This window comes from Methylicorpusculum oleiharenae, assembly GCF_009828925.2.
Taxonomy (GTDB): Bacteria; Pseudomonadota; Gammaproteobacteria; order Methylococcales; family Methylomonadaceae; genus Methylicorpusculum; species Methylicorpusculum oleiharenae.
The window spans coordinates 3,170,452-3,285,794 of sequence record NZ_WUTY02000001.1 but is presented as its reverse complement, the minus strand read 5'-3'; the positions used below and the strand labels follow the sequence as shown (position 1 = coordinate 3,285,794).

The 115,343-nt window shown below is 47.3% G+C and carries 108 protein-coding genes, 1 tRNA gene and 1 riboswitch (2 of these 110 only partly in view); of the genes, 45 read left to right on the top strand and 64 right to left on the bottom strand.

What is annotated here, in order from left to right; all coding sequences use genetic code 11:
- Together GO003_RS14830 and GO003_RS14825 are read right to left on the bottom strand one after the other, a co-directional pair.
- Window positions 1–1,110: the 5' portion of an ABC transporter ATP-binding protein/permease gene (locus tag GO003_RS14830; protein WP_159657159.1), read on the bottom strand. It extends 582 nt beyond the left edge of the window; only the first 1,110 of its 1,692 coding nucleotides appear in the window; its start codon is at window positions 1,108–1,110; its stop codon lies beyond the left edge, outside the window.
- A gap of 332 nt (window positions 1,111–1,442) precedes the next feature.
- Complete coding sequence (locus tag GO003_RS14825; protein WP_159657161.1) at window positions 1,443–2,177, bottom strand: TIGR04282 family arsenosugar biosynthesis glycosyltransferase; 735 nt, start codon at window positions 2,175–2,177, stop codon at window positions 1,443–1,445.
- A gap of 341 nt (window positions 2,178–2,518) precedes the next feature.
- Between GO003_RS14825 and GO003_RS14820 the strand changes: the two genes are divergently transcribed.
- Window positions 2,519–3,313 carry an RMD1 family protein gene (locus GO003_RS14820; RefSeq protein ID WP_159657163.1) on the top strand — a complete coding sequence of 265 codons (795 nt, stop codon included), beginning with the start codon at window positions 2,519–2,521 and terminating at the stop codon, window positions 3,311–3,313.
- A gap of 73 nt (window positions 3,314–3,386) precedes the next feature.
- Here GO003_RS14820 and GO003_RS14815 read toward each other — a convergent pair whose 3' ends face one another.
- Both GO003_RS14815 and GO003_RS14810 read right to left on the bottom strand, forming a co-directional pair.
- The gene (locus tag GO003_RS14815) at window positions 3,387–3,977 is read right to left on the bottom strand and encodes a hypothetical protein (protein ID WP_159657165.1); all 591 of its coding nucleotides are present in this window, start codon (window positions 3,975–3,977) and stop codon (window positions 3,387–3,389) included.
- A gap of 47 nt (window positions 3,978–4,024) precedes the next feature.
- Window positions 4,025–5,869 (bottom strand): TonB-dependent receptor domain-containing protein, encoded by a 1,845-nt coding sequence (locus GO003_RS14810; protein ID WP_159657167.1) that lies wholly within the window; start codon window positions 5,867–5,869, stop codon window positions 4,025–4,027.
- A 102-nt stretch (window positions 5,870–5,971) separates the two neighbouring features.
- A riboswitch (cobalamin riboswitch) is annotated at window positions 5,972–6,183 on the bottom strand.
- A 429-nt stretch (window positions 6,184–6,612) separates the two neighbouring features.
- Here GO003_RS14810 and mepA point away from each other — a divergent pair.
- Complete coding sequence (gene mepA / locus GO003_RS14805) at window positions 6,613–7,461, top strand: penicillin-insensitive murein endopeptidase (RefSeq protein ID WP_159657169.1); 849 nt, start codon at window positions 6,613–6,615, stop codon at window positions 7,459–7,461.
- Between the two features lie 202 nt (window positions 7,462–7,663).
- Window positions 7,664–8,017, top strand: a complete 354-nt coding sequence (locus tag GO003_RS14800; protein WP_159657171.1) for a hypothetical protein — start codon at window positions 7,664–7,666, stop codon at window positions 8,015–8,017.
- Window positions 8,018–8,053: 36 nt separating this feature from the next.
- Here the strand turns inward: GO003_RS14800 and GO003_RS14795 are convergent, their stop codons facing one another.
- Together GO003_RS14795 and GO003_RS14790 are read right to left on the bottom strand one after the other, a co-directional pair.
- A complete protein-coding gene (locus GO003_RS14795) occupies window positions 8,054–9,715 on the bottom strand; it encodes a putative transporter (RefSeq protein WP_159657173.1) in 1,662 nt (553 codons plus the stop codon).
- 480 nt (window positions 9,716–10,195) lie between these two features.
- On the bottom strand, window positions 10,196–10,777 hold the full coding sequence (locus tag GO003_RS14790) for a hypothetical protein (RefSeq protein WP_159657175.1): 582 nt from the start codon (window positions 10,775–10,777) through the stop codon (window positions 10,196–10,198).
- 1,031 nt (window positions 10,778–11,808) lie between these two features.
- Here GO003_RS14790 and GO003_RS14785 point away from each other — a divergent pair.
- Together GO003_RS14785 and GO003_RS14780 are read left to right on the top strand one after the other, a co-directional pair.
- Complete coding sequence (locus GO003_RS14785) at window positions 11,809–13,713, top strand: transketolase C-terminal domain-containing protein (protein ID WP_159657177.1); 1,905 nt, start codon at window positions 11,809–11,811, stop codon at window positions 13,711–13,713.
- 170 nt (window positions 13,714–13,883) lie between these two features.
- Window positions 13,884–13,974, top strand: a tRNA-Ser gene (locus tag GO003_RS14780).
- A gap of 104 nt (window positions 13,975–14,078) precedes the next feature.
- Here the strand turns inward: GO003_RS14780 and GO003_RS14775 are convergent.
- The 16 genes from GO003_RS14775 to GO003_RS14700 form a co-directional block, all read right to left on the bottom strand.
- Entirely contained in the window at window positions 14,079–14,279 is a 201-nt protein-coding gene (locus GO003_RS14775) for a hypothetical protein (protein ID WP_159657179.1), read from the bottom strand.
- Between the two features lie 462 nt (window positions 14,280–14,741).
- Window positions 14,742–14,894, bottom strand: a complete 153-nt coding sequence (locus tag GO003_RS14770) for a hypothetical protein (protein WP_159657183.1) — start codon at window positions 14,892–14,894, stop codon at window positions 14,742–14,744.
- Entirely contained in the window at window positions 14,891–15,424 is a 534-nt protein-coding gene (locus GO003_RS14765; RefSeq protein WP_159657185.1) for an HNH endonuclease, read from the bottom strand. The genes GO003_RS14770 and GO003_RS14765 overlap by 4 nt, the downstream gene beginning before the upstream one ends.
- A complete protein-coding gene (locus GO003_RS14760; RefSeq protein WP_159657187.1) occupies window positions 15,421–15,921 on the bottom strand; it encodes a helix-turn-helix domain-containing protein in 501 nt (166 codons plus the stop codon). The genes GO003_RS14765 and GO003_RS14760 overlap by 4 nt, the downstream gene beginning before the upstream one ends.
- The gene (locus tag GO003_RS14755) at window positions 15,918–16,340 is read right to left on the bottom strand and encodes a DUF7673 family protein (protein WP_206444692.1); all 423 of its coding nucleotides are present in this window, start codon (window positions 16,338–16,340) and stop codon (window positions 15,918–15,920) included. Before GO003_RS14755 ends, GO003_RS14760 begins: the two co-directional genes overlap by 4 nt.
- Window positions 16,337–17,470, bottom strand: coding sequence for a hypothetical protein (locus GO003_RS14750; protein ID WP_159657189.1), 1,134 nt, complete (start codon window positions 17,468–17,470; stop codon window positions 16,337–16,339). The genes GO003_RS14755 and GO003_RS14750 overlap by 4 nt, the downstream gene beginning before the upstream one ends.
- Window positions 17,471–17,875: 405 nt before the next feature.
- The gene (locus tag GO003_RS14745) at window positions 17,876–18,367 is read right to left on the bottom strand and encodes a hypothetical protein (RefSeq protein WP_159657191.1); all 492 of its coding nucleotides are present in this window, start codon (window positions 18,365–18,367) and stop codon (window positions 17,876–17,878) included.
- Window positions 18,368–18,434: 67 nt separating this feature from the next.
- Complete coding sequence (locus GO003_RS14740; protein ID WP_159657193.1) at window positions 18,435–19,769, bottom strand: phage major capsid protein; 1,335 nt, start codon at window positions 19,767–19,769, stop codon at window positions 18,435–18,437.
- Window positions 19,770–20,130: 361 nt separating this feature from the next.
- Window positions 20,131–20,556 carry a hypothetical protein gene (locus GO003_RS14735; protein WP_231089008.1) on the bottom strand — a complete coding sequence of 142 codons (426 nt, stop codon included), beginning with the start codon at window positions 20,554–20,556 and terminating at the stop codon, window positions 20,131–20,133.
- Window positions 20,557–20,854: 298 nt separating this feature from the next.
- Window positions 20,855–21,301 carry a hypothetical protein gene (locus GO003_RS14730; protein WP_159657197.1) on the bottom strand — a complete coding sequence of 149 codons (447 nt, stop codon included), beginning with the start codon at window positions 21,299–21,301 and terminating at the stop codon, window positions 20,855–20,857.
- Between the two features lie 9 nt (window positions 21,302–21,310).
- Window positions 21,311–22,645, bottom strand: a complete 1,335-nt coding sequence (locus GO003_RS14725) for a DEAD/DEAH box helicase (protein WP_159657199.1) — start codon at window positions 22,643–22,645, stop codon at window positions 21,311–21,313.
- Window positions 22,642–22,905: a hypothetical protein gene (locus GO003_RS14720; protein ID WP_159657201.1), complete on the bottom strand. Its 264-nt coding sequence runs from the start codon at window positions 22,903–22,905 to the stop codon at window positions 22,642–22,644. The genes GO003_RS14725 and GO003_RS14720 overlap by 4 nt, the downstream gene beginning before the upstream one ends.
- 309 nt (window positions 22,906–23,214) lie before the next feature.
- Complete coding sequence (locus tag GO003_RS14715; protein WP_231089007.1) at window positions 23,215–24,579, bottom strand: DUF3987 domain-containing protein; 1,365 nt, start codon at window positions 24,577–24,579, stop codon at window positions 23,215–23,217.
- A gap of 132 nt (window positions 24,580–24,711) precedes the next feature.
- Entirely contained in the window at window positions 24,712–25,173 is a 462-nt protein-coding gene (locus GO003_RS14710) for a CHC2 zinc finger domain-containing protein (protein WP_159657205.1), read from the bottom strand.
- Window positions 25,174–25,444: 271 nt separating this feature from the next.
- Window positions 25,445–25,687 carry a helix-turn-helix transcriptional regulator gene (locus GO003_RS14705; protein WP_159657207.1) on the bottom strand — a complete coding sequence of 81 codons (243 nt, stop codon included), beginning with the start codon at window positions 25,685–25,687 and terminating at the stop codon, window positions 25,445–25,447.
- Between the two features lie 215 nt (window positions 25,688–25,902).
- Complete coding sequence (locus tag GO003_RS14700) at window positions 25,903–27,165, bottom strand: tyrosine-type recombinase/integrase (RefSeq protein ID WP_159657209.1); 1,263 nt, start codon at window positions 27,163–27,165, stop codon at window positions 25,903–25,905.
- 861 nt (window positions 27,166–28,026) lie between these two features.
- Here GO003_RS14700 and GO003_RS14695 point away from each other — a divergent pair.
- The 3 genes from GO003_RS14695 (at window position 28,027) to GO003_RS14685 (ending at window position 28,815) form a co-directional block, all read left to right on the top strand.
- Window positions 28,027–28,176 carry a hypothetical protein gene (locus tag GO003_RS14695; RefSeq protein WP_159657211.1) on the top strand — a complete coding sequence of 50 codons (150 nt, stop codon included), beginning with the start codon at window positions 28,027–28,029 and terminating at the stop codon, window positions 28,174–28,176.
- A 250-nt stretch (window positions 28,177–28,426) separates the two neighbouring features.
- A complete protein-coding gene (locus GO003_RS14690) occupies window positions 28,427–28,624 on the top strand; it encodes a hypothetical protein (RefSeq protein WP_159657213.1) in 198 nt (65 codons plus the stop codon).
- Window positions 28,624–28,815: a hypothetical protein gene (locus GO003_RS14685; protein ID WP_159657215.1), complete on the top strand. Its 192-nt coding sequence runs from the start codon at window positions 28,624–28,626 to the stop codon at window positions 28,813–28,815. The genes GO003_RS14690 and GO003_RS14685 overlap by 1 nt, the downstream gene beginning before the upstream one ends.
- 116 nt (window positions 28,816–28,931) lie before the next feature.
- Here the strand turns inward: GO003_RS14685 and GO003_RS14680 are convergent, their stop codons facing one another.
- Window positions 28,932–29,378, bottom strand: coding sequence for a hypothetical protein (locus GO003_RS14680; RefSeq protein ID WP_159657217.1), 447 nt, complete (start codon window positions 29,376–29,378; stop codon window positions 28,932–28,934).
- Window positions 29,379–29,696: 318 nt separating this feature from the next.
- On the opposite strand from GO003_RS14680, the gene GO003_RS14675 reads away from it, so the two are divergent.
- From GO003_RS14675 to GO003_RS14665, 3 genes are read left to right on the top strand one after another with little or no spacing between them, the layout of a single operon-like run.
- Complete coding sequence (locus GO003_RS14675; protein ID WP_159657219.1) at window positions 29,697–30,854, top strand: efflux RND transporter periplasmic adaptor subunit; 1,158 nt, start codon at window positions 29,697–29,699, stop codon at window positions 30,852–30,854.
- Complete coding sequence (locus GO003_RS14670; protein ID WP_159657221.1) at window positions 30,851–32,062, top strand: ABC transporter permease; 1,212 nt, start codon at window positions 30,851–30,853, stop codon at window positions 32,060–32,062. Before GO003_RS14675 ends, GO003_RS14670 begins: the two co-directional genes overlap by 4 nt.
- On the top strand, window positions 32,062–32,778 hold the full coding sequence (locus GO003_RS14665; protein WP_159657223.1) for an ABC transporter ATP-binding protein: 717 nt from the start codon (window positions 32,062–32,064) through the stop codon (window positions 32,776–32,778). Before GO003_RS14670 ends, GO003_RS14665 begins: the two co-directional genes overlap by 1 nt.
- Window positions 32,779–32,904: 126 nt before the next feature.
- Here GO003_RS14665 and GO003_RS14660 read toward each other — a convergent pair whose 3' ends face one another.
- Entirely contained in the window at window positions 32,905–33,045 is a 141-nt protein-coding gene (locus tag GO003_RS14660; RefSeq protein ID WP_159657225.1) for a hypothetical protein, read from the bottom strand.
- A 290-nt stretch (window positions 33,046–33,335) separates the two neighbouring features.
- On the opposite strand from GO003_RS14660, the gene GO003_RS14655 reads away from it, so the two are divergent.
- From GO003_RS14655 to GO003_RS14645, 3 genes are all read left to right on the top strand, one after another.
- A complete protein-coding gene (locus tag GO003_RS14655; RefSeq protein ID WP_159657227.1) occupies window positions 33,336–33,512 on the top strand; it encodes a CsbD family protein in 177 nt (58 codons plus the stop codon).
- Between the two features lie 148 nt (window positions 33,513–33,660).
- The gene (locus tag GO003_RS14650; protein ID WP_159657229.1) at window positions 33,661–33,810 is read left to right on the top strand and encodes a lmo0937 family membrane protein; all 150 of its coding nucleotides are present in this window, start codon (window positions 33,661–33,663) and stop codon (window positions 33,808–33,810) included.
- A 64-nt stretch (window positions 33,811–33,874) separates the two neighbouring features.
- The gene (locus GO003_RS14645) at window positions 33,875–34,096 is read left to right on the top strand and encodes a hypothetical protein (protein WP_159657231.1); all 222 of its coding nucleotides are present in this window, start codon (window positions 33,875–33,877) and stop codon (window positions 34,094–34,096) included.
- A 376-nt stretch (window positions 34,097–34,472) separates the two neighbouring features.
- Here GO003_RS14645 and GO003_RS14640 read toward each other — a convergent pair whose 3' ends face one another.
- The 4 genes from GO003_RS14640 to GO003_RS14625 are packed head-to-tail and all read right to left on the bottom strand — an operon-like array spanning window position 34,473 to window position 35,839.
- Window positions 34,473–34,859 (bottom strand): hypothetical protein, encoded by a 387-nt coding sequence (locus GO003_RS14640; protein ID WP_159657233.1) that lies wholly within the window; start codon window positions 34,857–34,859, stop codon window positions 34,473–34,475.
- Window positions 34,856–35,299, bottom strand: coding sequence for a phage holin family protein (locus tag GO003_RS14635; protein WP_159657235.1), 444 nt, complete (start codon window positions 35,297–35,299; stop codon window positions 34,856–34,858). Before GO003_RS14635 ends, GO003_RS14640 begins: the two co-directional genes overlap by 4 nt.
- Before the next feature lie 18 nt (window positions 35,300–35,317).
- A complete protein-coding gene (locus GO003_RS14630) occupies window positions 35,318–35,548 on the bottom strand; it encodes a glycine zipper domain-containing protein (protein ID WP_159657237.1) in 231 nt (76 codons plus the stop codon).
- A gap of 60 nt (window positions 35,549–35,608) precedes the next feature.
- Window positions 35,609–35,839, bottom strand: coding sequence for a glycine zipper domain-containing protein (locus GO003_RS14625; protein ID WP_159657240.1), 231 nt, complete (start codon window positions 35,837–35,839; stop codon window positions 35,609–35,611).
- 595 nt (window positions 35,840–36,434) lie between these two features.
- Between GO003_RS14625 and GO003_RS14620 the strand changes: the two genes are divergently transcribed.
- Together GO003_RS14620 and GO003_RS14615 are read left to right on the top strand one after the other, a co-directional pair.
- Window positions 36,435–37,046, top strand: coding sequence for a BON domain-containing protein (locus GO003_RS14620; protein WP_159657242.1), 612 nt, complete (start codon window positions 36,435–36,437; stop codon window positions 37,044–37,046).
- A 180-nt stretch (window positions 37,047–37,226) separates the two neighbouring features.
- Entirely contained in the window at window positions 37,227–38,111 is an 885-nt protein-coding gene (locus GO003_RS14615; protein ID WP_159657244.1) for a transglutaminase family protein, read from the top strand.
- Between the two features lie 20 nt (window positions 38,112–38,131).
- Here GO003_RS14615 and GO003_RS14610 read toward each other — a convergent pair whose 3' ends face one another.
- The gene (locus tag GO003_RS14610; protein WP_159657246.1) at window positions 38,132–38,614 is read right to left on the bottom strand and encodes a septal ring lytic transglycosylase RlpA family protein; all 483 of its coding nucleotides are present in this window, start codon (window positions 38,612–38,614) and stop codon (window positions 38,132–38,134) included.
- Window positions 38,615–39,221: 607 nt separating this feature from the next.
- On the opposite strand from GO003_RS14610, the gene GO003_RS14605 reads away from it, so the two are divergent.
- The 7 genes from GO003_RS14605 (at window position 39,222) to GO003_RS14575 (ending at window position 47,259) form a co-directional block, all read left to right on the top strand.
- A complete protein-coding gene (locus tag GO003_RS14605) occupies window positions 39,222–39,941 on the top strand; it encodes a Crp/Fnr family transcriptional regulator (RefSeq protein ID WP_159657248.1) in 720 nt (239 codons plus the stop codon).
- A 78-nt stretch (window positions 39,942–40,019) separates the two neighbouring features.
- Window positions 40,020–43,202 carry a PAS domain S-box protein gene (locus GO003_RS14600; protein WP_159657250.1) on the top strand — a complete coding sequence of 1,061 codons (3,183 nt, stop codon included), beginning with the start codon at window positions 40,020–40,022 and terminating at the stop codon, window positions 43,200–43,202.
- A complete protein-coding gene (locus GO003_RS14595) occupies window positions 43,199–44,068 on the top strand; it encodes a response regulator (RefSeq protein WP_159657252.1) in 870 nt (289 codons plus the stop codon). The genes GO003_RS14600 and GO003_RS14595 overlap by 4 nt, the downstream gene beginning before the upstream one ends.
- A 343-nt stretch (window positions 44,069–44,411) precedes the next feature.
- Complete coding sequence (locus GO003_RS14590) at window positions 44,412–44,801, top strand: DUF4398 domain-containing protein (protein ID WP_231089006.1); 390 nt, start codon at window positions 44,412–44,414, stop codon at window positions 44,799–44,801.
- A gap of 19 nt (window positions 44,802–44,820) precedes the next feature.
- On the top strand, window positions 44,821–45,612 hold the full coding sequence (locus tag GO003_RS14585) for an OmpA family protein (RefSeq protein ID WP_159657254.1): 792 nt from the start codon (window positions 44,821–44,823) through the stop codon (window positions 45,610–45,612).
- An 88-nt stretch (window positions 45,613–45,700) separates the two neighbouring features.
- Window positions 45,701–45,988 carry a sll1863 family stress response protein gene (locus GO003_RS14580; protein ID WP_159657256.1) on the top strand — a complete coding sequence of 96 codons (288 nt, stop codon included), beginning with the start codon at window positions 45,701–45,703 and terminating at the stop codon, window positions 45,986–45,988.
- A gap of 224 nt (window positions 45,989–46,212) precedes the next feature.
- Complete coding sequence (locus GO003_RS14575) at window positions 46,213–47,259, top strand: NAD(P)-dependent alcohol dehydrogenase (protein WP_159657258.1); 1,047 nt, start codon at window positions 46,213–46,215, stop codon at window positions 47,257–47,259.
- Between the two features lie 366 nt (window positions 47,260–47,625).
- On the opposite strand, the gene GO003_RS14570 is transcribed toward GO003_RS14575, so the two are convergent.
- From GO003_RS14570 to GO003_RS14535, 8 genes are all read right to left on the bottom strand, one after another.
- Window positions 47,626–48,138: an NADH-quinone oxidoreductase subunit B family protein gene (locus GO003_RS14570; protein WP_159657260.1), complete on the bottom strand. Its 513-nt coding sequence runs from the start codon at window positions 48,136–48,138 to the stop codon at window positions 47,626–47,628.
- A 9-nt stretch (window positions 48,139–48,147) separates the two neighbouring features.
- On the bottom strand, window positions 48,148–49,734 hold the full coding sequence (locus GO003_RS14565; RefSeq protein ID WP_159657262.1) for a hydrogenase large subunit: 1,587 nt from the start codon (window positions 49,732–49,734) through the stop codon (window positions 48,148–48,150).
- Entirely contained in the window at window positions 49,731–51,194 is a 1,464-nt protein-coding gene (locus GO003_RS14560; protein WP_159657264.1) for a hydrogenase 4 subunit F, read from the bottom strand. The genes GO003_RS14565 and GO003_RS14560 overlap by 4 nt, the downstream gene beginning before the upstream one ends.
- A complete protein-coding gene (locus tag GO003_RS14555) occupies window positions 51,191–51,868 on the bottom strand; it encodes a formate hydrogenlyase (protein WP_159657266.1) in 678 nt (225 codons plus the stop codon). Before GO003_RS14555 ends, GO003_RS14560 begins: the two co-directional genes overlap by 4 nt.
- Complete coding sequence (locus tag GO003_RS14550) at window positions 51,868–52,812, bottom strand: respiratory chain complex I subunit 1 family protein (protein ID WP_159657268.1); 945 nt, start codon at window positions 52,810–52,812, stop codon at window positions 51,868–51,870. The genes GO003_RS14555 and GO003_RS14550 overlap by 1 nt, the downstream gene beginning before the upstream one ends.
- Entirely contained in the window at window positions 52,812–54,941 is a 2,130-nt protein-coding gene (hyfB, locus tag GO003_RS14545) for a hydrogenase 4 subunit B (protein WP_231089005.1), read from the bottom strand. The genes GO003_RS14550 and hyfB overlap by 1 nt, the downstream gene beginning before the upstream one ends.
- 691 nt (window positions 54,942–55,632) lie before the next feature.
- Window positions 55,633–56,169, bottom strand: a complete 537-nt coding sequence (locus tag GO003_RS14540; RefSeq protein WP_159657270.1) for a hypothetical protein — start codon at window positions 56,167–56,169, stop codon at window positions 55,633–55,635.
- Window positions 56,170–56,173: 4 nt separating this feature from the next.
- Window positions 56,174–56,860, bottom strand: coding sequence for a HupE/UreJ family protein (locus GO003_RS14535; protein WP_159657272.1), 687 nt, complete (start codon window positions 56,858–56,860; stop codon window positions 56,174–56,176).
- 385 nt (window positions 56,861–57,245) lie between these two features.
- On the opposite strand from GO003_RS14535, the gene GO003_RS14530 reads away from it, so the two are divergent.
- The 5 genes from GO003_RS14530 (at window position 57,246) to GO003_RS14510 (ending at window position 63,490) form a co-directional block, all read left to right on the top strand.
- On the top strand, window positions 57,246–58,751 hold the full coding sequence (locus tag GO003_RS14530) for a phenylacetate--CoA ligase family protein (RefSeq protein WP_159657274.1): 1,506 nt from the start codon (window positions 57,246–57,248) through the stop codon (window positions 58,749–58,751).
- A gap of 285 nt (window positions 58,752–59,036) precedes the next feature.
- Window positions 59,037–59,546 (top strand): hypothetical protein, encoded by a 510-nt coding sequence (locus tag GO003_RS14525; RefSeq protein WP_159657276.1) that lies wholly within the window; start codon window positions 59,037–59,039, stop codon window positions 59,544–59,546.
- A gap of 502 nt (window positions 59,547–60,048) precedes the next feature.
- On the top strand, window positions 60,049–60,798 hold the full coding sequence (locus GO003_RS14520; RefSeq protein ID WP_159657278.1) for an ABC transporter substrate-binding protein: 750 nt from the start codon (window positions 60,049–60,051) through the stop codon (window positions 60,796–60,798).
- Complete coding sequence (locus GO003_RS14515) at window positions 60,740–61,312, top strand: hypothetical protein (RefSeq protein ID WP_159657280.1); 573 nt, start codon at window positions 60,740–60,742, stop codon at window positions 61,310–61,312. The genes GO003_RS14520 and GO003_RS14515 overlap by 59 nt, the downstream gene beginning before the upstream one ends.
- Window positions 61,313–61,411: 99 nt before the next feature.
- On the top strand, window positions 61,412–63,490 hold the full coding sequence (locus tag GO003_RS14510; RefSeq protein WP_206444693.1) for a TonB-dependent receptor: 2,079 nt from the start codon (window positions 61,412–61,414) through the stop codon (window positions 63,488–63,490).
- A gap of 88 nt (window positions 63,491–63,578) precedes the next feature.
- On the opposite strand, the gene GO003_RS14505 is transcribed toward GO003_RS14510, so the two are convergent.
- Complete coding sequence (locus GO003_RS14505; protein ID WP_159657284.1) at window positions 63,579–64,475, bottom strand: LysR family transcriptional regulator; 897 nt, start codon at window positions 64,473–64,475, stop codon at window positions 63,579–63,581.
- 105 nt (window positions 64,476–64,580) lie between these two features.
- Between GO003_RS14505 and GO003_RS14500 the strand changes: the two genes are divergently transcribed.
- The 3 genes from GO003_RS14500 to GO003_RS14490 are packed head-to-tail and all read left to right on the top strand — an operon-like array spanning window position 64,581 to window position 66,720.
- The gene (locus tag GO003_RS14500) at window positions 64,581–65,183 is read left to right on the top strand and encodes an FMN-dependent NADH-azoreductase (protein ID WP_159657286.1); all 603 of its coding nucleotides are present in this window, start codon (window positions 64,581–64,583) and stop codon (window positions 65,181–65,183) included.
- A gap of 55 nt (window positions 65,184–65,238) precedes the next feature.
- On the top strand, window positions 65,239–65,805 hold the full coding sequence (locus GO003_RS14495; protein ID WP_159657288.1) for a YceI family protein: 567 nt from the start codon (window positions 65,239–65,241) through the stop codon (window positions 65,803–65,805).
- Between the two features lie 57 nt (window positions 65,806–65,862).
- Entirely contained in the window at window positions 65,863–66,720 is an 858-nt protein-coding gene (locus tag GO003_RS14490) for a pirin family protein (protein WP_159657290.1), read from the top strand.
- A 516-nt stretch (window positions 66,721–67,236) separates the two neighbouring features.
- Here the strand turns inward: GO003_RS14490 and GO003_RS14485 are convergent.
- From GO003_RS14485 to GO003_RS14460, 6 genes are all read right to left on the bottom strand, one after another.
- Window positions 67,237–68,028: an ABC transporter permease gene (locus GO003_RS14485; RefSeq protein WP_159657292.1), complete on the bottom strand. Its 792-nt coding sequence runs from the start codon at window positions 68,026–68,028 to the stop codon at window positions 67,237–67,239.
- The gene (locus tag GO003_RS14480) at window positions 68,015–68,677 is read right to left on the bottom strand and encodes an ABC transporter ATP-binding protein (protein WP_159657294.1); all 663 of its coding nucleotides are present in this window, start codon (window positions 68,675–68,677) and stop codon (window positions 68,015–68,017) included. The genes GO003_RS14485 and GO003_RS14480 overlap by 14 nt, the downstream gene beginning before the upstream one ends.
- Window positions 68,678–69,051: 374 nt before the next feature.
- Window positions 69,052–70,269: an MFS transporter gene (locus tag GO003_RS14475; RefSeq protein ID WP_231089004.1), complete on the bottom strand. Its 1,218-nt coding sequence runs from the start codon at window positions 70,267–70,269 to the stop codon at window positions 69,052–69,054.
- A complete protein-coding gene (locus GO003_RS14470; protein WP_159654822.1) occupies window positions 70,266–72,089 on the bottom strand; it encodes a c-type cytochrome in 1,824 nt (607 codons plus the stop codon). The genes GO003_RS14475 and GO003_RS14470 overlap by 4 nt, the downstream gene beginning before the upstream one ends.
- Before the next feature lie 85 nt (window positions 72,090–72,174).
- The gene (locus GO003_RS14465) at window positions 72,175–74,046 is read right to left on the bottom strand and encodes a c-type cytochrome (RefSeq protein ID WP_159654824.1); all 1,872 of its coding nucleotides are present in this window, start codon (window positions 74,044–74,046) and stop codon (window positions 72,175–72,177) included.
- 11 nt (window positions 74,047–74,057) lie between these two features.
- Window positions 74,058–75,176, bottom strand: a complete 1,119-nt coding sequence (locus tag GO003_RS14460) for a catalase family protein (protein WP_159654826.1) — start codon at window positions 75,174–75,176, stop codon at window positions 74,058–74,060.
- Between the two features lie 577 nt (window positions 75,177–75,753).
- Here GO003_RS14460 and GO003_RS14455 point away from each other — a divergent pair.
- The 5 genes from GO003_RS14455 (at window position 75,754) to GO003_RS14435 (ending at window position 81,527) form a co-directional block, all read left to right on the top strand.
- Window positions 75,754–75,960: a PEGA domain-containing protein gene (locus GO003_RS14455; protein WP_159654828.1), complete on the top strand. Its 207-nt coding sequence runs from the start codon at window positions 75,754–75,756 to the stop codon at window positions 75,958–75,960.
- Window positions 75,941–77,395: a patatin-like phospholipase family protein gene (locus GO003_RS14450; RefSeq protein ID WP_159654830.1), complete on the top strand. Its 1,455-nt coding sequence runs from the start codon at window positions 75,941–75,943 to the stop codon at window positions 77,393–77,395. The genes GO003_RS14455 and GO003_RS14450 overlap by 20 nt, the downstream gene beginning before the upstream one ends.
- Window positions 77,396–77,405: 10 nt before the next feature.
- Window positions 77,406–78,383 carry a hypothetical protein gene (locus tag GO003_RS14445; protein ID WP_159654832.1) on the top strand — a complete coding sequence of 326 codons (978 nt, stop codon included), beginning with the start codon at window positions 77,406–77,408 and terminating at the stop codon, window positions 78,381–78,383.
- A 453-nt stretch (window positions 78,384–78,836) separates the two neighbouring features.
- A complete protein-coding gene (locus tag GO003_RS14440; RefSeq protein ID WP_159654834.1) occupies window positions 78,837–79,298 on the top strand; it encodes a DUF547 domain-containing protein in 462 nt (153 codons plus the stop codon).
- Between the two features lie 78 nt (window positions 79,299–79,376).
- Window positions 79,377–81,527, top strand: a complete 2,151-nt coding sequence (locus GO003_RS14435) for an FAD-dependent oxidoreductase (protein WP_159654836.1) — start codon at window positions 79,377–79,379, stop codon at window positions 81,525–81,527.
- A gap of 422 nt (window positions 81,528–81,949) precedes the next feature.
- Here GO003_RS14435 and GO003_RS14430 read toward each other — a convergent pair whose 3' ends face one another.
- The 4 genes from GO003_RS14430 to GO003_RS14420 form a co-directional block, all read right to left on the bottom strand.
- A complete protein-coding gene (locus GO003_RS14430; RefSeq protein WP_159654838.1) occupies window positions 81,950–82,135 on the bottom strand; it encodes a hypothetical protein in 186 nt (61 codons plus the stop codon).
- Window positions 82,136–82,414: 279 nt separating this feature from the next.
- On the bottom strand, window positions 82,415–82,666 hold the full coding sequence (locus GO003_RS14425; protein WP_159654840.1) for an HvfC family peptide modification chaperone: 252 nt from the start codon (window positions 82,664–82,666) through the stop codon (window positions 82,415–82,417).
- A 59-nt stretch (window positions 82,667–82,725) separates the two neighbouring features.
- The gene (locus GO003_RS26205) at window positions 82,726–82,851 is read right to left on the bottom strand and encodes a hypothetical protein (RefSeq protein ID WP_269144398.1); all 126 of its coding nucleotides are present in this window, start codon (window positions 82,849–82,851) and stop codon (window positions 82,726–82,728) included.
- A gap of 150 nt (window positions 82,852–83,001) precedes the next feature.
- Window positions 83,002–83,904 (bottom strand): LysR family transcriptional regulator, encoded by a 903-nt coding sequence (locus tag GO003_RS14420; RefSeq protein WP_159654842.1) that lies wholly within the window; start codon window positions 83,902–83,904, stop codon window positions 83,002–83,004.
- Between the two features lie 127 nt (window positions 83,905–84,031).
- On the opposite strand from GO003_RS14420, the gene GO003_RS14415 reads away from it, so the two are divergent.
- From GO003_RS14415 to GO003_RS14400, 4 genes are all read left to right on the top strand, one after another.
- Window positions 84,032–84,577: a carboxymuconolactone decarboxylase family protein gene (locus tag GO003_RS14415; protein ID WP_159654844.1), complete on the top strand. Its 546-nt coding sequence runs from the start codon at window positions 84,032–84,034 to the stop codon at window positions 84,575–84,577.
- A 57-nt stretch (window positions 84,578–84,634) separates the two neighbouring features.
- Window positions 84,635–86,218 carry a 2Fe-2S iron-sulfur cluster-binding protein gene (locus GO003_RS14410; RefSeq protein ID WP_159654846.1) on the top strand — a complete coding sequence of 528 codons (1,584 nt, stop codon included), beginning with the start codon at window positions 84,635–84,637 and terminating at the stop codon, window positions 86,216–86,218.
- A gap of 19 nt (window positions 86,219–86,237) precedes the next feature.
- Window positions 86,238–86,834, top strand: a complete 597-nt coding sequence (locus tag GO003_RS14405) for a glutathione S-transferase family protein (RefSeq protein WP_159654847.1) — start codon at window positions 86,238–86,240, stop codon at window positions 86,832–86,834.
- Between the two features lie 67 nt (window positions 86,835–86,901).
- Entirely contained in the window at window positions 86,902–87,381 is a 480-nt protein-coding gene (locus tag GO003_RS14400; RefSeq protein ID WP_159654849.1) for a nuclear transport factor 2 family protein, read from the top strand.
- 160 nt (window positions 87,382–87,541) lie between these two features.
- Here the strand turns inward: GO003_RS14400 and GO003_RS14395 are convergent, their stop codons facing one another.
- A complete protein-coding gene (locus tag GO003_RS14395) occupies window positions 87,542–87,685 on the bottom strand; it encodes a PIN domain-containing protein (RefSeq protein ID WP_159654851.1) in 144 nt (47 codons plus the stop codon).
- 94 nt (window positions 87,686–87,779) lie between these two features.
- Between GO003_RS14395 and mnmH the strand changes: the two genes are divergently transcribed.
- Both mnmH and selD read left to right on the top strand, forming a co-directional pair.
- Complete coding sequence (gene mnmH, locus GO003_RS14390; RefSeq protein WP_159654853.1) at window positions 87,780–88,862, top strand: tRNA 2-selenouridine(34) synthase MnmH; 1,083 nt, start codon at window positions 87,780–87,782, stop codon at window positions 88,860–88,862.
- Entirely contained in the window at window positions 88,855–91,125 is a 2,271-nt protein-coding gene (gene selD, locus GO003_RS14385; RefSeq protein ID WP_159654855.1) for a selenide, water dikinase SelD, read from the top strand. The genes mnmH and selD overlap by 8 nt, the downstream gene beginning before the upstream one ends.
- Before the next feature lie 287 nt (window positions 91,126–91,412).
- Here selD and GO003_RS14380 read toward each other — a convergent pair whose 3' ends face one another.
- The 9 genes from GO003_RS14380 to hsdR form a co-directional block, all read right to left on the bottom strand.
- Window positions 91,413–91,559 (bottom strand): hypothetical protein, encoded by a 147-nt coding sequence (locus tag GO003_RS14380; protein WP_159654857.1) that lies wholly within the window; start codon window positions 91,557–91,559, stop codon window positions 91,413–91,415.
- 241 nt (window positions 91,560–91,800) lie between these two features.
- The gene (locus GO003_RS14375; RefSeq protein ID WP_159654859.1) at window positions 91,801–92,313 is read right to left on the bottom strand and encodes a hypothetical protein; all 513 of its coding nucleotides are present in this window, start codon (window positions 92,311–92,313) and stop codon (window positions 91,801–91,803) included.
- Between the two features lie 294 nt (window positions 92,314–92,607).
- On the bottom strand, window positions 92,608–95,136 hold the full coding sequence (locus GO003_RS14370) for an ExeM/NucH family extracellular endonuclease (protein WP_159654861.1): 2,529 nt from the start codon (window positions 95,134–95,136) through the stop codon (window positions 92,608–92,610).
- A 513-nt stretch (window positions 95,137–95,649) separates the two neighbouring features.
- Entirely contained in the window at window positions 95,650–96,333 is a 684-nt protein-coding gene (locus tag GO003_RS14365) for a glycine-rich domain-containing protein (protein ID WP_159654863.1), read from the bottom strand.
- Window positions 96,330–98,999 (bottom strand): restriction endonuclease subunit S, encoded by a 2,670-nt coding sequence (locus tag GO003_RS14360; protein WP_231089003.1) that lies wholly within the window; start codon window positions 98,997–98,999, stop codon window positions 96,330–96,332. The genes GO003_RS14365 and GO003_RS14360 overlap by 4 nt, the downstream gene beginning before the upstream one ends.
- A gap of 174 nt (window positions 99,000–99,173) precedes the next feature.
- Window positions 99,174–99,470 carry a GIY-YIG nuclease family protein gene (locus tag GO003_RS14355; RefSeq protein ID WP_159659542.1) on the bottom strand — a complete coding sequence of 99 codons (297 nt, stop codon included), beginning with the start codon at window positions 99,468–99,470 and terminating at the stop codon, window positions 99,174–99,176.
- Window positions 99,471–99,692: 222 nt separating this feature from the next.
- Complete coding sequence (locus GO003_RS14350) at window positions 99,693–100,004, bottom strand: nucleotidyltransferase family protein (protein WP_159659543.1); 312 nt, start codon at window positions 100,002–100,004, stop codon at window positions 99,693–99,695.
- Window positions 100,005–100,043: 39 nt separating this feature from the next.
- Window positions 100,044–101,501 (bottom strand): class I SAM-dependent DNA methyltransferase, encoded by a 1,458-nt coding sequence (locus GO003_RS14345; RefSeq protein WP_159659544.1) that lies wholly within the window; start codon window positions 101,499–101,501, stop codon window positions 100,044–100,046.
- A 3-nt stretch (window positions 101,502–101,504) separates the two neighbouring features.
- A complete protein-coding gene (hsdR, locus tag GO003_RS14340; protein WP_159659545.1) occupies window positions 101,505–103,973 on the bottom strand; it encodes an EcoAI/FtnUII family type I restriction enzme subunit R in 2,469 nt (822 codons plus the stop codon).
- 462 nt (window positions 103,974–104,435) lie between these two features.
- Here hsdR and GO003_RS14335 point away from each other — a divergent pair, with 462 nt between their 5' ends.
- Entirely contained in the window at window positions 104,436–106,010 is a 1,575-nt protein-coding gene (locus tag GO003_RS14335) for an alkaline phosphatase D family protein (RefSeq protein WP_159659546.1), read from the top strand.
- A gap of 215 nt (window positions 106,011–106,225) precedes the next feature.
- Here the strand turns inward: GO003_RS14335 and eutC are convergent, their stop codons facing one another.
- From eutC to GO003_RS14315, 5 genes are all read right to left on the bottom strand, one after another.
- A complete protein-coding gene (eutC, locus tag GO003_RS14330) occupies window positions 106,226–107,029 on the bottom strand; it encodes an ethanolamine ammonia-lyase subunit EutC (protein WP_159659547.1) in 804 nt (267 codons plus the stop codon).
- A complete protein-coding gene (locus tag GO003_RS14325) occupies window positions 107,022–108,422 on the bottom strand; it encodes an ethanolamine ammonia-lyase subunit EutB (RefSeq protein WP_159659548.1) in 1,401 nt (466 codons plus the stop codon). Before GO003_RS14325 ends, eutC begins: the two co-directional genes overlap by 8 nt.
- A 63-nt stretch (window positions 108,423–108,485) precedes the next feature.
- Complete coding sequence (locus GO003_RS26200; RefSeq protein ID WP_269144396.1) at window positions 108,486–108,614, bottom strand: hypothetical protein; 129 nt, start codon at window positions 108,612–108,614, stop codon at window positions 108,486–108,488.
- 8 nt (window positions 108,615–108,622) lie between these two features.
- Complete coding sequence (locus GO003_RS14320; RefSeq protein ID WP_159659549.1) at window positions 108,623–109,465, bottom strand: endonuclease/exonuclease/phosphatase family protein; 843 nt, start codon at window positions 109,463–109,465, stop codon at window positions 108,623–108,625.
- A gap of 189 nt (window positions 109,466–109,654) precedes the next feature.
- The gene (locus tag GO003_RS14315) at window positions 109,655–111,406 is read right to left on the bottom strand and encodes an EAL domain-containing protein (RefSeq protein ID WP_159659550.1); all 1,752 of its coding nucleotides are present in this window, start codon (window positions 111,404–111,406) and stop codon (window positions 109,655–109,657) included.
- A 498-nt stretch (window positions 111,407–111,904) separates the two neighbouring features.
- Here GO003_RS14315 and GO003_RS26605 point away from each other — a divergent pair, with 498 nt between their 5' ends.
- A complete protein-coding gene (locus GO003_RS26605) occupies window positions 111,905–111,985 on the top strand; it encodes a hypothetical protein (protein WP_231089202.1) in 81 nt (26 codons plus the stop codon).
- Window positions 111,986–112,720: 735 nt separating this feature from the next.
- Here the strand turns inward: GO003_RS26605 and katG are convergent.
- Complete coding sequence (gene katG, locus GO003_RS14305; RefSeq protein WP_159659551.1) at window positions 112,721–114,943, bottom strand: catalase/peroxidase HPI; 2,223 nt, start codon at window positions 114,941–114,943, stop codon at window positions 112,721–112,723.
- Window positions 114,944–115,253: 310 nt separating this feature from the next.
- On the opposite strand from katG, the gene GO003_RS14300 reads away from it, so the two are divergent.
- A protein-coding gene (locus tag GO003_RS14300) for a LysR substrate-binding domain-containing protein (RefSeq protein WP_159659552.1) crosses the window boundary here: on the top strand, window positions 115,254–115,343 show its 5' end (the start). The gene runs 786 nt beyond the window's last position; the window shows 90 of its 876 coding nt (coding positions 1–90); it begins with the start codon at window positions 115,254–115,256; the stop codon falls past the right edge of the window.

The following is a 115,343-nucleotide window of genomic DNA, read 5'->3' as shown; positions in this document are numbered from 1 at the left end:
AACCGATTCTTCAGATTTGACCAGCCTTATGCGCTGTTGTGTTTCGTCTTTATTCTTTTTCTCCAGATCATCCAGCGCATCGACCAAGCCTAAAACCCGTTCTACCGATGCCCGCCATTCGGCCACTTTTGCCATGTTATCGACCGGCCATGACAAGGCACCGGCCATTTGTTGAAAAGCCTGAGCGGATTGGACCAAAGCACCCAATGAAATGAATCCGGCAATGTAGCGCGGGGCCGATATCAGAATGGGAAAAGCCATGGAAAAGACCGAATAGCCGGAAGTGAACATCAGAATATTGGACCAGGCACGGGTTTGTCTCTGCCAAGCACGATAGATGTCATTAAACAAATGCAGAAAACGGTTCCGTTCGGTTTTTTCCCCCCTGACAAGCGCAATGGCGATAGAATTCTCGCGCGCTGTCACCAAGCCAAAGCGAAAATTAGCCTCTTCAGTTTGTCTGGCATCGGTGGCTTGAGTCAGTGGACGCCCGATAACCCAGCCCAGCGTTGAAGCAAACGCGGCATAGATAATCGCCAGCCAGACCAGATGCCCGTAAACCGACAATTCCAGACCGCCAAATTTAAGCGTTATATGTCCGGACAGTCTCCACAGTATCTGCGTGAAACTGACTATCAGCAGCAAGCAATAAAAAAGTGAATGGATTAAATCAATCGCATATTCGGTGGCTATCCGGATATCTTCAGCGATGCGGCCGTCCGGATTGTCATGCCGGCCTTCCATGTGCGTGATTTGATAATGGCGGCCGTTATTCATCCACTCGCCAATCAAGCGTTGAGTCAGCCAGCTGCGCCAATCAATTTGTAACTGGCGTTTGATTTTCAAGTGATTTGAAGTGACTATCACGTTAGCAATAAGTATCAGCGCGATAATCACAATTTGCTTGGTCAAACCTGACATGGAACGCTGATCCAGGGTATTAAACAGATTGGCACTCCATTCGGTCAGCAATACTGCAATAGCAATTTGCATGACCGTAAATAAAACTAGCCCCAGGGACAATTTATGAATAGTGGCTTTATTTTCCGAATGCCAGAACGGCCCGGCCAGTTTGATGAATTCTACAAAAAATCTACTTGAGTAGCGCAAAGGATATCTCCGTATCGGGTTAATTAAGTTCACCCGGCATTTTTCTAACCGGGTTGCTGAACCACACCACACTATTAAAAACCCGTAGATCAGCCGGATTTTTTATTGTCAGAGCGCCTCTCAAAAGAGTGATACGAAGCGGTCAGGTAAGGTTCCTCTTACTTTCTTTTTATTATTTTTTCTGAACGTTGCGATAAGTTAAGTCTTAATGCCATGTGTCTTAATTACTAAACAAGATTAGACTTGTTCAAGAGCTATTAACCATAGCACAGAGAATTGTAATATCTAATTCGCATGTGTTGCCAATTTTTCAAATCCGGCAACACGGGAAATCAACAGTTTGTTAACGTTAACTGCGTCAAAAAGTCTGTCATCTTTTGCTGTTCGGGCGTGGGTTTAACAAGCGCCTCCAATGCGGACATAACCCGGACTAAATCAGCTAATTCATCGGCATCCTGTAAGCTGTCTGTCTGAAAAATATCACCAAAAGGTGCAATTGCATTTAAAAATTGTTCTCCTGTATCGGGTTGACTGTAACTTATGTGAGTCCAAAGTGCCTGAGAAAGCCGTCGATTACCACCAAAGAGCCAGAATCCACCATCAAAACTCGGACCAAAAGCGAATCGAGAAAAATCAGTAGCGGATAACCAGTGAGCACAATCGCACACTTGACGGCTGGTCATTTGAGGAATATCGGCGCCCACCAAAAGCACATACGGATGGCGTTGTAAAAGCTGTTCGTAGATCAGCCCCATACGTTCACCCAGGCCGCCTTCCCCCTGCCAGACTGTCGGCAGCGCTTGCCAATACCAATGATCCAAAGCCCCGACTTCCGCGACTGCGTAATACCCTTGTAACGGAATCTGTTGACAGGCATCCGCTATGACCGATGTCACAGATTGAGCGGCAGTTAAATGCAAAGTTTCAGCAGCATCGGTTCCAAGGCTTGCCGCCAAGCGAGTTTTAACGGGAGACAAGCCCGGTGTTTTAACAAACAGCGCAATGGCACCTTGAGAGGGTTTAGGGCTTTCGTTTTCGATAACTGGCGGTATGCATGCAGTGTTCATTTCTCTTAATAATTATCCTTCAATAGCTTGAATAGCTTGAATAGCTTGAATAGCGGTTAGTATCACTCTACCCGGTAAAAAATGGTCGATCTGAGCCCGGCAAAAATGCTTACTTTGCCTTTGCCGCACGCTATCGTTCCGGCAGGGATGAAGCCTCTGTCATCCTTTCAACGCCTGTCGCGAACAGTGCTCTATTTGATGGGTTTAACACGTTTACGCAGACCCTATCGATAATGCCTGCAGCCCAAGCATAATGGCAGTTCTTTTTTGAAATTATTGGGAAACTTCAATTGAGTCGTTGTATGTTATCCTTCGCACATTTGAAATTCGTAGATAATACAATGTCTTCACATCAAGTTATTCAGCGTTGTTTAACCGTTTGTCTCGCGCAGTCATTCGTGTTTAACGAACTAAAAGAAAAGTTGCTCGACACCACCCGCTCTCAGGTCTTCAGAGATACTGTCGCAATCGATCATAAAAACGGCGTGTCTATTGTCTTTGCATACGGCGTTGTAGTGCACTGGAATGTGAATCTGGATGACCGGCGAGAGCTGCACAGAATTCTTTTAAATTATGCGGTAAAGCCGGAGGCGGAAGCTCAGGAAGATAATTTCAGCTACGAGGTCAACTGCGAACAAGACCGCATTCAACACGATCATATCGAGTTGCAAAACGCCGATATCAAAGTCTATGTTGCCTTGTCACACGCCATGGCACAGTCGATCAAACTGGCTGCATTTGAAGGCAATGCCATTGACACTATCCATACCACCAGCCATCTACCCGAATCGTTGGCGCGGGAAGGCAAAATCAGACTGGGCAGAAATGCAATGGCTAAAATTCGCGGCCAGCTGTTCTTGACCAAAAGCGATATTATTCTGAATTACGACTTGCTGGATACGCCAGAATTTTTTTGGGAACACCCGGAATACCAATCAATTTACTTGATGGCAGCGAATTACCTTGAGATCAAGCAGCGAACCGAAGTGCTGTCGAAAAAACTGGAAACCATCCATGAGCTTCTGGAAATGCTGGCTGACGAACAAAAACATCTACATTCGTCAACGCTGGAATGGATCATCATTTGGCTGATTGCCGTGGAAATCATCATGTCCTTGATCGACAAGATTTTTTAGCTCCGCTACTACCCAGAAATCAAATAGGCATTTACTGCATCCTTGCAGTGTTAATCCATTACTGCCAAAAAGTTTACAACGACTTTGAATCCCAGCGATGCGCCATAATTCCTTTAAACAGAATCACCGGCAAGACGATTGCGGCGGCATAGGCCATCGTTCCGGTCAGATAATGCGGATAGTAACGCGTAAACTGCCCCAGAAAAGCCTCCCATGAGCGGTTACTGACATTGTCAGACAACAGATAAAAGCTGCCATTAGTCAGCAAAAATGCCAGTGAGACCGCCAAAAACAACAGCCCGAATAAACCAGTCAGATCAGTCAATCCGGTCAACTCTTTTTCGCGAAAGTAAGCACCGGTTGCCCAAAGTACCCCGTAAGCAGGTACCAGAAAAACATAGGCCGGAGAAATACAAAAATCACTGACATTCATCTGGGCTATCGCAACATAATCGATAAGTCCTGCCAGAACCAACAAAGTCAAAAACAAGCCTCGACCACCAAACCACAAGCCCGCCAGAAAAAAGACCGCCAAGGATGCATCTGGCAAGGCAAAAGCCGAACCGAAATGATCCATGCGGGTCATTGCCATCAAGCCAATCAAGGCTATGGGGCCGGGTTTGGTCAATGGCTGATTGAGTGCCGATGATGTGGGTATTGCCATAGTAAAGCTCCAAAGTGGGAAAGTGATAGCCGTCCCTGGCCAAATTATTAATGCGTAAAGTGTATTGATAAGAAAAAGTTTCTATCCGCTGTGTTAAAAGTATCGGCGGTTTGATATTGTTTATCCAGTAAATTATTCAATTGTCCGCTTAACTTCCAGTTTTTATTGAACTGATAGGCACTGCGCAAATCAACGGTGACAAAGCCTCCGACTTTATTGGTATTATCCTGCCGGTCATAGCGATAGCCTTGAGCGAGTAAAGTTGCCCCCGTTTCCAGCGCACCAAAGGACCTGGATAAATCAAGTGACAAGGATTTATTAGACCGCCTGGGTAAACGCGTATTGGTCAAGCGATTACGAGGGTCCAGCAGGCTCATTCCCAATTGTGCGTTCACTCCCAGTATCTGGGTTCCAATTTCGGCTTCGATGCCGTCAATCTGGGCTTTATCGGTATTTTCAGCGCCGAAGTTACCGGTATTGGGATTAAAGGCAAAACCAATCAGGTTGTCAATATCGGTATGGTAAGCCCGCAATTCCCAGCGCAACCAATCATAATCTCCGGCCAAACCCACTTCTACTGAAGTTGACTCCTCGGCGGATAATCCGGAATTACCGAAATTAGGAAAGTAAAGTTCGTTAAATGTCGGCGCCTTAAACGCGTTACCGAAACTGGCAAATGCGCTTAAGCCATAATCCCAATTAAACCGCCAGCCGATATTACCGCTGACAAAATCACCAAACGCTTCATTATCATCGAACCGAACCGAGGCGGTCAGAAAATGACTGTCCAAAAAACGGCCTTGCCATTCGGTAAACACACCCACATCGTACCGACTGAGCTCAGTATACAAGGTGGTGCTCTCCACTTCGTCATAGCGATAATCAGAACCCAAAATCAACTGATGATCATCGGATAACTTGAACGTATTCAACCAGGTGGCATTCCATCGCGTTGAATCAAAATTGGTAGAAAAGTCGCCATCCAAATCCAGGTTATCATTATCATCTCTGGTTTGCCCCAAACGCAGCGAAGACTCCCAATAGTCAGTTAAAAAAAGCCGTCCTGACAAGCCAACGACATGATTAAAGAATTCGGTTTGATCTTCATTAGAACCGTCAAATCGATTTTTACCTTCCGATCGCATGAAAAAAGCTTCAATTTCCGCCTTATTGTCAAAGCGGTGACCAAGCCTGGCGTTAAGACCGGTATTATAATAACCATCATTGTCTGGCTGATTGACGCCAAAAAAACCTGAAGTCGGTTCTCTTGCATCAAAGCCCTTGGTATTGATATGAGATGCCCCTAGCGTATACCAGGTGCCGTTAGTTTCGCCGCTGACAGTACCGGAAACCTTGGCTGTATTATAAGACCCACCGCCGGCATCCAATGTAAAAGTGGGCTCTTGTTTCTGAACGCCTTTGCGGGTAAAAATCTGAATTACCCCCCCTAGCGCTTCAGAGCCGTAAAGACTGGCTTGTGGACCCTTGATAATTTCAACCCTTTCGACCTGATCAATGGGGATCACTTCAAACGGAGAGGTGCCAAGAGTAACCGAGCCGAAACGAATCCCATCAATCAAGACCAAAACCTGGTCCGATTCTGTGCCGCGCATAAAGATACTGGTGGGCTTACCTAAACCACCTGACTGCACGACATCGACACCGGTGACTCGTTTTAACAAATCAGGTAAGGTATTGACTTGATATTTTTCAATATCTTCGCGGGTAAACACGGTAATGGCGGCCGCTAACTGCTTCTTTTCCCGTTCAGAACGGGTTGCAGTAACAACCATGTTAGGCAGATGGTATGAATCTTCAGATTCCGTATTTTGGGCCAGAACCGGTTGATGCGCACCGGTTAAAATTAATGAACTAAAAATGAGTTTTCGCATTATATCCTCTGCGCCGCCCGCGCATGAAGCTTAGGAAATGACAGCGAAAAGGCAAGGCAAAGAGAAACGCAGGGGAATCTTTTCGCAAACAGCCCGCCGCTGTCTCGAATCAACTCTCGGGCCGGTCTCCGGGCTTATAAGTGGCGTATGCCTGAATCACCGCCTTCCCATGCAAAAGACACAGTGGCTTGATGATGATTCTTTACTTATCTACCGTTGCGGGGGCAGCGTCGGCTTTGGCAATCAATACCTGACCGACTTCCCGTTTAACCCGATGATATAAATCAAAGGGCACCAGAAAGAAGGCCGCCGATTATAAGGATTTACAAACGTAAAGCAAGTAAAGGAATTGCCGCACACGTAAAGACAGAGGACAATAAGCGCGCTTTAACGAGATATTGAGCGGGTTATTTTTCTCAGTTTTCGATACAAAAAATCTGGATCTCGTTGTTTTTATTTTAAGCTATCTTGTAATCCGTCAATACCGAGTAAAAGCAGATTAACCTGCGCGCTTTTTTAGGCCATGTTCGCGTTAGTAGTTGAAAGTAAATCAACACCGTCATTCCGGCATGGATTGCCGGAGCCGTTAGACCGCGTAAGCGAATCTAGGTCACAAGGATGTGAAAGTCCAGCGCCATCCATGGCTTCTGGACCCCGGCAATCCCTGCCGGGGCGACGCCCACTATTAACGCAAACATAGCCTTTATTAAGTCATTTATTTTGAATGGGAGTTTGTACTAATCATGAAGGTGTTATTAAGTCTTTTAAGCGGGGCACTATTGAGCGCCTCTTGTGTTTCGCTGGCTGCGAACCGCTGGGCAACTGTCACCTCCCCTACCCCGATAATCAATGGCATTGAAAGTATTGGCGATTACACCGCCGGATGTTTGCGGGGAGCCTTGACTTTACCCGAAAATGGCGAGGGCTATCAGGTCATGCGGTTATCGCGTCAACGCTATTTTGGCCACCCCGATTTGATTCAGTTCATAGAAAAACTGGGCCGCAGCGCCGTCGACAAAGACTGGGGAACGCTATTGATCGGCGATTTGGGCCAGGCTAGAGGCGGACCCACGCCTAGCGGACATCGCAGCCACCAATCCGGACTGGATGTGGACATCTGGTTTTTGTTATCCAGAGAAGCAACTAAACGAAAATTAAGCCATGGCGAACGCGAGAAATGGGGGGCACCCTCTGTTTTGCTGCCTCATTCGGACACTATTAACCCGTCTCAATGGTCACAGGCCATAGAACAAGTCCTGGAAACTGCGGCGCTGATGCCGGAAGTTGACCGTATCTTTGTCAACGCAGCCATCAAGCGGCAGCTATGTAATAACAAGGGTCCTGAAGCACGTCCCTGGTTAAAAAAAATCCGGCCCTGGTGGGCGCATGACGATCACTTTCATGTCCGCTTGAAATGCCCGACTGACAGCCCTAATTGCAAAACTCAAAATCCTGTGCCCAACAGCAACGGCTGCGATGCATCGCTGGATTGGTGGTTTTCTGCTGAAGCAAAAACGCCATCGGCGGTTCCAAAAAAAGCGCCGGCACCTTTGCTTCTACCTGAACAATGTGACGGCGTTTTAACGGAATAAATGCTAATAAAGTACTAATAATGGTTGTAAGTATTCGGCTGAGCAACAAAACTAAAGGTGAAGCGCCATGTAGGTTGCGGTTGGCGACAGCCAACCCAACATTCAAGGCAAGGGCATTAATTGTTGGATTGAGGAAAACAGGGAATAAAACCTACGCTAAATTATTAAAAAAGTTTTAACTCAAAACGCGGACATTAACAAAATGAAACTACTGACAGCCGTTTTTATCTTGGGCTTGATAATCCAGTATTTTATGGATTCGGCATTAAGACTGGAAAACATCAATCTGGAAATGTTTATTCATAACCTGATTCGCTTTTTTACAGGCTTTATCATTTTAGGGATTTGGGTAAGCTACAAACACCGGTTGAAACTTAAAATCGCATTGTATTTGGTGGTAGCTTTATTGCTTGCCGACCATATCGCCGACTATGTTCGCAGTGTGGATAACCTGAAACTTGAAATGCTGATTCATGAAAGCTATCTGATCCTCTGGGGCGCTTTAATGGGTTACTTATCAATGCGTTGCTACTACAGAAAAAAACAGGAAAAGTAAGGCAGACTGCCCGTATTGAGGGCAGTCTCTCAAATATCAAAGAAACAACAAAATGATCATCTGCGCAGAGATAATCCTTAATATCATCACTAACGGATAAACCGTTGCATAGGCAATTGACACTGCCGCAGAGGGATTCAAGCTGTTAGCAAAAGCCAATGCCGGCGGATCAGTCATACTGCCGGCGAGCAAACCGCACATCGACAGAAAATTAACCCGGTAGAAGAACCTCGCCACAAACGCAACAATCAGCAATGGCCCTATGGTGATCATTACCGCACAAGCCATCCAGTAAAAACCGTCACCGTTGATCAGGGTATTGACAAACTTGTCACCCGAATTCAAGCCCACGCAGGCCAAGAACAAAACGATCCCCACATCTTTGAGGATAATGTTCGAACTCTTCGGCAAATGCCAGGTCATCGTACCCCAATTGCCGATCCTGCTGAGCAAAATGGCCACGATCAACGGACCACCCGCCAAGCCGAGTTTAACGGCAGAAGGAATACCCGGCACATAAAGGGGCAGACTGCCTAACAAAATGCCTAAGGTAATGCCGATAAAAATAGGAACGATCTGCGGATGACTGAGCACCTCCAACGAGTTACCCAATACTTTTTCAAGACTCGCCAGACTCTCCTTGCTTCCGACTACATTCAACTCGTCGCCGTAATGAACATGAACCGACCCGGTAGGCGTAAATTCAACATCCGGACGGTGAATTCTGGAAATAGTCACCCCGTACATTGTCCGCAAGTTGCTGACGGTTTGACCCACAGCATCTTTGTGGGTTACGACAAAGCGGCCGCTGAAAAGATTGGTCGCAATTTCTTTCAGGTTATAGCTGGAATCAGGCCCGATCAGAATTTTCAATTTATCCAAATGTTCTTTTTCGCCGACCAAACGAATGGCGTCGCCTGTCGTTAATAAGGTGTCATTTGTCGCTATATTGACTTCACCGTTATGAAGAATACGGGTTACAGCCACGCCCATGGCATCAAAAAAAGGAACTTGTCCAATGGTCAAGTTATTCAGATTTGGATTTTCCACCGTCAAATCACACCAAACCGGTGTTTTGGCGTTTTCCTGCTGTATGCGGCTGAAGTCTTCAGCTTCAGTGGCCAGGTTAATTTTAAAAACCGCTCGCGTCAGCAGCATAGACAGGATAATGCCAACTATGCCAAAAGGATATGCCACCGCATAGCCCAATCCTGGTAGTTTCAGAGTCTCAGGATTGATTCCGGATATGCCGGCAAGAATTTCCTGTGCAGCCGCCAATGAAGGTGTGTTGGTGGTTGCGCCTGAAAATAGCCCGACCGCTACAGGGATAGGAATATCACCGAAAATACTGATTAGAACAGTAATCGCAGCACCCAGCAGCACAATCGAAGCGGCCATCACGTTCAACCTGATACCGTAGCGAAAAAACGAGCTGACAAAACTGGGACCCACCTGAAGTCCAATGGCATAGACAAATAAAATGAGTCCGAACTCTCGCAGAAAGTGCATGACCTCTTTGGGCAACGTAATCCCAAAGTGGCCGAAAGCAAGGCCGGAAAATAACACCCCGGCAATGCCCAGTTCTATTTTGAACAAGGACAATCTTCCTAATAACAGCCCGGTTGAAACAACCAGACTGATCACTAACAACGAGTGAGAAACAGATTCGTGGCTAAAAAGGTGTATGAGCCAATTCATGGTGATTTCAATGATTAATAGTTGCCAGATGATCAAATCAAACAGTAAGTCGTGTCACAGGTTTTCACCGGCAAACAAACTGCAGGAAAATCGCGTAAACAAAAAGAGGCCTTTGTATCATCAGAAATCGAAGGTAAAGACTATCACAAACCCAATTGCAAAAAGCCTTTGTCTAACAGTCGATTAGTGTACGATCAAGAAGCACCCATTGTTACAAATCAGATTGATCGCCAATCGACAAAATCCGTAGATTTTGGATTCGGTTATAGAATACACCATCCCTGTTTTTGACAGAAACCAAAATTACAGAATTTCAACTAAATTCTGTATTTCTCGAATCTTTTCCTGCATTTTATCAACTTTTAGAGTTAAATAACTTAATCAAGCCCATAACCGGTTGAACGGCTATCACGCTTAGAGTTTACCCAATTTTTTGGCAAGTACGAGAATGGATGCTTAAGCCAAGAACTCGTCAGAGGGTTACTTTTGATCTTTATAAATGTCCTCATGCAATTTTTTTAGATTGGGGAAAAGAAAATGTTTTTCATAATAAAGACCCACAATAACCACAGGAACGGCCAATAAAAAAATGTCACCCACTTCGGCTTCAAAAATAACATCCAAACCGGCTATAAAAAATAAAAACAGTCCCAGCAAATAGAAGCGAACACCCAGTAACATGCCCGTTAAAAACATCGTATGGGCAAGAACGATATGAATGACTAAACCGGTTGTTCTGGCGGTCATCAGATCCGCATGCCATAAAAGCAATACCAGCATAATGGAGATGAAAGCACTCCCCCAAAACAGACATTCAAATTTTACGTAATGCGCTATGGTTTGACCCGTCTTGTGAAGGTTGGCTTTTTCGCAAATTAACGAACCCAACAAAAATATTGGTGCCATCAGCAACCAGTAAAGAATGACAGTCCTATCGGAAATCTCACCCAAAAAATCGCTGACAATACACAACACAATCAATACGATAAAAATTATCTCTTGTATATATATATTCTGAATTAATGAGTCAAGATTGGTTTTTTCATCGAAATTCCAGCTCATAGTAAGGTATCCTCTTAAAAATACGCACAGTCATCATAAGGAGTTTAAATTTTGGACCCGTGCCTCGGTATTTTGCTTTCCAAAACAGGCAGCGTTACCTGCAGCACAGGCTCTTTAGTCGGGCAGTAAATGAAATAATACATTTGGCAGACTGCAATTTACAGGAAAATCAAATGCATCGGTTTGCTGCTAGCACCCGCTGATCAGAGTATGTCATCTTTTAAACAATTTTGGGCATGTGCTCACTTCCTGCGAACAAATCAATACCGTTAAGTTAAGCGTATTTTGTAGGAGCGGGCCAAGCCCGCGATTGAAACACCTTTGGTCGCGGGGCATGGCCCGCTCTTACGATGCCATCCAAAGCGGACGAGTATTTGTAATATAGGAACTAAAAAATTAGTTCAGCAAGAAAGTCCAACGTACGAAACAGAGCTTAAATCAAACTAAAAAATTCAATGCTGAAGTTTCCCTGTTTTTATAAGGTTGTCCAAGCTTGTTTAAGAACTTTTTTTGTATTAATAATTGCCGTCGTTCCGGCAGGGATTGCCGGGATGACGCCTCTGTCTAAGGCGAACAGTGCTTTATTAAATGGGTTTGCCACAGTTTACGCAGACCCTATCGATAATTCCTGCAGCCCAAGCATAATGGATGTTCGTTTTTGAAATTATTGGCAAACTTCAGATCAATGTATGAGTCAAGTAAATGACCCTGTCCGGCATATCCGCTTCGTCAAAGGCTCCAACTGTATCAACTAGAGATTAAGTTGCGAAAATTGCTTGCACTGTTTAACTCGCAAGTGTGTAATGTCTGTTTTTTTCAAGGATCATTTTCAAAGGGACGTCCGGGCACTGAAGGCAATACTCAGACGCTGACGGAAAATGACTCGCACAACGGCTGGCTCAGGTAAACAAGGCATAATTCAATTATTCTCCGGGATGAGTTCGCTTCTTCAGTATTTTCATTCGCTGATAAAAATACTGAGTTAAACCTGGCTATCTATTTCTAACCTCAACCCACAAGAAGAATAAACTATGTCAAAATTTCCTATTGATCTCGGCGCGTACCAACGCATTTCCCTTGATCCAAGCAGCAACAAACTCACAGACGAACAAAAATCAGCACTCAAAGCCAATATCAAATTATGCCGAGATGCCATCGTATTCTTCACCGCAACTGGCGCGGCCAGAGGTGTAGGCGGACATACAGGCGGTCCATTTGACACCGTGCCGGAAGTCATGATTCTTGACGCGCTGTTTCGTGGTTCCGACGACAAATTCGTGCCGATTTTTTTCGATGAAGCCGGACACCGTGTTGCTACACAATACCTGATGTCAACTTTAAACGGCGACTTGCCTGCCGAACAATTGATGCGTTACCGGGAAGCGCATTCCCATCTGCCGGGCCATCCCGAACTGGGCTTCACTCCGGGTGTAAAATTCAGCTCAGGCCGTTTAGGTCACATGTGGCCTTATGTCAACGGCGTAGCCATGGCCAACCCGACAAAAACCTTATTCTGCCTGGGTTCTGATGGCTCGCAACAAGAAGGTAACGATGCTGAAGCAGCTCGTTTAGCCGTAGCTCAACAACTCAATGTCAAACTGATCATTGACGATAACAATGTCACGATCGCAGGTCATCCATCGCATTATCTGGGTGGCTGCAGTACCGCCAAAACATTGACCGGCCATGGATTAACCGTACTTGAAGGCGACGGCGAAGATATTGACGGCTTGTATAGCCGCATCGTTACCGCGATCAACACTCAAGGCCCAGTTGCAATTATCAACCACCGTCCTATGTGCCCAGGCATCAAAGGCTTGGAAGGTTCAACTCACGGCCACGATGTCATCTCGGTCAAATTAGCGGTTGAATACCTGGAATCGAACGGCCAGCAAGCAGCTGCCGATCACTTGAAATCTATCCAGGCTCCTAAACAGGATTACACCTTCCTGGGCTCCAGCGACAAATGGGATGCCAATCGTAACGTTTTCGGCGATGCCGCAGTAGCTATATTGAGCCGTCTGAGTGAAGCAGAACGTGTTGAAAAAGTCCGCGTTATCGACAGCGACCTTGAAGGCTCATGTGGCTTAAAGAAAATTCATGACGCTTATCCTGAAATCTTTATTTCATCCGGCATCATGGAGCGCGGCAACTTTTCTGCGGCTGCCGGTTTCGGTATGGAAGCTGGCAAACAAGGCATTTTTGGTACCTTCAGTGCCTTTTTGGAAATGTGTATTTCCGAAATCACCATGGCGCGCCTGAATAACTCAAATGTTCTGAGTCATTTCTCGCACTCGGGCATAGATGATATGGCCGACAACACGTGTCATTTCGGTTTAAACAACATGTTTGCCGACAACGGTTTAAGTGATGGTTATGCGACCAACTTGTATTTCCCGGCTGATCCAAACCAGATGAAAGCCTGTATGGAAACCATTTTCTTTGATCCGGGTTTACGTTTCGTATTCTCTACCCGCTCCAAAGTCCCACTGATTTTGGACAGCGAAGGCAAGGAATTTTTCGGCGGCGATTACAAATTTGTTTCCGGCAAAGACGAAGTCATTCGTGAAGGCACACAAGGCTATATCGTCAGCTTCGGTGAATCTTTATACCGCGCGCTGGATGCAGTTGAACGCCTGAAACAGGAAGGTTTCGATGTCGGCCTGATCAACAAACCTACTTTGAACGTGATTGATGAAGAGATGCTGGCTAAAATCGGCAAATCACCGATGGTGATGGTCGTAGAAGCCTTCAACCGCAAGACCGGTTTAGGTAGCCGTTTCGGCTCCTGGTTGCTGGAACGTGGCCATACACCAAAGTATGCTCACATCGCCACGCACAAAGAAGGCTGCGGCGGTTTATGGGAACAGTTCCCGCATCAAGGTATCGACCCAGCAGGCATCATGGCTAAAGCCAAAGACTTGCTGAAAGGTTAATCCAGGCAATGATTCACAGGGCGCAGTCATGCGCCCTGTTTTTTAAGAACAAATCAGATCACTATTTCAGTGCTTCAAACACCGGAAAGTTCTATTTCAAGTCATTCTACTCAAGATAAAGCAAAAAAGGCTTGAATAAATAATCGATTCAGTTATTATATGCGGCCTGTGGAGAGATGGCTGAGTGGTTTAAGGCAGCGGTCTTGAAAACCGTCGTGGGTTAATAGCCCACCCAGAGTTCGAATCTCTGTCTCTCCGCCAAGTAGCACCTCTAAGTTATTGATTTACAAGGTTTTTTGATTTACCTGAAAGGATCAACCCACATTCCAACCCCATTGGATAACATGGGTTACAGTCGTTATTGTTTACGCCTCCAGTGTGAAGAACCGCTTAAAATGCCTTTCGTGCACTCGCTCCGCGTACTGGTCGCCCTGAACCGGGAAAATGTGGTAATACCTCTTTTTTTCATCAAAATAAAATTGGTAACTTTCCCCTCGTTGATAATCGCCAAGTCCAAAGTTTCCGCGCGGTTCTGATATACACCTGGCCTTTTTGTAGTCAATCATCAATTAATTCCTCATCGTTAAAGTTAAAACTAGCTGCCTGACTCCCTATAAAACAAGGCTATCATAAGCCCCACTATTACGCCTGTAACAAGGCCATAAATGCCAGCATACATTAGCCCATCGCTTATACAGAATTGTTCTTGTGCGTTAATATTCCGTGAATAGATTTCATAACCGGCTTTTACAAGTTCGTCGGGTCCATTACAGACCAAGTTTTGTAATGGGTTACTCATAAGGCCCCCTTATTTGTGGATCTCGACACCTCGCATAACTGAATAAAAGTTTTATGTCTTTGGTCAAGGTAAAATTGAAGTTCCTTGTAACATTCTGATTCTTTCGGCATGTCCCAATAGTGCAGACGTTTAACTACCTCGTCATTGAAGCGGTTGTAAGTGTCGATACTGGCTTGGCTCCAGGTGCTCCCTAAGTAGTCGGTAAATCCTGTCTGTAATGGCTCGTTGTTCATGCTGCCGCCGTCATTACTTCAAAATAGTTTAAAGGCCCAATGCCCAATAAATAACCGCGGTTTTGAAGATCAAGCAGGATAGGCCCGGTTAAATCGGCGGTGCGTATGTATGCAATGACTTTTCCGTTTTTGATTAATGATAATTTCATGATTGCACCTCGCCGCCTTCTTGATGCGCTGCTCTCGGGGTTGGTTGAAAGGTGTGTAGTTCCTTTTTTGCGGATAGATAAGCGGCATGGGCTTCTTCTGGCGTGCTGAATCTGCCTAAGCGATTAGTTTTCCTGTTTATCATTATCTCTGCTTTCCATTTTTTCTTACGCTTATCATAAGAAACGCCCATATAGCCGCTAGTATTATTTGATTGAACACCTCTGTTCTGTTGATTCTCTGATTTATTCGCATCCCTAAGGTTTTCTATCCGGTTGTCTGTTTTAACGCCGTTCATGTGGTCAACATCATTTTTAGGCCATCGGCCAAAGTGATAAAAAAATGCTAAACGGTGCGCTCTGTAAGTCTTGCTGTTTATCTTGATATGAATATAACCTTTGCCGTTAACGCTCCCAGCAATCGCGCCAACCTTAACGCTATTAGCCGGTGATGCCAACCAAGTAAACATGCCGGTTTCAGGGTCGTATCTCAGCAATTCTTTCAATCGTTCTTGTGTAAGCAAGTTTTTCATTTTGCCAACCTCAACAAGCCGCGCATTTTTCTAATTTCTATCGTTCTTTTTTGGCTTTTCCGTTTGCCAATTAATGGTTCTTTGGTGGTTAATTGGTGGTTATATGATGGTTTATTAGACACCATGTCCAGCCCCTCCCCGCGCTCATGTCCAGCCCCTAGTGACATCATGTCTAAGGGGTTAGAACTCGTGTCTATCTGTGGATAATTGCTTTTGTCTAAGGTTGTGTATAAGTTTTCGGTCAATTTACCGGCCAATAAAATATATTTGTTCGTTGCTCCCATTACTCGAATTATTGCTAAATAGCCGCTATCCTCTAGCGTTTTAACTGCGCGTGTTGCTGTTCTGGCCGATACTCCAGCGCGTAAAGCAATATCTTTTAACGCTGGGTAACAATAACCGGCATCGTTGCATCTATCAGCAAGCGCAATTAATACCGCCTTACTTGCGCCGGTTAAAGGGGCTCTAAACGCTGCATTTAAGAATTCTATGCTCATACACGCCCCCTTACCGAATCGGCCCATTCTGCAAACAGATAATCACCCTGTTCAACGTATAAATGAATTTCTTGCGCCGTTACCCTGGCATCCAGTATCAAAACCGCTAAACAATCGTAAAAGAGCTGTTTATCCAGATTTCTGAGTTCGGTTAAGCTAAATTTATGCTGATAGCCGTTGTACAACCCCAACAAAAACCGCCGAATAATCAGACTTTGGCCTGTGTCATGTCTGGCCACCTTAACGAGTCGGTGCAATGCCGGTTCGCCTTTTTGGCATGCCTTCCGTCTTTCGGTTGCCAGCTCAAGACGGTTCTGGTTAAAGGCTTCGAGTGCTCTTTCTTGCTGGGATTCCTGCTCTTCTGGCGTGAGACTTGCCAGCGGTTGAATAAATACGCGGTTGGTTATTGGCTTTTTCATTCCGCCCCCTCAACGCTGTTTAGACTGTACTCCCGTGATAGTTCAATATCCCCGCGCATGACAGTTACGAGTGCCGCAACTGTGCGGTATTCCGGGTCGTCATCGTCTGCAAAGTTGTCAAGGTAGCCAGTCAATAAAAACGGTTTTACTGTTATTGGCTCAAAGTCTCTTAAAAACTTTGTCAACGTTCTCAGCTCATGAAGTCGCTTGTATTGGTCATCTGTTACGGTCTCCAGGTCGCGTTCAATAATGCGCCCACTCCAGCCCGTTTCATGTACGCAGTCACAACAAAAGTCTACCGCTTCAGCAAGGAACGCCGCCCGGTCAACTGGGGTAAAGTGCTGGTCGATTTCGTTAAAGGTTTTAGCCGTCATTGCTTCCAGGATCTCGGCTTCCTGCATCAGTCCATCGTTATAACGGTCGATTGCAAGTTCGCCCATGTAATCAATAACAAACTGTTTAATCTGTGCGGTTCTGCTTAGCTGTGCTTTGGCTTGCTCCTGATAGTTTGCCTCCCGTATAGCGTCCCTGGTTGCCTGTGCTGCCTTTAATCGCTCGGTTATTCCATCAGCTACAGCGTCAAGCTCATCAAATAACTTTAAAATCTCAGGATCTGCGTTAATGATTTCGCGTAACTGATTTCTTCTGTGGTCCGTCCGATATATTCCAGGCCCCCAAGTGTCATAAAAATTAGCCTGACGATATTCTTTAGTAACTGAACCCATACTGATTTTGATAAGTGAGTCTGGTTTGCTGGTCACTTTTACTAGCCCTTCAGCGTCAATAGTCAAGTCATCCGCTGCCGGTGCCGTCTTTAAGCGATTGGTGACAAACTGAACAGCCGCGCTTAATTCCTGGCTTTCGATTTCGGCTTTTTTGTCATAATTTGCTTTGACTGCATCAAGCAATGCTTCCAGGGTTTCTGCTCCGGTTATCGGTGCGCCGGTGTCGCTGCGAGTGATTTTGTAATTGACAGATAGTAGAGTTTTTCGGTGTGTTTCGGATAATTCGGAAGGTTTAAATTGGATGTCAACGCTTCCAAAATGGTCCCGTCCGGCCAATAGTGCGGCTTCTTTATCGACGTAAACTTGTGCTGTGAAATTGTTTGCGGGGTTGGTTTTTGAGTTCATGATATGCGCTCCGTTTGTAAATAAACCCGGAGCCACAATGCTAAGTATGGCGCCGGACTGTGTGAACTAGCATACCGGCAAACGGACCGGCCACCCTTTCGAGTGATCCACACAGCCCGACAAAATGAAGAGCTGAATATTTTACGCAAAAAAATAGCCACATATAGCGGCTTTTGCGCCGTTTGCAACGAGATGCTAGCCCGTGTTGCTTTATTAACAACGCCTTAAATGTAGACCTTTTTATAATTCTTGTAAACCCCAACTTACAAAAATAATTTACCAGTCAAGCAAAAATATTAACTAAGTCATTGTTTTATAACGGATATTTCTTTTTTTCCGAATTGCAGATAAGCAAAAAAAAACCGGCTACCTTTGCAGATAACCGGCTTTCCCCTGGCTTAACTTTTAAATCTCTAAGATTCTATCTTCCAAAATAGGAACGCGCCTGGCTATAGCCTCAGCATCATCAACGCGGGTAAAGCTTTCAATTTCTTCTGTCACCTTGTGCAGTCGCTGCGAACGCTCCGGAGTCAAAAAACCTAATTGATGCAATCGTTCGGTTAACTTGCTGCGTAGTCTTTGGACAATGAGCGGCTCCAGCGTCCTGAGTTCTAATTCATTGGCTTGTAACCGCTTTTCCAAAATTCGGCGTTTCTGGTTCGCTGATAACAGCAAGTCCTGATAATCGCTTTGAGCCTTCTCATAGGCCACCCGCGCCTTGTTAAGCTTTTCCTGTGACACTTGCACCGAGCCCAGGTTTAAGCCTGCCATTTCGGTTTTAAGTTTCTTCATATCAGCCAAGATAGTTTTTTTCTTTGCTGATTTGTCGCTAAGGTCCTGCTTGATAAGTCCGTCTACCAGGTCTGAATTTTCGAGTAGTGCGTTTACGTTGAACATAAAATTTTACCTTTTGGCAAGAATGGCCCGGATAAATTCCAGGCCATAAATTGAGAATTAACCAGATCTAAACGGGTGATAAGTCGCCCCCACGCGCCGCCGCTGGTTGTTCAACGCAAAAAGCTAAGCGTCTTTCGGCGCGAATAGTTAACAGGTTCTTGGTGAAGTTGTCGCCGTCTGAATCTGAGATCTCGACCTCAACCGCCTGCCGATCATGAATAACGCCTAATTGTGGCGCAATAACAGCGAAGCTATCAGCCGTAACACCGATTGATTCAACGACAGGAACGCCGAATATTCTCGGTTCAAAACCTCCCGCAATATCTTGCGCCGTGATTGTCGCCGGTACGCTGTCCAATAGATCCAAGTCAAACAATAACCAATCCGCCGGATTCATTAAAACCGCTGAGGGCATAAAGCCGCCGCTCTTCATGTCAGCAATAATGCGCCGAATCAATTTATGCTTTTTCAAGCCGCTGCCCAGTGTCGCATCATCATAGGCATGTACTACATGGTTCCCAGATTTCAGAATTCCGCCAATGTTCGCGCCGGTGCCGTCACCCGCTGCAAGTTGAGTCTCAACTCTGCGATTGACACCAAAACTTAACCGCGCGTTTACATAGGCGGCCAATAACTGATTATCAGCGGCTAACTGTTTGCTGATTTTAAGCCAGTGCGCCACTGTGCTAACCGGTTGATTGACTAAGGTCCAGGTTATCGCGGACTCGGCCTTCTGTGCGCCTTCTGCCGCTTCTGCTGCTGAGTTGGTGAACACATTTTCACGCGTGAATTCAATCGCCGCTTCTGTAGTCGGAAAGTGTGGGAACAATGATTCTAAAGTTAACGGCGCAAAACCGCCCGCTACAACACCCGGCTTTCTCATGGGTGCCGCTGTGGTATCTGAACCGGTCAAGGTGTTATTCTGAACTTCAACGCGTATTTTTTGACGCGAACCGGATAACAATTCTTTAAGGTTTTGGTTCTTTACGATCTGCGAACCCCAACCGCTTTGGCGCGGGGTGTCGCCGCCCATACCGCCGCCACTAACGCCTTTTTGCTCCAGGTATAGCAGGCGGTCTGCAATTTCTAACTGTTTTTCTTGGAACTTTTCCAATGCGTTTTTGGTTTCGGTGCTGACTTTGCCGGTTTCCTGCAACTGCTTTTCAGCCTGGTCATGAAACTTGTTTATCTTATTTTCGATAATGTCGACGGCTTCAGATATTTTATGAATATCGCCAACGCTACCGCATCCAGCGAAGGCCAAGCCAGCCGCACCGAATAAATCGCCGTGTTGGTTGATGACTGCCGCGTCAACGTCAAAACCGAATACCGCCAACGTGATAATTGATAACGCGATAAATAATGCAAATGTGTTGCTGTGCCTTTCTAAAATTCTGTTCATTTTTTAACCTTTTTGGCTAGTTAAATTTGAACGGGTTGAACGATCAACTCCGCTGTAAGTGTTACGGGTTGACTAACTTCTATCTGACTCTCTCAGGGTTGAAACTTGTCTGCGGTTCAGGATCCCCCTGAAACGCCTTACTCGGTGCCGGACTCCCTCCGGTCTTTGGCCGTCTGACTCTCTCGAACGGTTAATTTATTATACTCTAAATAGTAAACAATCAAGCATTTCGTCCATTGCATATTTCGTGCCCGGCTGTAGCCATTGATATTCGTAGGCTATAGCATTGTGGCCATAGTTCAAGCTAGGGATTTAATTGTTTCTTAATAGTAGCGTTACTAACGCCCAGGCTTACCCGATTCTATTTGCGCTTGTTATCCATTATCCAGGCCAAAAGATAATGAATTAGCCGCTCTGACACATTCAAAAGTTCTGCCGCTTGAGTTTGGGATGTTTTAGCTTCCGGCAAATTTGCCGTAAGCACATGCTGGTTACCTCTAAAGTCACTCGCCGTCATATTCGCCAGCCTTGCCGCAACCATTGCACGCTCCGACACGTTCAAAAGTTCTGCCGCTTGAGTTTGGGATGTTTTAGCTTCCGGCAAATTTGCCGTAAGCACATGCTGGTTACCTCTAAAGTCACTCGCCGTCATATTCGCCAGCCTTGCCGCAACCATTGCACGCTCCGACACGTTCAAAAGTTCTGCCGCTTGAGTTTGGGATGTTTTAGCTTCCGGCAAATTTGCCGTAAGCACATGCTGGTTACCTCTAAAGTCACTCGCCGTCATATTCGCCAGCCTTGCCGCAACCATTGCACGCTGTGACTGCTAACTCATTGATTTATAAAGGATATTCAATAGAATTGGCGTAAGTTGCTGATTTATAAGGGTTTTGTAAGTGCTTGTTTTTGTTGGGCTTTTTGTGTCCAATTTATGGCTCGCGTGAGAAAGCTTTCGGGCGTGAACAGCAAAGGTTAAGTCTTTGAAAAGTAAGAGGCCCTACCCCCTTCTAACCCATTGATAAATAAAACATTTTCTTATCATCCTTTATCTTTCTTATAATTCCAGTTACAAAAAACATAAGAAACTATCTAGCTTGATAACTGCCCTGCCTTAATTGCTCTAAGGTTTCCTGAACAATTCGAGCGGCCTCGTTTTCGTCGGTAAAGCTTCCAAGCTGCTTCATCCTTCCGGATATGCGAACCTTTGCAACCCATTTTCCATAGGCCCAACAAACCCCGCGATGTTTTGACCTCGGATAAAATGACTGTGTCTGTTCTGGCTCTGCCTCCCGGCATCCGCTCGGCCACTCACCGCACTGATAAAAATGCTTCAATGCCTCGGTGCTGTACAACTTGCCGCCGATCCTCATCACCTCCCGGCCGTCAACCATTCGCCCGGCTGCGGGTGTTAGTCCTGGTATGAGTGAGTAGCTGCATAGCCAATAGAATTGGTTTTCTTTAAGAAGCAGAACACGTTTAAGTTCTTCAATGGAAAGTTTTAACTGATAGTCTTTGTCGGGTTGCCTGGCCAATCTAAAACCTCAAATAGTTTTAAAGCCCTGCATTTTATAGATATGTAATCGCTTTTTATAAGCCGCAACACCAAAACCGCACTTGTCGACAATATCAATCACTAACGCGTTTATCTTTCCGGGGTGCGGCCTTCTGCATCTGCCGATTGACTGGATAAGCTTTGTTGCTGCCGGGTCACCTGACTTGTCAATAACTGCGCTCATAGGAACCGCGAATATCAAAACTTCTAATTGGGGTAAGTCTATTCCTTCACCTAATAATTGAGCTGTCCCTATGATTAATCGTGCCGTTTTTGCTTGCTCCATGCGCTCTAAGCGTTCTTTTGCTGGTAGTTGCCCATGTATAAGTAATGGGTTTAAACCAGCCTCACGCGTCAAGGTCGTTAAGATTTCACAATGCCGGACCTGACTACATAAAATGATTATTGGTGCCGCCTGGTAATGCTTCGCTGCCCTTACAATAAAGTCGTTTCGTGAATCGTTGTCTATCAGCTCGCTAATAAATTCCTGCCAGCTCTCGACGTTTGCATCAAAAGGAACGCTATAACTCTTCACTTCTACCGGCAAAACCTTATTAGTTAACTGCTCCGTGCTGACGGTCGCGCATATCGGCCCAACTGCCGCGAAGATCATAAATTCAAGACTGTCTCGCCGCTGTGGTGTTGCGCTCAATCCGAATTTGTAACGGGCGTTTATGCTGCCTATTACGTTATAGAATTGGCTCGCCGGTGCATTGTGGATCTCGTCACCGATAACCAAGCCATAATTAAGTTCTGAACAATCGCGCTTAACCAACGTCTGAACAATCCCTATCGTGAACTCTGCGCCCTCTGTACACTTGCCTCCGCCGATCAAGCCAGCATCAAGCCCGGTGTACTGTTTTATTGCTTCTTTCCATTGGTTTGCAAGGTCTCTGCTCTTAACCAATATCAGCGTTCTTTGTCCTAGCCTGGCCGCCAATGCAATTCCTGAAATGCTTTTGCCTGCTCCGGTTGCTGCGACAATTACGCCTGCCTTCGCCTTTCTGGCATCAATAACAATTTGTTTCTGATAGTCGCGTAACTTTCCGTTAAAGGGTATTGATAACGGGTGCATATTCCGGTTGTCGGCTAATTCTGAGCCACCTAAGCCGCGAAGATAATCAAGTAAACCGATAGGAACAATTAATCCGTTTTCGGTGCGCTCTGATAAATTTATGAATCTGTCAACGTCACCAGTATAGCGCCCTTGTTTCTTCGCCTCCCAGTATGCTGGATTACTGTGTATACAATGCTTTTCGATGGTTTCCAGTAACTCGGAGTCAATGCCGGAAATTTCAATTTTGTTTGATAGGGTTAATTTCATGATAATAAGCCACCATCAAACGACTTTGTAATCAATTCCCAGGCTAAATCCATGCTTTCCGCTGTAGGGTAGATACTCATTCCAATAGTTTCTTTGCCTGTTATGATTTTTTGAATTGTTGGGCGTCCGTCAATCCATGAAAAAAGCTGTATTAAATAACGGCCATCATCAAACTCTTTTAAAAATTCGCCCTGCCATTTGACCTGGCCATCATCACAAAATGTATGAAAAAAACTACCCTCTAATAATTTGCTGCTCATAATCTTTCACCTTTAAATTGTTGTTAGTGCCATTAAATAAAATCAACGCATCGACGGGGCATGTCATCGACCGGTTTAAATTTTTGTTTGGTGCAATAGTCCCTACTGTTTAGGTTTTTGCAGTCTTTGCAGAATCGCCGGTCATCGATAAAAAAACCGCTGTTTTTGATGTTTTTATTGAGCCGGGGCGAAAGGGGCGAAAGGGGCGAAAGTTCAGCAATGACGCGGTCTGAGCCGGGGCGAAAAAAAGTCGAAAAAGGGCGAGTTTCGCCCCTTAATTCGCCCTTTAATAAAATATCAGCGTTTAAATTATTGACCATTAGCTATTTTCCATTCATTCAAACTCAGCCTAATAACGCCATCAGGGGTAAAGTCCACCGCCTTTTCGATCAGCCCACGTTCCCTCAATATTGAAAGAGCTGTGTCGCGTTTGTGAGCTGTTCTTAAATGTTTTGGCGTAACTGTTTTGATAAGGTCCGTTTCGCTCGCTCTGCCGCCTGGCCGTTTCGACATCCAGTCATAAACATTTTTAGCCCATAGTTCGTGCGTCATATCCTCGCGGGTTCCAAAAATACCGCGCCACGTTTCAAGACTGTAGTTCGCTAAAAGTAAAGCGTTTTTCATGGTCTCTGCGGATATTTCTTTTTCACCTGAGAACGCCGCCAATACGCCGCCAATTCGACACGCTTGCTCGCATAGCCTCACGGCAAAAGGCTTTATGATGTGCAGGGGGTTGGACGGATCTCTTGATAATTCCATTTTTTCAAAGGTCTTTATTAAAATGGCCCTGGCTTCACTTGTTAGCTTGAGTGTGAAAAATTCCCCGCATTCACCATCACCTGTAATAACTTGCTCGCTCAATATATCTTTACAGACGGACCAAAAACTTGTTACTACAGGGTCACTTTTAAAATCGTAGTATTTGTATAGCCTCGGCTTTAATGCTTGTGGCCATGCCACTAAAAAACGCGGCCATAAGCCAATAGCTGATAAATTTGAATCGTTTAGCGCCTCTTGTGCAACGTCCGGTTGAATCAGCCAATGAGCGCAAAACCGGCGGTTATATAGCTGCGTTCTGCCTTCAATGCCACGTTGTAACGCGATCGATTCACCGTCCCACAATTTATTTAAGTTCGCTGAACTGTTTGCTCGCTGCTCGCCTGACATCCCCCAGCCACATAACATGGTCGCACCTTCTGCCGTAAAGATACCTTGAGAAGGCCATCCGGTCTTAAAGCTTTTGATGACACCTTGTACAGTGGAATCACTGGCCAATAGATAAGGCTCAATTTCTCTCGGTGCGTTCTTCTTTTTGCCTTTTTCCTCGGATTCATTAGCTATGCGTTCCATATATCCGTTATGTTTTTCTTTCTCAAACTCCCTAACGCCTTGCAAAACAATGCCCTCGGCTGTACTTTTTCCGTCTCCAGACTCAGCAATGGTCAATCCGTAAAGTGAAAGGGGCTTATATCCCGATAACGTCTGAACTTCATAGGATCCTTGAGTAACCAGTGAAGCCGCTGTAATGATTGCCTGTCCGACCATAGCCGGGTCAAGCTGTGCTTTTTCGCTGATTGATTTACATAAATCTTTGAGCGGTCCTAGTCCATTTACAGGATATTCGGGCGAACAATAGTCATTTTTGCCCAATTCCCGCCTTTTTTTCGCCCCCATTCGCCCCTGCTCACCCGGTTTTCGCCCCACGTCAACCCCCGCCGCGTCTAGGTTTTCGCCCTTTTCGCCCCTTTCGCCCGGGTCTGTGTGAGAATTCAGTTTTTCATCTCTTAAACTGTCAAGCCTGCTCATTTATCTAACCTCCCTGGCAATTTCGTTTATTGTGCTTTCTGCGGTTAAGATTCGCTCCATGTCGTCATCAGCCAACGTCTCCCCCTTTAACAATTCTCTAACTGCAACTGACAAAATAACAGCCTCGAAAACAACGCGGTCAAACATTTCTGACTTGCTGAATTTTGGCGGTCGTTTCCTTTTTTCGTAGGGGTTTAACGGGTTGTCCGGCATCAGGTCGCACAGCTTGAGTCCAATACTTGAAACAATGCTTTCAATATCGCAACCCCCGAAGCACTTCATTAATATTTTCCCATCGTCGGTGTATGTGACATATAGCGAAGGCGATCTATCTTGATGTGCAGGACAGCACGCCTTATATTTTCCGGGTTTTATTTGCTTAACTTTTTCAAGCCGGTTAAGCAAATTATCAAGCTTGTTTGAGCTGGTTGTTGTTGAGGTTGTTCGGTTATTTGGTAACATTTTTAAATTATTCCTTTACAAAAAAGATAAGTTTGTGCTACCATTTCAACCGTCGAGTTGTTGTTGTGGTAGCTGTAAGATTTGCCGGGTTAATCGCCTGGCATTTGCTTAAAATGTTAGTTCTTCATTGAATTCCTTAGTGTTTTCGTGAAATTGTGTTAATATTCAGATAGGCCTTTATCCAATGGCCTATCTGGTAGTTTGAAAGTATTAAAAAGCCCGGTTTGCGCTCTCATCGCTTCCGGGTTTTTTTATGTCTGTCACTTTGGTTTCATGGCTTTAACTCAACCTCGTGCAGACCATCCAGCAAGGCCAAAACATCCCTTACGCGGTAAGCTTTGGCCATTCCTCCCAGTGAGACGGCCTTAATTTTGAAGCTGCCGTTTGCTATCTTCATGTACCAGGTGCTTCTGGCTATCGGTATGACATCAGGAACAATGTGTTCAAGCCGCAATAAACAGTCCGGATCCATTTGTCTTAGGTTGATATTTTTCTTAACTTTTTTAGGTGTCATCTGCTTGTTTCCTCGTTTGATAAATGTAAAGGGAGTTAATCGAACAGATTTAGACTATATAGAAAGCTTGGCCGCGCTTCGCCTTTTATTTTTGGCACATTTAAGCCAGCCTTAAGGCTATTTATCTTTTTTATAACAAAGACTTATAAAAAGAATAAAACCTTAGCTGATAACTTATTGATTACTTTAAGCTTTAGATTTCGAGCGAAAAAGCTCTATTGATAACCGGCTTTAATGGCCAATCTTTGAAGAATTTGAATTATTTTTAGAATGTACGGCAATTTCTGCGGGTATTGATAAAGGTATGATTCCCACTCATCCATCAACGCCCGCCTTTTGTCGAGTAAATCGCCGCGCCGGTATGCTGATTCAGCCTTGTTTTTTATGGTATGTGCTAGCGCCATTTCACACACTTCATGCGCTGCGCTTGTTTCTTCCGATGCCCAATCGCGAAACGACGACCTAAATCCGTGAACGGTTGCCTCAATTCCTAGCGTTCTTTGCAAGAAAGTGTCCATCGTGCCGGTTGACATCCTGCCGCCTGCCGATCTGCCAGCGAATACATAATCGCCATGGGATAACAGCCGCATAAACTTAAGAATTTCAACTGCCCGGTTGCATAATGGAATTCTGTGTTCCTTTCCTGCCTTCATGCGTTCGCCGGGTATCGTCCACAATTTTTCATTAAGGTTTATTTCGTCCCAGGTTGCGCCGATAAGCTCATTAGTTCGGCATGCCGTCAATATCAAAAACTCTAACGCCCTGGCCGATAGGTTTTGATTTTTTCGAATAACCGTCATCAGGTCCGGCAGCTCTCGATAGTCGACGGCCTTAAAATGCTCCGGTTTTTGAACTTTTGCTGGTGCGGGTAACAAGTTGCTTAAGTGCCCCTTCCAGCCTGCCGGATTTTCACGACTCCTAAAACCTTGCACAGCGGCCCAATCCAAGACGTTTTCAATTCGCCCACGTAACCGGCTTGCTGTTTCGTTTTTGCTGTTCCAGATAGGCGATAGAACGCGTAGAACTAACTCTGTGCTGACTTCTGCGATAGCTGTATCACCAATAACCGGATAAGCATACTGGCTTAAAGTGTTTTCCCATTGCTGAACATGTTTTGGATTTTTCCAGCCTGACCTTTTAGCCTCGATATACTGTTCGGCGCATTGTCTGAAGGTTAGTATTTTGCCTTGCTGTTTGTCCGTTTCATCCTTTTTGCGTTTTTCTGTTAATGGATCCAGTCCAGCGTCAAGAATATCAATGTAATCCTTTGCTTTTTCTCTCGCCCTGGCCAATGAAATTTTACTTTCCGATCCCAACCCTATTTCATGCGTCTTTCCATTTCGGGTATATTTAAAAACATAGTTTTTATTTAAGGCTGCTGTAACTCTAAGATAAAGGTTGAGTCCGTCCGAGTATAGGCCGGGGTCTTTGAGAGAAGCCACTAAACGCGCGGAAAGTTTGTTGATCTTCTTCGCCATGTCCAACCCATAAGATTAAAACGGCGATTGTATAGAAAAGGCTTAGTCTATGTAAGTCCAACCCTACTGCCAACCCTACTGCCTGACATGGATTAGAGCGGTTTTAGTTGATTAAGTTGGACTTACTGAGACATTACAATTTTTATAAGTTCTTGATTTTGCGTTAAATATAGACAAGCTTGTACTTACCTGTTTTTGTGTTTGGCGGGCTGTCTCTCCGCCAAGTACTTTTATGCTATTGATTTTAAAAATAAATCAGCCTACTTTTGCAAAAAATCGTACCCGCTCATGTTCACTTCATAGTAGACAAATCCAAATAAAATCCCGAAAGTTTTAGCATCGCCCCATCCTCAAGTGTAAAATAATTTAACACCGTCCAAACAAATCGCTTGCAGAACTGCGTCTATGGAAAATATCCAGCACAGCCTTCTCATTTGAAATCAGATCGCCTTGCTTACAGTCGCTGCACTTTTCGATAATCAATCCCTCATCAACAACTCTAGGCCAGGATTTACCGATTCTGGAGCTTTGTTGGCGCCAACAACTAACGACGCTTATTACCAGCACACTAAAGATGCTCGACTTTTTGTGTGTTCATTTTAATTTCTACTAAAAGCCTGCACCTGCCCCGGTTTCATCAAATCAAACACTGCCTGACCACCCCGTCATCTGCCAAATTACTGACGTAATTGACAGTTTAATTGCTAAATCTGTCAGTTTTGGTGGGACCAAATCGATGAAGAGTCTATTAATAGAGTCTTTCTGGGTTGGCATAAAGATTGATATCACTTTTGATGAGTGATGGTGACTCCAAAGCATCAAGAATGGGGTCAATCTGACAAACCAACCAGGAGAAGTGTCATGTTTGATAGTAAAACCGATGAAATTGATTATGGCTGCACGGATGACTTGCCATTAGCTGAACACATTGAATGGCAACATTTAGTGTTGGAAGAGGATCAGGAATACGTTATGGACAACCTGGATGATTTGGAGCAGCTATTTTTTTAATAAAGATGGTTAGACATCTAATCGTCTTTCTGGTTGGCTTGATGGTTAATCCGCGTTTGATGAAATAAGCCAGATAACCTAATCAAAGAATGCGTGGAAAACCATGACCAACATCTCTGGATTCTCAAGCAGGTAAAACTTAATCTGTAACACTGTATACTGAACTTACTGTTGGCAAATATTCGAATCGTTTTAACAAACTATTCGTCTGTTTTGGCAGTCATACTCATAGCAACCAGTGGAGGTGGATATGTTTCCTGAAATGGGCCGCGTCATCATTGTCGCGTTGATGATCATAATTCCTGTCTGTTTAATTTACCGAAAAGCGGGGTTTCATCCTGCTTGGGCCTTACTGGTATTTGTACCGGGCTTCGGCTTGCTACTCATTTTCCTGCAGTTAGGCTTGATGCCCTGGCCTAATCAGCAAGACACTTCAGGAGGATCATAATGGCTTTTTTTCTGTTGACCGTCATGGTGCTTTTTGTCCTCTGGCTAGGCACCAAAATTCTGGCTAAAGCCGGGCACCATCAAGTCTGGGTTTTGTGTCTGTTAATCCCTGTCGTTAACATTATCATGATTTGGATTTTTGCCTTCGCTCACTGGCCTAATTTAAAGCCAGGTATAAAACAAGATTTGTGAGCATCAGCCGTGAGCAATTTATTATCGGAAAAGGCTTTAACAAACTATAAAAGCTGACCGAAGCCCTGCTGGCATCGGTCAAGTCACATCTAAAGTCGGCAAGTTCCAAAAAAAGTCTATTCGAGAGGGTAAGCTTGCTCGATATGTTCTCTCAAATGGGTCATATCAGCTAAATCGCCAGATATGCTTTTTAAATCCATCGCTCCTAAATCCCCAATAATCTTGTTAAAATCCGTTATCCCGTCTTGATAAGCTTTTAAATAGTCATCCGAATTTTCAAGCTTTTCCGGGTGTGCACGACAAATATTCAAGCCGTGACGCGGGAACAAGCGATCAAAAAAATGCAGATTGGTAAGCCCATTAAGCTTAGGATTTACTATGCCTGCAAAATTTGCGGCTACCGCTATAGCACCTGCCAAATAACCGATCAAATAATCGTCCTGTAATGCTGATGCTGGCAAAACTCCGCCATGACTGCTCTCTATGGCATGAATTGCTGGACGGAATAGTTGCGCAACTGCAACGGCTACTTTAACGTTCTTCGGTTTCAAAAATTCCAGCATTAGCCCCTCCAAGGCGAAAGTTATGTTGATACTGAGCTGAAAATCAGCGAGAGTCTTCTTCTATTCCAGATTCTGATTTTTACCGTATGATAAAAATTATTGCGTAAAATACTGTTATAACCCTTCAATGTGGGTCATGCCCGAGGTTAATAACTTTCACCCTGCCTTAACGTTACCGTTTCACATTCATTGAAGCAAATGATTTAGTCAATAGTGATTGGCTGATGTCAAATAAATAGAATTTCAGGCACGACGATCCTGTTATAGTTTGCTCACAGACAATGGAATACGCCAATACACAAAAAAGGAATCTGCTTTTTGTTAATAAAAAACCTCATTACACGCCGCATTGCCTGGTTAGTCGTATCCGTATTTGTGGTGTTCTTTGCGGTATATAAGCTGAAATTCACTCCGATTCCGGTCTTCGCCCATACCGTCGCACAGACTGAATTGCACAGTGAAATCATGGGAACCGGAACGCTGGAGGCACGGGTCAAGACGACGATCAGTTCTCGGATTCAGGAGCGACTTGTCGAAGTCCTCGTTGATCAAGGCGATACGGTGACGGCAGGACAACTATTAGCTCGACTGGACAGTGCCGAACTTGACCAGCAAGTGGCTGTTGCGCAAGCGGCGCTGGCTGCCAGTAAAGCTACCGTTGAGCGTGTCCGCACAGATAATGCCCGTGCACAGGCGGTTCTGCAATTGGGCCAGGTCGAGTATAAACGTTATGCCGAACTCGCCGCCCGCAACTTCGTTTCGCAGTCCGATCTTGATAAAACGACACAAACACTGGGTATAGCCGAAGCCGAACTCAAACGCTCTTTATCCTCGGTGACCGAAGCGCGGACCCAGGAGCTTTCGGCTAAGGAAACTTTACGTCTGCGTGAAGAACAACTGACGTTTACTGAACTGCGCAGCCCCTATGCCGGTTTGGTCGTGCGCCGCGACCTTGACCCTGGTGTCATCGTGGTTCCCGGCGCGTCAATCCTGCAACTCATTGATACCCGGACAATGTGGATCAATACCTGGGTGGATGAAACTGCAATAGCGGCGCTGGCCGAGGGACAACCGGCACGTGTGGTGTTCCGTTCGGAACCGGATCAGAGCTATCCAGGCCAGATTTCCAGACTGGGGCGAGAAGCGGATAGGGAAACGCGCGAGTTTCAGGTCGATGTGCTCGTCCAGCAATTGCCGGTAAACTGGGCGGTTGGACAACGGGCCGAGGTCTATATTGAAACCGGACATCAGTCTGATGCCGTAACGATCCCGCAACAATTTCTGCTCTGGCGAGCCGGTAAACCCGGCGTTATGGTCAATGACCAGGGTAAGGCGTACTGGCGTGACATCAACTTGGGTTTGCAGGGTCTCCAGGCTACCGCGATAACCCGTGGCTTAGCGGCTGGCGAGCAAATCGTCAAACCCTTAGAGCTTAAGCAAACACTTGAAGACGGCCAGGCCGTCACCGTCCAATGAATTTAGCCTTGCGGGATATCCGCCATAATTTCAGCCGCTTCGCATTCACGACAGTGGGTATCGGCCTGTTGCTGATGATCGTTATGGGCATGGGCGGAATTTATCGGGGCCTTATTTTCGAGGCAACTTTACTGGTGGACCGCATCGGGGCCGATCTATGGGTCGTACAAGGCAGCACGCGCGGTCCTTTTGCCGAACTTTCCCGAATTCCTGCCAATCTCGAAGACCGCGTTGGTGCTTTGCCGGGCGTTGCTAATGCTCGCCGGTTCGTATCCCATTCGATTCAGCGCGAACACCGTGGCAAACCCTTGCGTATGATGGTGCAAGGTCTGGCGTGGCCGAATGATAAAGGTGGCTGGGTGTCCATGATCGCAGGTCGTCACCTGGAACAGGCGCATTTTGAGATGATTGCTGACCTTTCGCTGGGCTTGGCCTTGGGTGAGCAAGTTACATTCGGCAAGGATATTTACCGGGTGGTCGGACTCACCAGCGGCATGTCAGGTATCGCAGGTGATGGCCTGGCATTTTTCACCGTGAGTGATGCCATGGCGATTCAATTCGACTTGCCGGGCGAAACGCTGCGTCTTGAGCGCGCAGCCCGAGCTGCTCGCACCGCAAACCAGGAACTCGGCCGCACTCAGCCCTTGTCAGTGGCACGCGCCGCCGGTTCGGCCAGAGACATAGCCGAACTGCCGCCGCCGCAAGTCAGTGCCGTATTGGTCACGCTGCAATCTGGCGTGGACGCTGAGCGCATCATTGAACTGCTCTCGGCATGGCCCGATATTTCTGTCCATACCGCTCAGCAACAAAGGGATCTGTTGCTTTCAGGTACGGTTGACAAATCGAGGCGACAACTCGGGCTCTTCAGCATTCTGCTGATTATTATCTCCACCATCATAATTGCGTTGATCATGTATACCTTGACGCTGGATAAAATCCACGACATCGCCATGCTTAAATTGATCGGCGCCCGCAATCGGGTCATTGTCGGCCTTATTCTGCAACAAGCCTTACTCATGGGGGCTTTTGGCTTCGGTCTGGCGTGGTGGATAGGCCAATACCTCTTTCCTTATTTTCCGAGACGGGTAATGCTGGAATCGCCGGATTTGATCAAGCTGGCCGTTATAACCGTGGCGATTTCGGTGTTGGCCAGCTTGCTAGGTATTTGGAAGGCGTTGCGTGTTGAACCTAACTCGGTGCTGGCCTGATGAATGTCGCCCGTAACGAACTCCCTGCCATCGAGGCCATCGGTGTTAGCAAAGTCTATGGTCACGGTCAAACCGAGGTAATCGCGCTGAACGATGTCACACTCAGCGTCGCCCGGGGTGAAGTCGTTGCCTTATTAGGCCCAAGTGGTGCAGGTAAATCCACGTTATTGACCGCAATGGCCTTAATCAATCCGCCAACTTCAGGCCGCATAATAATCGGTGGCGAACTGGTCATGGACGGCGAGGACGCCAAGATAGATCTGCGGACGTTCCGCAGACAACATCTCGGCTTTGTGTTTCAAAAGGCCAATCTGATTCCGTTTCTTACCGCACTGGAAAATGTTCAGGTGGCGATGGAAATCAACGATATGCCGGCACGAGAAGCCCGACAGCGTGCAATGAATTTGCTGGATCATTTAGGTATTGCAGACCGTGCCGGTAATTTACCTGAAGCACTCTCCGGCGGCCAACAGCAGCGGGTCGCAGTAGCCCGAGCACTGGCCAATAAACCAAGCCTGATTCTGGCCGACGAACCAACCGCTGCACTCGACAGTCACCGGGGTCGTCAGGTCATGGAATTATTTGCTCAAGTAGCCCATGAAAGCGATGCCGGCGTTATCGTTGTTACTCACGATGTTCGCGCACTGGACGTCTTTGATCGAATTGTTGAAATGGAAGACGGGTGTTTGAAGCCTTCCAAAGAATCATCAAAGTAAGAATGTAAAAACCCATTTTGCACTTAATAAACCGTCAAATGGCCGGGAACTGAGGTCACATGACTAAAAATCCATATTATGGCATCTACGTGACTTATCAATAACCGATGAGTGGAACGGCTAAAACTAGCCTTTCAGGGTAAACACACTGATATTTAATGCATCGGCGATGGAATGAATAAATGCTTTTATTGCCTCGTTGCACAATTTTGGCAGCGGCCTGATCATTAAACTTCGCGCGACCACATTTGCGATTTTCTGACGCACTCTTTTCTCCGATAGCGGCGTTACCTTCATGGATGTAGGTAAGGAGCGTGAGCGGGGAGAGGATGCTTTACGAAAACAGTTATAGAGCTTGTTAGCGACTGTTTTCGTGCCTTGCTAGCGAAGAAATTGGTTATGTCAGGAAAAGTCTCTGAAATAACCTATTGTGTACGTTACCGTACCGACAAAAGTCGATTTTACTTGTAATATTCAAATGGAGCGATGGAAGATGAATTCTACTCCACGCTTCAGTCATGTCCATTTTGTCCTGACTGAATTATAAGGAGAGACTCATGAACAAAGATCAAATAAAAGGCCGCGTCGAAGAAGTTAAAGGAAAAGTGAAAGAAGCAGCAGGTGTGATACTTGACGACGATGCATTGAAAATAGAAGGCAATGTTCAAAAGAACGTCGGTAAAGTCCAATCGGGCTTGGGTGACCTTAAAGAAGACATTAAAGACAGTATCTGATGCGCTAATTCAACCGGGCGCCCTCAAATGCCCGGTTAAGAAATGATTAACATAACCTTTACCGGTTTTAGTCTATCCATAAACCCGAAATTTGTTTACGTGCAGCTTATTGCACTATCAATTGATGGCTTCCTTAGGAGAAGCATAAATGCTCGAAACTCTAGCTATTCTTTTAGTCATCCTCTGGATATTCGGCTTAGTGTCCTCATACACATTGGGCGGATTTATCCACATTCTTTTAGTTATCGCAGTCATTGTCGTCGTCTTACGCATCATCCGAGGCAGACGTATACTCTAAAGCTCTGCGACAGAGTTCGGTGGCAAAACCGAACTCTGACTGTTTCATTTATGGGAGAATAAAAATGAGCGTAATCAAAATGCTGGCGTTGGTGCTAATCGCGGCGGGGGTGTTAGGGCTTGTTTACGGCAGCTTCAGTTATACGCGCGAAACCCAGGAAGCCAAACTGGGTCCATTTGAGCTGACGGTTAAGGACACGGAAAAAGTTAATATCCCTGTTTGGGCCGGTGTAGGGGCAATAGTGGCTGGCGTTGGACTGATGTTAATGACTACTAAAAAAAGCTAACGGGAAGAAAAACCCAAAGCGGGTCAGATTCAAGGATGCTCCGTTGTTTCCTCATGTGTAAAAAACACCTTTAAACTTATCGAATCTCTTCGGCATTATGGTTCTTTTCGAGCAGCTCAACGCTCACTGTGAACGAAATTAATCATATTAAATTTAACCGTAATTATTCAGCATAGATTTGGGTTGCATGCTTTTCTCAACCCAAATCGTATCTGCTCACCCCCTCCAATTTTTTGGGTGTAGGTGGTTGATTAAAAAGGCTTCTGCAACGGGGATGTTGCAGAGAACTACAGTGACGTATTGATGCGTCCTTTGAAATCAAGCACCTCTAAGCCCATAGTTCAAAGCGGGCGAGTAGTTACGATTATTCTTATATTCATTTGGCGGCATCACCGCTAGGGGTCTGTTCCCTGGGGCCAGACGACTTCATCATCCAAGCTATCGGCAAAGCCATATACAAAGTGCGGGCTGTCGTAAACAGGTTTAGCGCGTTGATCAGTGGTGAGGGTTCGGCTGTTTTTGACTGATCGCTAGTGCCCGATGATTGGATGGATTGGCATTTGGTAAGCTCACCAAAGACAAAGCCTATCCCCCCTGCTAACAGAAAAGTGGTGGGCTCGGACAGTTGTTGACGGAGCTTTTTGACCAGACAATCGCCACGCATATGAATAACGTGTTGCCGAAGTAATATCTGCCGCTCCATTGCCTTGATTTCGGCGGCCAAAGATTTAGCTTTTTGCCGTTTTAGAAAATAGTCTTTCATGATGACTTCTCTGTTTCCAAACGCTCTGGTGTTATGGGCTGAAGACTGCGGAGAGTAGAGGTAAATTTTAAGAAACGACGCTTGCGGCGTATTGTGGCAAACAGGATCAATGACAGGAATAAGTTTGCTGCGACTGCAAGTAAGATAGCGCTGCTTGCGGTGATGCCAACTTCTATGAGCACTAACACGGCGGCAGCCAGCACCCCAAGCCAAGCGCTCAACAATAAAATGGCAATCATTACGCCCGAGATAATTATTGACACCAGGTTATCAACAGCCCGCTGCATTTCAAGCGCCGCGAGACGGATGCGATCGACACTTAATCCCCGCAACTCATCCCATAACAAAAGAGCAACTTCCAATACGCCAGAATCATTTGCCGGGTCACCCGGTTTGGCCGTTGACCCTGGTATCTCATTTTTAACCGCTTCCTTGTTCATACTATTTTGAACCCAGTTTTATCGGCCGCTTAACAAACGACTCAAAACAAAGCCGGCTGCTGCTGCGATAGCTAGCGCAGTAAGCGGATTTTCGTGAACATAACTGCGACAATCTTCAACTAACCGTTGCTCGCAATTTTTCAGTTGCTCGCCTTTTTCGCCAAGTGCATCTGCTGCCTGATTCGTCGCATTCGCGATTTTATCGACAGTTTCGTGGGCTGACTCAGCGGCTTTATTAATGGTGTCCATAGTAGTTTCCTCGTTCTGAGATGCCTGTCAAGGCATCTCGAATTCATGATGATTGATGTGTTAACGTTGGTTCATTAAGCGACCCAGAATAAAACCCGCCGCTGCAGCAATGCCAACGGACGTCATAGGGTTCTTGCTGATGTAACCGCGGCAATCTTTGACTAATCGCTGCTCGGCATTTTTGAGTTGCTCCCCTTTTTCGCCCATAACTTCTGCAGCGTGAGCGCCAGCACTGGCCACCTTGTCGTAAGCTTCGTGCGCTGAATTGGATATTTTATCTAACGTTTCCATAATTAATTCCTGATGGTTTCGATTGGCTAATTTAAGACCCCTATCATTAAATACGGATATGATTTTAATAACGTATTCATGGGTTCTCCGATAATGACTTAATAAAAGTTTGAACAGGGTTTTGACAACAATCGTTAATGACACAAATCTCGTAACAAGCTGAAAAAGCCTGGACGTTACCTGGTCATCTTCATGAAAATCGTGAAATCCTTAACATGACTGTTGTTAATCCAATACCTTGGATACAACTCTAACTGTAAAACGTGCCGTAGTCGGTACGGTAACAAACATACTCTTGAAAAGAGATTTATCAGCCTGAACTTTTATAACTACCTTGAAAATTGCAACGCCCGTTAATACTGCCCTTTAGAGTTCAAACTCAGGGAAAAACTCTTCAAAAAATTCATATCCAGCCCGACAACATTATCCGTGGTTTATGTTCGATAACGAACAGACCGCGACTTAGCTTATTGCTACTATTCGGGTGAGTTTTAAGTTCTCTGTATTTAATACTGATAAATCTATTTTCTTAACTGAAATACCGCAATTTCACCGAGCACTCGATTAAATCAATTAACTTTAAGGAAAATCCCCCATGCAAACTAAAAACACCATCAAACAACACACATTAGCCGATAAAATTCTTGTGATCAGCTGCTTATCTGCTGTCTTAGGTTTGGTAGGTTGCCAACAAGAAAGCACGACTGAAAAGGCAGAACAAAAAATCGACCAAGCGGCTGAAAAGGCAGAGCAAAAAATTGACGAGGCCACTGAAAAAGCAGAAATAAAAATTGAAGCCGCCAAAGAGTCTTTAGATAGTAAATCAGATGCTGCCAAAGAAACTATCCAAGAATCATCTGAAGCGTCCAAAGCTGCTCTGGAAAACGCTGGCCAAAAACTTGATCAAACCACTGAAACAGCAGAACAAAAAATTGAAGGAGCTAAAGAGTCGGTGATCGAGAATGCCCAGATTGCTACAGAATACATTGATGACTCGGTGATTACTGCGGATGTTAAAGCGGCAATTGCAAGCGACTCATCGTTCAAGGCCTCTGATATCCAGGTAACAACCTCTCAAGGAGTAGTGATTTTGAAAGGCACAGTCGATTCCGAACAGCTCATCGAAAGAGCAATGAGCTTGGCGAGTAATCAAAAAAATGTAAAATCAGTACAAACTAACCTGCTGGTTATCGTACCTGCCAAATAATAACGGTTGATTGACGCGTTAGCTGCTCCGGGGGGATCTGAAAATGCCTCCTAGACGCATTTCCCGTCAGTATAATGAAGTTAAATCGAAAAATGGCGAACGTTATCAACGTCATGAAACTTAGTAAAAGCTCGCAATAGTGGTAACTTGACTTAACCAGTGCTCACCAGACGAATCACGATGCGCCGACTGCAAATTAACCACTTAACCACCTATGAATACGCTGAAACTGTCACTTTGCTGCCGCATCGACTCCTGTTGCGGCCCCGTGAAGGGCATGAGATTCGTATCGAATCAGCTAAGCTTATCATTTCTCCCGCGCATCAACTGCAATGGCAACGCGATGTTTACGACAACGCTGTTGCTGAAGCAACATTTACCCAACCATGCAACAAGCTCTCTATCGAAAGCCACCTCACGCTTCAACACTACGATTCCCATCCGCTAAACTTTCTGGTGGCCTACTACGCGGTGCGTTTTCCATTTCAATACGCTGCCGCGGAACTGATTGATTTGGGGCCTTATCTGGCAACGATTTTCACCCAAGACAAACCTCGATTAAGTCAGTGGTTACGGCAATTTTGGGTCCCCGGCCAAGTGGTAGAAACCTATCTTTTGCTGGAATGGATAAATAAAGCAATTGCCACCGGATTTACTTACCAACAACGCGAAGAACCTGGTGTTCAGTCACCTGCGACAACGTTGACGCATTGCGCTGGTTCCTGTCGCGACTTTGCAACCTTATTCATAGAAGCTTGTCATTATCTGGGCTTGGCAGCGCGCTTTGTCAGCGGCTATCAATACTCGCCAAGACTGATGAAAGGCCAAGGCTCAACGCATGCCTGGTCAGAAGTTTACCTGCCCGGCGCTGGCTGGAAAGGCTTTGACTCAACCAGCGGCGAAGTGGTCGGAAACAATCACATCGCACTGGCCGTGAGCCGGCATCCTGAATTGGTACCGCCTGTTTCCGGCTCTTTCATCGCTACCACCGAACAAATGCCGGTCATGCATGTCCTGGTAGAAGTGACTGACATTTCGGCAATGCCATTGGCTCATGCCGTATAAGAGCGGCTCTATTTTGCTTTTTATTGAGTCTTAACGGTGCTTTTCTTTTTGGTGGATTTGGACTCAATTTTGACTTGAGTTGTACCGTCTTCTTCCATACCCAGTTTTTTTGCAGCGGCACGAGACAGATCGATGACGCGATCTTCTGCAAACGGCCCGCGATCATTGATTGTCACATTAACTTTATTGCCATTTTCCAGATTGGTAACTTTAGCCTTGGTGCCCATCGGTAAACTCGGGTGAGCGGCTGTCAGCTCTTTCTGATTAAACGTCTGGCCATTAGCGGTTTGCTTACCCTGTAAACCGGGCCCATACCACGATGCTTCGCCAACTTCTTTGTGCATCGGTTTAGTATTGGAAGAACCCTGATCTCCTTGCTTTGACTTACTTTGTTCACTCGTCTCATTTTGACTGCAGCCGGCAATAGTCAAGACGCAGATCAAGATTAAATACGACAGTGCTTTAGATGAAGTGTGGTGGCTGTTAAATTTTTGATTTGACATGTTCTCTCCTAACGCAGTTAACACAAGAGCGGCACCATCGGCCTTGCCACCCCAATGCACCGCATCAAACTGTTTTTTTGTCCAATATCAATCAAGTAGGCGCTTCCAAAACCGCCTTACTTTCTGTATACGCCACTCAATAAATGAAATTAAACAGACATGAAACGTTCACCTCAATATCAGCAGACCTAAACTCAATTTTCTCGCAATTCATGCCTGCTTGTTTACAATCTTCTGGAGGCAAAAAATCAAGTAGAAGATTGGCGGCATGGTCAGCATGAATAAATAGCCAGGATGTTATCACTTGGGTGATATATAAACCGGCAGGCAAAAAAACGCTAAAACCGATGCCGGAATCAATCAGAGGCGATGAAGTAGTTCATTGTTGATAATAACAATAAGTCAGAATAACTGTGTTGTCTGTGTGACATCGTACATAAGCCTTAACTTAGGTAATGTAAGATTACCCGAAAGGGTTATCTGCCACCAATTAAAGACAGGCATTCCTGATAAGAACTCTGTTTTAAATAACTTCATAATCTTGGCCTCATTCCTTGTTGTTAAGCTGTTTTTCAACGATTCAACTACACGGTCAAGAGGCAAAGTAATGACTAAACCAATTCCTGAACCGCATTCCCCTATGCAAAATCATCTTCTTGCCGCACTACCGTCAGAAATATACGATCGTATTTTACCGCATCTGGAATGGGTATCCATGCCAACAGGTAAAGTGCTGTATGAGTCAGGCGATCAATTGCAGCACGTTTATTTCTTAACCACCGCTATCGCGTCTCTGAGCTATATCACGGAAAATGGCGCTGCAGCAGAAGTTGCGGGCATAGGCAACGAAGGTGTCGTGGGCACTTCATTGTTAATGGGCGGAAAAACCGCACTTAACCGGGCCATTATTCATACTGGCGGCTCCGGTTACCGGCTGAAAGAGCAATTGATGATGGAGGAATTTAATCACACCGGGCCAATGAGAGATTTGCTGCTGCTATTCATTCAGGCATTAATGACCCAGATTTCTCAAACCGCCGTTTGTTACCGTCATCATACAGTGGAGCAGCAACTGTGCCGCTGGCTGTTGTTAACGCTGGATCGATTACCCTCAAATGAATTGACCATTACCCAGGAATTGATTGCCGGCATGCTCGGGGTTCGCCGCGAAGGTGTCACAGAAGCTGCCGGCAATTTGCAACGTGCGGGATTAATCAGTTACCGCCGGGGCCACATCACCGTAATTGATCGCCTGGGCTTGGAATCTCACGCTTGCGAATGTTACAGCGTAGTCAAGAAAGAATTCCATCGTTTGCTGAGCCCATGAACTACTTAACCAACCTGCCCCGTAACTCGATGTTGCCGATAATAATGAACAGACCAGACAGACGCCGGGGATCATTTTTTGAAAGCTAATCAAAAGCTTCTAGTTTCAATTGCAGGCGCATTGTTACTGGTAGCGCTGATTGCGCTGATAGTAGGAACATCCTTCCGTGCGTTAAGACAAAACGAAAACGCACTTGAAGCGCGTGGGCATTTCAACGAAATAATTCACCGCGCAAACACCTTGGAGTCGGAATTGAGGGATGCCGAATCCGGTCAGCGTGGCTATCTTTTAACCGGTGACGAGACATTTTTAGAGCCCTACTTGATGGTGCGCGACAACATCGCGGATCATCTGAATCGATTAAGGCAACTTAACGTCCCTCCGACCGCGAGTAAACCGCTGAATGCGCTGGTACCGCTGGTCGATGCTAAAATGGCGGATTTATCACAAATGATTGAATTGCGTCGAAATAATGACATGGCCCGCATACTAACACGGATTAGCGACGGCAAAGGCAATCAGTTAATGAATGCCATTCAATCCGAAATGCGCGCTTTCATACAGGCAAAGAAAGCCGAGCAGGCCGGCGACGAAGTCACCTTGCAACTGAATTTGAAAAATCTGTTTGCCGTCATTGTAACCCTCAGCCTGTTGACACTCCTTTTCGCACTGAGTTTTCCTTTGTTGATTTATCGCAAATCTCAACAACGCACCAAGGATTTATTGCATCTTGAAACCCATCATTTACTTGAAAATCAGGAGGCGATAAATAAACAACTGCAACAGACTAATCTCAAGTTGCAGGTCAGCGAAGAAAGATTCTCAGTAACACTCAACTCCATCGGCGATGCAGTGATAGCCACCGATGCGCTAGCGCGTGTGACACTGTTAAATCCCCTTGCCGAACAGCTCACCGGCTGGACGCATGCGGAAGCCGCCGGTCGTCCGGTGTACGAGATTTTTAACATTATTAATAAACAAACCCGCCAACCGGCGACTATCCCGCTGATGGAAACCTTGGCGCATGGCTCAATACAAGGCCTGACTAACCACACGGTGCTGATTGCACGTAACGGCGACGAAAGCGATATCGCCGACAGCTGCGCCCCCATTCGCGACCGCGACAATCAGGTTATTGGCGCCGTGCTGGTATTTCGTGATGTCACTAAAGAGTATGCAGCGCAACAGGCGTTGCATGACAGTAACGCAATGATACAGACGATTCTGAATACGGTAGTGGACGGCATTATCACGCTCCATGCGCGCGGCGGCATGCTCGAGACCGTGAACCCGGCCGCTGAAACAATGTTTGGTTATAGCGCGGCTGAACTTATCGGTCAAAATTTCAGCGAACTGATTCCCGAGCTTGATCAAGACCAGCGTAATGGTTCCCTTGAGTATTACAGTGCCAGCAAAGAGGCGCGCGCTGTCGGCTTGGGACTTGAAGTGTCGGGACGCCGTAAGGATGGCAGCTGTTTTCCTATGGAAATTGCGGTCAGCGAGATGTGGCTGGGTGGTGAACGTTACTTCACCGGCATTTTACGTGACATCACAGCGCGCAAGCAGGCTGAAGAAACGCTGATCAAAGCGGGGGCGTTACAGAATGCGATTTACAATAGCGCCAATTTCTTGATCATTGCCACCGATGCAAAAGGCGTCATTCAAATCTTCAACGTCGGTGCGGAACGCATGCTGGGTTACGCGGCCGCCGAGGTCATGAACAAGATCACACCGGCCGATATTTCTGACCCGCAAGAATTGATAACCCGCGCCAAGGAATTGAGTGCCGAGCTGTTCACGCCCATTATGCCGGGCTTTGAAGCCTTGGTATTTAAAGCCTCGCGCGGTATTGAAGATATTTATGAACTGACGTATCTCCACAAAGACGGCATCCGTTTACCGGCTGTAGTGTCGGTCACGGCCTTACTCGACGCTCAAGATCAAATTATCGGTTATCTGCTGATCGGTACGGATAATACCGCGCGTAAACGGGTAGAAGAAGAACGAACGCTACTGAACGAAGCATTGCAGGATAAGAATACCGAGCTGCAGAGTGCCAAGTTATTTGCAGATAAAGCCAACCGCGCCAAATCTGAATTTCTTTCCAGAATGAGCCATGAGCTGCGCACCCCGCTTAATGCCATCCTCGGATTTGCGCAGTTGCTGGAGGCAGGTTCCCCAGCGCCAACCGACATCCAAATTATTAGGCTGCACGAGATTCTTAAAGCCGGCTGGTATCTGCTGGATTTGATTAACGAAATACTCGATCTCGCGCTGATTGAATCCGGCAAACTCTCGCTGTCACAAGAGCCTGTGTCGCTGATTGATCTGATCATCGAGTGCCAGGCCATGATTGAACCGAAATTGCAGGAACGCGATATTACCCTGACTATTCTGCCCTTTGATGACGCTTCATTTATCTTTGCCGACCGAACCCGGGTGAAGCAAGCGCTGATTAATTTGCTTTCCAATGCCATCAAATATAACTGTGAACATGGCACGATTGAGGTGAAGTTAAGCTCAACCCCACCTGATCGTACCCGTATCAGCATTACCGACAGCGGCATGGGCTTATCTCAAGAAAAGCTGGAGCAACTGTTTCAGCCGTTCAATCGCCTGGGCCAGGAGAATGGCAATAGGGAAGGCACCGGCATCGGTCTCGTGGTCACCAAACAACTGGTCGAGCTGATGGGTGGCAACATCGGGGTGGAAAGCAAAAGCGGAGTTGGCAGCGTATTCTGGATTGAACTGATTCGCGACGACAGTTCTCCATTTGCCGGGACTCAAAGCCTGCTTAAAGAATTATTGGTGCCCCAAACTCAAACACCTGGCGAATTGCGCACCTTGCTTTATGTCGAAGACAATCCGGCCAACCTGATGCTGGTCGAACAAATCATTGAGAGCCTTCCTCACTTACAGATGTTAAGCGCACGCAATGCCAATCTCGGCATAGCACTGGCCAAAAGCCACCTTCCCGATGTGATTTTGATGGACATCAATCTGCCGGGTATCAGCGGCATCAAAGCCCTGAAAATTCTGCATGACGATCCGATAACGGCGCACATTCCGGTCGTCGCCCTCAGTGCCAATGCCATGCCCCGCGATATTGAAAAAGGACTGGCTGCAGGCTTTTTCAGGTATCTCACCAAACCGATTAAAATTCATGAATTTATGAGCGCCCTGGAAGATGCACTACAATTTGCAGAAACGGACTACAGCGATAAGTTGAAAGATCACCATGAAACCGGACAAATAAAATGATTAACAAAAAAGACATTCTCAACGCCAGCATTCTGATCGTTGATGACCAGCAAGCTAATGTACTTTTGCTGGGGGAAATGCTGCGAGATGCGGGTTATTCCTGCATTTCGTCTACTACCGATCCCACAGCCGTCTGCACGCTGCACCGAAAGAACCGTTATGATCTGATCCTGCTGGATCTGCTCATGCCGGTCATGGACGGCTTCCAGGTGATTGAAGGCCTCAAGGAAATAGAAACAGGCGGCTATCTTCCGGTCATTGTGATCACGGCCCAACCTGATCATAAACTGCGAGCACTTACCGCGGGGGCAAAAGATTTCATCGCCAAACCCTTTGATCTGATCGAAATACAGACCCGCATTCATAACATGCTGGAAGTGCGGTTACTGTACACAACACTCGAACTACACAATCAACTGTTGGAACAAACGGTATTGGAACGCACCGCCCAACTTCGCGAAAGTGAAGCGCGTTTTCGCCGCTTGACGGAGTTGTCGTCCGACTGGTATTGGGAACAGGATGAAAACGGGCATTTCACCAAAATGTATGGCCCGGTACTTGATATGCTCGGCATCCGGGTCGACGACACCTTGACCCAATCTCGTGATGACCAGGGCGCCATCTGGAATGAAACTGAGCGAGAATTGCTTGAAACCTATCTGGAGAACAGACGCCCTTTCCTGGATTTTGTCTACAGCCGATTATGTCCCAAGGGCACGCGGCAATATTTGATGGTGAGCGGAGAACCGATGTTCGACCCATACGGGCGATTTACCGGCTATCGCGGCACCGGCAAGGACGTAACCAGCTCGATGATCGCCAAAGACAAATCCAAAGAAGTTTTAAGCCCGTTCGGCTACGCATAGAAAATTACAGGAACAGGCCCTCCCCTCCATGCCCGCGAAAAGTAGGAGCGGGCCTTGCCCTCGAACAAGTCAATAAGCCAATTAGAGCGGGGACACGGCCCGCTCCAACACACAACTGCAAATCCTCTGATAACTCTATAATCTTCCCAAGTTCGGTCTTATGTACGTTAGCGAACTGTCAATCGCTTTTAAATGGCGTCTAATAACTACCGATGATTCTCAAAACCGTTTGTTCCCAAATAGGTTCCACGAATTTTTAATGTAAAAAGTGGAAGTCGTTGCCATTGAAATAAGTGTTCATCGTGACGATTGTGTTCGCCGTTTAACTCAAGGAATAAAAATCATGAAAATAACTAACCGCTTTAAATCGGCTCAAATGATGCGCAGCATCGGCCTATCGGCAACTGTTGCCGTCTTCATCGCCGGTTGTGCAGGCATTCCGCCGACAGAACAAATGGCTGTTTCAAAGGCAGCTGTCAACAACGCCAACAGCGCGGGAGGCAATGAGTATGCTCCGTTACCGCTCAGGTCAGCGATGGAAAAAATGGATGCTGCCGAGCAGGCCATGAGAGATGAAGAGTATGAACTCGCCCGCCAACTATCAGAACAAGCACAGGTCGACGCCCAGTTAGCGGCAGCCAAGGCCCGTGCAGCCAAGGCACAAAAAGCGGCAGCCGCATTGAAAGAAGGCACTAAGGTGCTACGCCAAGAAATCGACCGTAATGCCCCGTAATTATTAAATGGAGTTCATCATGCAAAAAATTCTATATTTACCAATGACTTTAATCGCTCTAGCGATTATTTCCGGCTGTAGTACCGTACCTACCCAATCACTGTTAGATGCGCGAAACAGTTACAACACAGCCCGCACCAATCCCGAAGTAACGACTCTGGCACCACTGGAATTAAAAGATGCCGGCGACACTTTGAGTAAAGCAGACTTTGCCTCAAACGAGGGCAAAGACGATGACACTGTCAACCATCTGGCTTATTTAACCAAACAGCGAGTAGCCATCGCAGAAGAAACTGCCAAGCGAAAAACGGCTGAAATAGCCGTCACCAATGCAGAATCCAAACGCAACCAAGTGCGCCTTGATGCAAGAACTGCGGAAATCGATGCGCTGAAAGAAGAACAACAAAGGCTGCTCAACGAGTTAAATGCCAAGCAAACCGAGCGAGGCATGATGATCACACTCGGCGATGTCTTGTTCAGTACCGCCAAGGCGCAACTGAAATCAGGTGGCATGCGTAATGTATACAAACTTGCTGATTTTATGAACCAATACCCAACCTATAAGGTATCGGTTGAAGGTCATACCGACAGCCGTGGTTCTGATGAATATAATCAGGATCTGTCTGAACGTCGTGCTTCCGCGGTGTATGACGCCTTGGTCAGCGCAGGAATAAGCCGCGACCGAATCAGTGCGCGTGGTTATGGAGAAGGTTTACCGATTGCCGGTAACGACAGCCCTGGAAGTCGCCAACTGAATCGCCGCGTTGAAATTATCTTGTCTGACAGTGAAGGTAATATAAAACCACGCTAGGTGCAATTTATCTTTGCCTGCTATTGCCTTTATTCAATAACGTTTTGAACCAAGGCGATAGCAGCACTCAACTTAAACAGCGATCATCATGCAAACTAAAGATGAATATATTGAATGCAAGGCTTCAGAACTTAAAGAGTGGAGTGCCCAGATTGACAGCCTAACCGCCGAGGCAAAAAGCGCTGCTGACGACGTCAATCATCAATACGTTGAAGAACTCGATGCGTTACACGACAAACAAAAAGCCGCTGCTGAGAAATTGAAAGAGTTGAAAGAATCCAGTGGCGATGCATTGGAATCGCTCAAAGAAACCGCCGATACTACCTGGGATGACCTTAAAACTGGCATCAGCAATACCGTCGATAAATTCAAGTAGGCTTTACCTATACAAACAGCGTATCGTGCATCTGTGCAATAGGCTGAATACGTCCAATCTTGCCGCCAAACTGTTTTTTGAGTTACCTTAACAAAGCCCTGACTCGATCCTTCGATTAGCCCATATCAACACTCATTTTTTGATTTATCCAGTCATCAATCAAACTGTTTAGTGTTCCCTTAAAGACAACTTTCATAAACATCACACAAACTTCGGCTATTAGTATGAAAATTAATGCTTACGCAGTCCAAAATGCCACGTCGCCACTCGCACCATTTACTGTTCATCGCAGGGATCCCACCGCGCACGATGTACAGATAAAGATTTTATATTGCGGGATCTGTCATTCGGATCTTCATATCGCCCGCAACGAATGGCAAGGCACCACCTACCCTTGTGTTCCCGGTCATGAGATCGTGGGCAGCGTGACTCAGGTTGGAGATAAAGTCAGTCACTATAAAGCAGGCGACCTGGTCGCTGTCGGTTGTTTAGTCGATTCCTGCCGCACTTGCGAAAACTGCGTAGATGACCTGGAACAATTTTGCCAACAAGGCCCCGTTTTTACGTACAATTCCCCGGATAAACACAGCGGCGGCATGACCTACGGCGGTTACTCCGAAAGTGTGACAGTGGATGAAGCGTTTGTGCTGCGCGTCCCGAAAAACCTTGATTTAGCGGCTACTGCACCGCTGGTTTGCGCAGGCATTACCACTTATTCTCCACTGCGTCATAATAATGTCAGTCAAGGCCAAAAAGTCGGTATAGTCGGACTGGGCGGATTGGGACACATGGGCGTGAAATTAGCAAAAGCCTTGGGCGCGCATGTGGTGGTGTTTACCCATTCGCCCAGCAAAGTTGAAGATGCTTTCCGTCTGGGCGCCGATGAAGTCGTCAATTCCACTGACGAAAACGAGATGCAGAAACACCTTAACAGTTTCCATTTCATTCTCGATACCGTATCGGCGCAGCATGACATCAACGCCTACCTGGTTTTGTTGAAACGTGACGGCACCCTTACCCAAGTTGGCTTACCTCCGGAACCGCTTGCCATACAGGTCGGCAGTCTTATTTTTGGACGGCGTAACTTTAATGGTTCACTGATTGGCGGCATCAAAGAAACGCAAGAGATGCTGGATTTCTGCGGCGAGCACAACATCACTGCCGACATTGAACTCATCCCGATCCAGAAGATAAACGAAGCCTATGACCGATTGGTTAAAAATGATGTGAAATACCGCTTTGTAATTGATATGGCATCATTGAAAGAGTAATTATACTTCGCTCGGCAGTGCCTAAGGAGGCAACGGGTTGTTCGGCAAAGGCTTTGCCAGCAGGGATGCTGGCATAGAGCTACATGGATAAATTTACGGCGTCCTTTGACGGGCACCCCGGTGCCGAATTTCGATTACGATGGTTATATTCCCCGCTTGGAATAGAGTGTTTAGGTACTTGATTGAAAAGGCTTCCTTTTCGCAACCCAACAATTACCGACATGGCTGTTGGGTTGGCTATCGCCAACCGCAACCTAAGCGGTGCATCACCTTTGTTTGATTGCTCCGCTGAATAATTACGCATAACGTGAGTACACTCAATAAAAAAAGGCTGGGCAAATACAGTATAAAAAATTGACGCGGTGATCAGTGTCGCTCACACAACGAGAGCAAACCTTGTAAAAGCGCCAGCGGCGTGGGCGGGCATCCCGCTATAACGGCATCAACTGGAATAACATTGGATACGGCACCGCAACTGGCATAAGAAATACCAAATTCGCCCCCGCAAGCGGCGCAATCACCCACCGCAACCACCCATTTCGGGTCTGGCGTGGCTTCGTAAGTGCGAAGCAAGGCTGTTTGCATGTGTCTTGAAACGGGCCCGGTGACCAGCAATACGTCGGCATGACGGGGTGATGCCACAAAATGTATGCCGAACCGCTCGATGTCATAATAAGGGTTATTTAAAGCATGAATTTCCAACTCGCAGCCGTTACAGGAGCCTGCATCGATTTGCCTTATAGCGATGCTGCCGGTATATCTGCGTTCGATATGGCGTTTGATTGCTATACCCAATTGTTCCAGCTCAGCGTCCTTTGGAACTTTGACAGGCTCTGTAACAATCCCGGTAGTAAGAATTTTTTTAAACAGTCTTAACATGCCCGCTCTCTATAAATCGTTCCCTGAATATGAACCATTCAGGGATTTGTTGCATACCGGAAAATCCGGAACAATATTGTTCAGCACCAGTTTTTCCAGCACCGGCCAATTGAGAATGCTCGGATCGCGTGGATAGAAACGCGAAATTTTATTGTCCCCATCGAAACGGACAAATGCAATGATTTCGCCGCGCCACCCTTCAACAATTCCCAGTCCTTCACTACCGGCAACAGGAACGTGCCACTCATTCAGAATCTCTCCAGGAGTAAGCAAGTCGATAAACTGCTCGATCAGTTTTAGTGCTGCAATTATTTCCTTATAACGAATCCAAAATCGGGAAGCGATATCCCCCTGATTTTCCAGAGCGACTTTAAATTTGACCTGATCATAAGGTGGATAAGCCAAATCTCTTCGCACGTCAAAGTCCTGACCGCTGGCTCTACCGACATAACCGACGGTGCCGAAAGCTGCGGCAATGTCTTCCGGTAAAAAACCTGCCGTGTAAACGCGGTCTTCCAGCGATGAATTTAAATCCAACGCGGTAATGATATCTGTCAGTTCTTTTCTGAGCTGGATAATGTCCTGCTTGATCAGACGGCAATCGGAATCCGACACATCGGATTTGACCCCGCCCGGAATCACACAATCCATCAATAAGCGATGGCCAAACACTGTTGCATGGGTGCGTAACCAGTTTTCACGTAAACGGCTGAATTGCATTTGAGCGAACACAAAAGCCACATCATTACAAATGGCGCCGATATCACCCAGGTGATTGGCTACGCGTTCGCGCTCTGCAAGAATGCCGCGAATCAGGGCCGCCCTGCCCGGTATGGATAAGCCTGCGGCCTGCTCCATAGCTATGCAGGCGGCCCAACTGTGGCTTACTGTGGTATCGCCCGATACCCGCCCGGCTAAACGCGCCAAAGATTGCGGTGTTCTGCCTTCGGCGATTTTTTCAATGCCTTTATGCACGTAACCCAAACGCTCTTCCAAATTCAGAATCAGCTCGCCTACTGCCTGAAAACGAAAATGGCCGGGCTCGATGATCCCGGCGTGTACCGGACCCACAGGTATTTCATAAGTCCCTGCCCCATGCGACCGGATAAAAGGGTAATCCATATCGGGTGGGGTTATGATTTCCGGGGAACCCTGTACCGGAAAATCTTTACGTAATGGATGAGTGTGTTTATCCCAGGCTTTGTGACGTGTCCAGGGCCGCTTATCCGGATGCCCAATGAATTTGATGCCGAACATATCATGAGTGTGACGCTCGCTTCGATTTGCCGCAGGATAGACGGTGGCCTGACTCGGTAGTTCGGGCTTTTTGTAACCTATGCTGGTGCGGGTAAGCAGGTAAACACCCTGTTTTTCCAACAAGGCATGAACCGTGAATTGTTCACCGTTTTCCTCAGCCCAGCCTGCCGACCAACGCAAGCCTTGAAGCATCGACAATTCAGCTAGTTGTTGCCAAGCTTCGGCTGCAACTTGCCAGACCAAAGCATGAGGAGTGTATGCCGATTCTTGCTGATCAACGACAATACCGGACACTTCAAGTTGTTGGCGTAGCGTTTCAGTCCAGTTTAACGCATTCATAATGGCGTAGTCCCCGAGATCAGTAAGGTAGCCTGTGAAAACCAGTTGGCGAGAAAATCCGGAATGGCTAGACCCAGCCAAAACACCAGCCCCAGATGTAACATCACTGGCCATAGATTGGCTTTGACCGGCATTTGACCTTCAGGTTGCTCGCCGAAAACCATGGGCTGGATATGCCTGAACAATCCGGCAAAAGCGATGCCTATGCCCAATAACAGTAAGGGCGCCAACCAGGGGTAGTTATGCATGGTCGCCAATAAGACTAGAAACTCGCTGGTAAAAACGCCAAAAGGAGGAAAGCCTGCAATCGCCACAGTCCCTATTAACAAGCCCCAGCCTATCTTGGGCTGAGTTTTGATGAGACCGCGGATCTTTTTAATATCCTGAGTACCGGCCACTTGCGCAGCATGTCCGACTGTAACAAAAATCGCTGATTTCGTGAGCGAATGTACGGTCATGTGCAGCAAGGCGGCAAATGTTGCCAATGGCCCGCCCATACCGAAGGCAAATGTCATAATGCCCATATGCTCGATGGAGGAGTAGCTGAACAGCCGCTTGATGTCTTTCTGGCGATGCAAAAATACGGCGGCCACCAGAAACGACAATAAGCCAAAACCCATCATCAACAAACCGGCCGAATTATTCTGTGTGGCGCCGTCGACCAGCATTTTATTGCGGACGACTGCATATAAGGCATCATTCAGCAATAAGCCGGACAGCACGGCTGACATCGGTGTCGGACCTTCGGAGTGGGCATCGGGCAGCCAGTTATGCAATGGCACCAAACCGATTTTAGTGCCGTAGCCGATCAGCAAAAATACAAAGGCGATTTTCAGAATGTCAGGATTGAGTTTATCGGCATTTTCGTAAAGTACGGACCACAGCAAGGCATGTTCGCTGTCACCGATTTGCACGGCGGCGTAATACAGCAAAATCGTACCGAACAGCGCCTGGGCAATTCCGACGCCGCAAAGTATAAAATATTTCCAGGCTGCCTCTATCGACTCAGGGGTTCGATACAAGCTCACCAGCAACACCGTCGCCAGCGTCGCACCTTCCATCGCCACCCACATCACGCCCATGTTATTGGTAGTCAACACCAGATACATGGCCAGCATGAAACCCTGATACATCGAGTAATATAATTTCAAACGCCGGTCGTTTAGCTTGCCCAATTCTTTTTCGTGCGCCATGTAAGGACCGGAAAAAATCGAGGTCGTCAAGCCTACAAATGCGGTCAACATTATCAGGTAAACATTGAACGAGTCGATCAGAAATGCCTGGTCAGCCGAATAAAGACTGCCGATGTTTAATACCTTGACCGCCAGCCACACCGACGCCAAAAAGCTGAGGGTATTAAAGCCGATATTGACCTTGCCGGTATCGTCGCGATGTCCGGTCAGACCGAAAAAGACAATACCCAGAAACGGTATCAACAGCAACATATAGGCCGCGATCATTGATCGACCTCATTTAGCCGATTCAAGCGATCAACATCCAGTGAATCGATACTGGTACGGATATGAAAGAAAAAGATACCAAACAGTACCGCCGCTACCAGCACATCAAAGGCAATACCCAATTCGACCACCATCGGCATGCCATTGGTAGCGACAATGGCAGCGAAAAATAAACCGTTTTCTATAGACATAAACCCCACCACATGGGCCACCGCCTGCCGATGAGAAATCATTAACAGCATACCCAACAATACTATGGATAAGCTGACCGCCAATGCGTTGACCATGATGGTTGAAGAGCTCTGGACAATCGGATGAAGCACGTAGTAGCTGAACACCATCAGACTGGCACCGCCCAGCATCACCAAGGTCTTGTTTTCCAGTGCTTCAACATCCCGGTTCATATGCATGGCCAAGACCTGCCGTCTTAGCATCCAGGGAATAAACATCACTTTAAGCACCAGGGTCAGCCCAGCCGAAATATAAAGATGATGATTATTCAAGCTGTAGGCAGAGAGTGCCGCCGTCAAGGTCAATAACAAACCCTGAAGGGCAAACACAAAAATGAGTCGCAACAAGCGCCCTTGCCCCAGCATCAAAAAAGAAGCGAGTCCTATCAGGGCGGCCATCGACAAGATCGCCTGAGTATAAAAATCCTGTTGTTCGATATTCATCAGCGCGAAGCCTCCAGAATGATGTGGCTCAACATGCCCAGCAATCCCAGCAAATAGGCAAAACTGAGATATTCCTGCACCCTGAACAAGCGCATTTTCGCGAGCAAGGTTTCAGAGATTGACAAAAGAATCGCCAGAAGGGCCAGCTTGCCGATGATCGCCAACAGGCCATAAGCGAGGGCTTGTACTGAAAAACTCTGGGCAATGCCCCAGGGAAAAAAGATGTTGGCAATCAAAACGCCGTAAAGCATCAGCTTCACCTGACTGGCCCATTCGATCAATGCGAGATGACGGCCACTGTACTCAAGAATCATGGCTTCATGAATCATGGTCAATTCCAGGTGAGTGTCCGGGTTATCGACCGGAATGCGTCCGGTTTCTGCGATGGCTACCAGCATCAGCGCAAACAGCGCAAATACAAACGAAGGCCTCAGCACCAACCCTTCATTCAAAACATGGACGATGGCAAATGACAAATTGGTGGTCGAGGCCGTCATGGTCAGGGTAAAAATGGCCATCAACATTGCAGGTTCGGCGATTGAGGAAATGGTCATTTCTCGTGATGATCCCATGCCGCCGAAGGCGGTACCTATATCGAGTCCGGCCAGGGCCAGGAAGAACCGGGCGAAAGCAAAAAAACCCACCAAAACGATCACATCCGCTATCGCGGCAGTTGGTAAATCGACTGCGATCAACGGCACTATGGAGGCAGCCAGCACAATCGCGGAAAATATGATGTAAGGCGCCCGGGTAAAAATCCAGGAGGCGTGTTCTGCCACCACCGGTTGTTTGCGGGTCAGTTTTAATAAATCCCGATAAGGCTGCAGCAATGAGGGTGCTTGTCGATTTTGTAAATGGCATTTGCACCATTTCAACCAACCGGCCAATAACGGTGCCAAGGCTACAAATAGAAGGGTCTGAAAGATAGCGAGTAGCCATGTCATCAGCTGATCACCCATAACATAAGAATTAAAGTGACAAACGAATAACCCAAGTAGACACGAATATTCCCGGTCTGAATCCGGCCGACCTGTTTGGCCAGCTGATTAACGCCATGCGTGATGGGCTGGTAAAGCCTTGGCCAGCTGTGATCCTGAACCTGCAAATGATAGTGGACCGCTTTGACATCCATATCCATCGCACCCTGCATTTCTTTATCAACACGCTCATCTATCAGCCAGACCCTGGCGAAAATTCGCCTGAACGGCATGGTAAAAGCGCTGCAGCTATATTGCATGCGGGGTGTTAAGCCGCCAAAACCGCAATCCCAGGCAGCCGCTCGACGCATGGTTTTAGTTTCCAGATTCCGGCGCAGATACCAAAAGCTGATGCCCCCGGCAATCAATACGCCCACCAAGACCATGGGTGGGGAATAGGAAACCTTATTCGCAGAAACCGGCGCCAGCCACAACCAGCTCAATGCGGTATCGTTGGGCAGAGATTGGCCCAGCAACTGCTTGGCAACGCCATTCAATAAATTGATGATGAGGTTGGGAAAAATACCGAAAAAGAAGCACAAACCGGCTAACAATGCAGGGCCATATAACATCGATTTGTCTTTGACTTCCTGAGCTTTTTCGCTGTTACGCGATCGCGGCAAACCCAGAAAAATCATGCCAAACACCTTGACAAAACAGGCGGCCGCCAAGGCCGCAGTCAAGGCCAACGCCGCCGCTGAAACGGGAATGAGGCTGCGCAGCACCCCGTTATCCAGCACATCGACCTGTAAAGCGGTCTGGAAAGCCAGCCATTCCGAGACAAAGCCGTTGAATAAAGGTAATGAGGAAATGCTCATGCAACCCACTAAAAACAAAAAACTGGTTTGTGGCATACGCTGGATCAGTCCACCCATCGTGTCGATATTCAAATCATGAGTTTGATGCTGCAATATCCCCGCGCCTAAAAACAGCAGGTTCTTGAATAAGGAATGATTGAAGGCATGAAACAGCGCAGCGAGAAAACCCAGTGCGGCAAGCTGAGGATGACCATTAGCCATGAAAATCATGGCCAGTCCCAGCACCATGAAAATAATGCCGATATTTTCGATGGAACTGTAAGCCAACAGTCTTTTCAAATTGGGCTGCATCATCGCATATAAAATGCCGCCCACTGCCGACACTGTTCCCAGCACTAAAAGCACTACGCCCCATTGCCATTGCAACTCACCCAGCAAATCGAAGCAAAACCGGATCAGGCCATAAACAGCCACCTTGAGCATCACGCCGCTCATCAATGCGGAAATATGCGAAGGTGCTGCAGGGTGAGCTTCCGGCAACCAGACATGCACCGGCACTATGCCTGCTTTCATACCAAACCCGAGTAAAGCCAACACAAAAGCGATACTGGCCCAGGTTGGCGATAAAGCGGTCTGCCGTAATGCGTCAAAAGTAAATCCATCACTGAAACTGGCCAAAACGCCAAAACTCAGGATAATGGCTAAAGCACCGACTTGTGCCATGACTAAATAGATAAACGCAGCTCGGCGATTAGCCGAGTGTTCATGCTGAAATGCGACCAGAAAATAACTGGCAACCGACATTAATTCCCAGGCGATCATAAAAAAGAAGGCATCGTCCGCCAGCAGTACCAGTAACATTCCACCCACGAACAATCCGGTAAACAAGCCAAGCACCGCAAAAGGATGTTGGCTTTCCTGGTAGATGGCAACATAGGCCGGACCGTATAAACTGACGGCAATGACCCCGATGCCGATGATCAAAAAGAAAAAACCCGACAAACCGTCAAAGCGAACGTGCCACGGCAGCCAAGGCAGACCCAGGCCGATTTGATCCGTTAAACTGTCTTGACCCATCATGACGGCGAGGCCGGCAAGCACGGCAAAAACGCCGGACAAGCCGAGCAGCACAAACACCGCTTGCCTGTGCAAAGAGGCGTAACGACTTTCCTCAAGGATTCGACCCAGCAGGTTTCGGCAGTTTGGAAAATGGGCGTCCGGAGTTAAAAAACGCTGACTCAAGGTCATTAGCATCCCGCGCTGATTGGACATAAGAGCTAACAAGCCGGAAGCAAAACTGAGTATTACGGCGCTATAGGCAAGTATCATGGTCATCATGGTTTTATGCTCTCGAGCGATTTGCGAAAATCAGCATCAAGTACCCTGCCTGTGCTCAACGACCTACAAAATGCATCAATTTTCCAGAACAGACATAACAGCTGATCGTTCAGCTTGGCCAAGCCGCATGTCAAAGTGAACGCTTGAACTACCGGATTACCCATCGATTCCCCTCAGAACGTTAGTAGTTAGGCTGTCAATATGTCCCATAAAGCATTGGCTTACTGGGAATTTTAAAAAGCGAATGTCAATCCTGGTTATTTTTACTATTAAAATAGTATTATGTCTACTTTATTATTATTTAAATAGTAATCTGACTCTTTTACTCCTACTGAAAAATCGGTGGACTTGGTTAAAGGAACAGGCTATGCCTTTTAAAGAAGCCTTCCATGCGGGGTTTGACGGCAGCTTCCACGCTGCCGAAATTCTCACCAATTAACGCCATGGGCTTGAAATGTTGGGTTGGCTATCGCCAACCGCAACCTACGCGGTGCATCAGCATTTCATTCCCAATAGATCACTGGGCAATTATCAAGCTGGGTTTAAAAGTTTATTAACTATTTTAATGGTAATTCGGGATCATTTCTTGGCTCAAGGAAGACCCTGATTTTGCGTTGGCGATCGGGGGATCGATTTTAAGTCCGGCAACGGGTAAAACGGCTTCCGTCAATAAAACAGCGATTTCACGTCATTACATCAAGCCCAAAATCCGATAATCCCCTTGGGTGTTCAAGATGATAGTAATGGGCGATTGCGACTTATTCTCCCAATACCAGCCATGTGGCCCTTCAAACTCAGCTGTTAATGTTCCGGCAGATTGATTTTCAGTACTGATCTTAAAGCTTTTGAAGTAACCGGATTTATCCCCTTTTGGTTCGCCATGAAGATCGAAATAGACATGAGCGCCCTCTGTTTTCCAGGCATAATCCAATTTAGCGCCTTTCAGCAGGTGAAACTTATATTCCAAACCACTGTGACCGGGAACCACCAATGTGACCGTATCGGACCATTCGGCCAACTGGTCTTTGCAGGAAGCCACCACAGGACGGCCCTTGGAAGAGCCGGACAATGCGCTTAAGCCCATCCTTTTCCCGAATCCGGTTGGATCTATGCCATATTCTGCCGGCAAGACTGCGGTTACTAAAACAATGAACGCCAACAGCATTGCAAGCGTGCTGGCTAAAACAAGCGACTTCACTGATTGAGCCGGAGGATAAGTATCCTTCATAAATTTAGCCATTGGTTAGAAACCCAGTCATTTGGTAACCGAACAAAACAAGTCCTCCGGTCATTAAAAAAGTATTGGTTGCAGTTGAAAAGGAATAAAAACTTTCATGTCTGCGCCAAAAATTGAGTGCGATCAAAATAAAAAGTAGAGCGATAAACTGACCTAGCTCCACTCCGACATTGAAGGCTAATAAGTTTTTCCATAACGCCAGTTGCGGCAAGTCAAAGTTCTGTAATTTGGTCGCTAAACCAAAGCCATGAAATAAGCCAAATATCAGCACCGCAATTTTTGTATTCGGTTGTATACCGAACAAACACTGAAAGCCGCCTAGATTATCAAAACCTTTGTAGACAACCGAAAGTCCTATAATGGCATCGATAATAAATGGATTAACCTCGATGTGGTTTAACACACCCCATAGTAGGGTCACGCTATGCCCCAAGGTAAACAAGCTGACATAAATCAATACATCTCGGGTGCGAAACAAAAAGAAAATCACGCCAACAAGAAAAAGGAGGTGATCATAACCGGTTACCATGTGCTTGGCGCCGATATAAAGAAAAGGTCCTATGGCTGTACCCTGATTAGCCAATAAAAAGCGCTCTGTATTGACGTCAACGCCATGAGCCAGAACACCAAAACTCAACAAAAAAAACAGGAATGGCAAGCCAATACGGAGTGCGGGTGTCATCGTAAGAAAATCCTGTTTTAAGTGATTGGAATAAGATTTTCGCGCTATCTGCAGATTGATGCCATTACGGATTATTAAAAGCACTGTTCGCGTTAGTAACTTAAAGAACATCAACGCCGCCAATCCGTGCCGGGGCGACACCCACTTTTAACGCAAACAGTGCCTTATTTAAGCGACCATAAAAACAGCAGATGGATGTCGGTGATGTTTGCCGGATGAGTAATGGCCGTTCAAATCAGGCCCAGCATAGCAAATTTAGGATTGCCAGGTCTTACGAATGACGATAATAATGAACCCAGATGTGCTGTGTCGGATTTAATTTTTAGTACATTGTGCGATTCAGAGTACAAAGAGATGTTAAGGTCCAACGGTCGGAGAACTTATTATGACCAACCCGCTTAAACCACCACCCAACGAAATTTTCAACCGCTTTATGAACACATCACTGGATGAACTGTTGGCGGAACACCGTGCTGTCAATGCGGAAGACCATGCATTGGCTTTATTTCATCGTTGCGCGGTCGAGGTGCCTGCTTACCGCCAATTTCTTGCCTCGCGGCAAATCAATCCGGCTGACATAACGACCTATCGGAAATTCCTCGATCTGCCGCTTATGGGTAAAAGCGATTACATGCAGACCTACCCATTACCGGATCGCTGCTTCGGCGGCAGTCTAATGGGCGCTGATCGGGTGGCCGTTTCTTCCGGCTCTACCGGCAGTCCGACTTTCTGGCCTCGCTCTGTAGCTTATGAGCTGGATGTGGCGCTGCGGTTCGAGCAGGTATTTCACGACAGTTTTCGCGCTCACGAACGCAGCACTTTGGCGATCGTTTGTTTTGCGTTGGGCAACTGGGTCGGAGGCTTGTTTACGACATCCTGCTGCTGGCATTTGGCGCATAAGGGTTATCCGCTGATGGTGGCTACACCGGGCAATAATAAGTCCGAGATTTTTCGCGTGGTCCGCGAATTGGCACCGCATTTTGATCAGACCGTGCTGTTGGGTTACCCGCCATTTGTCAAAGACGTGATCGACGCGGGTATTACAGAGGACATTGATTGGCACATTTACCACGTCAAACTGGTATTTGCCGGTGAAGTGTTCAGTGAAGAATGGCGAGAGTTGATTGGCCGGCGCACCGGATCGACAGCGCCGTGTTTTGATTCAGCTTCGCTGTATGGTACTGCCGATGGCGGCGTGCTCGGCAACGAAACACCCCTGAGTATCGCCATTCGTCGCTGGTTAGCAAGGCATCCGGCTGCCGCTCGACAACTTTTCGGTGAATCTCGTTTGCCGACGTTGGTACAGTATGATCCTGTCAGCCGATTTTTCGAAACACAAGAAGGCACCTTGGTCGTGTCCGGCGAAAACAGCGTACCGTTGATGCGTTATCATATTGCCGACAAAGGCGGCTTGATTCGTTTCGATGAGATGCGGGCATTTCTTGAATCACAAGGTGTAGAGGCATTGAGCCAATTAGATCTACCCAACGATTTTCAACCGCGAGAATTGCCTTTTGTCTATGTCTTCGGCCGAGCTGACTTCACCGTGTCTTACTATGGCGCCAATATTTATCCGGAAAACGTAAGTGTTGGCTTAGAGCAACCTGACATTATGGGTTGGGTCACCGGTAAATTCGTTTTGGAAATACAGGAAACCGGCGATGGCGATAACATCCTGCATATTGCCGTGGAACTGTTACCCGGTATAGCAACAAACGAAAACATGGTGGCGGTAATAGCCGAGTCCATCCGCAAGGAGCTGTTACGTCTGAACAGCGAATTTGCTCATTACCTTCCCGTTGAACGCCAGATGCCTCAGGTTACGCTGCATGCTTTTGCTGACGCTGAGTATTTTCCAGCCGGCGTAAAACACCGCTATACCCGAAAATAGCAATCCGCCATGTCGAGAGAACGCTTGCGGCAAAAAGCGCTTTATTTGAACGAGCCTGCCTGTGCGTTTCCTGAGTCATTGGCGCTGCAAGCTTTGGCACCTACATAAGGTACTGATCGATACCAGCAAAAAGCGCCAAGCCCACTTCGTTATTACGAAAATGGACTCCTGTGATATTCACAAAAGTTATGATAAAGTTCACGCCGTCATGCAACTGATTAAATATATTTAAAATTTAGGCAGTTGCAGACCTAATAATAATAAATACAATGAGGTTGACTTTAGATGAAATTATTAAAAAGCGCTGTCGTAGCTACTGCATTGGCAGTTTCATTTGGATCGTTTTCAGCTACAGCTGATGTCTGTTTGGGCATGGCGTGTATGTATAACAGAATGACTCCGATAGAAGGAATTGACGCTACTTTGGGTCAAATTGCTGAAGCGTTGAATGCTATTGAGCTAAGAAAAAGCAGCGGTGCAACTGAAAATGGTAAAGCCGGCGAGGATCCCATTATAGTGAACATCAAAGATGCCTTAAAATTGAGTAAGGAAATCAATGCTAATGATAAACTTGACCGCAATCGTAACCGCGCTAATGGCTATTTGAAACAAGCCCGAGGCGCTGTAAAAGGCGGCGATTTGGCTAAAGCAACAGAAGACCTGAAAGAAGCCGAGAAACGTTTTGCAGAACTTAAAACGATGATCGACTTAACTCAAGCCGATAGGGTATCGCAACAGACCAACCTGCTAAACCGTATTATGGACACGCCGGATGAAGCATCCGGTGCTCGTTGATTTACAGTTGTAAACTTCGCACCTATGAAACCAACCCCGTTGGTTTTAAAGAGAACAAACAAATAAAACGCTTCATTTCGTGGCACAGTCAGTAAAGGTAAAGGTTTCGCTGAACGCTTAATCGCCCTTGATTGACTGTTTCGTTTTTCCTCCAATCATTGTTGATGTCATCGCCTTTAATAAAATGCGCCCTAATCAACAAAATCCCTTCCAAATAAAACATCCGGTTGTTTAATAGTCTAAGAACAACTCTACCTGGTTCGACAAGCCTTTCTCAAACATAGCCGAAAACTCGCCGCGAACGGTTTTGTTACAACTAACTGTCAGTACAGAATGGACTGACTACCAAGCTATATTTCAAAAACCAAACCCCCTCTTTTGATGCATCCTTGAGCCTCTAATCCACAAGATTTATAAGATATTTTTGAGCAATTTCATGTGTTATTATGTTTTTTTTATTGATATTTACCTTATCAGCCCAATTAACGTATAAAAAGCACTTATGCACATAAGGAATTTTCTGATCGGCATTGACGATACCGATAATCTGGAAAGCCGAGGCACCGGTTTTCGGGTCCGGCAATTAGGTAAGCTGCTGGCTGAAAACAGCATTGCCCAGGTGTTTGGAATAACACGTCATCAATTATTCGTCAGCCCTTTGATTCCTTATACCTCGCATAACAGCTCTGCCTGTATGGCCGTGGCAATCGATCCCTCGGAACTGGAAAAATTGACACAATTTTGCAGTGATTATCTTAGGCAGGAATCAGCAGATGGCTCTGATGCCGGTTTATGCATTGCTTCAGCCGATCAGGTGGATAGTGATGTTCAACAATACGGCCGCCGCGCAAAATCGGAAGTCTTTACCCAAAAGGACAGCCGGGGGTTGGCCAGCCGGAAAGGGTTTTATTTAGAAGGCTTGACCGGCGATGAAGGCGGCGTGATAGGCGCACTGGCAGCAGTAGGCTTGCGTGCAGAAGGTAACGACGGCCGTTATATAGGCCTGCGCGGCGTTCGGGAACTGGAAGTTAAAGACTACACAGTGGGTCAGCTAAAAGCGATGACCGATATTGATCAGATAAAAACAACTGATGGTTTTGAAGTGACCGGACTGCATCATACAGTGTCGATTACCGAATGGGCGCGTCCGGTCTTGTTAAACGGTAACGCAGTTTTATTAGTGGAGAAAGCAAATGACGATACAAACGATCAGTGGCGGGTTGTTCCAAAAACTGTCATTAAAACCTATTGAACTTAGCACTGGACTTCGTGCCAGGGAAATCTTCTGGTTATTATTGGCAGGCGTCATCGTCACGGTGTTGCATGAGATGTTTCGCTGGCCTATCAAAATGCCCGGACGCCATGGACTTGAATGGATGGCTATCCTGGTATTTTTTCGTGCCGGTTCAACTTATTTTTGGGCGGCAAGTGTTGTTGCCTTGGGTGCGGCGGGTACTTCTCTTGTATCGATAGCCAGTGTCAGTGAACCTTCAGCAGCCTGGTCATATTTGCTTGCGGGTATGATCGTTGATGCCTTGTTTATTGCAGGAAAACAGTGGCGCCAATCAGTTTTTTATCTCGCCATCGTTGCCGGACTGACTCATTCGCTGAGGCCTTTACTTAACTTAGTCGAAGCAAATGTTTTTGGATTAGCTCACCACTCATTGAATATGGGTCTGGCCTATCCCATGCTCACGCATTTACTCTTTGGCTTTATCGGCGGATTGACGGGGGCGATATTGGCTCTTTTGAATAAACGCCGGTGAGTTTGCGTTTCGCAAAATAAACGTGCCCGGAACTTTCTGCTCAATTCAAATGGCGATGCAAGCATCGCCTCCCTCCTTTTTGACCTTTTTACGATTATCATGAACCTTAAGAGATTGAGATTAAAGCCTCAACCGCCTGCTTACTCGATACCCCGAACGCTGAAGGCCGGCTGCACTTTCCTGCTTTTATGCCAGTCGGCTTGGGCTGATAACCAAGCCACTGACGAAATCTATCGACTCGGCGAAATCATAGTTACAGGAGAGCAACCGGGAGTGGAGGCGATAGCCAGCACTTATGAACTGGACGCCAAGGATATTGAGCGAAAAGCTGCCAGAACCTTTGACGAAGCCATAGAATTGTTACCCGGCGTCAATGTCCGCACTGGCGCCGATGGGACGCCGCGTATCGATGTCCGGGGGTTTAGAACACGTCATGTCAAATTACTGTTAAATGGTGTCCCTTTTAATTCAACTTTTGACGGGCAATTCGATCCAACGATGATTCCAACCGAATCCATTGCTAAAATCAAAATGACATCCGGTGCCAGTTCCGAACTTTATGGCGAAGGCGCTGCCGCCGCTGTAATTAATATCATTACCAAAAAAGGCGCATCCGGCTACCATGCCAATGCGGCCGGCGAAGTCGGCAACAGAGGACATCAACGTACCTGGGGTAGTGCTTCTGCAGGATTTGATAGCGCCGACTTCATGGTCAGTCTAAGTCATCAAGACCGGGATGGCTTTCCACTTTCCGATGATTTTAACCCGACTTCAGAGGAAAATGGCGGCGTCCGCAACAACAGTGACCGGCGCCGCACCAATGTCTATACCAATGCCGGATTTCGACCGAATGACGACTGGAGCCTGGGCCTGACGTTTAATCACTCCCAAGGCACACACGGCGTACCGTCCAGTGTAACCAATGACTCGACGGATAATTTTGCAAGCCGTCCCCGATATGAACGTATCAACGATGAAGCCATTTATGCGTCTCAATTTACCGTCGCCTACGATCCCGAAGGTCCCTGGTCGTCTAAAAACTGGGCCTATCTTAATGTGACTGACGAAGAAGCCAATCGTTATGACGATGCATCGCTTACATCAATGAATAGCAATCGTGTTAATGGGACTTTTGACTTAACCAGTTCCACACAAATTGCCGGTGGGCATACTCAAACCAGCTATGATCATGCCTGGGGCGGTCAATTGACACTGATGGGGGATGCTCGGGAAGAACGCTGGAGTCAAGACGGCGTGATTCGTGACATCCCCCAAACCACTGTCGTTGGAGGCAGAGGCAGAGGTGGCAGATCCACAACCACCACCACCTATAATTTACGTAACGTCGATGAAAACCGTAATTTAGGCGTGGTCTCAACTGCAGCAGAATTGACTTTGTCGCCCTTAAAGAATCTTGGCATCGCTTTGGGTTATGGCCATCACTGGCTGATTCGCGACGACGACAGTGGCGCAGATGACAGTTCGTTTATTGCGGGCGCGCATTATGACTTACCGACTGATACGCGTTTGCGTGCGTCTGCCTCTCGAAAAATACGGATACCCTCAATTCGGCAATTGTACGAAACCAGCACCGGTGATCCGAATTTAAAGTTTGAGCAATCTTACAATTATGAAGCGGGTATGACTCAGCAACTACCCGGTAACAGTGAGATCAGTGTAACCGGATTTCTGAATGATGTATCCAACTATATTGAGCAAGACAACAATAACCGTTTTCGTAATTTTGCCAAATACGAATTTCAAGGCGTTGAAATCATGGGTCAGACTTATGCAGTATCCGACCTGATGCTACGCACCAGTTATACTTTTTTACATAGCCGCGATCGTTCCGATAGCGAAGGCCGCGATGAACTGCAGTATCGGCCCAAACATAAACTGGCATTTGAAGCGGATTATCAGTTCGGTTACGGCTTTTCAGGCTATTTGAATGTCATGCATGTGGCGGATGAATATTACTATTCCCGCAACCAGCCCCTGCAAAAAGGTAGACTGGAGGAATATACCTTGCTGAACATGAAGCTGAATTACAGTCTGTTTAACAATAAAGCCAACATCTATGTAGGCGCAGATAATATTCTGGATACGAATTATCAAGAGTCGGTTGCTTTGCCTCAGGCAGGACGTTTTGTTTACACAGGAGCTAAATTGAGTTTTTAACGGGTAACTTACACGCGCTTATAGAATTGGCATCTCCAACCCATGCTGTACGAATAGCAATAGGCGATATCAATGGAGTGATTTTCGCCTAGCCTTGGCTTTTTGCAATCACAGGCTCCATTAAGATGGTAGACAACCGTCTGACTCCGGGACCGGCAAAATCGGGATTTGCCAAAATAAGATAAAGCGGCACCTCGCGCGTATGACCTTCTTTCAAGGGGAGCGGTTTTAAAACTCCAGTTAGCAGCTCCTCACGAATATGCTCTTCAGGTAGCCAGGCAAAGCCATAGCCTGAACAGACCGCCTGAATCGATGTGGCCACCTGACTCACTATCCAGCGCTGATCAACCTCGACCGATACTGCGCGCTGGTCTCGCTTGGCGCCCGAATCCCGGATCACCACATGCCGATGTGCCCGCAAATCACGGTAACTCAACTCTCGACCGTAATGATGAAGTGGGTGATCGTTATGGGCCACTGCCAGCAAGCGAATTCGCATCAACACATTTCCCAAAAAACCGGGGGGAAGTTGGGGTGAAATAGCCAAATCCACATTGCCGCTGAGCAGTGCATCTGAGGTTCCGCCTAATACCGACTCAATCAATTCAACCCGCGTACCCGGACTTTCAAGGCCAAAGCGATGAAGACAGGTCAATAACCGGTCAGAAGGAAACAATATTTCAGCGGCGATAGTGATAACCGCTTCCCATCCCGCCGAAAGCTTATGCGCAGCCCGCTCCAGATCACTGGCTTCATTGACCAGCGCCAGTGCGCGCCGGTAGAGCATTTGCCCCGTTGGGGTAAGGATGGCCTTACGTCCCTGTACCTCAAAGGCTTTAATGTTCAGTAAGGATTCGATTTTTTGTACGGCATAGCTGACGGCCGATTGGCTTTTACACAGTTTTTCAGCGGCCTGGGCGTAACCACCGGCGTCCACCACTTCAATCAATGCTCGCCATTGTTCCAGGGTAATATGAGGGCTCATTTCGACCTATCTAATGAATTGATGAATATGGCCTAATTATTATGCTTTTTTATCGTTTTCATAAAGCGTTAAATAACACCACGTTCACTGATGGAGGAAATAAGCATGACAACTCTCTTACAAATCAATTCAAGTATATTCTCATCGGGTGGCCACTCCAGCCAACTGGCCAATGACTTTGTTTCCACCTGGCATACACTCAATCCCGATGTGCAAGTCAAAGTTCGTGATCTAGCCACGGAACCGTTACCGCATTTGGATGCCCAACGGGTTTCGGCATTTTTCGCATCGCCTGACGCCAGAACACCTGAACAACAAAGCTTTGTTAACGAGTCAGATACATTGATCAACGAGATTAAGCAATCGAATGTCATTGTCATCGGATTGCCCATGTATAACTTTGGTATTCCCTCGACGCTGAAAGCCTACTTTGACCAGATCGCCCGCGCCGGGTTGACCTTTCGTTATACCGAAAACGGTCCTGAAGGCTTGCTTTCAGATAAAAAAGTCTTCGTTTTTGCGACCCGAGGAGGAATGTATGCGGGCACGCCTTTGGACAGCCAAACCACGTATGTCCGTGATTTTCTCAATTTCCTGGGAATTACCGATGTTGAATTTATCTATGCGGAAGGGCTTAATATGAGTCAAGAAACCAAGGATAAGGCACTGGCCAAGGCCCATCAACGGCTGGCAGAGCTTGCCGCCTGAGTTGCTGATCAATGACTATTTTTTTATTCACCCCCCCTAAACTTGGAGCTTCAACATGAAACGCATTGCGCTATTATCTTTAATGACAACTCTTTCAACCGCAGCATTAGCCGCTCCTGAAACCTATGTTATTGATGGCCCCCATACCCTGCCGCGCTTTTCTTACAGCCATTTTGGCTACTCGAACCAACTGAGTCGCTTCGACAAGACGTCCGGTAAAATCGTGCTGGATCGTCAGGCAAAAACAGGTTTCGTAGAAGTAAACATTGATACGACCTCGGTGAATACCGGCTACCCGCTATTCAACGAACACATTCAAGGCGAAGATTTCCTGGATACAGCCAAATACCCTGCAGCGACCTTCATCTCAAACATGCTCAAATTTGAGGGTGAAAACTTAGTAGCGGTTGACGGCACGCTAACGCTAAAAGGTATCAGCAAACCCGTGACGCTGACAGTCACGTCATTCCAGTGCATGCCCCATCCCATGCTTAAAAAAGACGCATGCGGGGCTAACGCCACCACGACTGTCAAACGGTCCGACTTCAATATGGGCAAATACGCACCGCAGGTAGGTGATGAGGTCACCATTACCATTCCGGTCGAAGCCGTCAAAGAATAAACATCGGTTAACGGCAGCAGGCCATTCTGTTGCCGTCTGCTAAACGAGGTATAAGATATGAACACACGTACACTTCAACAAATCATTCCATCCATCACCACTTCCGATGGCGGCGGCGTCAAGCTGCGTCGTAGCCTTGGACAAAATCAGGCACTGCGAGTCGACCCTTTTTTGATGTTAGATGAATTTTCGTCAACGGACGCCGATGATTATATCGCCGGTTTTCCGGACCATCCGCATCGTGGCTTCGAGACGGTCACCTACATGTTGGACGGGCACATGCTGCATCAGGATCATCTCGGCAACCAGGGCGACTTGAAAAGCGGCGGCGCACAATGGATGACAGCAGGACGCGGTATTATTCATTCTGAAATGCCACAGCAGGAAAGTGGCCGCATGCGGGGCTTTCAGCTTTGGGTCAACCTGCCTGCAAAGGAGAAAATGAAACCCGCCAGTTATCAGGATGTCCAGCCAGAGGAAATTCCACGAGTAAATTTACCGGACGGAGGTCAAGTTAAAATTATTGCAGGCATTGCAGAAATTGATGGACAAACCATTGCCGGACCGATTCAGGGGATAAGTACCGAGGTCTTGTTTCTGGATGTGCGCCTTCCGGTGGGCGGGCGCTTTGATCATTCGGTTGACGCAATGCATAATGTCTTTGTTTATCCTTATGAAGGACAAGTAGAGATGGGTCCAATCGGAAACGGACGTAGTCTGGCATCTCAAAATGCCGGCGTACTCTCTCCCGGCGATCGCATCGAAATCCAGGCTGGAGAACAAGCCGCTGCATTTTTGCTGCTGTCTGGCCGTCCATTAGGTGAGCCTATCGTTCAGTACGGGCCATTTGTGATGAACACGCGCGAAGAGATCGAGCAGGCAATGACCGATTATAGAAACGGGCAACTGGTATAAGCGGTTATCTGAATAACGGACATCGGATTTGCCAGTTTGCTGATCCCGAAGGCATCAACCACATTGGTCACATTAATATTAGTGATACTCAGACTGAGGCGGGAATCCAAATAGTTTTCAGCAAATCCTTTCGGTATGGAATAACGCGGATTCAACTAACTCAATAAATGGTTCGGATCGCTAAAGGCATGAATTGATGTTTCACTGATCATGCGCTATTGGTAATTGGGGCTTATTAACGTCGCAAATGTCGGCTTTGCTTCCGCTAATCTCAGGCAGTTCACGACCCATTTAGAGCATAAGCAATTGATTAGACAACATGAAGACCCTGATCTTCTTTTTTTTTGCGAAAGGCTTCAATTCTGTTGGTGAAAGATATGTTTTTGTTGTTTTTCAGAAGGAGCTCCTTTAACCCTGAAAAAGATTTACCCCAACCTGGCAAATTCTATTATCTTCGACTTAAGATTTTTCCAAGCCTGGACAACCTATAAAAACTGGGAAACTTCAAATAATACATCATGGCTTCTGAATCACTTCATCTCTCAATACATCAAATGCGTTGAAGGCAATGGTCAAACTGAGCTTTAAATTGATAATGCTGGCCATAACACTGCTGGTGAATATGCAAATCATGATTGCGAGTTGGTATTTTACCGCCAGCCAAGGTTCACTTCCACCCAGGATTTGTCCTGTCATCATACCCGGTAGAGACACCAGTCCCATTGTCGACATACTCGCGATAGTGGGATTAATTGCTGCCTTGATGGCCTCCCGGTAATACGGACGCACCGCTTCCCAGCGGCTCGCTCCGAGCATCAGAAACGTCTCGTATTCATTTACGTTACTGCGAAGTGCTGAATAGAATCGCTCCAAGGCGATAACGTTGCCTTGCAGACAGTTACCGAGGATCATGCCCGCTAAAGGCACTATATAGCGGGCATCGTAAAAATGTGGCGGCTGTATCACCAAAATGACCAGATAGGCTGTAGTAAAGAGGATACTGGAAGCGATAGCCGTAAAAGTGGCCAGCGCAAAATATCGGGCTTTCAATCCTGCACGCTTGAGTATGCTTAAGTCGGCCACTATCAGCATCACCAGAATCCATAGACCATTCAGCCAAGGATGATTCAGATTGAAGAGTGTTTTTAGATAGATGCCAACCAGTGCTAATTGAAGTGTCATTCGCAGAATACTGATACCGATATCCCGGCTCAAACGCAGCCCTATTAACCACAGCAACAACCAAGGCAAGGCAGAAAGCCCATAAAGAAGCGCCATCTGGGGTAGCTTTATATCAAGTGTTTCCACAATGCTTTACCTCAGCCACTTGGCCATTCTCAAGTTGAATGACAAGACTACACCGCTCTACCCAATCCGGGTCATGTGCAACTGAAAGCACCGTGAGCTGCGAATCCGAGAACACATTAAAGACGGCGTGTTTACTTTCCGCATCCAGGGCACTGGTTACCTCATCCAGCAGATACAAACGCTTGCCTAATAACAGTCCACGGGCTAAGGCAATCCGTTGTTTTTCGCCACCGGAAATACGATTGCACGCCTGATTTAAAATACTCTTCGACAACTGCAGTCGTTGCAATACCTCAGTCAGTTGTGTTTCTGTGGGTTTATGCCCTCGATGGGCTTTAAATTGAAACGGTAACAGCAATGCTGCTCGAACACTGTCAGCGCCTAGCATCGGTTCTTGACCAATATAAGCAGCACATTGGCGAATAGACTGAACAGAAATTGACGTTAGCGGTATTTCATGGACGTAAACCCTACCCATGGTAACAGGGAGAAGACCCAGGACAGTTTTCAGAAGGCTACTTTTTCCGGAACCGGATTTACCGCTTAATACGGCTTTTTGACCAGGTAAGAGTGTCAAGCTGATATCAGACAATATTATTTTATCGCGGACTGCAACGGTGGCATGGTCGAATCGAATGATAGCGTTCATTTAGGAATTGTTGAACATGCCGTTATTGTCCGGCAATCCCAGGGTGTAATAACCAGAGCCGCCCCAGTGATCAGCATGACACGAGAAATGACGGTCTTTTGAAATTCCAAATGCGATTGCCAACGGCGGTTTGTCTTGCGCGTAAAGTCATGAAAGAGTCCAGGTTATTTTTTGTAAATAATCGTGGATCCTGAGCAAGGTTAATTTTCTGTTTTGGCATAGCTCCACCTGATTATAAAGATGCTTCAGCTCTAACACTTTTCCCCTAGCCGACCGCGTCATTTCGGCAGGGATTGCCGAAAAACCAGTTGCCTCCTTAGACACTGCCGAAATTTGAAGTGCAAAAGGTATAACTGCCAATCAATAGTTCTGAATTATAACTGAAAATTTTTCAACACCGTTTGACAAAACCGTATAACTGGCTGCCATACTAAAACCACGAGTGCAATGATGCTAAAGGCGGCGCCTGCATAAAATGTGAACGATGCCCCGAGTCGGTCCCACAACAGCCCCGCCAGGACGCTTGCAAACAGCAACACCAAACCGCTGACCAGGTTGAAAAATCCATACGCGGTGCCTCGCAAATCGGCGGGTGCGGTATCGGCAACCATTGTCGCCAGCAAACCCTGAGTGATGCCCATGTGAATTCCCCAGAGGGCGACACCGGCCAGCACGACACTCCAATGATCGTTAGTTGCCAATACCAGGTCAGCCGCGATCAGGACGATTAAACCGAGAGCCAGGAGGGTTCTGTGATTCATACGGTCGGAGAGCTTGCCGAATGGATACGCCGACAGCGCATAGACTAAGTTCATCGCCACCATCACCAGCGGCACCAGAGCAACCGGGACGCCGCCCTGCTGCGCTCGCAAAACCAGGAATGCCTCACTGAATCGTGCCAATGTGAAGACTGCACCGATACTCACCACCCACCAATACGGACCGCCCAATCGCTTCAAATTCTCACACCGGATCGGATAGGTGCGCTTTGTCGCCTGACGTTGTTCCGGTTCGCGTACCCCGAAGAACAACAGCGCAACGGCCATCAAGCCAGGAATCACCGCCACCCAGAACACAGCACGGAAGTCGTTGGCCCAAAGCAGCATCAAACCGACCGCCAACAAAGGACCCAGAAATGCGCCCACGGTATCGAGGGACTGACGCAGTCCAAACGAGGCACCACGCAGATTCGATGGCGCAATGTCAGCGACCAATGCGTCACGCGGTGCACCGCGTATACCTTTGCCGACCCTATCCAGCAGGCGTGCGGTCAGCACCATGCCGGTCGTGGATGCCACGGCAAAAAGTGGCTTGGTGAGAGCTCCCATCGCATAACCGAATACGGCCAACCCTTTACGCTTGCCTAAATAATCGCTGAAAGCACCCGAAAATATTTTGACGATCAACGCCGTGGATTCTGCCAGTCCCTCCACCAGGCCAACATCGAAAGCACTGGCCCCGAGCGCCGTGACCATAAACAGCGGCAGCAAGCTATGGATCATTTCCGAGGAAATATCCATCAGCATGCTGACGAAGCCGAGTACCCATATACCCGCTGGTATTTCATGCCTGGGTATTATCGTTAAGTTCACAGTGTTTTCATGTACTCAATTATGGCCATTGCCCCTTCTCTGTCGTCGTTCCAATTCAATTTATAACGCCGCTGTCCAATTGTGATGTCTTTATCGTGTCCGGCATTTGAAAATGCGGGGATGGCCTGAGTATCATACTGATAGCCTTCTTCTTTTGTAGCTTGCTTGTCAGTGTTGAGTCTCCAGGAAAACCCCAAAAATTGCTGATCATAATCCAGACGGCTTTTCATAAAGAGAACAGGTCGTTCATTGGGAATCAATAGATGATACAGGGTTGGTACTGAACCATTATGCAGATAAGGCGCTTGTGCCCATACACCCCCCAAAGGTAAAGCGTTATAACCATCATGTTGGGCCGGATTCATCATGGCAAATTCGGCTTTACCCGCTAAAGAAACACCTTCAAACTGGGCGCAAGGTTTTATACTGCCTTGGCCCGGCATTTCAATTGTTGTTTCTGGTGAGCAGATGGTTGTAAAAGCAACCCTGGCGCCTTCGGTAATGGCTTCAGTGGCAACACGGGCGCGACCGCTATGAGTCCCTATCTGATAAACTTCACCATTATGGGGCTTGTGACAGACAGCACAATTTTGTTGATACAAATCGCGGCCTTTATCGGCTTTATCCATATCGACGTTAAAGGGATAAACCGGCGCCGGTAAATTTTCCAGCAGTGTTTCAGCAAAGGCCGATACGCGCAGATCTGTTTCGGCACCAAAGCCCATCGTCAGTTCAGCCGCAAGATCTCTGAACATGGGGATTGGAATATTGCCATTCCATTGGCCGCCCCCATCAAGCAACTGGGTGTGATCAGCAGACCAATGAACTTTTCGCTTGTCTTGCTCCCAAACCGGCATAAAATCGGTGATGCTCTGCGTCGGAGGAAGGTCGGTTTCAGGATTGACTGTGGGATCCTTGTCGACATCTCGTCTGACCACATAATTAAAAGAAGTACTGATACCGGTGGCATCGGCCATTCCCCCAAATCCGTCCAACATTTGTGATTCAAATCCCTGGTAATTCTGGTTCAGTAATGCAGCAAACGCCGAATATTCAAGTTGGGTACGGACTATAAATTTCTTGATAATTGCGGGTGCGTTTTGCTTGAATAAGGCGATTTGCTTTGATTCATATTCGGCATCAAACACTTTGTCGCCAAGTTTGTAATTTTGATAAAAATAATTTTTATCCTCGGCGTGTATCTTATCCAGCGCGGCAATAATCGCAGTGGTTGCCCGATCTATTTTATTTTGCTCACCTTCCATGTTGCCGGCAATTTTTTCCACTGTCTTCAACGCTCTGACCCGATATTGCGGCAAATTAAACTGTGCGTTTACGCCGCCGTCCAGATAACGTATCCCCTCGTCCGTTCTGACTTGGCCAATATGACAGGCTCCACAAGTAAACGATGCGTAGTCAACCGCGCCAGTTGGATCGTCTCGACCCAGCCCGCTCCAGCCAACCCCACGGGCAATCGGATAACCCGGAGCCCGTTGATCTTTAAATAAACCGATTACATCTAGAAAATTCTCATCGCTACCCCATAATTCGGGGGCAAGCTTAGGCAAAAGCTTAAGGATGATAAAGGGAACGCCATCGTTAATTCCCATAGGAAAATCAGCAAACCAGCTGTAAGCAGCCTGCTCTCGTTTCAAATACGCCTCTAGCTGCAGCTGACGTTGCTGCTGAATGTTTTTCCATCCGGTTTTTTTTACCGGATCGCTGACAACTTCTTCGCTTGCTTTATCATTGGGTGCCTTGTCGTCACAAGCGCTAAGCAAAATTGCCGTTATTAAAGCCACACCGTGTAATTTAGTCATTGTCTTTCCTGTTGATTATTTAACCTTGTCCGCATGAAAATAAAGGGTGATCCAAGGACCACCCTTTAATATGCACCGTCAGTTTTTACAGGGTTTTCATGTACTCAATCAGCTGATAGCGCTCATCATCAGTAAAATCTCGCCATTGCCCCTCTTCGCCAAGGGTTTTGGTAAAGCTGTTACCGGCGTGACCTTTATTACTGTTACCGGGGATGGGTGCACCGTTGTCATCAAGGGTTTTAAATAAGAAATGATTGCCCTCCTGACTGGACTCAAAGCCGACTTTAATGGGGTCGAATTTTTTACTGCCAACATAATAAGACGTTTCACGCTCAGTCTCAGGCAGCAAAGTCTGGTATAAATTGGCCATTGAACCATTATGCATGTAAGGCGCAGTCGCCCAGATCCCGTTTAAAGGCCTTGCTTTGTAAGCCATTAAATTAGGTGGTGTTTCGTCAGGAAGATGATAACCCGACAATGCCAAGATTTGCTGCTGGTCCAATGGCGGTTGAAATGCCGCTAACTGTTTACCGATGATATTCTTGACTGCCGCGGTCAATATCACGCCTCTGGGTACTTTAGGGTCACTGCAGGCTTTTTTATCCTGACAGTCTTCCTTATCTAAAAAAGGTCGCATTTGGCCAGGATCAACATTCAGATCTGGATTAACAAAATTCATCGCCATCAATGGATCTGTTCCAATTTCGGCCAATCCTGTCATGTGTGTCTGAATGAATTGTTTGCCAACTTTATTCGGTTGAGTCATCGGGAATTGACCGTTGTCATCCCGAATGCCGTGACAACTGACACAGTTTTTGGCAAATAAAGATTTACCCTTAGCGGCTTTGTCTTGATCGATTGCAGGCAGCGGATCCCCCCATCGTGGTGAATCCAGTTTACTCATCAACTGTTCGAGATGATCCAGATTGACGATTTTGGCAGAGGAATAAAATCGTTCGTCTTCATTATCTGTTTTAAGTATGGTATGAGCGAATACGCCAGCGACTTCTCCGACATTTCGAGCAATATGATTGCCCGCCGAACCGTTCCACTGCACCCAATCAAGCTGGGATGTATTCCATAAAAATGGATAGCTAACCGGGGCATTGGCCGGTGTGGCATTGCCGGGTATATCCAGCAGGCTGGATGTGACACGATTTAGAATGGCGCCGAACGCATCCAGCCGGCCATAACCATAAGGCGTAGTCACCACCCCATAATTGATGTCGATATATTCTTTGAGCCAGACGTTGTAAGCAACTAACTGTGTTTTTAAGGCCTGTTTTTCAATGTCATTATATCCCCCCTCAGGCAGTACTTTTTTAGCGAAACGAGTGAGTTTGGCATCATCATTGATTGTAACCGCCAAAGCCTGATACATGTTATGCATGAAGGCAGGAAAATCAGACTGTGCAGGGCCGCCATTAATGCGCAGGGTTTTATCGCCGTAATTGATTTCAGACGTATGGCAGGCGGCACAATTCAGACCCAGCCACACGTTGTAACCCATCTGATTGCCTTGCGTGTCCGATGACAACCGTTTGACGCTTAAAGCTGACGTCAAAAATGGCTCCTGAATATCATCTTTAACAAAGCCGATAGGCAATCCGTCAGGATTGCGGCCCGGCATCGAAGCTTGAGGGATGTACCCTAGATAGGAGATGTTTTTATCGTCTCGGAATAAATCGCTGTTATCGGCCTGTTCCAACGCTAAAAACCAGGAATAAGGCAGTAAATGCGAGCCTTGGGAGGTGTTATAAAAGTCTAGCGTCTCATCGTTGTCCCAACCCTGCTCCAAGGTTACAACGTCAGTAGTCTGGCTTTTGACCGGCTCTGCTATTACCGGCTTTTCGTTTGTGCTTGAACTTGTGTTTGTGCCTGTGTCGCAGCCATTCAACAGCAACATTGCAATTGCAGGAAATATAAATAAGCCTTTATTTTTATCTGAATTTTTCATGTTAGCTCCCCTTATTTGCTGACACTTGCTTCTCGGTGTTTTGCCGATGCCTCATAAACATCCTTACGAAGACGATTAATACTGCCTATAGGTTGATGCTCAACCAGTGAATGCCAGGGAGTAAATGCGAGTTTCTCGCAGTGGGCTTTATTTTCCTCGGAATCGACTTCAGGTTGCGGTCTGGGAATGGTAATTTTGGCAACGCTGACAAATTCGTCCTCCCACTTCGAAGAGGCATTCTCAATAAGCTCATTATCCGGTCCAAAATCACAGTTTTCGCTGCGTACCTGCAGCATAAAATCAAAATGAATCGGTTCTTTTTCATTCATGGTATGCGTTAGTGCATCACGTAAATAATTTTCCGGCCGGGGTCTTGGCGGTGACTGGGTAGGCGGGACTTCAGCACAAGGTTTTGCAGAGAACTTCATGACCTTGTTCGTGCCAAACAGAAAAGGTGCCGCGCTAAAATATTGAATACCCAAAGGATTTCCTACATCGGTTTTTTGGATATCGTCTTTGATGATATTAAGGGTCTTGGCGATCCTTTGCTTTTGCTCATCACTGACAGTGGAATCCGGAATTAATAGAGGAAGAAAAAACCTATCGGCTACATCATTATCCTGAAGAAGCACCCTATCCAGACGCAAATAATCTTCGGTATTGGCAAAGGCAAACATCGGCTGATTGATCATCAGAAAGTCCTGATTATGTGCACCGTTATCATCGGTTAACACTTCGCCGCCTACATTCAGCACCTTGATTGCCATACCTCGGCTACCCTGCTTTTCTACCTCTACTACTTCATTAGTCCTAGGATCAATTTCAGTTTCTGTAGTATCAGGCTCGACAAGCGCGGACGCATTGGAAAAACGAATGATCGCATCGAATTGTTTGCCAGGTTGAGCAAACAGACCCACTTTAAGTTCAGGAGGAATATCAAAATTGATGGTGAAGGTGGCTTTGACACAACCGTGTGATTTTGGATGGACACCGCGCAGTATTTGTTTAGGTGGGGGATAACGCTTGTCCAGTAATTTGGTCGTGATTTCAGTGGTTTCAGCAATTTGCTCAGCCTCTAAATCGGGGTTTTGAATGTGCTCAAAAGGACATCTTGATGCAGGTGTTGTCATGACTTGGTCTCCTCATTTTTATGAAACGAACATAGCAAGTGAAACAGATATTTTTTTTATTACTTATTATCCTAACCTTCACATGCCTGCGGTCTAACGCGAGCCTTAATTGCCCTGTTAAAAAACCTGTCTGGAAAATAAGGAACCCTGATGCTGAGTGCGTGTAGACGAAAAGCACCGGACTCAATAAATTTTGAACATCGCTACATCAAAAATTGCGAAGAGGTTTAACAGTAAAAATATTATTGATTACTCCTACCGGAAATGATTTCTTACCTTGTAAAATAAAACAATAAAAATAACAACTTAAGCTCGATTATTATGGTACTCAGAATAATTCGGATAGCAAGATAATTTCAGCTTTGCGATTGAATACCAACGGTGTTTTTATGTCGCAACCGGACCCAGAACCGCTCAGTATCTTGGTTTTATGGCACGTAATAACGGCCAAGACAGGAAAACGCCAGTGAAAATTTCATAGACATAACGGGGTTAGCGGTAAGAATAACTTCGCATCGTTTGATAGTTTGCAATATGATTCATGCCTGTTAATCAACAAAAAAGTGCGAGGTGTACGATGGAATACCTGATCGTTAACTTCAGGGAAGATCGACAAGTTGTAGTAGATGATCATTTTCTTGGTTCGACCAATCAGGTGATTGAGCTAGAGGAAGGTAAGCATCGTATCAGCTTGGCCGCTCCCTACGATTACCAGCCTCATGAATGGCAGATTGTTCTTGTAAATTCAACTGTGGTGCAACCCTATGAACTCAACTTTGTTTAAACGGATGCTTCTTATTTACGGCACTTCTGCTGTCTTCCTCATGTTAACGGGTTGTGCCTCCTATGTGTTGAATCAGCCGCAGGAAGCCTTTGACCTTAAAGCGGGGTATCGCTTCCCGGATGCATCTGAAACAGTCAGACAAGATGAAACAAATTCTGATTCGTTATTTGTATGCCTTGCCTTTTCCGGGGGTGGCACACGTGCGGCGGCCTTCGCCTATGGTGTCTTGGAGAAACTGCGCACAACATCCATTAACTGGGAGGGAAAGACGCGCAGTTTGCTCGATGAAGTAGACTGCATTTCAGGCATTTCCGGTGGTTCCTTTACTGCAGCCTATTACGGCCTCTTCGGCCATCGCATATTCGAGGATTTTCGGGAACGTTTTCTCGATCGCAATATCCAGAGCGAGTTACTTGGCCGCGCATTGAACCCTTTAAACTGGCCTCGTTTAGCCTCGCCCTGGTTTAATCGTATCGATTTGGCGACTGAACTTTATGATGACACCGTGTTTGATAATAAAACTTTTGCCGATTTAAGTTTAAAGGGCAAGCGCCCTTTTATTATGTTGAATGCAACTAACTTGGCAAGTGGTGATCGTTTTGAATTTACCCAGGATCAATTTGATTTTCTGGGTTCCGATCTGGGAAAATTTCCGGTAGCACGGGCTGTATCAGCATCATCGGCTTTCCCGTTTCTGCTGAGCCCCGTGACTTTAAAAAACTACCCGCAAGCAAAAAATTTCACTTTACCCACTGATATTGAGTTAGGGCTGGAAAATTACAGCTACAACCGACGTTTATGGCACTGGGCATTACGTTACGACGGCTACTTGAATAAGGAAGAACGACCCTATATTCATTTGATGGATGGCGGTCTCTCTGACAATATCGGAATGCGCGCCATCGAAAACGTTTTCCGGCGAAGTGGCGGGTTTATTCGTCAGCGAATGAACATGTCCAGTAGCAAACGCGGCATCAAAAAGTTAATTTTTATCGTAGCAAATGCACGTACCGACAATCTTGACAATATGAGCAAGAGGGATATCCCACCCGACCTGTCGGAGGTCGGCTTCAAAACGGCAACTATCTCATTGGATAACTACAGTTTTGAAACCATTGAAGCCATGCGCGATCTTGTCAAACAACGTAATCAAACGCAGCAGACACTTGCTCAGTGTAACGACAAGATTAAAGAGTGTCCTACGGTCAAACCCCTCCCATCATTGAGCCGGGTAATCGAGCCGGTTTTCATCGATTTAAGTTTCGAAGCACTGCCAGACCAGCAACTTAGAAATGAATTATTAAATTTACCAACCAGTTTCTCACTGTCCAAATCAGCAGTTGACAAGGTAATCCGCGCGGCGGGTGAATTGCTGGAGAACTCTCAAGAGTTCCAAAATCTAAAAAAAGAGCTACAAGCTATCGCTCCAAATTGAGACGTAACTTATGAAAGTCTTTGTGAATCGGCATGTCTACATTCTGATAGGTTTACTACCGGTATTTATCTATTGTTTAAGTTATTTTCTATTTGAAACCAATTTAGCCAGAAGTATTCAAATCAAAAAAATGATGTTAGACGCAATCACTCAAACGGCAGTTTCGCCGAATATGCTGGGAAATGAGTACAAAGCGCGTATTTTGTGGCAAAGCAGTAGCTTATTATCGATTGTGGCTTATCTTTTCGCCATCTTTTGGAGTTGCTCGATACTTCATCGGTGCTGCTCAAGCGGTGCACAAATAAAAAAAATTATCGCGCTGGGCTTGGTAATTGTCACGCTGACGCTATTACAGTTAATCCATGCCGATCAGAACAGTGCGATGTATAACGCGATTTTTAGTACCACCTATGAAGCACTTCACGCCTCTTCCTTGTTCAGTCAATCCTTTCAGAACAAAGTTTATATTGTTATTAACCTGATCAATTTTCTGGCAGCATTGACACCGGTTTTCATTCTGGTTGCGGTGTGCAGTACAATTTCCATTGCTGAAGAACAAAATCCTTCCAATCTGGATTTTTATATTGATCGAATGAATTATCTTAAACAGGGAACAACAGCGGGTTCAATTATCCTGCTTTTTGGAATTATACACATGGCTTCATGGATGCAGTGGCCCGAGACACTGTTGAATGAAACTAACTTGAATAAAGTTTTTTCTGCTTATATTTCCGCAAACAGTCAATTTTGGGGAATAACTTTTACGCTGTTGTTGATCAGTCTGTATGTGTCTGCAGCAGCTTTTTTGAGGGCACGTGTCCAAAGCGCGTTGAATAGCTTACCAAGCCATCTGGAGCGGCAAAAGTGGTTGCAAGATAACGGCTTTACAATTTCCTTTCAGAAACATATCTTGCAATTAGGCATGATGCTCACACCTTCAATTGCCGGTTCTTTGAGTTCGGTTTTTGAGATAATCTCGGTTAAGTGAAAGGCGTTTCTGATCGTACCCTGAAGATTTTTTACAGCAACGGCGACCATTAGCCCTTAGGATGAGCTAAACAACGTGCACCGCATCGTTCGCGATTGGTGCGGTTCGGAAACTAATCACATCCTACATCCTGGCTCAAAATTTAACCAACATTATTTTTCCAAAGAATCAACGGCATCAAGTCTTTCATTTTGCAATCAGTAAGTTGAAAACCCGGGAACAAATTCTTATGCGTTTTGTTTGAGTGCAAGACCTGCCCTGTTCACCATACTTCATTCGGTGTAATCCTTTAGCAGTAAAAATCGCTGTGGTGTAAATTTCGGTTTCTTTGGCTAAGCAGCTTTCGATGTTTATTAGTTCAAACAGATGATCTTCCCCTGTCGTGCGTAAAGAATTCACACTTTATTTATCAAAATTATCAAGCATAAGCAACTGGATAAAGCTTATCAGACTGTGACGGCTTTCGATCACAAACGTTTGAATGGTCATAACGAGCAACTGGCGTTTTACATCAATGCCTACAATATTCCGGCCTTGAAAACCGTGGTCGATCATTGGCCTGTTGACAGCATCAAGGATGTGGGCAGTTTGTTGAGTGCGGTATGGGACAAACCGGCGGGTGAATTGGGTGGTAAGATCGTCAGTCTGGGTGAACTTGAACACAAGACTTTGCGGCGAGTGTTGGCGTTGCCGTATTCATCAAGCATTATCACCCGGATTTACCCGGCCTTAAAATCAAAACTGATATTGATTACGACTGGTCCGTTAACAGCTGTCGCTAATTGTTTCTACCGCTGCGATGATGTCATTTTTTCAGGAAAATGTTTATGCCCCATGCTATTTCAATCCATCGTTATCGACTCGTCTATTGACGATAAATGGGCGACCGGGGTCATTGACAGCTACTGCAGATGAATTCTGCCTGCATAACTCAAACCGTGCTGTAGTTACACTTTCTCCATTCAGTTATTAACCCTTCGGCGGGAGGCCGTTATGAACAACTCAAAAATTTTTTTCTTATTGATTGTTGCCGCACTGATTTTGGCCTTTTTTGCCTTTGACCTGCAGCATTATTTAACCCTGGACAGCTTGAAAGCCCAGCAGGCCGGTATCGATCAGTATCGGCAAGCCCATCCCCTGTTAGCGGTGGCGCTGTATGCTCTGTTATACATTGTGGTAACGGCGCTATCGCTACCCGGCGCGGCGATTTTGACACTGGCCGGCGGCGCGGTATTCGGCGTGTTGTGGGGTACGCTGATCGTCTCGTTCGCTTCCAGCATCGGTGCGACACTGGCATTTTTAGCCGCACGGTTTTTATTACGCGACTGGGTCAAAGCTAAATTCAGCGCGCGCTTGCAGGCCATTGATGAAGGCATCAATAGAGACGGCGCCTTGTATTTGTTTACCTTGCGCTTGGTGCCGGTATTTCCGTTTTTCATGATCAATTTGGCCATGGGCTTAACGCCGATTAAAACGCGCACCTTTTACTGGGTTAGCCAGGTCGGCATGCTGGCCGGGACTGTCGTCTATGTTAATGCCGGAACTCAATTGGCGAAAATCGATTCCTTATCCGGTATCCTCTCACCGGCTCTGCTAGGTTCGTTTGCCTTGCTGGGTCTTTTTCCCTGGGTAGCGACAAAATTGATCGACTTCTTCAATGAACGCAAAATTTATGCGGACTGGCCTAAACCCGATCGATTCGACAACAACCTGGTGGTGATTGGTGCCGGTTCCGGCGGCTTGGTGTCGGCTTATATTGCCGCAGCCGTTAAAGCCAAAGTGACCCTGATCGAAAAACACAAAATGGGCGGTGACTGTTTGAATACGGGCTGCGTGCCGTCCAAGGCGCTGATTCGTTCGGCTAAATTGCTGTCGCATATCAAACGCGCCCCCGAGTTCGGCATCGCTAAAGCCGAGGCTAAATTTGATTTCGCCGCAGTGATGGAGCGGGTGCAGCAGGTGGTCAAAACCGTAGCACCCCACGATTCCATCGAACGGTATACTGAGCTGGGCGTTGAGGTCATTGAAGGCACGGCCAAAATCGTTTCGCCCTGGGCCGTGGAAGTCACCACAGCGGAAGGCATCAAAACCATCACCAGTCGCGCTATCGTAATTGCCGCCGGTGCCCGACCCTTCGTGCCGGCTATTCCTGGACTGGAACATATCGATTATCTGACTTCGGATAACGTCTGGAATTTACGCGAATTACCCAATCGCCTGCTGGTGCTGGGCGGTGGTCCAATTGGCTGCGAATTGACACAAACTTTTGCCCGCTTGGGTAGTCAGGTGACGCAGGTGGAAATGGAGCCACGCGTCATGATGCGGGAAGACCCGGAAGTATCGGCAATAGTCCAAACCCGCTTCCAGGCAGAAGGCGTGGAAGTCAAAGTTAATCACACTGCCAAGGAATTCATCGTCGAAAACGGCGAACAATTTCTGCTGGCGGAAACAGACGGGCAAATCGTCAGAATCGCGTTTGATAACGTCTTGCTCGCCATCGGCCGTGCCGCCAATATCGAGGGGTATGGCGTCGATGAATTGGGTATTGCCCTGTCGCCGCGCAAGACTCTGGAAACCAACCCATTCCAGGAAACCAACTACCCCAACATCTTTGCCGTCGGCGATGTGGCAGGACCCTATCAATTTACCCACACTGCCGCGCATCAAGCCTGGTATGCGGCGGTCAATGCCTTGTTCGGCCAGTTCAAGAAATTTCGCACCGATTACTCGGTGATTCCCTGGTCGACTTTTACTGACCCGGAAGTCGCCCGCGTTGGCCTGAACGAGCAGGAAGCGCAGGTGCAAAACATCACCTATGAAGTATCGACTTATGGCATAGACGAACTGGATCGAGCCATCACCGACGGCGAAGCCCACGGCTTTGTCAAAGTGTTGACCGTACCTGGCAAGGATAAAATCCTTGGCGTAACCATCGTGGGCGAACATGCCGGCGACTTGTTGGCCGAATTCGTGCTGGCGATGAAACACGGTATCGGCCTCAATAAAATCCTCGGCACTATCCATATCTACCCGACGATGGCCGAAGCTAACAAGTATGTCGCCGGCGTCTGGAAGCGCAATCATGCTCCCAAAGTTTTACTGGAGTGGGTAGGCCGTTATCATGCCTGGCGGAGGAACGCTTAGGATAGGGGGCACAAATAACTTCCCGAAATTCGGATTGTGCCAAGTCAAAAGAAGACAGCGCTGATGCAGAAGAAGATTGGGCAACGCAAACCCCAGTTGCCGAGGGTGGTGATAGAGATTTTTTTTAATAATCCTCCCTCGATCCACCATTTTAAAGGAGGATGTTTTTTTAACGAGGTACTTAGAGGTCCCGCCAAGAAAGGCTTACCAGCCATCGACAATCCGCGTTTTATCGAGGCCGGTCAAGCTGCTTTTTTAAATGCTGTTTAGCAAATTTCAAACGTTTGCAAAAAGTCAAAGTTTGACGGCATCGTCTCTGCGTCTTTTATAATAACGGCGCTGGCTGAATTGAAGCCCCATGTCTACAAGGTTTTTGTATCACCATTAATCACATCGCCTTCCGCGATAATAGGCATGTGGCGTTAGGTAATATCGGTTTCTGTAGTCAGGATAGGCGTCATAATAACGTGGACCGGAGTAAGCTGGAAAATAGCGGTTCCGAACATAAGGCCGATATCTGTTAAACCTGCCATGAATGCCTTGTCGGAAATGATTGCCGCCGCGAAATCCGGGATGCGAGTATCCGCCACCGTTCCGGTGATAACCACTTGCCGTGGCCTGCTGGCTAAAGCCCAACGAGGACAAGGCCAAGGCTAGTACGATGAGACGTAACAGTTTGTTGCTGCGCATAATAAACCTCCTTCGATTTTCTAACGCCTGCACTTTATATTTCAGGCGGTGAATTCAACCTGAACACCAGACAATTTAGGAACGATAACCATGGCGTCCATAGAATCCGAAACTGCGGGCGGTAGGGTGTGTATCCATAACTATAAGGTCCGGAATCGGGACAATGACTTTGATTTTGTAGGAGCGGGCCATACCAGTTACCTTTTTTCTGTCGCGCCTACGATAATCTGTTCCTGCTTTAGGTCGTTAAGAATGTTACGACAATAGTTCATGAAGGGTTCACGGTCGGAAACAGGCATTTCAATAGTCAATTGCAACGCGGCTTGTTCGGCGGTCAGAATGGCGTCTTGCAGCAGTTCGATAAGCCTGACCATTGACAGGCTGACCTCGATAAGGCGAACGTCAAAATGCTTGTCTCTTAGCCCTACCAGACAAACCGGCTCTTCCATGATGCGATGCAGTTTTTTGCGCCAGCTTTTCCAGCCCCGCCAGCTTGTGTTTGATGGTCTTATTTTTGAACCGGATACGCATAGCGCAGTTGATGTAAAACCGGATTCACTACCGGAATCGCTGTAATCAGATTGTCATTACCGGAAAGTAGCACCTTGACTGGATCGAATTCTGTGGTTTCCAACACCCATTCCGTCTACTCGAAATGCGCCAGGTTTTACAAGAAGCCCGGTATCGAAATCGCTGGTTGTTAGTTCATCAGATACAGAATTACGATGAATTTTTGGTCGAAATAATCTGAAAAATCTGGGGCTTGAGCGTTGTTTTGTCGGTATTAATTTAAAAACGGATCCGCTCTCAGCCTCTCCACCATCAGATCGACAAACGTTCTGACCTTGGCCGAAGCGTAACGTCCTTCGCGATGCAGGACATGTATCGGTAAGCGGTTGGGTTCATAGTCGCTTAACAAAGTTTGCACGTGTCCTGAGGCTAAAAATGGGGCAGCCTGATAGGACATCACGCGGGTAATGCCCAGACCTTCGATTGCTGCGGCTATTGCGGCGTCATTGCTGGTAACGCTGAGTCTGGGCTTTATTTTATACGTCTTGATTTTCTCGCCCTCTAAAAATTTCCATTCTATTGCCGACCAGGACCCGGTTGCAGCAACGACCAGACTGTGGCGGCTTAATGCATCGGGAGATTTTGGGGTACCCTTTTCCGACAGATAGCCGGGTGATGCACATAAAACCTGGCGGACATGACCAACCCGTATGGCCCGCAGACTGGAATCCGGCAGTTCACCGATGCGGATGCCAACATCTATGCCTTCTTCCAGCATATTCACGATGCGGTCCAGAAATACCGCAGCTATCTCCATAGTTGGAAAGCGTTGCAGATAAGCCACGATGCCTGGAATCACAAACATTCTGCCGAATAGAACGGGTGCGGTAACGGAAAGATGACCGCGGGGTTCGGCATTGATGCCGGCAGCCGTCTCATCCGCTTCATTCGCTTCATTTACGATGCGCCGGGCATCTTCAAGATAGCGCTGCCCGGCATCGGTTAAACGTACGTAGCGGGTCGTTCGCGTCAGCAGTTTAACGCCCAGTCGCTCTTCAAGTGCAGCGACGGCACGCGTCACAGCCGGTGCCGATAGGTTGAGTCGGCGTGCTCCTCCGGCAAAACTTTGCTCTTCCGCGACGGCCACGAAGATTTCCATCATCTCTAAACGCGCCATAAACTATTCCGATAATTACAATAATGTATTGCATTTTAAGGGTATTCTTCTTATTACCGCAATTCTTTATAGTGTAGCCACCTGCTTAAAGCGGGTGTCACAAACCTAACATTATTGGAGATTTATCATGAGCCGTCTTAACGTCGTTACCAATGAAACCGCCAACACCGAACAAAAAGCATTATTGGATACCATTCAATCCCAGTTGGGTATGGTGCCTAACTTTTTAAAAGTATTTGCCAACTCGCCAGTTGCGCTTCGCGCCTTTCTGGGTTTGCATGGCATTGCCGGAGAAGGCAGTCTCGATCCGCAAACCCGTGAGCGTATCGCCCTGGGTTTAGCTCAGCAGAATTCGTGTGAATACTGTTTGTCCGCACATACCGCTATTGGCCGCAAAGCCGGTTTGAGTACTGCTGAGATTGAAGCCAATCGCGCCGGCACCAGCCAGAATGAAAAGGCTGCTGTGGCGGTTAAGTTTGCTCGTTCAATTGCTGAAAATACCGGTGAAGTGACCACAGCCGAGCTGACCGAAATCCGAAATGCCGGTTATAGCGATGCCGAAATCGTCGAAATCATCACCCATGTCGGCATGAATGTGTTGACTAATATGATAGGTAAAGCCAGCCGTATCGAAATTGACTTTCCTAAAGTTGGGTTAAAGATGGCTGCGTAAACTTATGTGTTGATATCGGCGGTAGGACACCTATCGCCGATTCTGAGGAGAACTATCATGGCTAATGCCTTTGCTGAAATTTGTTTTACGCCTAGCGTGAAAGCGGCTCAACGTTTGTACGGCAGCCGACAGGCCAATAGGAGCTTTGAATTGTCTGAGGATCCCCGCAATAGCCTGGGCGATCGCGAAGCGGAATTTATCGCCGAGCGTGACAGTTTCTATCAAGCCACCGTCTCGGAATCAGGCTGGCCTTATGTCCAACATCGCGGCGGCGCCAAAGGCTTTTTAAAAGTTTTGGATGAACGCACCCTGGGCTTTGCGGACTTTCGGGGCAATATTCAGTATTTGAGCGTTGGCAATATCAATGCCAATAACCGGATTTCGCTAATCTTGATGGATTACCCCAACCGCAGACGCCTGAAAATATGGGGCCGTGTGCGTATTGTGCATGAAAGTGATGAGCCGGATTTGATCGCACAACTTGAAGTGGCGACTTACCGGGCTCGCGTCGAGCGCGGGATGATTATTCATGTCGAAGCCTACGACTGGAATTGCCCTCAACATATTACGCCCCGTTATTCGGAAGCTGAAATAGAGGGCTTGCTTGTGCCGCTGCGTGAAGAAAACCGTCTCCTCAAAACGCAGGTTTCGACAGCGCCTAAAGCGGAAATAACCTCGCTGGGTGAGGGGCCGCTGGAATTGACCATTACCGGCATACGTCAGCTGACGAAACGTGTTCGGGCGTTTGAACTGAGCGGCCCTGAGGGTGCTAAATTGCCCGACTTTGAGGCCGGAGCACACGTGACGGTGCCTGTACGACTGAGTAACGGTGAGTTCAGCACCCGACCTTACTCACTCTGCTCCGATCCAGCCAATACACGGGTTTATGAGATTGCTGTCTTGCGGGAAGAAAAGGGTCAAGGCGGCTCTATCGCCGTGCATGAACAATTTGCTTTGGGCCTGCGCTTAAAGTGCGGCATGCCCAGGAATAATTTTAGACTCCACGCCGACTCCCGGCCCGCCATACTGATCGCCGGCGGCATAGGCATCACACCTATCAAGGCGATGGCACATAGTCTACAGGGCCAGGCGCGTGATTTTCAAATACATTACGCCGTGCCAGACGAAACTGAAGCGGCCTATCTTGAAGCGTTAAAACAGGCTTTTGGTGAGCGTCTGACTGTTTATGCTTCAGACCAAAATAGACGGCTGAATCCGGGTGAAGTGCTGTCAGCAAGTCCTTCGGATGCCATGTTTTATCTGTGCGGTCCCCATCGTCTCGTCGATGCCATTGCTGCCGCAGCGCGTTTACAGGGTATAGCTGAAGACCGTGTGCATATGGAACGTTTTTCAGCGCTTACGGCCTTAACGGATCAACCAATTAGTGTCGAGTTAAAACGCTCAAAACAGCTGATTCAGGTGGAGGCCGGGCAATCGATACTTGATGCCGTGCGCGCGGCCGGTGTCGATGCGCTTTTCGATTGCCGGGTTGGCAATTGCGGCAGCTGCGCCGTCAAAGTGCTGGAGGGGGTGCCGGATCATCGCGATAGTGTGTTGAGCAAGGCCGAAAAGGAACGCGCCAGTTTGATGTGTATTTGCGTATCACGTGCACGATCAGAGCGACTGATACTGGATCTGTAAGTTAACGGGAGAAAACAATATGATGAGTCTTTACGAATTCGCCCTCTCCGGAAACTGCCATAAAGTCCGGCTGATGTTATCGCTACTGGGACTTGACTATCGCAGCGTCGCCGTCAATGGCGGCCAGCGGCAACATAAATCTCCGGCGTTTATCGCGATGAATCCCTTCGGCCAAGTGCCGGTGTTGACTGACGGCACGGTAACGATACGCGATAGCCAAGCCATTTTAGTGTATCTGGCGAAGCACTATGGCAAAGGCTACTGGCTACCCGATCAAGCGGATAGGCTCGCGAACGTCATTGCGTGGTTAGCCACTGCCGCCAATGAAGTGGCGCAGGGACCTAATCGCTTACGTCTGCATTATCAATTTGGTCGCCCTGTCAATCTCGATGAAGCCGAGCAAATCACCGCTAATCTGCTGCATATTATGCAAATACGGCTTGAGCAACATGATTGGTTAGCAGACGATCAAGCCAGCATCGCCGATATTGCCGTTTATCCTTACATCGCCTTGGCACCGGATGGCAAAGTTGATCTTGATAGCTATCCTGCCATCCTGGTATGGATGAGGAAAATTCAGGCTCTGCCCGGATATGTAAGCATGCCGGGCATGTGAATAGCTCAACAGCCTTAACCGTTGATGCGCCTCGCTCGACTTTTTCAACAAAACCTGAGGAAAAGTAATGAATACCCGTCCTGAAACACGTCCCCCCTATCCACCTTTTAGTCATGAAATAGCAACCCAAAAAGTGCGCATGGCCGAAGATGGCTGGAACAGCCGCGACCACGAACGCGTCGCTTTGGCCTATACCATCGACAGCCAGTGGCGTAACCGCGCCGAGTTTCCGGTAGGCCGCGCTCAAATTGTCGAGTTTTTAAAAGCTAAATGGGCTAAAGAACACGAATACCGGCTGATCAAAGAACTCTGGGCTTTTGAAGGCAATCGCATTGCCGTGCGTTTTGCTTACGAATGGCATAACGGTAGCGGCGAGTGGTTCCGATCTTATGGTAATGAAAACTGGGAATTTGACCAAAACGGCCTCATGCAAAAGCGCTACGCCAGCATTAATGACCTGCCAATCAAGGAAAGCCAGCGAAAATTCCATTGGCCACTGGGCCGCCGTCCCGACGATCATCCTGGTTTAAGCGACCTTAAGCTTTGAATAAAGGGCGATTAAACCATCCAGAGCAAGCATTCATTTCCTATTCAAATAGTAAGTAAACTTTGTACCGCAGTGAATAAAGGTTCATCAGTACTATTAAAAGCAGTCAAATAGAATCATAGAGCCCATAACAGCGGCAGAACGACACATACTGGCTAGTTCATGTTGCCTCGCCATAGAAAAACTCGGCTTTAGTGATAGCACTGACGGCAATCTTGACTGAACTTATAGCCAGTAAGGTTTTTATGACCATCGGGTTGGCTTTGTAGAATTCAATCAGAAAATTGGTATCCCAAAGTATCATAGCGCTTTATGAAGCTGGCGAAAGAAGCGGATTGCGGGTTAATTCTGTTATATTTGTGGCCTAATATTGCCTGCCATAATCCCTTCATAAATATATGACACACCTCACTATGCCTGCGGCCGAAGCGTTTAAACTGCTCAGCATCACCAATCCAGCTATTGTCATTGATGTGAGATCAGAAGGAGAATATGACAAGGCGCACTTTGGCAATACGTTAAATATGCCGATACTTTCAGATGCTCATCGTCATGAAGTGGGCCTTGCTTATAAGACCGAAGGCTCGGAAGCTGCCAAAGTACTTGGACACCAACTGGTCAGCGGCGATTACAAAGAGCGGATGATTCAGCAGTGGTGTGAGGCTATTAAAAGCCATCCCCAGCAACCTGCGTTGATCTTTTGTTGGCGCGGGGGGTTGCGCTCCCGATTGGCTCAGGATTGGGTCTATCAAAACGGACTTGAAATTTTCCGGGTTGAGTCAGGCTATAAAGGTTTAAGGCATGAGGCACTTAAGGTCATAGAAAATCCTGCGCCCTTTGTGGTTTTGTCCGGCATGACCGGTTCGGGGAAAACCCGTTTGGGTCACAAGCTACGGAATTTTATCGATCTTGAAGCGCTTGCCAAGCACAGAGGCAGTGCTTTTGGATCGCATTTTGGCGCAATTCAGCCCCATCAAGCCACGTTTGAAAACAAGTTGGCACAATCACTTTATCACGTTGCATATGACTACGTACTTGAGGATGAAAGCCCCAATATCGGCCGGTGTCACCTGCCCGATCGGTTTTATGCTCGCATGGTTTCGGCGCCGATGGTGATGATCGAAACCCCGACTCGAATCCGGGCAATGGAAATTTTTAAAGAATACATCCAGGCACCTGTTACAGGCGGCATGCCCTTAACTGAGCTGGAAAGCAGCTTTGCTAAAAATATCGAACGGATCAGAAACAAGCTGGGCGGCCTGGAGTGCGACAATATTAAACAGCTGCTGTCACAATCATTTCAATTCGATGCACTGAATGAAGCATACACCGCTGCCTATCTCGACTGGATTGAACGCTTACTGACACAGTATTACGACAAACTGTATATCCATTCGCTGTCTTTAAAATCACGAAAGACCTTGTATACAGGTTCCTGGCAAGACTGTCTGGACTTTTTAACGCAGTTCCATCATGAATAAAAACTCAACCCCGATAGTTTCAGACCTGGTTTTACTCGGCGGTGGCCATGCCAACATTCAGGTCTTGAAAATGCTGGCCATGAATCCAATCGGCGGCCTTAGAATCACCTTAATATCCGATCAAACCCATTCGCCTTATTCCGGCATGATACCCGGCTATTTGGCGGGTTATTATTCCTATGAGGACTGCCATTTTGATTTAAGACGTATCTGCGAGGAACTCGGTCAGCGGTTTATCAAAGCCAAAATTACTGGTATCGATCCGCTACTTAAAAAAATTCAGCTGGAGAACAGGCCGGAAATCAGTTACGACTGCGCATCGATTAACGTGGGTATTGAGCCTGAAAGCATTGAAAATTCATCGCCAGAGGCCGCTTTAAAACTTATCCCGCTGAAACCGATTTCCAGGTTTATCGCGCATTGGGATCGGTTGATCGCCGACTTAAACGCTTATAAAGGCAGCGATATGCTCCAGATAGCCGTTGTTGGTGCAGGGGCCTCCGGCGTTGAAATCTCAATTATCCTGAAAATGCTAATCGACCAAAACCAATGGAATGCCGAAGTGAGCCTGATCCACCGGCATGAGTTTCTGGTCTCGGCGAAAGACCATTCGGCCCAAAGAAGACTGTCAAACACACTTAAAAACCTGGACATTAGCGTCTTTAAAAACACCCAGGCCCTTAAAAAGCAAGAAAAGGGCTTGCTGCTTAAAGATGAACAAGGACGGGTTCAGACTAAAGATTTTTTCAGGGTGCTGACGGCTACTCAAGCTGCTGCCCCGCATTGGTTTAAACATGCAGGGCTGCCGACAAATCCGAACGGCTTTTTAAAGGTCACCGAAAAACTGCTGGTTGAAAATGAAACGGCGCTGTTTGCTGCCGGAGATTGCATACACTTTTCGCCGTCTCCGTTGAAAAAAGCGGGCGTTTATGCGGTCCGTCAAGGGATGCTACTTGAGCACAATATCCGTGCATTTTTTACCGGAAAGTCCGCGTTAAAAACCTTTCATCCCAAGAAAAACGTGCTGTCTTTAATCACCATAGGCGAGCGCCAGGCCCTGGTACATCAGGATAGCGCATCGATACTCAGATGGATGTGGCCTTCACTGTTATGGACGGTTAAAGATGGGATAGACAGGCGCTTTATGAAACGTTTTCAGGCCAGGACTTTTACCAGGAAACCCCAACAGGTTGATAAGTTAATGCCAGCACCCAAAACTACGCTGGTTCCAGAAGATTGGGAAAGCAATACCTGCGGGGGTTGCGGCAGTAAGCTTGCAGCATCCACGCTAATGCTAAGCTTGAATAAACTGGACATTCCCGATGATGACGCGGTATCACTGGGTGTTAAAGATGGCGAAGACTGCGCGTTGACCCGATTTTCCGAACATCGCCTGTGCCTGCAAAGCATCGATCAATTCCGCTCGTTCATTTCAGACCCTTACTTGCTGGGGCAAATTGCCACCCAGCATGCGTTAAGCGACATCTATGCGATGGGCGGTGTTGCCAAAACCGCACAAGTCGGCCTGACACTTGGGGCCGCAAACAAAAAGATTCATCAGGAAGATATTTTTCAAGTAATGTCGGGCGTGCTGGATATTCTTAGCAATAGCGGAGCTTCCCTGGTCGGCGGCCATACCGGAGAAGGCGCGGAGTTGGCTATTGCGATTGCGGTACAGGGTGAAGTCGCGCCGGATCAGGTTTTAAGAAAACAGCTCACTCAATCAGGAAACAGCTTAATACTTACCAAGCCGATCGGCACCGGCGTTATCTTTGCCGCCAATATGCTGGCCCAAGCCAATGGCAAACTGGTGGATGAGGCGCTATCAAGCATGTTGCAATCCAATAAAACAGCAATGGAAGTCCTCAAATGCTTTGACGTGTCGGGATGCACCGATATTACCGGTTTTGGCTTGTTAGGCCATGCGTTTGAAATGTTGAGGATAAACAGCGCGGGTACTTTGGGTATTAAAATCGACTACAAGGCGATACCCGTCTTCGATGGTATTGGCGAGTTATTTGCGAAGGGTTATTACGCCTCTATTGCTCATAAAAACTATGAGTCTTTAAGTAGCGCACTCAGCAGTGAGGTGAGCAATCAACAGTTTCCTGCGCTGTTTGATCCGCAAACCAGCGGCGGCCTTTTGTTTTCAGTGCCAACCCATCAGACAGAAGAATGCCTAAAAACGCTTCATCAACAGGGTGTAGCTAAGGCCTGTGTCATAGGAGAAGTTATTGATCAGAATAAAATAATAATTATTTGATTAAATTGAATGTCGTTTACGACGATTAACTTAAACTTTATTTATCAGAGAAATGACGGCCAGGAGATGTGAGCTGCCGCCAATGAATAGGACCAGGACTATTCTGGGTTGTCACCCGAAGATCCTTTAAGCCAATGCGCTTGTGTCAATCACCATCGAATAATTAGACTTGCGAGAGGTTTCAACGGACGGGTTTTGTAAACCCGTCCTTACTTTTGATCGAAACATTCAAAACAGAAGTGCAACTCCCATTACCTGAGATTTTTATATTTTTAATCGCAACTGAACTACTCGTTACATGTGACGACACCGTCCTCCATATGTACGATGCAATCCACCACAATTTCATTATCTGCTGAACTTTCAGTAGCATACGCAGTAGTCACAATGACTGAGCCAAAAACCAACGCCAATACCATAAACAATTTATTCATTTTGAATCTCCTTAAGGACATCAAAGAAAAAACTGGGCTTGTTAAGCCATTTGTCAGGATTTGGAGAATTGGCTGATTAAGTCAACGGACCGGATTTAATCCATTACGATAGAAATTGTTCGTTACCTACAACACAGTCACCTGTTTATTTTTTATAAGCCCGGCAATCGGATATAGCCTGTATCTCCACTATGACAGACACACTTTATACCCATCAAGTTCAATTAACCAAGTGATTCAGTCAATTATTTTTTTGATTCTTGAACAATCGAAGTCTTTGCCAACCGATTATCAATAAGCCATTCAAAAACAGGAACACGGCAGGGGGTAATGGAACGGCAGTAATCCCTTGTTCGATAGTGAACTCCATAGAGGCGCGGTTTAAAAAAATCAGTCCTTGATTCAGGTCCTTTAAATCCGTAACAATTGAGATAATGCCAGCACCATCTGATAAGGCCTTAAAATGCAAGGTCGCCAATACCAATGGTTGAAACTCAGGTTCGTAAGCTATGACTGGAAATGATGAACCGGCTGCTGTCAGGCCTAATATTTCGGAATCGTCTTGAAAAATCGGATTGATCTCGCGGCCAATCAACTCAATGTTAATAGAACTGAAAACATTAAACCCAAACGCCAGCAATTCATCTGCAATATCGGATTCGTCAAACAAATCCCTGACAAGAGCCGTCACGGAAAATTGCTCACCGATTTTGACAATACGATTGCCGGAATTCGGTTCCTGATTTCCACACAAACTGTAGTTGCCTGGCTTGCGCCGGCCCACAGGATCATCAGGACAAAAAGTAAAACAGTGAACTGACTTTTTATTGCTGTCATCGCATACCCACCTAATTAATTTTTATGAATCTGCAGCTATCAGATCAACAATGAGTGAAGTTAAGCCAAAACGTTGTAAAGGAGGAAATCACCCATCGCTTTATCGAGTCCCGGCAATCCACCCAAATTCTCATGAGTTCCGACAGAGGTTACTGGACTGCTTTTCTTGAGAAAAAACCGGAAAGCCTGAAACTTTCCGGCTGTCCCTAAGCTATTTCACTTTGACTGAATAATCTTTAAAGTGGCGGTACCATGAGCGATAATCTGCATAAGTTACACAGCCGCTACGATCGTAATCGGCTTCTCGGTTATAGTTTTTCTTCCCATCGCATTGACCAAGAGACCGGCTGAACGCAACCCTGTCTTGGTTATCGACATCACCGTCGTTATCCAGATCGCCTTTAACCATCAACTCAACCAGCAAAGGATCATGATCGGAAGAACGAAAGACATCGGGACTGTAAAACTCAGTCACTTGACCGGCTGATTTGAACTCGACGTTATAATCCAAAGCTCTAGGTTCATCCGCGTTTATATGCCATACGGCTAAACCTTTGACTTGCTTGGCCAAACTGGCGTTTGCCAGCGCATGATCCAGATTACCCGATTCACCGCTGAACACATAGCTGTAGGCAGCACTGTCGCCAATCATCTTATCTACCAGATTAACGTAGCCCGCGGTCTTGAGCGCGGCAATAGGATCTTCTTTGGCATAGGCATTCAAGTCACCGATAATCATGACATTACGCCCATTACTGCCGGTCGGATAAGTCGTCAACCAGTCTGCCAACGCCTGCGCGGCAGCGGTTCTGGTTAAATTACAATTCCCTTGACCGTCGCCGGTATCGGGATCACTCACGTCATCACAGCTGGACCCTTTGGATTTAAAGTGATTGACCGCAACGGTGAGGGTTTTATTGGAGGCTTTGTCCAAAAAAGTTTGCGCTAATACAGGCCGGCTTTTTGTATCGATAAAACTCGGATCGACAGCGGTATCTAAAATCGCTGACGGCGCTAGGGGCTCTGCCTTAGCGGATTTATAGATAATACCGACTGCGATTTCATCGGTGCCGATGCGGCTGACGCCCGGATCAACGTATTCGTATGTGCCTGAGCCGGCCACTGCATTAAGCCCTTCAACCAGATCCGCAATGGCACTGTGAGCCGCGTAACCGTCATTCTCGATTTCCATCAAGCCGACTATATCGGCATCCATTTCGGTGATCGCCGCAATGATTTTATCCCGTTGCCGGTTAAATTCAGCTAACGAATTGGCACCCCGCGAAGTGGGAAAACCGCCCCCAAAACCGTCACCATTAAAATAATTAAGCACATTGAATGAAGCCACTTTAAGCGAACCTATTCCGGGCAAATGAGGCGGTGCTGGCCTTGCGTTACTAGAGGAGAACTGGGGTGCTTCAGTAGGATGCAACCGAAACATGCTGAAATCATAGGCTAATACGCCTATCGCATCCGACACTGTATCGCCACTTCTAAGAGTGTTTTCAGCATTCAGGCCATTAGGCCCAGGATAAAAGACTGGATCAGGGTTCTGTTTATTACTGCCGTCATCAATAACCAAACGGTTCAGCAAATTTTGATCCTTAACGGCATTGGCTGCAGCACCCGGTTCAGCTACTTGAGTAGGAATCATCAGCCGCGAACCGGACGATACCATCACTTCCCCGAAACGGGCTAAATTAAAGTTTTCTGTTACCGTCAATGTTTGTTGGAAATTGACTAACATGCCTTCACGCCACTCCGGGTTATTGGTATCCGGATCAAACGGTAAACTCAACTCGGTTAATGCTGGTAAAGGTGATGCGCTGGCACAGATATCGACAGACTTGACTGACTCGAGCCGCGTCATATTAAACCGCTCGGAAACGGTACCCACGATATGCACTTTATCGCCGACAGTTACAGGAAGGTTAGACGTGATAAACAGACCCTCGGATGTCTTGGAATCGTTATCCGCATCACTGTCTTCTTCCTGCACAAAGAAACCGTTTAAGCCGTTACTGTCCTGAAAATCCCCGATAACAACGGCTTCTATAGGCTGCTCGCTACCCAGCAACGGACTATCACTGTCCGAACCTTGAATAGCACTGATTAACACGGCCGGTTGACCACACTTTGAAATGGGTGGTGGTGGCGCCGCAGCAAAAAACTGATTGGGATTAATCCGTCCAAAACTATTTTCACTGGGTGAATTCCAGCTAAAGTCTTCATAATCGGACCCGGTTCCGGTCAGTTGCAGCGAAAAAGTTAAGGGTGTATCACTGGTTTCAGCCACATTGATATCCTGACTTAACAAACCGGCTGCAGGACCATTCAATGCGGTAAATGCACCTTCATAACTTAAAAATTGCACAACATTGTTACCCGCATCCACCAGTGCCATGGCATCAGGCGCACCGTTTTGAATACCGTTCACGGGATAATCCATGACTAACGTTCCCATTCCAGAGCCTGATTCGTCTGGTAATACGCCATTCAGGGTAACAGTATTGTAGCTTTGAGCATTGGCTCCGTTATAGAGAATGACTTGCCATCCGGTCAGATCTGTTCCGGCCGGACCCACAATTTCTATAGCCTCACCGGCATCGGTTCCCGCGTTGTCGTAATGAATTTCGTTAATAAAAACCGGTGTAGCCGCTTGGGCGGTCACCCCTAAATTGAGTATACTCAGCACAGCCAGAGCCGTTTTGCGTAACTTATGATGTTGAAAACTTAGCATATCGAACAATTCCCCCTCAATTAAATACCCAGAACATACTCGCCGTATGCTCTGTTACCTTTGCCAGCAGGATTAAGACGGTGCTGACGTTTTACCCAATCTGACCAAGCGTTACAAAAAGTCGATATAACACCCGAAGATCAGGTCAATCCTTGAGATAGTGTGAGATGTAAAGGTTTTACGACTATTACGATTTACCGAAATTTTGGTTAAACGTAATACGATTTTTGAAAACTCAGAAGAGGGATGGAGAAAACTGAAGTTGTCCCGTTTTTAAGCGTTATTCAGGTTTGCAGGGGTATGAATCAAGGTTATGTTGGCATTAATAATTGCCGTCGTTCCCGCAAGGATTGGCGCAGTGGACTGGGTCCTTTTCTGTTTGAAAGGCATGTAGCCCCTTGAATGTACAGGTGTCAAAATAGCCCCTGTAGTTTAAGACCTTGCAACTCTTGTTGGATGTTGCCAAGTCGAATCACTATTTCAGCCGGGCAGACTTCAAAAAAGGGCTAGAAATTAATCGCCGCCGCCACACCCACCCCCGCAGCCGCCATCACTGCTGTCGCCGCTATCGGACCAGTCGCCGAAGCCGTCAGTTGAGCCGTCGAAATCAGAACTGGAAAAATCGCCGCCGCAGAATGGGGTACTTGAGCCGGTGTCGTCGTTGCGCCTTATGCCTCGACAATCCGGCGCATAGACAAAACCGTCGGCGATGTTGAGTTTTTTGTCGATGGCAAACAGCAGCGGTAGACGACTGGGTTTGCGGGGATCGATGCTTTCCTCACGACAGGTCAACCACCAGATGCGGCGCAGACCGCTGTTGTTTTGCTTGTTCCGGCTTAATACCACCGCCGGGGTGTGATGCAGAAAGCCACCAAAGGCTTTTTTGCAGAAGCTGTCGTAATGGCGAGTGTAGAGAATCAGCTCATGCCAGAGGTCGTCGGTGACTTGCGACGGCATCGAAACATAACGGCAACCGCCCTGCAAGTAAGCCAGGAAAAACTGCCGCAAAGCCCGCCCCACCAATTGGCAATCCTTCAACGCCAATTCCGGTCGCCGCTTGCGGAGTTTCTCGTAAAGTGCCGGCGGAAAGGAGTAAGTGCGGATATAGTCGGCACGCACGCTACGCCGCCAGCGCCGCCAAAGCAAGGTCAGCACTATCAACAGGGTGGCAATGATGGCAAGGGAGGCAAACTTCATGCGGCTTGTTCGCTGGCCGGTACCAGCGCTTCGTGCAATAAGGACTCCAGCAGGCGGCGGCTGTCGGCTGCGGTGCGGGTGAGCTGGGTTTCCAGTTGGTCGCACAGCGCCATCAGTTCATCGACTTTGGCGACGATGCGGTGTTGTTCGGGGAGAGGTGGGAGAGGAACTGGGAATTCATTCATCGCTTTCAGAGAAAGATTCTTAATGGTCGCTCCAGTAGCTCCATGCAATGCATAATCTATGAAATATGGACTTTCAATAATTAGCTTTATGTAGTATTTATTGATTAAACTTGATAAGTTGAAATAACAAGCGCTTTTGCCTAGAACGACTTCTTCGTTGTGGTAAAAGGCGACGTTGCCGAGAGTGCCGTTAATTGAAACCAATACCGTGTTTGTTGTCATTGGTTTTTTGTACTTCTGCATTTCTTCAAATGAGACAGTTTTTGTGCTTGGCTTGATAACAATTTTTCCATCGACCAAGTTATTGCCATTGATAAAGTAATAGCCTGTCCCTTCGGTATATGTTGGAGTGCCATGTATGCCATCACCAAGTATGTGAGCTAGTGATCGAAGCCGTGACCATTCCCAATTGAATGGCAGAGTAAATAGCTTTTCATCGATCCTTACTGATGGAAGTGGTTTTGTTTTCCTATAAAATCCATTGAATTGCTGATCATCTATTTCTTTCTCGACTTTTTTTAACAACTCATCCGCCGATTCTTCATCCTGGTCTTGCGCAACCAGCTTTCCGCGGACGGCGAGATTGAGGATGGTTTGTCGGAGTTGTTTGATGTGGGCCGGGCGCGTGGTGAGGCGCGGCAGGTTTTCAAGTACGAAACCCACGTCATCGAAGCCCGTCGTCCCGGCAGGGATTGCCGGGATCCAGTTTACAGGGAAGTATGCCTGCTTACCTTCCATGCTGCTGACGTTTTGCTGTTTTGGATTCGAATCGGGGGGTAAGGAACCCAAGTCGCTCTCGTCCATGAAGTCTGGATCCCGGCAATCCCTGCCGGGACGACGGCTTTGATCAGGCTGGTTCAATCTATTCAGGCTGGCGGCCACTAATCGATCGCGACATTGTTCCCGCTCAGTTTGCGCTGCCTGCAACCGGTCGCACAGCGCCATCAGCTCATCGACTTTGGCAACGATGCGGTGTTGTTCTGAGAAGGGAGGGAGAGGAAACTTTAGTTCATTGCCATCATTTGCATCGAGACGAGGCTGGTTTTCAAGTACGAAACGCACTTCGTCGAAGCTCGTCGTCCCGGCAGGGATTGCCGGGATCCAGTTTACAGGGATGTATGCCTGTTTACCTTCCATGCTGCTGACGTTTTGCTGTTTTGGATTCGAATCGGGAGGTAAGGAACCCAAGTCGCTCTCGTCCATGAAGTCTGGATCCCGGCAATCCCTGCCGGGACGACGGCTTTGATCAGAGGGGTTCAATCTATTCAGGCTGGCGGCCACCAATCGGTCGCGACATTGTTCCCGCCCGGTTTGCGCCGCCTGCAACCGGTCGCACAGCGCCATCAACTCATCGACTTTGGCAACGATGCGGTGTTGTTCTGAGAAGGGAGGGAGAGGAAACTTTAGTTCATTGCCATCATTTGCACCGAGACGAGGCTGGTTTTCAAGTACGAAACGCACTTCGTCGAAGCTCGTCGTCCCGGCAGGGATTGCCGGGATCCAGTTTACAGGGATGTATGCCTGTTTACCTTCCATGCTGCTGACGTTTTGCTGTTTTGGATTCGAATCGGGAGGTAAGGAACCCAAGTCGCTCTCGTCCATGAAGTCTGGATCCCGGCAATCCCTGCCGGGACGACGGCTTTGATCAGAGGGGTTCAATCTATTCAGGCTGGCGGCCACCAATCGGTCGCGACTTTGTTCCCGCTCGGTTTGCGCCGACTCCAACCGGTCGCACAGCGCCATCAGCTCATCGACTTTGGCAACGATGCGGTGTTGTTCGGGGAGAGGTGGGACCGCAATCGGGTAATTTCTCAGGAATCCTAGTGAAACAAACGGCTGCAACCCACCAGCTGCAAGTTCCTGCATTTTGCTTGCCGCATACCAGAGATATAAGCAAAGGAAACCTGGATTTGCGGTTGATCGATCATAGTATTTGAACAGGGCTACATTCTTGATACTGAACTCCCTGTCTGTATCAACAATAACCGGATTTCCTATGCTTCCAATCATCGCCAACAAAATATCATCTTTTTCTACCAGTGAACGTTCGGATATTTGTCGATGATCCTGTTCGCTGATGAACTTAATGTCATCGAATGAAAGCCTACCGGATGATAGATTTTTGCTTGTTACAAGTGGGTAACCAGAATTCACATATTTTGGAGTGTCATGTGTTCCATCCCTTACATCGTAGATATTTCCTAATTGGCTGCCGATCCAATTTTGAGGTATTTTAAATTTGAAGTCATCATGTGATAAGGTCTCTAATGTTTTAGTTTTTCGGATTCTGCCTTCTTTAATCAATCTAGCCTTTTCAGCTTCGATTCGTTTTAACAACTCCCCAGCCGGCTCATCATTCGGATCTTGCTCAACCAGTTTCCCCCGCACCGCCAAATCCAGAATAAATCGCCGCAACCGCGGAATTGCGTCTGGAGCTTCGCTGATGCGGTCGAAGTGTTGCAGTAATTGTTCCGGATTCATAGTCTGGTATTTAGTTTTATTTTGCGTTGTAAGGACAAATGGCCGTCGCCCCGGCAGGGAATGCCGGGGTCCAGTTTACAGGGATGTAAGCTGTATCGATCACAGTAAAGTATTTAGCCAGTCGCATCCTTGCAGTCTGGTTCCCGGCAATCCATGCCGGGACGACGGTGTTGGTTAAGGTATGGATAATTCGGGCCATAAGTCCTTCCAATGGGGATTATTCTGTTCAATCAACCCTATTTTAGCTTTTCTATCCCATTTTTTAAGTTGCTTTTCGCGCTGGATGGCGCTTTCCATGGTTTGGTGAGGTTCGTACCACACCAGATCGTGTATTTTGTAGCGTTTGGTGAAGCCTTCGGCCAGCTCTTTTCGGTGTTGGTACACCCGATCGATCAGGTCCGAAGTTACGCCGATGTATAAAGTGCCGTTGCGTTGGCTGGCGAGCAGGTAGACGCAGGGTTGTTTTGTCATTGATGAGCTAAATCCATTTCCCAGTATTCGTGAGGTCGCAGGCTTTATTCACGTCCCTGTAGACTGGGTCCCGGCACCCATTAGAGCGAGCAAGTGAATCCCTGCCGGGACGACAACCAGCTTCGAACCTGTCGGAGTGCATTTGTGTCACCCGTGGCGACACTTTTGGCGGATTGAGGACGATGCGCTCAAACAAGGCAGCTTTAAACCGGTTCGCGGGCATCACGCTTCATAAACCAACTCGCGGCTTTGTTCGATACTGGCTCGCACGTAAGGATTCAGGAGGGATGCAGTTTCGGCCAAATCCACCTCGCGGCCAATCAGTTCCGCTAGTTCCTGACGTAAGTCAAAAAAGGTTTGCAAGGAGGGCGCTTGTTCTTCGCCAGCAAATTCCACCAAAAAGTCGGCATCACTCAAGGTTGGATCAAAATCACTACCGCGCGCGGCCGAACCGAACACTTCCAGTTTGCGAACATGGTAGCGCCGACACAGTTCGGCGATGGCGGGCTGGTATTGCTGGATGGCGGGATGCATGCTGTTACTCCTCTGACTGGTTGGTTGTCCCTGATGATTCTAGCGCAGCAACGCTTCAGCCAGAATACTTTTCAGTTGGTCGCGCAACTGGGCAACGGTTTGTTCGTCTTGTTCCAGCTTGGCTAACAGTTCCGCCGGATTGCCGTGATCGTCGGCAATGGTGTGCGGGTTTTTAGAATCCAGGTTGTAGTTACGAGCCTTGATGTCATCGCTGCTGACTTTCCAGGCGTGTTCGGTTTCCTGGCGCCCTACTCTCTCCGCCCCGCCCCACCAATCGACACAGCCTTGCAGGTGTTCGACGCGAATGGGTTTGGTCATCGAGTAAGCTTTTTGCGTGGCCGGGACGTGATGCTCGTAGAACCAAACATCCTGGGTTGGCTGGCCTTTCTCGAAAAACAGCAGGTTGGTGCCGATGCTGGCGTAAGGCTTGAACACGCTGTTCGGCAGGCGCACGATGGTGTGCAGATTGCATTCTTCCAGCAGGTGTTCTTTCAGGCGGGTTTTGACGCCTTCGCCGAACAGCGAGCCGTCCGGCAAAACGATGGCGGCACGGCCGCCGGGCTTGAGCAGACGGATAAACAAGGCCAGGAACAAATCAGCGGTTTCCTTGGTGCGAAAATGGGCCGGGAAGTTCGATTCGATGCCGTCTTCCTCCCGGCCACCAAAAGGCGGATTGGTCAGAATGATGTCAACCCGGTCGGCTTGGCCGTAACTGATGTAGGGCTTGGCCAGGGTGTTGTCGTGGCGGACGAAGCTGGGGTCTTCGATGCCGTGCAGCAGCATGTTGGTGACGCAGAGCATGTGTGGCAGCTGCTTTTTCTCGACGGCGCGCAGGCTGGCTTGCAGCGCTTGTTCGTCTTCAACTTTTTTGACGTAACGGTCGCGCATGTGGCGAATCGAGCAGGTCAAAAAACCACCGGTGCCGCAGGACGGGTCAAACAGGATTTCGCCGGGCTTGGGATCGATACGATCCACCATGAAGGCGGTAACGGCGCGCGGGGTGTAATATTCGCCGGCATTGCCGGCGCTTTGCAGGTCGTTGAGCAGTTGTTCATAAATATCGCCGAAATGCTTACGCTCGGCGAGATCGTTGAAATCGACGCCGCTGATTTTATTGATGACTTGGCGCATCAACTGACCGGATTTCATGTAGTTATAGGCATCTTCGAACACACTTTTGACCACGCGGGCGCGGTTGGCTTGGCTGCCGGTGGGCGTCAGGTTTTTCAGGGTCGGGAACAGTTCGGTGTTGATGAAGTTCATCAAGGCTTCGCCGGTGATACCTTCCGGATCGGCCGCCCAGTTGCGCCATTGAAAGGGTTCCGGAATCGGCGAATGGTAGTCGTCCTGCATGATTTCCAGTTGCTGATCCTGATCGTCGATGATTTTTAAAAAGAACATCCAGCACAGTTGCGACAGACGCTGGGCATCACCATCGACGCCGACGTCCTGGCGCATGATGTCTTGAATGGATTTAACGGTGGTTCTGGCTGACATGGGTTAGGCGACTTCCTCGTAGAGTGCGGCTTGCAGTGCGTGGACGGCTTGTTCGAAATGGGCTTTGCCGCCGAATTGTTTGATCAGTTGGAATGCGGTGCCCATCCGGTCGAACGGGGCAATTTCCAGTATTTTGACATTATCCAGGCCGGTGACGACGCCTTCGTCCTGATATTTATCCAGCAAAGCTTCCAGCACTGCACGGGCTTGTTCACCGTATTGAGTGAAGACATCGCGCTTTTTAACGTTGTTGGCGCGTTCGCGGCGGGTGAGCGGTGGCTGATCAAAAGCGATGTGGCAAATCAAGTCAAAGGGGTCGAGGTCTTTGCCGACTTCTTCCAACAAGGGTTCCAAAAGCAAACCTTCTTCGGCCAGTTCTTCGATGATGGCCTCTTTGCGTTCGGCGGATTTCCAGCGTTTTAAAAACTGGTCCAGGCTGGCGAAATGAGCACGAATGGCTTTGCGGGAAAAATCGCGCAGGGATTCGGTAATCAGTTTGCCGTTTTCATCCAGGTATTCGACCCGTTCTTTCAACACGCTGACCGGCTTACCTTTGACACGGTATTTGGGCGGCGGCTCTTTGACGTCTGGCGGGTCTGGTTCTACCGTGGGGGGTACAAACAGGATTTCTTCATCATCGCCGGGAGTATTCGAGGTCGGATCTTCGGGATCGACTGTCGGAGGAATATCATCAGGCGGCGTGACAGGATCGTCTTCGTCAGGTGAGTAAATTTGTACCGGTTCGCCGTCAAAATCTTTGTCGGCAAAATGCGCACTGGCTTGGCGAAAATCGACCAGCGTGAAATAGAATTTTTTCAGGAATTCATAGAGTCGGGTGCCACGCCCCAGAATTTGCTTGAATTCGGTCATCGAGCCAACGGTACGGTCGATGACGATCAGTTTGCACGTTTGAGCATCCACACCGGTTGACAACAGGCGCGAGGTGGTAACGATGACCGGGTAGGTGGATTCCGGGTCGATAAAGTTATCCAGTTGGGCGATGCCGGCACCGTCGTCGCCGGTAATGCGCATGATGTAGCGTTCGTTTTTTAACACTTCATCCTGATTTTCCAGGATCAATGCCTGACGCAATAAAGCGGCGTGTTCGGTATCAACGCAGAAGACGATGGTCTTTTGGTATCGGTCGCCGCTTTGCTTGAGGTAATCGGAAATCCATTGGGCGACTCGCCGGGTGCGGCTGTCGATGATGATGTTACGGTCGAAATCCTTGATGTTGTAAATTCGATCGTCGATCAGCCGTCCTTGCCGGTCCGTTTCGCCTTTCTTGGGGCGGTAGCCTTCGACGTCGATGTCCAGATGCACTTTGATGACTTTATACGGGGCCAGAAAGCCGTCACTGATGCCCTGTTTTAACGAATAGGTGTAAACCGGTTCACCGAAATAATGGAGGTTGGAAACGTATTCGGTTTCCTTGGGCGTAGCGGTCAAACCGATCTGGGTGGCGGGTTTGAAATGCTCCAGAATTTCGCGCCAGGCAGAATCTTCGGCAGCACTACCCCGATGGCATTCGTCGATGATGATCAGGTCGAAGAAGTCGGGCGATAACTCACGGTAAATCTTTTGCCGCTCTTCAGGGCCCGTCAAAGCCTGATAAAGGCCAAGGTAAATTTCATAGGCGGTATCGATGCAGCGTTTGTTATCGATCGCGGTAGTCAGATCAACGAAGCTGCCATCGTTGCGTTCGATGGTTTTGGCGTTGGTGCTGAGCTTGGCCATGGCGGGTCCGAAGGGGCGAAAATCGTTGACCATGGTTTGGTTGACCAGAATATTGCGGTCGGCTAGAAACAGGATACGTTTTTGCCTGCCCTTATGCCAGTCGGATTTCCATAAACGCCAGATGATCTGAAAGGCGGTATAAGTCTTCCCGGTGCCGGTTGCCATCACCAACAAGACTCGATTTTGTCCCTTGGCAATGGCTTCGATAGTGGCGTTGATAGCATTGCGTTGGTAATAGCGAGGCTCTTTACCGCAGCCGTCGTCGTAATAGGGTTCCAGGATGATGTCTTCTTGCTGCGAATCGATATGCTTCCAAAGCCGATAGTGTTGCCAAAGATGAGCGGGGCTTGGAAATTGGTCGGGGCCGAGGTTTTGTTCTAACGGGTCCGATTGTCCGGTTTTGTCGTGAAACAGAAAACCGTCACCATTGCTGGAGAATACAAACGGTACTTGCAATGTGGCGGCATAATCAAGAGCCTGTTGCATGCCGTCGCCAATGGCGTGGTTGTTGTCCTTGGCTTCGATGATGGCAATGGGAATGTGTTGATAGTACAACACATAATCGGCGCGCTTGGCTTTACCTCGAGTCACCAGTCGGCCCCGGACGATAATCCGGCCCTTGGTGAACGTCACTTCCCGACGGATTTGTGTCGCTTCATCCCAGCCAGACTGGATCAGCTTGGGTGTAATGTATTTGGCACAGATGTCGGCTTCGGTGAGTCCTTTTTTTGACATTCTATCTATGTTTCTTATCCAAAAGGGGAATACCCCGAAAACCACTGCCGTTCAGGTAGTCGGCAAACAACGCCAACGACAGGAATTGACCCGTAAACGAGGCGTAATGGTCAAACAATTACCCAACAAAATCAAGCAATATCGATATATACAGTTTGACTTTGTTTCAATTCGTTGGAGCTGCGCATTTTAGGGTTTTCGCTCTGATTGGACTGCGCCGTTAAGCGGCTTAACTTGCATGCTTTTGGCAATCCGACCTAACGATCTATCTGTGAATGTTGGTTTGGCTATCGCCAGCCGCAACCTCCACCAATTGATACCCTTTCCGTGTATCGTTCAGCATTCAATAGTTCCCTCTGAAGAATTACGTTTACTGTCATCAATCGTTAACCTGGAGTTCATCACTCTGTAATCTGCCGCCTCTAAAGTGATTGACTCTTACAACCAGTTCCGGAGTTGATCATGCACAGTACAATTAACTATTCTCGAAGTTTGCTAGCCGTCGTTATCGCGTCGATGACGATCACTGCATCGGCTGCCGATGTGCCGCTGATGGCACAAGGCATTCAGATTGGCGATGTCGATGGCGGCCGTGCCGTAATCTGGAGTCGCGCCGACAGACCCTCGCGCATGATGGTGGAATATGCACTGGATGAAAACTTCACAAATGCTGTCACTGTTCGCGGCCCCTATGCCATGGCCGAATCTGATTTCACTAGTCGCCAGGATTTAACCAACCTGCCTGAAGGCAAAGAAATTTATGTCAAAGTCTGGTTTGAGGACTTAACCAATGCCCGCAGCCAAAGCGAGCCGGTAACAGGCCATTTCCATACCGTTGGTAAACGCGACAACATACGCTTTGTGTGGGGTGGTGATACTGCGGGTCAGGGCTGGGGCATCAATGAAAGCTTTGGCGGTATGAAAATTTACGAAGCTATGCGCCAGGTTCAACCGCAATTTTTCATTCAAAGTGGTGACAGTGTGTACTCGGATGGGCCGATTCCCGAGAGCAAAATCGCTGAAAATGGGCTGATTTGGACTAACCTGGTAACTCCGGAAGTCAGCAAAGTAGCCGAAACGTTGAATGAGTTTCGCGGCCGTTACAAATACAACTTCCTGGACGAAAACCTGCGCCGATTCAATGCAGAAGTACCGCAAATCTGGCAATGGGACGATCACGAGGTTGTCAATAACTGGTCGGATTCCAAGGATTTAAGCGCAGATCCCCGTTATACCGTAAAAGATGTGCCACTCCTGGTAGCGCGCGCCACACAGGCTTTCCATGAATTTGCGCCACTTCGCCCTCACGATGCCGAGGAATCAGAACGTATCTATCGCAAACTGTCTTATGGCAAACTGCTGGACGTATTTGTTATCGACATGCGCTCCTATCGTGGCCCCAATACCAATAACCTGCAGACTCAAGCCGGCCCTGAAACCGTATTTCTGGGCGAGCAGCAATTAGCCTGGCTGAAAGAGGAACTGAAAAACTCCAAAGCCACCTGGAAAGTTATCTCCTCGGATATGCCGATCGGTTTGAATATCGGTGATGGCAGCGATGCCCAAGGCGATGCCCGCTGGGAAGCAATCGCCAACGGCAATGACGGTGCCGCCGCCGGGCGCGAACTGGAAATAGCCGAGTTACTGAGTTTTATCAAGCATAAGCGCATAGACAATATCGTCTGGCTGACTGCAGATGTGCATTATGCGGCAGCGCATTTCTATGATCCCCGCAAAGCCACCAGCAAGGATTTTACGCCATTCTGGGAGTTCGTCGCAGGCCCTTTAAACGCAGGTTCATTTGGACCTAACTCCACCGACGGTACCTTCGGACCTCAAGTGGTGTTTAATAAAGCACCCGCACCTGGCCAGGTAAATTTATCTCCTTACGCGGGTCTGCAGTTTTTCGGCGAGGTTAACATCGACCGCAAGACTCAAGCCATGACCGTGGATTTAAAGGATATTGAAGGCGACGTGGTGTTTAGCCAAACCCTTCCTGCTTCACAGCACTCAAATAAAGGCCGCGACCGCGATTAACCGGTATCGCCGGATTGCGTAGCGTGATCCGGCGAGCTCTTTTCTGACTGTTTTCATTGCCGCTTTTCAATTATTCAAATCATCGCAATGAATCGATAGGCTTGTATTGTAGGAACGGGCCATGCCCGTGACAAAAGGCGGTTCAATCGCGGGCATGGCCCGCTACTCAATACGCTTAGCTTAACGGCATTGAAAGGCACCCTCCCCTAGCCGGTTTACTCCAGTAAAAAATTACCCCTTTCCAATTGCGCGACGGGATCAACATCGCTGGTTTCATCTTTTAAATTGACACCTGAAAACTGTAAACGCTCTGCTTCATCGATCAGGTAGAGTAATTTTTTGAGTGCTTGCGCATAACTCAGGCCTCGTTGATGAATATTGGAAATACAGTTGCGATCAGCATCCGTTGTCATACCGGATCTGGCTTGGTAGGTAAAATAAATGCCCATGCTGTCGGGTGAACTGAGTCCCGGTCTTTCACCGATCAACACCATACACAATCGGGCTGAAAAATGTTCGGCTAGCGCATCGCCAATGGCAACCCGTCCATGCCGGACCAGACATATCGGCGACACTGCGTAAGATCGGAGAGACAATTCAGGTAATAATAGAGTCAAAAAAGGGATGGCATGCCGTTCAATGGCTTTTGATGATAAACCATCGGCCACGACCACGACGGCATCAAACGGCCTACTTATTAAATGCGATAATGTATTTAAAGCAGACTCGCTGAGCAGTCGTCCTAAATCAGGTCTTTGCAGATAGGCGCGCTGATTTTCGACTTGAGTTTGCAAGGTTATGGCTGCCATTCCCTGCTGATTTAAGTGTTGAGTCAGCTCTGAAAAGTCCAAAGGACTCTTCACTGCATCACGCGCCAAAGCATGAGCCAACTGAAAATCCAGATAGGCCTGCGTCGGCAAACTCATGCCCGCCTTCCCTAAAGCAATGCGCGCCGGGGTGAATTGTTTCATGCTAAGCCAGGGATCGTGGCTCAGTACCGGATCAGCAGGATCATTCATTGTTTAATTTAGGCAGCTTTTGAAAAGTCGATTTAAACAGTTCAGGCACGTTAGATTTTTGTTGCAACTGATTAAACGCGTTAAATATTTCGTGTTGCTGAAGCCACTGCTCAAATTCAGGCGCCGGTCGCAAACCCATCAGTTGACGCACATACAGCGCATCATGAAACGATGTGGATTGATAATTGAGCATCACATCATCGGCACCGGGTACGCCCATGACAAAGGTGCCACCGGCAATGGCAAATTGCGTGAGCAACATATCCATATCATCCTGATCGGCTTCGGCGTGATTGGTGTAGCAGACATCACAGCCCATGGGGAGACTCAATAATTTACCGCAAAAATGATCTTCCAAACCGGCCCGGATAATCTGTTTCCCGTCATAAAGGTATTCGGGGCCGATAAACCCGACCACGGTATTGACCAGCAGCGGTGAAAATTTACGAGCAACTGCATAAGCTCTGGCCTCGCAAGTTTGTTGATCCAACCCTTCATGAGCATTCGCTGATAACGCACTGCCCTGCCCGGTTTCAAAATACATGCAGTTTTTACCCAGCGGACCTCGATTCAGTTCCAATGCTGCCGAGTGTGCTTCTTTCAATAAACTTAAACTGATACCGAAACTGTCATTGGCCTTTTGCGTTCCGGCAATAGACTGAAAGACCAAATCGACCGGCGCCCCTTGTTCAAGGGCTTTTAGTGTTGTTGTGACATGCGCCAACACACAGGCTTGAGTCGGAATTTGATAACGTTCGATGACATCGTTGAGCATGTGCAACAAGCGCAACGTCGCCTCAAGATTATCGGTGGCCGGGTTGATTCCTATTACGGCATCACCGCAGCCATAGAGCAAACCGTCCAGCAAACTGGCCGCAACGCCGGCTGGGTCATCAGTGGGATGATTCGGTTGCAAGCGCGTCGAAAAGCGGTTTTCCAGGCCGATGGTATTCCGGAAACGAGTAATCACCCGGCATTTATTTGCAACCAGTATCAAATCCTGGATACGCATGATTTTAGACACCGCCGCTACCATTTCCGGCGTCAAGCCTCTTGAAATAGCAGAAAGCGTCTCTGTTGTGGCATGTTCAGATAATAACCAGTTGCGAAAATCACCTACGGTCAGGTGGCTAACAGGGGCAAATGCAGCCTGATCATGTTCGTCAATAATCAGACGTGTGACTTCATCCCGTTCATAAGGCACCAGTGCTTCATTGAGAAACTGTTTAAGCGGCACATCAGCCAGCACAAATTGAGCAGCAACGCGTTCCAGATTATTAACAGCTGCCACACCGGCCAAATAATCGCCCGACCGCGCCGGCGTCGCTTTGGCCATCAGGTTTCGCAAACTCTTAAAATCATAGGATAAATGGGCAACACGCGCTTTATACATTGATGCGATATAAGGATGAATGAAGCGCTTTGACCCGGCGCGATGTTGTTGTCATGTAAGTGATTACCTGATTTTCATTTCTAACTGTTTAACCGCAGTCGACTGCGTCATTTCGGCAGAGCCTGCCCAGGTCAGGGAATGCCCGGGGATTGCCGAAATCCAGACCTCATGGACAGCTTGTGAATCAAGCATGATTCATCTCAAAAGAGTTCGAATCGGGCCAAATAACCAAAATGATCTGAAACGATAGGATAGAAATGATCATTGAAAATTAAATCCATCGTCCTGATATGCATGGCATTACCGTTGCGTTTAAAGATATAGTCGATCCGTTTGGGACTAACGTTTTTCCAGCCGTCTATCTGGCCTTGATAACTGGGCTGGTAAAAACGCTGCGGATGCACGCTATGATATTGATCCACATATTCGCCATTGCCAACAATAGTTTGATACGCCTGTTCCCCTGCAGGCGCATTAAAATCTCCCACTATCAAATCCGCTCTGACGCCAAAATGCAGGCGTGAATAGATTAATTGTTTAAGGTTATAAAACTCTTCAAAAAAGCCATGATGTGCCCAGCTTAAATGGACGTTGGCTACATGTAACAAACCAAACCACGGAACATCAATACAGGACAACGTGACGTTTCGGGATAGGTAATTGTCTCGGCGATGATCTCTGGAAACATAAGCCGAATAATTATGGTGCATTGGATAGCGGCTTAGAATGGCAGTTCCTTCCCGCCAGCGATAAAAGCCGATATGACTCCAATCCTGATGAAGGTGATACCAAAATCCCCAGCTCCGCAATTTATTACAAATCCGAAAGGCCATGTTCGAAGGTGACTCACCGTAAGGATGGGTAATAGGATCGTGCATGTATTCGCCAACTTCCTGAAAAGCAATGACATCAATCTGTAAATGAGCAATGGCTTCAGCGATGATATGCACTTCCCGCTCATGCTGATGCATCGTGTCAAAACAGCAATGACGGGGATGTTGCTGATAGGTATGCAGGTTCAGTGTTAAAACCGAGAGTTCCATGGACTCCGTTTTATTCGTAAGTGATTTATTTAAATTAGTCAGCCAGTCAAGCAACCGCTTTTTTCAACCGTTAAAGTTTGCCTGATCTTTGTTACCGATTTATGACCAGCGTTACGAATTGGGTCCGGATACCAAAAGTACGTCGGCAGGCTCAGATAATTTGAAATGCCTTCCACCCTATTATCTATATCAATGACGCTGTTTAACATAGCTTTGGTACCAAACAATTAATTCGTTCGCAGGTATTGGCCTGGATATCAGATAACCTTGAATTTCCTGACAATCAAACAGTTTGATGGCTTCAAGCTCAGCCATGCTTTCTACCCCTTCCGCTATCATTTCTATACTCAGACTATTGCCAAGCGCCATTATCGCGCGAACTATCGCTTGATTAGCTAATGTCTTAGAAATGTTTCGAATAAAAGACTGATCAATTTTGATCCGGTCAACAGCAAACTTATGCAGATAACTTAAGCTGGAATAACCGGTTCCGAAATCGTCTATAGCCAATTTGATACCTATTTCCCTTAGCTGTGCCAACGTTTGAGCAACATATTCCGTGTTGGTCATCATCAAACCTTCAGTAAGTTCCAATTCTAGGTACTGAGGATCAATGCTCGTTTCATCAATAACCGCTTTAATCAAATCACAAAAGCCTTTTTGCCGAAATTGTAAGGGTGAAATATTCACTGCAATTTTCACAGGTGGCATTCCTAGATCAACCCATTCTCGGTGTTGCCTGCCCACGTTATACAATACCCACTCGCCGATTGCGTGGATGAGTCCGGTATCTTCAGCGATGGGAATGAACTTAATAGGTGGAACCAAGCCCAGTTCCGGATGATTCCACCGCAATAAAGCCTCGACTCCGACCATTTCATTTTTTGTCACATCTACCTGGGGTTGATACACCAGAAAGAATTGATTATTTTCCAAGGCAGTATTCAGTCGGCTTTCCAGTTTATTTTTTTCGATCATCCCGAAAGTCAGGGTGTCACAATAAATCTGATAGGTATTTCTGCCCTGTTGTTTTACTTCATACATGGCCGCATCGGCTTTTTGAATTAAGCCGTCAAGGTTATCATCATGCTGAGGATAAATAGCAACCCCCAGACTTGCTGAAATGCTTAAACTGCGATTACAAAGTTGCATCGGCTCACGTATTTTGGCGACTATCGATTCAGCAACCTTTTCCGCATCAATAATACTTTCAAGGTTTTGCAGAACAACGACAAATTCATCGCCACCCAAACGCGCTAAAGTATCGGATTCCCGCAGGCACTGTTGCAGACGATCCGAAACGACAATCAATAATTGATCACCGGCACTGTGACCCATCGTGTCGTTAATAAATTTGAAGCGATCCAGATCTACGAAAATCAATGCAACCAACTTTTTGGTGCGTTTGGCACTCAAGCAAGCTTGCTGTAAACGATCCTTAAACAGCAAACGATTCGGTACACCGGTCAGTTGATCGTAATGAGCCAATTGAAATAGATCGCGTTGCTTTCTTTGGGCAATCTCTTCCAGTAAGGCATGTCCGGTCGCCATTCCTGAATAAAAACCGTTTTCGACGATGATGACCCCGTTAACCATATGTCTCATGCCTGATTCAATTATTATCTGAGCCAAATCGTCAATGCAGGTATCAATGTCAATTATGATGGGCTCTTTATCCATCATATTTTTGATCGGATTTTTATGATTCAGATCACGGGCAAAGGGTTTTAAAAAAATCTCGGTTATGCGACCTCTCTCAACTAGCCCTACCGGTTTTCCCATCTCATCGATAATGGCGCTGGCAAATAAAGTTTTGTCATTAATAAAACAATCCAACACCAGAACAGCTAACTCAGACTCAAAAAACGGCTCTACATAGTGATGCAGTACTCTGACCGTTGATAAGCCCTTAGGATTTTTTTTTAATTCGATGGAATTCATGATGTTAAAAATAACCGGACAGGTTCACCGCCCAGCCACTATCGACTCGCAGATGTTGGAATATTGAAATGGAGTATCTTGTTCACTAATCGACTGATCGCGTGTTGACTTAACGAACAATCCGTCAGTAAAGCTGGAAATAACCACTGTGACACTTAAAAAAGTCAGATCCAGGCAATCAATGAGTAGAAATGAAAACGGTAAGAACAGGTTTTCCTTAATGCGAAATGACATTTAATAAAAGTGAGCACGAAGTGATGCCAATGATACGAACCTATTTCACAGGTATCATGATAAATGTCTCTCCAATTAATTTAGATCATGTTAAGTCGTAAAAATGACAGCCTTGTTACAAAGACAAAAATAATATTGCTTTAAAAAGTTATAAAAGGCTCTGCACCTATTTCCCTTAGGTGCGAATAAAAACTTTGTCATTAACATCATTGTCTGGCGTCAATTATTTTAGAGTACGCGACGGGCAAGCAAAACCAGGATATTGTGGCGACATTGGACTGCTCGACTCCTTGGGTCAGCGAATGGCGAAGGCGATTTTCTGACCCAAGGACTTACCGGACTTGAAGATGAGCCCCGCCCAGGAAAACCTGAAAGGTATGGAAAATCCATCAGGGATCAATTGATAGCAAAACTGGAAGAAAGACCTCAAGAAGGTTTGGCGTGTTTTGAAAAATGAAAGCATTTATTTGCACCGCTCACAGAGTTGGTGTGTCAGCAAGGATCATGAACTCGCCGAATGCGGCGAATATTATTGGGCTTTACCAGAATCCACCTTTGAGCACTCTGGTGATCAGTGTCGATGAAAACCTAGCATCCAAATCGTGGAATACGCCAAAGGGTTTGTCGAAACGCGTGATAAAACGATTGTTACCGCTTGTAAAAACTACTACAAAGTGTCCTTAATGTTTTTTTGCTTTAGAAACCATCTTGCCTGCAAGTGGTTTAGGAGATCCAATTCTTGATGAATTACCGTCTATTCCCCGTAGCTAGCTAAAAGTTCAATATAAAAAAATTAGCGGAGAAACTTCATACCAGTGGTTTAGGCTTAGATCCGACCTTAAAGCAATGAAACCCGAATCACGTTATCTGACGAAACAGACAGACTTAGCCTTTTAATTGACTTAGAGAATTCGTTTACACTGAATAAAGTGTTGGTAGCCAATTGACAAAAATATCCCTGTGAGATGGTGGGATTAACTGTTACCAGTTGTCCAATTACGGTGATATTCCAGTCATTTGATCTTGCAGGGCGCCCAACTTTACTAATAGCACTCAAGTTGGGCGCCTTATAAGCCAAGATCAAAGTGTGTCAAAACGATCCAAACTCATCACCTTGGCCCACGCATTGGCAAAATCCTGAACGAACTTTTCCTTGGCGTCGTCCGAAGCATAGACTTCCGCTACCGCTCGTAATTCGGAATTGGAGCCAAAGATCAGATCGACCGACGTAGCCGTCCATTTGACTTGGTCGCTTGCCCGATCCCGCCCTTCGTATATTCCTTCGGTAGCAGACGGGCTCCATTGGGTCGTCATATCGAGCAGGTTGACGAAGAAATCGTTACTCAATGTGCCCGGCTGGGCGGTGAATACGCCGTGCTTCGAATGGCCAGCGTTGGCATCCAGCACCCGCATACCGCCAACCAGCGCTGTCATTTCCGGGACGCTCAAGGTCAGGAAGTTTGCGCGTTCGACCAGCATTTCCGCCGGTGAAAGCACATTATCCTTGCTGAAGTAATTACGGAAAGCGTCGGCTTTGGGCTCCAACACCGCGAAAGATTCGGCATCGGTTTGTTCCTGTGCGGCATCCATACGGCCCGGTTTAAACGGCACTTGAACTTTGTAACCGGCCCGCTTGGCGGCTTCTTCCACCGCAGCAGAACCGCTTAGCACGATTACATCGGCCAGCGATACTTTCTTGCCGCCTTTTAGAGAGCGGTTAAAGTCGCTCTGGATTGATTCCAACCGAGTCAATACCTTCGTCAGTTCGGCGGGATCATTGACTTCCCAATCCTTTTGCGGGGCCAGGCGAACGCGCGCGCCATTGGCACCACCGCGCATATCGGTACCGCGGAAGGTCGCCGCCGAAGCCCAGGCAGTTCTTACCAGTTCCGGAAGGGTCAAATCCGAGGCCATGATAGCCGACTTCAGCTTGGCGATATCCTTATCATCAATCAGCTTGTGATCGACTTTTGGGATAGGATCCTGCCACATAAAATCTTCAGCCGGGACTTCGGCGCCGACATAGCGGGCCTTAGGGCCCATGTCGCGATGAGTCAGCTTGAACCACGCATTGGCGAACGCCGCCTCAAATTCAGTGGGATTATCCAAAAAGCGCTTGGAGATTCTTTGATACTCCGGGTCCATTTTCAAGGCAATATCGGTAGTAAACATTATCGGGACGTGGCGTTTGTTAGGATCATGTGCGTCCGGTACAAAGTTCTCGCCTTTGCCCTCCTTGGGAATCCATTGCGTCGCGCCGGCTGGACTCTTTGTTTGTTCCCAATCAAAGGTGTACAGCCAGGTCAAATAGTCATGGGTCCAGCGAGTCGGATTGGTCGACCACGCGCCTTCCAGGCCGCTACTGACGGTGTCGGCGCCATGGCCGCTACCGCATTTGCTGGTCCATCCCAAGCCTTGCTCCTCAATGCCGGCGGCTGCCGGTTCTTTGCCTACGCACTCATCCGGTTTATGCGCACCGTGCGCTTTACCGAAAGTATGGCCTCCCGCGATTAAAGCAACGGTTTCTTCATCATTCATCGCCATCCTGCCGAAGGCTTCGCGGATATGCTTGGCAGCCGCCAGCGGATCGGGGTTACCACCAGGACCCTCCGGATTAACGTAAATCAGGCCCATTTGAGTAGCCCCCAACGGCTTGGCCAGTTGGCCTTTGTCATCATGGCGCTCGTCGGCGAGAAATTTCTTCTCGCTTCCCCAATTGACGATCTCGGCTTCCCAATCATCGGCACGGCCACCGGCAAAACCTTTCGTCTTGAACCCCATATCTTCCAAAGCGACGTTACCGGCCAACACCATCAAATCAGCCCAGGACAGCTTGGCGCCATATTTTTGTTTGACCGGCCACAACAGGCGGCGGGCTTTGTCGAGGTTGACGTTATCGGGCCAACTATTGAGCGGCTCGAAGCGTTGTTGTCCACCCGCCGCGCCGCCGCGCCCATCGAAGATGCGGTATACGCCGGCACTGTGCCAGGCCATACGGATAAAAAACGGCCCGTAATTGCCGTAATCGGCCGGCCACCAGGGTTGGGAAGTATGCAGTACTTTCGCTATGTCGTTTTTAACTGCTTTAAGGTCAACAGTTTTAAACTGTTCGGCATATTTAAAAGACTTGCCCAACGGATTGGATTCAGCGGCGTTCTGGCGCAGCGGTTTCAGGTCCAACTGCTCCGGCCACCAAAAACTGTTCATCGTCGCTTGCGGCTGGGCTTGAATTGGTGTGGACGTCAACACTGCGGATATGGCTACCGCAACCGCGGAAGCCAGGAATATTTGTTTAGTTTTCATTGTGCACCTCTCTTTCTGGTGGTGGGGGAATGCTAATATCATGCTAATGGCGCTTCAGGTAGCATAAGCTATAAAAAGGGCTAAGCCGATTTTTATCGAATATTTTGTTGGTAATTGACAAATCAACGGATTAGAAAACCGCTAATTGATCAATTCGCTGGCTGTATTGAACCGGATTATTCAGGTATTTTGAAATTGATTTCATCGATAGCCCCATTTTTCAAATCAATAGGCTGCAATCTCAAGGTGATACTCTATAAAATATTTCGGCTTTTAGCTGAGCAACTCTCCCTTAGGCGGATAATAATCGATGAACTTGCGTGATTTGAGCTACCTGGTGGCGGTAGCGGATTTAAGAAATTTTAGTCAGGCGGCCGAACACTGTTCGATTGGCCAGCCA

What these genes read in the sequence shown, in the direction of transcription:
- GO003_RS14825 (WP_159657161.1), bottom strand. Translation starts at nt 2,177, where the DNA reads ATGAACACTGCATGCATACCGCCAGTTATCGAAAACGAAAGCCCTAAA.
- GO003_RS14820 (WP_159657163.1), top strand. Translation starts at nt 2,519, where the DNA reads ATGTCTTCACATCAAGTTATTCAGCGTTGTTTAACCGTTTGTCTCGCG.
- GO003_RS14815 (WP_159657165.1), bottom strand. Translation starts at nt 3,977, where the DNA reads ATGGCAATACCCACATCATCGGCACTCAATCAGCCATTGACCAAACCC.
- GO003_RS14810 (WP_159657167.1), bottom strand. Translation starts at nt 5,869, where the DNA reads ATGCGAAAACTCATTTTTAGTTCATTAATTTTAACCGGTGCGCATCAA.
- mepA (WP_159657169.1), top strand. Translation starts at nt 6,613, where the DNA reads ATGAAGGTGTTATTAAGTCTTTTAAGCGGGGCACTATTGAGCGCCTCT.
- GO003_RS14800 (WP_159657171.1), top strand. Translation starts at nt 7,664, where the DNA reads ATGAAACTACTGACAGCCGTTTTTATCTTGGGCTTGATAATCCAGTAT.
- GO003_RS14795 (WP_159657173.1), bottom strand. Translation starts at nt 9,715, where the DNA reads ATGAATTGGCTCATACACCTTTTTAGCCACGAATCTGTTTCTCACTCG.
- GO003_RS14790 (WP_159657175.1), bottom strand. Translation starts at nt 10,777, where the DNA reads ATGAGCTGGAATTTCGATGAAAAAACCAATCTTGACTCATTAATTCAG.
- GO003_RS14785 (WP_159657177.1), top strand. Translation starts at nt 11,809, where the DNA reads ATGTCAAAATTTCCTATTGATCTCGGCGCGTACCAACGCATTTCCCTT.
- GO003_RS14775 (WP_159657179.1), bottom strand. Translation starts at nt 14,279, where the DNA reads ATGATTGACTACAAAAAGGCCAGGTGTATATCAGAACCGCGCGGAAAC.
- GO003_RS14770 (WP_159657183.1), bottom strand. Translation starts at nt 14,894, where the DNA reads ATGAAATTATCATTAATCAAAAACGGAAAAGTCATTGCATACATACGC.
- GO003_RS14765 (WP_159657185.1), bottom strand. Translation starts at nt 15,424, where the DNA reads ATGAAAAACTTGCTTACACAAGAACGATTGAAAGAATTGCTGAGATAC.
- GO003_RS14760 (WP_159657187.1), bottom strand. Translation starts at nt 15,921, where the DNA reads ATGAGCATAGAATTCTTAAATGCAGCGTTTAGAGCCCCTTTAACCGGC.
- GO003_RS14755 (WP_206444692.1), bottom strand. Translation starts at nt 16,340, where the DNA reads ATGAAAAAGCCAATAACCAACCGCGTATTTATTCAACCGCTGGCAAGT.
- GO003_RS14750 (WP_159657189.1), bottom strand. Translation starts at nt 17,470, where the DNA reads ATGAACTCAAAAACCAACCCCGCAAACAATTTCACAGCACAAGTTTAC.
- GO003_RS14745 (WP_159657191.1), bottom strand. Translation starts at nt 18,367, where the DNA reads ATGTTCAACGTAAACGCACTACTCGAAAATTCAGACCTGGTAGACGGA.
- GO003_RS14740 (WP_159657193.1), bottom strand. Translation starts at nt 19,769, where the DNA reads ATGAACAGAATTTTAGAAAGGCACAGCAACACATTTGCATTATTTATC.
- GO003_RS14735 (WP_231089008.1), bottom strand. Translation starts at nt 20,556, where the DNA reads ATGACGGCGAGTGACTTTAGAGGTAACCAGCATGTGCTTACGGCAAAT.
- GO003_RS14725 (WP_159657199.1), bottom strand. Translation starts at nt 22,645, where the DNA reads ATGAAATTAACCCTATCAAACAAAATTGAAATTTCCGGCATTGACTCC.
- GO003_RS14720 (WP_159657201.1), bottom strand. Translation starts at nt 22,905, where the DNA reads ATGAGCAGCAAATTATTAGAGGGTAGTTTTTTTCATACATTTTGTGAT.
- GO003_RS14715 (WP_231089007.1), bottom strand. Translation starts at nt 24,579, where the DNA reads ATGGGGGCGAAAAAAAGGCGGGAATTGGGCAAAAATGACTATTGTTCG.
- GO003_RS14710 (WP_159657205.1), bottom strand. Translation starts at nt 25,173, where the DNA reads ATGTTACCAAATAACCGAACAACCTCAACAACAACCAGCTCAAACAAG.
- GO003_RS14705 (WP_159657207.1), bottom strand. Translation starts at nt 25,687, where the DNA reads ATGACACCTAAAAAAGTTAAGAAAAATATCAACCTAAGACAAATGGAT.
- GO003_RS14700 (WP_159657209.1), bottom strand. Translation starts at nt 27,165, where the DNA reads ATGGCGAAGAAGATCAACAAACTTTCCGCGCGTTTAGTGGCTTCTCTC.
- GO003_RS14695 (WP_159657211.1), top strand. Translation starts at nt 28,027, where the DNA reads ATGTTTGATAGTAAAACCGATGAAATTGATTATGGCTGCACGGATGAC.
- GO003_RS14690 (WP_159657213.1), top strand. Translation starts at nt 28,427, where the DNA reads ATGTTTCCTGAAATGGGCCGCGTCATCATTGTCGCGTTGATGATCATA.
- GO003_RS14685 (WP_159657215.1), top strand. Translation starts at nt 28,624, where the DNA reads ATGGCTTTTTTTCTGTTGACCGTCATGGTGCTTTTTGTCCTCTGGCTA.
- GO003_RS14680 (WP_159657217.1), bottom strand. Translation starts at nt 29,378, where the DNA reads ATGCTGGAATTTTTGAAACCGAAGAACGTTAAAGTAGCCGTTGCAGTT.
- GO003_RS14670 (WP_159657221.1), top strand. Translation starts at nt 30,851, where the DNA reads ATGAATTTAGCCTTGCGGGATATCCGCCATAATTTCAGCCGCTTCGCA.
- GO003_RS14665 (WP_159657223.1), top strand. Translation starts at nt 32,062, where the DNA reads ATGAATGTCGCCCGTAACGAACTCCCTGCCATCGAGGCCATCGGTGTT.
- GO003_RS14655 (WP_159657227.1), top strand. Translation starts at nt 33,336, where the DNA reads ATGAACAAAGATCAAATAAAAGGCCGCGTCGAAGAAGTTAAAGGAAAA.
- GO003_RS14650 (WP_159657229.1), top strand. Translation starts at nt 33,661, where the DNA reads ATGCTCGAAACTCTAGCTATTCTTTTAGTCATCCTCTGGATATTCGGC.
- GO003_RS14645 (WP_159657231.1), top strand. Translation starts at nt 33,875, where the DNA reads ATGAGCGTAATCAAAATGCTGGCGTTGGTGCTAATCGCGGCGGGGGTG.
- GO003_RS14640 (WP_159657233.1), bottom strand. Translation starts at nt 34,859, where the DNA reads ATGAAAGACTATTTTCTAAAACGGCAAAAAGCTAAATCTTTGGCCGCC.
- GO003_RS14635 (WP_159657235.1), bottom strand. Translation starts at nt 35,299, where the DNA reads ATGAACAAGGAAGCGGTTAAAAATGAGATACCAGGGTCAACGGCCAAA.
- GO003_RS14630 (WP_159657237.1), bottom strand. Translation starts at nt 35,548, where the DNA reads ATGGACACCATTAATAAAGCCGCTGAGTCAGCCCACGAAACTGTCGAT.
- GO003_RS14625 (WP_159657240.1), bottom strand. Translation starts at nt 35,839, where the DNA reads ATGGAAACGTTAGATAAAATATCCAATTCAGCGCACGAAGCTTACGAC.
- GO003_RS14620 (WP_159657242.1), top strand. Translation starts at nt 36,435, where the DNA reads ATGCAAACTAAAAACACCATCAAACAACACACATTAGCCGATAAAATT.
- GO003_RS14615 (WP_159657244.1), top strand. Translation starts at nt 37,227, where the DNA reads ATGCGCCGACTGCAAATTAACCACTTAACCACCTATGAATACGCTGAA.
- GO003_RS14610 (WP_159657246.1), bottom strand. Translation starts at nt 38,614, where the DNA reads ATGTCAAATCAAAAATTTAACAGCCACCACACTTCATCTAAAGCACTG.
- GO003_RS14605 (WP_159657248.1), top strand. Translation starts at nt 39,222, where the DNA reads ATGACTAAACCAATTCCTGAACCGCATTCCCCTATGCAAAATCATCTT.
- GO003_RS14595 (WP_159657252.1), top strand. Translation starts at nt 43,199, where the DNA reads ATGATTAACAAAAAAGACATTCTCAACGCCAGCATTCTGATCGTTGAT.
- GO003_RS14590 (WP_231089006.1), top strand. Translation starts at nt 44,412, where the DNA reads ATGAAAATAACTAACCGCTTTAAATCGGCTCAAATGATGCGCAGCATC.
- GO003_RS14585 (WP_159657254.1), top strand. Translation starts at nt 44,821, where the DNA reads ATGCAAAAAATTCTATATTTACCAATGACTTTAATCGCTCTAGCGATT.
- GO003_RS14580 (WP_159657256.1), top strand. Translation starts at nt 45,701, where the DNA reads ATGCAAACTAAAGATGAATATATTGAATGCAAGGCTTCAGAACTTAAA.
- GO003_RS14575 (WP_159657258.1), top strand. Translation starts at nt 46,213, where the DNA reads ATGAAAATTAATGCTTACGCAGTCCAAAATGCCACGTCGCCACTCGCA.
- GO003_RS14570 (WP_159657260.1), bottom strand. Translation starts at nt 48,138, where the DNA reads ATGTTAAGACTGTTTAAAAAAATTCTTACTACCGGGATTGTTACAGAG.
- GO003_RS14565 (WP_159657262.1), bottom strand. Translation starts at nt 49,734, where the DNA reads ATGAATGCGTTAAACTGGACTGAAACGCTACGCCAACAACTTGAAGTG.
- GO003_RS14560 (WP_159657264.1), bottom strand. Translation starts at nt 51,194, where the DNA reads ATGATCGCGGCCTATATGTTGCTGTTGATACCGTTTCTGGGTATTGTC.
- GO003_RS14555 (WP_159657266.1), bottom strand. Translation starts at nt 51,868, where the DNA reads ATGAATATCGAACAACAGGATTTTTATACTCAGGCGATCTTGTCGATG.
- GO003_RS14550 (WP_159657268.1), bottom strand. Translation starts at nt 52,812, where the DNA reads ATGACATGGCTACTCGCTATCTTTCAGACCCTTCTATTTGTAGCCTTG.
- hyfB (WP_231089005.1), bottom strand. Translation starts at nt 54,941, where the DNA reads ATGATGACCATGATACTTGCCTATAGCGCCGTAATACTCAGTTTTGCT.
- GO003_RS14540 (WP_159657270.1), bottom strand. Translation starts at nt 56,169, where the DNA reads ATGAAGGATACTTATCCTCCGGCTCAATCAGTGAAGTCGCTTGTTTTA.
- GO003_RS14535 (WP_159657272.1), bottom strand. Translation starts at nt 56,860, where the DNA reads ATGACACCCGCACTCCGTATTGGCTTGCCATTCCTGTTTTTTTTGTTG.
- GO003_RS14530 (WP_159657274.1), top strand. Translation starts at nt 57,246, where the DNA reads ATGACCAACCCGCTTAAACCACCACCCAACGAAATTTTCAACCGCTTT.
- GO003_RS14525 (WP_159657276.1), top strand. Translation starts at nt 59,037, where the DNA reads ATGAAATTATTAAAAAGCGCTGTCGTAGCTACTGCATTGGCAGTTTCA.
- GO003_RS14520 (WP_159657278.1), top strand. Translation starts at nt 60,049, where the DNA reads ATGCACATAAGGAATTTTCTGATCGGCATTGACGATACCGATAATCTG.
- GO003_RS14515 (WP_159657280.1), top strand. Translation starts at nt 60,740, where the DNA reads ATGACGATACAAACGATCAGTGGCGGGTTGTTCCAAAAACTGTCATTA.
- GO003_RS14510 (WP_206444693.1), top strand. Translation starts at nt 61,412, where the DNA reads ATGAACCTTAAGAGATTGAGATTAAAGCCTCAACCGCCTGCTTACTCG.
- GO003_RS14505 (WP_159657284.1), bottom strand. Translation starts at nt 64,475, where the DNA reads ATGAGCCCTCATATTACCCTGGAACAATGGCGAGCATTGATTGAAGTG.
- GO003_RS14500 (WP_159657286.1), top strand. Translation starts at nt 64,581, where the DNA reads ATGACAACTCTCTTACAAATCAATTCAAGTATATTCTCATCGGGTGGC.
- GO003_RS14495 (WP_159657288.1), top strand. Translation starts at nt 65,239, where the DNA reads ATGAAACGCATTGCGCTATTATCTTTAATGACAACTCTTTCAACCGCA.
- GO003_RS14490 (WP_159657290.1), top strand. Translation starts at nt 65,863, where the DNA reads ATGAACACACGTACACTTCAACAAATCATTCCATCCATCACCACTTCC.
- GO003_RS14480 (WP_159657294.1), bottom strand. Translation starts at nt 68,677, where the DNA reads ATGAACGCTATCATTCGATTCGACCATGCCACCGTTGCAGTCCGCGAT.
- GO003_RS14470 (WP_159654822.1), bottom strand. Translation starts at nt 72,089, where the DNA reads ATGACTAAATTACACGGTGTGGCTTTAATAACGGCAATTTTGCTTAGC.
- GO003_RS14465 (WP_159654824.1), bottom strand. Translation starts at nt 74,046, where the DNA reads ATGAAAAATTCAGATAAAAATAAAGGCTTATTTATATTTCCTGCAATT.
- GO003_RS14460 (WP_159654826.1), bottom strand. Translation starts at nt 75,176, where the DNA reads ATGACAACACCTGCATCAAGATGTCCTTTTGAGCACATTCAAAACCCC.
- GO003_RS14455 (WP_159654828.1), top strand. Translation starts at nt 75,754, where the DNA reads ATGGAATACCTGATCGTTAACTTCAGGGAAGATCGACAAGTTGTAGTA.
- GO003_RS14450 (WP_159654830.1), top strand. Translation starts at nt 75,941, where the DNA reads ATGAACTCAACTTTGTTTAAACGGATGCTTCTTATTTACGGCACTTCT.
- GO003_RS14445 (WP_159654832.1), top strand. Translation starts at nt 77,406, where the DNA reads ATGAAAGTCTTTGTGAATCGGCATGTCTACATTCTGATAGGTTTACTA.
- GO003_RS14435 (WP_159654836.1), top strand. Translation starts at nt 79,377, where the DNA reads ATGAACAACTCAAAAATTTTTTTCTTATTGATTGTTGCCGCACTGATT.
- GO003_RS14425 (WP_159654840.1), bottom strand. Translation starts at nt 82,666, where the DNA reads ATGGAAGAGCCGGTTTGTCTGGTAGGGCTAAGAGACAAGCATTTTGAC.
- GO003_RS14420 (WP_159654842.1), bottom strand. Translation starts at nt 83,904, where the DNA reads ATGGCGCGTTTAGAGATGATGGAAATCTTCGTGGCCGTCGCGGAAGAG.
- GO003_RS14415 (WP_159654844.1), top strand. Translation starts at nt 84,032, where the DNA reads ATGAGCCGTCTTAACGTCGTTACCAATGAAACCGCCAACACCGAACAA.
- GO003_RS14410 (WP_159654846.1), top strand. Translation starts at nt 84,635, where the DNA reads ATGGCTAATGCCTTTGCTGAAATTTGTTTTACGCCTAGCGTGAAAGCG.
- GO003_RS14405 (WP_159654847.1), top strand. Translation starts at nt 86,238, where the DNA reads ATGATGAGTCTTTACGAATTCGCCCTCTCCGGAAACTGCCATAAAGTC.
- GO003_RS14400 (WP_159654849.1), top strand. Translation starts at nt 86,902, where the DNA reads ATGAATACCCGTCCTGAAACACGTCCCCCCTATCCACCTTTTAGTCAT.
- GO003_RS14395 (WP_159654851.1), bottom strand. Translation starts at nt 87,685, where the DNA reads ATGATACTTTGGGATACCAATTTTCTGATTGAATTCTACAAAGCCAAC.
- mnmH (WP_159654853.1), top strand. Translation starts at nt 87,780, where the DNA reads ATGACACACCTCACTATGCCTGCGGCCGAAGCGTTTAAACTGCTCAGC.
- selD (WP_159654855.1), top strand. Translation starts at nt 88,855, where the DNA reads ATGAATAAAAACTCAACCCCGATAGTTTCAGACCTGGTTTTACTCGGC.
- GO003_RS14380 (WP_159654857.1), bottom strand. Translation starts at nt 91,559, where the DNA reads ATGAATAAATTGTTTATGGTATTGGCGTTGGTTTTTGGCTCAGTCATT.
- GO003_RS14370 (WP_159654861.1), bottom strand. Translation starts at nt 95,136, where the DNA reads ATGCTAAGTTTTCAACATCATAAGTTACGCAAAACGGCTCTGGCTGTG.
- GO003_RS14365 (WP_159654863.1), bottom strand. Translation starts at nt 96,333, where the DNA reads ATGAAGTTTGCCTCCCTTGCCATCATTGCCACCCTGTTGATAGTGCTG.
- GO003_RS14360 (WP_231089003.1), bottom strand. Translation starts at nt 98,999, where the DNA reads ATGAATCCGGAACAATTACTGCAACACTTCGACCGCATCAGCGAAGCT.
- GO003_RS14355 (WP_159659542.1), bottom strand. Translation starts at nt 99,470, where the DNA reads ATGACAAAACAACCCTGCGTCTACCTGCTCGCCAGCCAACGCAACGGC.
- GO003_RS14350 (WP_159659543.1), bottom strand. Translation starts at nt 100,004, where the DNA reads ATGCATCCCGCCATCCAGCAATACCAGCCCGCCATCGCCGAACTGTGT.
- GO003_RS14345 (WP_159659544.1), bottom strand. Translation starts at nt 101,501, where the DNA reads ATGTCAGCCAGAACCACCGTTAAATCCATTCAAGACATCATGCGCCAG.
- hsdR (WP_159659545.1), bottom strand. Translation starts at nt 103,973, where the DNA reads ATGTCAAAAAAAGGACTCACCGAAGCCGACATCTGTGCCAAATACATT.
- GO003_RS14335 (WP_159659546.1), top strand. Translation starts at nt 104,436, where the DNA reads ATGCACAGTACAATTAACTATTCTCGAAGTTTGCTAGCCGTCGTTATC.
- eutC (WP_159659547.1), bottom strand. Translation starts at nt 107,029, where the DNA reads ATGAATGATCCTGCTGATCCGGTACTGAGCCACGATCCCTGGCTTAGC.
- GO003_RS14325 (WP_159659548.1), bottom strand. Translation starts at nt 108,422, where the DNA reads ATGTATAAAGCGCGTGTTGCCCATTTATCCTATGATTTTAAGAGTTTG.
- GO003_RS26200 (WP_269144396.1), bottom strand. Translation starts at nt 108,614, where the DNA reads ATGCTTGATTCACAAGCTGTCCATGAGGTCTGGATTTCGGCAATCCCC.
- GO003_RS14320 (WP_159659549.1), bottom strand. Translation starts at nt 109,465, where the DNA reads ATGGAACTCTCGGTTTTAACACTGAACCTGCATACCTATCAGCAACAT.
- GO003_RS14315 (WP_159659550.1), bottom strand. Translation starts at nt 111,406, where the DNA reads ATGAATTCCATCGAATTAAAAAAAAATCCTAAGGGCTTATCAACGGTC.
- katG (WP_159659551.1), bottom strand. Translation starts at nt 114,943, where the DNA reads ATGAAAACTAAACAAATATTCCTGGCTTCCGCGGTTGCGGTAGCCATA.